The sequence below is a fragment of the Streptomyces sp. NPDC091682 genome, assembly GCF_044756625.1.
Classification (GTDB): Bacteria; Actinomycetota; Actinomycetes; order Streptomycetales; family Streptomycetaceae; genus Streptomyces.
The window spans coordinates 364,087-473,859 of the sequence record NZ_JBIVTH010000001.1 but is presented as its reverse complement, the minus strand read 5'-3'; the positions used below and the strand labels follow the sequence as shown (position 1 = coordinate 473,859).

The following is a 109,773-nucleotide window of genomic DNA, read 5'->3' as shown; positions in this document are numbered from 1 at the left end:
GAGGGCGGCGCCGTCCTCGTACTCGAAGAGCTGGAACACGCCCGCGCCCGCGGTGCGACCGTCTACTGCGAGATCGGCGGCTACGCCACCTTCGGCAACGCCCACCACATGACCGGGTTGACCACGGAGGGCCTGGAGATGGCCCGGGCCATCGAAACCGCCCTCGCAGAGGCCGGGGTCGCCGCCGACGAGATCGACTACGTCAACGCGCACGGCTCCGGCACCAAGCAGAACGACCGTCACGAGACCGCGGCGGTCAAGCGGGTCCTGGGCGACCACGCCTACAAGACGCCGATGACCTCCATCAAATCCATGGTGGGGCACTCCCTCGGCGCGATCGGCGCCATCGAACTGGCGGCCTGCGTACTCGCCATGACCCACCAGGTGGTACCGCCGACGGCGAACTACGAGACGCCCGACCCCGAGTGCGACCTGGACTACGTACCCCGCGTCGCCCGCGGCCGGAAGCTGCGCAGCGTGCTCTCGGTGGGCAGCGGCTTCGGCGGATTCCAGTCCGCCGTGGTCATGACCCGGCCGAAGGAGGAGGTCTCGTGACCAGCCGTACGGTCATCACGGGCATCGGAGTCGTCGCGCCCAACGGCGTGGGCGCCGATGCCTTCTGGAAGGCGACCCAGTCCGGACTCAACGTTCTGGACCGGGTCACCAGGGCGGGCTGCGAGCACCTGCCGTTGCGCGTCGCGGGCGAGGTCCGGGGCTTCGACCCCGGCGCCATGGTCGAGGACCGCTTCCTCGTCCAGACCGACCGCTTCACCCACCACGCACTCGCCGCCGCCGACCTCGCCCTGGAGGACGCCCGGCTCGGCCGGGCCGACTACGAGGGCGACCCCTTCTCCGTGGGCGTCGTCACCGCCGCCGGATCCGGCGGCGGCGAGTTCGGCCAGCGCGAGCTCCAGCACCTCTGGGAGCAGGGGCCGCGCTTCGTGGGCCCGTACCAGTCGATCGCCTGGTTCTACGCGGCGAGCACCGGCCAGATCTCCATCCGGCGCGGGCTGAAGGGCCCCTGCGGGGTCGTGGCCAGTGACGAGGCGGGCGGACTGGACGCCTTCGCGCACGCCGTCCGCGGGATCCGCCAGGGCAGCCGGGCCATGCTGGTCGGGGCGACGGAGGCACCGCTGGCGCCGTACTCCATCGTCTGCCAGCTGGAGTACGAGGGGCTGAGCACGGGGGAGGACCCCGAGCGCGCCTACCGCCCGTTCACCGACAAGGCCTGCGGATTCGTCCCCGCCGAGGGCGGCGCGATGTTCGTCGTCGAGGACGAGGCCGAAGCCGGGCGCCGCGGCGCCACCGTGCGGGCCGTCCTGGCCGGTCACGGCGCGACCTTCAGCGGCACCCGGCGACGGGACACGTCCGGCGAAGGACTCGCCCACGCCATCCGCGGCGCCCTCCGGGAAGCCGACTGCGCGCCCGAGGAGATCGACGTGGTCTTCGCCGACGCCATCGGGACCCCGGAGGCCGATGCGGCCGAGGCGGCCGCCCTCGCCGACGCACTCGGCGCGTACGGACGGAAGGTGCCGGTCACGGCGCCCAAGTCCGGTACCGGCAGGGCGTACTGCGCGGCCCCCGCCCTCGACACCGCGGCCGCGGTCCTGGCCCTGGAACACGGCATCGTCCCGCCGACCCCGAACGTCTACGACGTGTGCCACGACCTCGACGTCGTGACCGGCAGCGCCCGCGCCGCGGAGCTGCGCACCGCACTGGTGCTCAGCCGCGGCCGGATGGGGTCCAATTCCGCGCTCGTCGTCCGCAAGGGCCCGTAGGAAGTGGGGAGCACCGAGATGTCCGACCGGCTGACCCCGGAGGAACTGGCGGCCCTCATGAAGAAGGCCGGCATCACCGTCGATGCCACGGAGCTGGCGAGCCGTCCGCACTCCGCCTTCGACGAGTACGGCCTCGATTCGCTGGGCCTGCTCGGGATCGTCGGCGAACTGGAGAACCGGCGTGGGCGGGCCCTGCCCGCCCACGCCGACCGCTGCAAGACCCCCGGGGAATTCCTCGACCTCGTCAACCACAGCCTGATGACAGGAGCCTGACATGCCGGGACACACCGAGAACGAGATCACCGTCAACGCGCCCGTGGACCTCGTCTGGGAGATGACCAACGACCTCCCGAGCTGGCCGCAGCTGTTCAGCGAGTACGCCTCCCTTGAGGTCATCGAGGAGAAGGGCGACACCACCCGCTTCCGCCTGACCATGCACCCCGACGAGAACGGCAAGGTGTGGAGTTGGGTCTCCGAGCGGACCGTCGACCGCAAGGGCCTCACCGTCCGTGCCCGACGGGTGGAGACCGGCCCGTTCGCCCACATGGACATCCACTGGCAGTACTTCAAGGTGCCCGGCGGTACCCGGATGAAGTGGACCCAGGACTTCGCGATGAAGCCGGACGCCCCCGTCGACGACGCGTGGATGACCGACAACATCAACCGCAACTCCCCGATCCAGCTGGCGCTCATCCGGGACAAGATCGAGAAGCGGCAGCGCGAGGGCCGCGCCCCCGCCGTCAGCCGAGTCTGAGACGAAAGGCGAGCAACCGGATGAACCAGACGCACCGCGCCCTCATCGTCGCCCGGATGGCGCCGGGATCGGCACCGGACATCGCCGAACTCTTCACCGGCTCGGACGCGGGTGAACTCCCGCACCTGGTGGGGGTCACGCGCCGCAGCCTGTTCCAGTTCGGCGACGTCTACCTGCACCTGATCGAGGCGGACCGGCCGCCCGGCCCGGCGATCGCGAAGGTCACCGAGCACCCGGAGTTCCGGCACCTCAGCGAGCGGCTGACCGCCTACATCAGCCCGCACGACCCGGATACCTGGCGCAGTCCGAAGGACGCCATGGCCCACGAGTTCTACCGCTGGGAGAACCCCGGCGCGAAGTGACCCGCGGCCCGGACGGGACCCGCACACCGAAGTGTGCGGGTCCCGCCGCGTGTGGCCGAACCCGGCAGAGAGCAGGAAGAGAGCAGGAGAAGACGGCATGAACCCGACCGACAGCGACCACTTCCCGGCGGATCCGGCCCGACCGCACGACGGCGAGCCCGCCCGTTCCTCCCTGCACGTCCTCGTCCTGTCCGGTTCCTCCCGCACCGGATCGGTCAATGCCCGCCTCGGCTCCCTGGTCGCCGCCCTGGTGTCCCGGGCGGGCGCCACCGCAGGGGCCGCCACCCTCGGCGACTTCCCGATGCCGCCCTACGACGGCGATGTGGAGGTCGACGAGGGGCTGCCCGAAGGGGCCCTGGCCCTGTGCGCGCGGATCGAGGCCGCGCAGGCTTTGATCATCGCCTCCCCCGAGTACAACGCCTCCGTCCCGGGCGTGCTCAAGAACGCCATCGACTGGGTCTCCCGCTACCGCCCGCAGCCCTTCAAGGACAAGCAGACCCTGCTGGTGTCGGCCTCGCCCTCGATGGTCGGCGGCAACCGGGGGCTGTGGGCCCTGCGGGTACCGCTGGAGCACCTCGGCGCGCGCGTCTACCCGGACATGTTCAGCCTGGCGGGCGCCCACCAGGCGTTCACCGAGGACGGCGCCCTCACCGACCCGGGCCTGGGCGAGCGCCTCACCACCACGATCGGCTCCTTCCTCGACCTCGTCGAGGCCGACACCCGCTACCTGTGCCTCCAGCGCCGCTGGTACGAGTTCCTGGGCGACCGCACCGACGCCCCCGTGACCTCGCGCGCCCAGGACTGATCATCACCGGCCACAGGGGGTGAGCTATGTTGGAGCGCGAGTGACATGAGATAGGGAGGCCCTCGAGTGTCATCGGGGCAGCAGGCACGCGCACAAGCGGCTGCGATCACACCAGGGGGTCAGTCGTCCGAAGAGGTCCGTCCTCCGGCCGACCGGCTCCTCGCGCTCTTCGACGGACGCCGCCTGTCACCGGGCCAGCGCCGCATCGCCCAATACTTGATCGACCACCTCACCGAGGCCGCGTTCCTCTCGATCACCGAACTGGCCGAGCGGGTGGGCGTGAGCCAGCCCTCCGTGACCCGGTTCGCCGCCTCCCTCGGCTTCAGCGGCTACCCCGCCCTGCGCGACGTGCTGCAGCCGATCGCGCTCAGCGCCGTTGCCGGTGCCCCCGACACCCGCGCGCAGATCCGCCGCAACGAGCTGCAGGAAGCCGTCGACGCCGAGATCGAGAACCTGGAGAACGTGCGCAGGCTGCTCGCCGACACCGACCAGGTGCTGGACATCGGCCGCGAGCTTGCCGCCTCCGTGCCGCTGACCGTCCTCGGCCTGCGCATTTCGGTCTCGCTCGCGGAGTACTTCGCGTACGCGGCCCGGCGGATCCACCCCGACGTGCGCCTGGTGACCCGCGGGGGCAGCGTCGCCTTCGACGCGCTGCTGCAGTCCAGGGCGGCCGGCGGGACCTGGGTGCTGGCCTTCGCCATGCCCCGGCACGCCAAGGAGACCTTGGCCGCCATCCGAGCCGCCCGCAGCACGGGTCTGCGTGTGGTCCTGATCACGGACCCCACCCTGGGGCCGCTGGTGGACGAGGCGGACGTGTCCCTGACCGCGGGCACCGGGTCCCGGCTGGTCTTCGACTCGTACGCGGCGCCAGGAATGCTGTCCGCGGCCCTGTTGCAGGCGATGGCCGATGCGGATCCGGAGCGGACGCAGGCCAGACTGGAGGGCTACGAGCACGTGGCCGACCAGCACGGCTTCTTCCTGTAGCCCCCACCGGTCTGCATCACCAGGCGGTATTCAGCCCTCGAGGTGCATGAAATTTTTCATACGCTTGCTTACTCGACGGTATATATGTTTACTGACGACGGCGCTCCGGATCCACCAGATGCCAAGGAGGACCCCCATGTCCTCCCGAACGTACTCGCGGTACGACGAACCTCCTCAGGTCGCGACCGCGGGTCGGGTCCAGGCTTTGGATCCCCGCAGAGCGCCCATGGCGGCCTCGGTCAACCCCTGGGCCGAGGCCGCCCCCCAAGAACGTCTCGATCAGAGTTCGACTCCACTCGGAAGTGACGAGAATGCCTCAGACGGCCACGTATACCCTCAGCCCTGACTGGCCCATGCAGGTCAAGGCACCCGGGACGCACGACTGGGAGCGCACGGCCACGCGTTGGCTGCGGGATCTGCTCCCGGCCCGCTACGGCGGCTACCTGACCCTCACCCGCCACCACGCCCTCCTGGCCCGGCACGTCCAGCTCCAGCTGCAGCACGAGATGCGCGCGGTGCGGACGGCCCTGCAGACCAGCCGGGCCGAGCTGCCCACCATGGGCATCGCCGAGTCGGTCATCGAGAACTCGATCAGGATGTACGCCGTCGAGCTGGAGCAGCTGGGTCGGCTCGCCCGTGGCGCACGCCTCGTGTCCGACGCGCTCCTCGTCGGCACCCCCGCCCAGCGCCGGCGCTGACCCCGCCGGCGCTGACCTTCCTCAGGGCGTCTGTGTCGGCTGCCAGGAGCGGAGCCGGGCGGCCACGTCGAAGACGGTGGCGCGCAGCATGCGGATGTCGGTGATGAGGTCGCGCCACTGCTCGTAGGTGGCGTCCACCGCCTCGCCACAGGCCTCGATGTACGCGACGGCGACCCCGTAGGCGAAGTATTCGTTGGAGTCGGGGAGCGGTCGGAGCAGCACGATCGCGTCGAGCAGCGCGGCCGCGCGCCAGTAGGCGTCGGGGTCGTCCACTTCCAGGCTCGGCGTGTTCACCCGGTGCCGGGCCACGGCGGCGACCAGGGCGGAGTGGTCGGCCACTGCCACGTCCTTGAACAGCGCCTCCTGCCGCTCCAACAGCCAGCGGTGATCGATGTGCAGTTCCACGCCTCCGAGTATCCCCGCCCGGGGCCCGGTCGTGGGGCTTTTCCAGTCGGGCGGGGATGCGCGCGGGATTACGGCTTGGGCAGCACGCAGCCGGGGCGGTTCAGGTCGATCTTGTTGCCGGGCGCTATGCAGGGGACGACGATGTACGTCTGCTGCGCGTAGTTAATGCCCTGGCGGACCGTCACGTTGCCGTTCTGGTCGACCTCGCACGGGTTGTTCACCGTGCAGCGGGCGCCGTCCTCGTTGCCCGTGTTGTTGACGGCGACGACCTTGCCGGTCGCCGTGTCGACCACCGGTGACCCGGAGGTGCCGCCGATCGTGTTGCAGGCGGAGGTGTAACGGACCGAGTCCTTCCAGGTCCAGTCGCCCTCCTTGAGGCGGTAGGCGAAGCCGTCCACGGCGCAGCTGTAGATCCGCTTCCAGTAGCCGGAGACCACCTTGATCGCCGAGCCCTGGGCCGGGCGCGCGCCATCGAGGGTGAGCGCGGTGATGCCGTACTGGCTCTGGATCTGGGCGTAGGTCCGGGTCAGCTGGTAGATCGAGATGTCGGTGTCGGTCATCGTCGCGTACGCGATCTTGCTCGCGCGCAGCGTTCCGACCTTCGAACCCGCCGAGTTGAGCAGCGAGAACGAGCGGCTGGACGGGCGGTCCTTGACGACCTCGCCGGCCGCCGGGAAACCGGACTCCAGGCAGTGCCCGTTGGACAGGACCAGCGCGAGGTCGTTCGGCTGGGAGCCGGGTGCGCGGACGACGGACCCGGAACAGTTGCTGAGGGCCACGGTGCCCGCGAAGTCGACCGCGACGGCGGTGGCGGTGGGGGCGGTGGCGGGTGTGGCGGGCGCGGCCACGGCGGGGGTGACCGCTGCTCCGAGCAGGAGCAGGGAGAGCAGGGCGCCGGTGAGAGGCTTGTTCATGTGGGGGTTCCCCTCTGCTGACAATGCGACCGAAGATCCTCCGGTTGTCATGCGCATTGTTGGTATCCCGGCTTCAAGTGGCAACACCGCGTGGCGAGTTGACGCCGGTGCCGGGAGAGGGGGCCCGGGCGGCACCGAGTGCACATATAACGGACTGCGCACAGGTGTTCCGCACCGGTGGCTTTGCCTCCTACGGTCGGGGCAGCACAGTTCCGGACCAGGAGGCAATGTGAAGCGCGAGATCGACATCGACCAGCTGGTGACGGCGATGAAGGCGGTCGACGAGGCGGGGCGGCTCTTCGAGGAGGCGCGCGCCGTGCACGAGGCGCGCGGCCTCAAGCGGATCAGCGACGACTTCAAAGTGGCGGGCGGCTCCGTCCAGACCCTGCAGGGTGCCGAGGAGATGGCCCTCGGGGCCCGCAAGTACCTCGCCGAACTCGCGCTGATCGCCGGCTACGCGGCCGCCGGCCTCGACGAGCGCGCGGGAGAGAGACCGGAGACCGCCCGGGCCGGCTTCCCCGGCATCGCGGGCGGCGGTGCCCGCATGGCCCGCCCGCTGCTCGATCCGACCCTGGAGGGGCTGCGGCTGCTCCTGGCCGTCGACTTCTTCGAGCCCGCCTTCAAGGCCGCGATCGAGGAGGTCGTGCAGGCCGAGAAGGCCACCTACCCCGACCCCGCCACGTTCCGCATCCCCACGCGCGCCGACCGCTCCGCCACGGTCGGCCGTACCCCCTGAGGTGCCGGTCCGGCCCGACGGGGCGAGGCTGGGGGTATGCATCATGCACCCGTCGTCGTGCACCGGATCTTCCCGTCGGGGGGCCGGCAGGTGACCCTGCGGACCTCGCACGGCGAGGAGGCCCTGGGCCTGGCCCGCTCCGACGAGGACGTCATCGAGTTCTTGCGCCGCGCCGGCATGCCGGACCCCGATGACGTGGTCCTCGGCGGTACCGAACTACTGGACTGGGAGTGGGACACGCCCCACGTGTACGAGGCCGACCCGCCGACCGACGACCTCTGAGCGGGGCCCGCCGGCCGGTCCGGTCAGCCGTGGTGCACGGCCTCCAGGAGGGCCAGATCCTCCTCGGACAGGCGCAGGGCTCCCGCGGCCACGTTCGCGTCGAGGTGATCCGGGTCGCCCGTGCCGGGAATGGCCAGAACGTGCTGCCCCCGCCCGAGCGTCCACGCCAGTCGCACCTGCACCGGGCTCGCGCCGTGCGCCCGGGCGACGGCACGCACCTCCTCGTGCTCGACGCCGCTCGCGCCGGCCTGTCCTGCGGTCCCGGCGATGGAGTAGAAGGGGACGAACGCGATGCCCTGCTCGCCGCAGGTGCGCACGAACCCGTCGTGCTCGGGCCGCACCCCGATCCCGTACATGTTCTGTACGCAGACCACCGGCGCGATGGCCCGGGCCTCGGCGAGGTGCTCGGGGGTGACGTTGGAGATGCCGAGGTGGCGAACGAGGCCGGCCTCGCGGAGCTCGGCCAGCGCGCCGAAGCGTTCGGCGATGGAACCGGTCCCGACGATGCGCAGGTTCACCACGTCGAGGTGGTCACGGCCGAGCTGGCGAAGGTTCTCCTCGACCTGGCCGCGCAGCAGCTCCGGGGTGGCGTGGCTCCACGCCCCGGAGGGGTCCCGGCCCGGTCCGACCTTGGTGGTGATCACGAGGTCCTCCGGGTAGGGGGCCAGCGCGGCGTTGATCAGTTCGTTGGCGGAGCGCAGGGGAGAGAAGTAGAACGCGGCGGTGTCGATGTGGTTCACCCCGAGCTCGACCGCCCGGCGCAGCACGGCGATCGCCTGGCCGCGGTCGCGGGGTACGGCGTCGTCCGCGAACGCCTCGCCGGTCTGCGGCAGGCGCATCGCACCGAAGCCGATCCGGTTGATCTTCAGGTCGCCGAGGTTCCAGGTGCCCGCCGCGTCCGCGGTCATCGTCTGTGAGGTCATGCCCGGATGATCGCCGCCCGGTAGGCTGCCAGGCCATTGATTAAGGCATGACCGAATCCTTGGAGTGGCGGTGCGGGCGGAGCTGGTGTTCTCCGTGAGCGATCTCGCGCAGATGCGGTTCGCCGTCTCGCCGATGTGGGAGGTCGGGCCCAGCTACCGGCTGCTGGCTTCCGGGGTCACGGCCCCGGTGCACCGGCCCTGGACCGAGCAGGTGCGGCCACGGTTGGCGGCCGCCGGCCTCGACCGGGGCTGGCTGGCCGAACTGATCCCGCCCGCGGGGTACGTACCCGACTTCCTCAACCCGGCGCCCACCGGGCCGGCGCCCTCCCTGGCGGAGGAACTGGTCAGGATCCGGGCCACGCCCACCTCCCGGGTCCGCCAGGACCTCGACCGCCTGCGCCGGGAACGAGGGGGACTCGGCCCGCGCACGCGGACCTTGTACGCCGACCCGCGGGCCCGCCTGGTCCGGGTCGCGGAAGAGATCGGGACCTACTGGGAGCTGGCCCTGGCGCCCTACTGGGCGCGGATCCGTGCGGTGCTCGACGCCGATGTCTTCCACCGGGCCCGGCAGGCCGCCGAGCACGGAGCGGGTCGCCTCTTCAACGACCTCCACCCCTCGGTGAGCTGGGGGGACGACGCGCTCCGGCTGTCGCGCCGGCATCGGCCCCTGTCCCGCGGGACGGCGGGCGCAGGGCTGCTGCTGATCCCCTCGGTCTTCACCGGCCCCGTCCCCTTCACCCGGGTGACGCCCCCGGAACCGCCGCAACTCGCCTATCCGGCGCGCGGCACCGGCTCCCTGTGGGAACCCCGGCCCGCCGGCCGGACCGAGGCCCTGGCCGCCGTGCTCGGTCGCTCCCGCACCCGGCTGCTGATCGAGCTGGAAGCCCCGGCCTCCACCACCGAACTGGCCCGCCGTACCGGGCTCTCGGCCGCCGGAGTGTCCCAGTACCTGACCGCGCTGCGCGCCGCGGGCCTGGTCAGCGCCCACCGGGCCGGCCGCTCCGTGCTCTATGCCCGCACCGCCGTCGCCGAGGCCCTCCTCGTTGCCTACACTCCAGGCGTGGAGCGGGGACGATCGCGGGGAGGGGCATCGTGAGCGAGCGCCGGTGGAGCCTGGAAGAGCACATCGTGGTGGACGCCGCGCCCGCGGACGTCCATCGGGTGGTGTCCGACCTGCGGAACATGGGGCGTTGGAGCCCCGAATGTCGCCGCGTCTGGGTGCCCCGGCCGCCGGCCCGCTCCGGCAGCCGCTTCGTCGGGCTCAACAGGAGAGGGCCGTTCGTCTGGTTCACGGTGGGCCGGATCAAGGCCCTGCGCGCACCGGCGCAGACGCCTGACGGATCCGGTGAGTTCACCTTCGACGTCGGCATCTTCGGTTTGCCGATAGCACGTTGGGGATACCGGTTCGAACCGGAGGGCGAGCGCACGCGCGTCACGGAGACCTGGCAGGACCTGCGCACCGGCCGGGGCTCCCGGCTGACCGTGCTGCTCGGCACGGTGTTCGCCGGCACCAGTCCGGACCGGCGCATCGCGGTCAACCGTGCCGGGATGCGCACGACCCTGGCCCGACTCGCGGCCGGCTTCGGCCCGGTCACGCAGCCCCGTCCTTGAGAGGCCGATGCCCCTCCTCGCAAGCACGGACGTCTCGTCTCGTTCCGAGGTCCCTCGGAGATCCCTCGGAGATCCCTCGGAGATCCCTCGGAGATCCCTCCGGTCGTCGTGCGGCCGACTGCCCCCCCGAGTACTTCCACGGGAGTACCCGGGGTACGGCCGTGCGAGCCGGGACGTGCGGGACAGTAGGGGTCGATGTGCACATTTCACGCAATCCCCCGTTCCCCGTACGCGGCCGCGCACGCTAGGTAACGTCTGGATCACAAGCAGTCCGGTGCCGCCAGAACCGAGCACCGGGCGGAGTTCGTAGAAGGCAAGGGAGCGAATACCGATGGCGAACGTTGAGGTCTCTTTGAAGGAGACGATGACCTCGATCGAGGGTGCGATGGGAGCCGCGTTGGTGGACTACACCAGCGGGATGGCGCTGGGGACCCTCGGCGGTGGCAAGGATCTCGACCTCACGGTCGCCGCCGCGGGCAACACGGACGTGATCCGGGCCAAGGTCCGCACGATGGAGATGCTGGGCCTGAAGGACGAGATCGAGGACGTCCTGATCACCCTGGGCGGCCAGTACCACCTGATCCGGCTGCTCAAGGGGCGGGGGCACAGCGGCCTGTTCCTGTATGTCGTGCTGGACAAGTCCCAGTCCAACCTGGCCATGGCCCGTCACCAACTCAAGCGGGTCGAGGCCGCCCTGGAGCTCTGAGTCCGGCTTTTTTGCGCCCACGCATGCCCATGAGTTGAAGAATTTTTCAACTCGGCACATCTGAAACAGGTAATCCCCGGGCGTGCGTGGGCCCGTCCGTACGAATGTATGGGTGGTCGGTCGACTGGAATCCCCGAGCCCCCAAGCAAGGTCTGAAGCAACAGCAGGAGCACTCATGGGAATGCAGGTACCCCTCTACCAGGCGAAGGCCGAGTTCTTCCGCATGCTCGGACACCCCGTCCGCATCCGCGTCCTGGAGCTCCTGCAGAACGGCCCCGTACCCGTACGCGACCTCCTTGCCGCGATCGACGTCGAGGCATCGAACCTCTCCCAGCAGTTGGCGGTCCTGCGCCGGTCCGGCATCGTCGTTTCCATTCGCGACGGAGCGACCGTCAGTTACGCCCTGGCCGGCGGTGACGTGGCCGACCTGCTGCGCGCGGCGCGCCGCATCCTGACCGAGCTCTTGACGGGTCAGAGCGAACTCCTGGCAGAACTGCAGCAGTTGGGACCGCAGTCGGACCGTGCGGACAAGGTCATCGGCCGCTGACCACCCGTACCCACCGGTCCTTGCCCCGGGGAACTCGCGGTGCCGCCGTGACGGACGGAGGGACGGGCCCCGGAGCATGACCCGCTACCTGGTCGCCGCACGGCTTGATACCCTCCGCGCGCACCGGGGGAGGCCGAACCAGGGGGAAACGTGGCCGAGTTACTCACCAGTGAAGATCCGGAACGGATAGCGGGGTACTGGCTCGCCGCCCGGCTCGGCGCCGGTGGCCAAGGGGCGGTGTACGAGGCTTACGGCGAGGCCGGGCAGCGCGTCGCCGTCAAGGTGTTGCGCCCGGAACCCGTCGTCGCCCGCCCCGACTTCGCGGGCCGGTTCGCCGAGCAGGTGCTGGCCGCGCAGCGCGTGGAGCCCTTCTGTACGGCGCGGGTCCTGGAGAGCGGAACCGACGGCGAACGACCCTACATCGTCAGCGAGTTCGTCCCCGGCCGGGATCTGCGCAAGGCCGTCCGCGACTCGGGCCCGCTCACCGGCGACGCGCTGGTGCGACTGGCCACCGGGGCCGCCACCGCCCTGGCCGCCATCCACCGCGCGGGTGTCGTCCACCGCGATCTCAAACCGGACAACGTCCTCCTCGGCCCCGACGGCCCCCGCGTCATCGACTTCGGCACCGCCCGCACCGCGGACACGTCGCTCACCGACACCGGACGCCTGATGGGCACGCCGGGCTACATGGCACCCGAGGTGCTCACCGGGCGCCGCGCCGACGGCGCCGCCGACGTCTTCGCCTGGGGAGCGGTGATGCTGTTCGCGGCCACCGGACGCGATCCCTTCCGCGGCGAGGACATCGGCGAAGTCGTCGTACGGGTCACCGAACACCACCCGGACCTCGCCCCCTTGCCGCCCGCGCTGCGCGAGCTGGTGGGCAAGGCACTGGCCAAGGCCCCGGCGGACCGCCCCACCGCCACCGCGCTCCTGTCGAGGATGCTGGGCGGACCAGCCGACGCGTCCGATGCGGCCCTGCTCGCCGCCGGTCGGGAGAACGCCGGGCGCCTGCGCGACGCCACCGCCGACACGGCGGAGCCGGCCCTCGGCGCCGCCGCGGAGACCACGTACCGGCGCCTGCCGGACCCGGTCCAGCAGGCCGTACGGGAGATCACGCTCCGCCTGATCGTCCCCGGCGCCGCCGTCGACGGCTCCCGGGACACCCTCCGTACCGCCGCCACGGCGGAATGGCTGGACGGCCGCCCGTACGAGGAACGCAGCGCGCTGCGCCACGCGTTCGGCTCCCTCGCCGGGGCCCGGCTCCTCGTCCTCGAGGACGACACCGCACGCCTCGCCTCCCTCGGCCTGCTGCGCGCCTGGCCGCGGTTGCGCGACTGGGTGGACGACGACCGCGAAGCCCTGCTCCTGCTGCGCTGGCTCACCGCGGCCGCCGGGCACCGGGACGGGCGGGGCCGGCTGGCCGAGGACCTCCCGACCGGCAACGCCCCGGAGGCGGCACGCGCCTGAGTGGCCGGGGCGCCGGGCCGGCACCGGGCGAGCCGGCTGGAGGGCGCGTCCCTGGAGACGGGCCGCCGGGCGGCCGCAGCGCGCCGGAGGCGTACCCGGCGGCTGCGCGCGGGCGCGGCGGCCCTGCGGGCGGGTCGGCCGGGACCTCACCCGCGCACAGGGGGAGCAGAACGTGCCCGATCTGCCCTACCGCTCGGTCTGCTGATGCCCGACACCGAGGAGCTGCGTTCGCTGCGTTCGCTACGGCCGCGTCGGCCGCCGTGTGCCGCACCGGGCGAGTACAAGGGAGGGCGAACCGCACACCGTCAGCGTTCCGAGACGAGGAGCACGATGACGCACGCCCGGCCCGCTCTGCGCCGCCCGGAAGGCAGGACCGCTCTCGCACTGGCGTTCGCGGCTGCCGTGGCGGTCTTCCTCGCCGTCTTCCTGTTCGGCCGGGCGAACACGCCGGACTACACCGCGACGCTGTTCGGCCAGGCGGACACCGATGCCGTGCGCTTCAAGGCACAGCTCGCCACCGGCGTCCTGGGGCTGGCCGCTGTCCAGCTGCTGCTGGCGCTGTGGATGTACGGCCGGCTGCCCGGGGTGCGCCGGGTGCCGGGCCCGGTGCCGCTCAGCCACCGGATCGTCGGGGCGCTCCTGTTCGTTCTCACCGTCCCGATCACGGTGCACTGCATCCAGGCGTACGGCGTCCAGCTGAACGGCTCGCGCGCGGCCGTGCACTCGATCGCGGGCTGCTTCTTCTACGGAGCCTTCGCCGCGAAGGTCCTGCTGGTACGGAGCCGGCGCCTGCCGGGCTGGGCCCTGCCACTGGCGGGGGGCGCGCTGGTGGTCGTGGTGGTGGTCCTCTGGTACACGAGTGCGCTGTGGTACTTCAACGGAAACGACGTGCCACTGCTGTCGCTCGGATAAGGGCGGGGTGGGGTGGGCACGGGCCGGAGTACGGCGATCTACGAGTTCGTCGGTGGGAACGGCGTCCTCGAGTCAGGCCCGGCCGCCGGCGCCGTGTTCGGCACCGTCGCGGAACTGGCCTCCCGGCTCGGCGCGGTCATCTTCAACCCGAGCCGCGGCGCAGTCGTGTGCGGGGCGGAAGAACACGCACGCCTTCCGTCAGGGATGTACGACGGTGCCGTCGTCGTCGACACGACGGGTGAGGCCGTCGAAACCGCTCTCACCGGGCCGCGTCGTTCCTCACACGCCCTCCGAACACGGAAGATCATTACTCTGTACGGGTGCTCTCATACGACGAGTTGACCTCACCGGAACGTGAACTCTGGGACGCCTTCCCCGAGGGGCGCCGCGTTGACCTGGGTGCTGGCGCGCCGGAGGACGTCCCCGTCGCCGAGGGCGGGCGGTGGGGCCCCGAGCGGACGGTTCGGGCCGCCGTGATCGTGGCCCTGCTCCAGGGTGCGCAGACCGTGCAGCCCGGTGGCGTCGCGTGCCTGAGGCTTGCCGGGGCGCGGATATCCGGGCACGTCAACCTGGCGGGCGCCCAGATCGCCCACACGTTCCGGCTCACGGACTGCTGGTTCGAGGAGGGTGTGGACCTCTCCGGGGCGTCGACCCGGTCGATCGGGCTCGTGGGCTGCCGGGTGCCGGGCGTGGAGGCCGGCCTCATCCGGGTCGAGGGACGGTTCGACCTGCGGCGTTCGCGCCTGGTGAGTGGCCCTGCCTCGCCCTTCCACCGCAGGTTCACCGCCTTGTCGCTCATCAACGCCCATGTGAGCGGCGCCGTGAACCTGAGCGAAGCCGAGATCACCGCACCCGGGGAATGGGCCGTTTCCGCCGGGGGACTGGTTGCGGAGGGCGGCGTCTACTGCTTGGACGGATTCGTCGCCCACGGCGAGGTCCGTCTCATGGGGGCGCAACTGCCGGGCGGGCTGCACATGCGGGGCGCAGTGCTGGAACGCCCGGGTGGGCGCGGGGTGCTGCTCGCTCTGGACAATGCGGTGGCCTCGACGCTCGATTTCTCCGACGGGTTCACCGCGAACGGGACCGTGCGGCTGCGAGGGGCCCGGATCTCGGGCGACCTGACCTTCGAGGGGGCCGTGTTGAACGGGCCGCCAGGCGGCCGGGGCCCGGCCCTGGCCGCCCCGCTGATGCAGGCCGTCGACTTCGACTTCACCCCCGCCCGGCCGCCGTCCGCCATGGTGGACCTGCGGGGCGCGCAGGTGTCCCACCTCCACGACGGCGACCGGAGCTGGCCGGAGGTGGTGGAGCTGGACGGCTTCGTCTACGGCTCCGTCAAGGCGGGCGGGGTGGACGAAGCGGGCGAACGGCGGGACTCCGTGGCCCGTCGCGTGACGTGGCTGCGGCGCAGTCCGGGCTACAACCCCCAGCCCTATGAGCAGTTGGCGAGCTGGTACCGGAAGTCCGGCCACGACGACGACGCCCGCCGCGTGCTCCTGGCCAAGCACCGTCATCGGCGTCGGACCCTGCCCCTGGCCGCGCGCGCGTGGGGGCACCTGCTGGACGTGACCGTCGGCTACGGGTACCGCCCCTGGTTGGCCGGTGTCTGGCTCCTCGCACTGACCCTGGTGGGCGTCCTGGCCTTCGGTACCCACTCTCCCCAACCGGCCAAACGGGACGAAGGCGCCCCGTTCCAGCCCCTCGTCTACACGCTGGACCTCCTGATTCCCATCGGCGGCTTGGGCCAGCGCACGGCCTGGTACTGGACACAAGGCGGCCTCCAGTGGCTGGCCCACCTGCTGATCGCCCTCGGCTGGGTGCTGACGACGGCCGTCATCGCCGGTGTCACCCGCACCCTGCAGAAGAACTAGGCCCGTACTCCGCAGGTGACCGAACCGGCTGGTTCGGTGCCTGTTGGTGCCTGTTGGGGCCGTGGTTGGTGGGGCGTCGCGAAGTCTTCCCGGCCCCCGCGGCCACGGACGGTGCGCCCGCGCACGGAAGGAGTGGTCAGCGGCGTGGTGGAAAGGCGTCTGGGCACTGGCCGGAGGCCTGAACGGGCTGTCCCTGGCGCGCCACGGGCCTCCTGCCCCTCCCTCGGCGTCGGTGGGCGTACGGGGGATGACCAAGTGGCCGCCGGAGGCGCGTACCCTGTGGCAAGCTCATCTCCCCGGGGGAGAGGAACAACTGATGACCCAATACCAATGCGGATCGTGCTCGTATCAGAGCGACCATCTCGGCGAGGCCCAACAGCACTCGGACCAGACGGGCCACGTTTGCGTCGGCAAGGACGGCGCCGCGCCAGCCGCCGGAGGTAGGTTCGGCAAAGCCGGGGTCGTGGTTAAGGCCGGCGCCAGCGTTCTGGCCGCCACCACCTTCGGGGTCCTCGCCTGGAAGTACAAGAGGCTTCATGAAGAGCACGAGGAGCTCCAGGTGGAGCACCAGGGGCTCCTGTCCATGGCTGCGGGACTGGTCGTGCAGTTGGCGGAGTCGACGGCGGAGAACGACTACCTGAAGTCGGCCACCGGTGCCTCGAAGACGCTCAAGAGCTACGACCGCTGAACAGCGCACCGGGGTGCCGTGGCGGGATCTGCCTGCGCGTTTCGGCAAGTGGAAGACTGTGTGCGAGCACGCAAGAAGCCACCCCGGGTTCCGGGAAGACGGACGCCCCGGCAGCACCGCCCCGATGAGGGGCACGGACGCTCCCGGGGCGGGCTGACCTGCAAGATTCATCTGCTAGGTGAGGGGGTTGCCGGCCTCTCGCCTTCCTCATCACGCCGGGTCAGTGGGGCGACGCGCCGCAGCTCGGTCCCGTGATGGAGCGTGTCCGTGTCGCCCGCCCGGACGGTGGGCGCCCCCGGACCCGGCCCGATCATCTCGGCGGAACCGCCGCCACCTGCGCCGACGCCAGGTCAAGCACACCATCCTCGAACCGAAAGAACCAGCGGGCAAACCGGCAGCGCCGCGGCAACAGGGGCGGCCGGCCCACCGGCTTCGACACGACGATCTACATGCGCAGGAACGAAGTGGAACGCACCATCAACGCGCTCAAGAACTCCCGGGCTGTCGCGACGAGATACGACAAGAGGGCCTACATCTTTCACGGCACCGTCACCGTCGCAGCCGTTCGGCTCTGGCTCCGGTCCCTATCGGAGTGAAGGAGCTGGCACCCGTCACGAGAAGATCGCGTGCACCTGATCGACCGCTTCGGGTCCGTAGCCAACCGCGCCCACGGGGACTGCGCCATTGATCGCCTCGATCACACGCCCGGCCCATACCGGCCCGAATCCCCCGCACAGTTCAATCAGTTGCACGCCCTCGCTTACCAGGCGGCGCGCGGCCTCGATGCCCTCCTCGGGCTTCTCCACCCCGACGAACACACTGCGGCACGTACCCGTGTCCACGATGCTGACATCGCCACCTGCCGCGCTGCCGTCCGCCGTGTAGATGAACCCCCAGTGTGTGAGCGCCATACGTATCGACCTCCTGTGATCGTCAGAGCCACCAGCCAAGCAGAGTCAGGGCGGGAATGGCCTGGAACGAGACAAGCCGTGAGTGATCTACGCCGCACTCCGGATGCCCGCACCGTTCGAGCACAGCAACACGGCCCGCTAGCGCATGATCCGCCGGACGGCTCCTGGATCCGTTCTCCGCAGGTCATCCGTGCGGGAAGGACAACTGATCGCAGCGGGCCGAAGAACGGGTCGGCCTTCGCCAGGAGCGCGGCGATCACCCGGAAGCCGCCGTCCGGTTGCGGGCAGCCCTCGACGGTGCCGGCCAGGGGCGAGGCCCGCCCGCATCCTTACGAGGCCGTTGCCGCCGCCCGGCGTGCCGCCCGTGGCCGGGCCGACGTCGTCCACCCGTGGTTCCACGCCCGGAGGCAGCGCCCTGGCCTCCCCCTCGACCGAGACCTCCACGGTCAGCCCGGCCGCCGCGGCCTGCCCCACGAGCGCGGGGCGGCGGCCCACCCCGTGCCGATCTGCGTGAAGACGGCCACGAGCAGCGCCGAGCGCCAGGCCGGGCCCCGCCCGGTCCGCTCCACCCACCGCCGCCACGGGGGGACCCGGGCGCTCGCGCAGCTCTTCCATGCAGCCACGCTAGACGGCCCGCGCCGTCACCCGCGTCACCCCGGCGTAGCGTTTCAGGCGTACTCCCCACGTAGTGCCCGTACCCGGCTTTTCGGACTCGAGGACGACGCCATGACCTGCGGTGAGGGGTGATCGACACTTGCTGGTGAAGGCGGGCGGATCAGGCTAGGTTGCACGGAAGCGGAGGCTGTCGTGGACATCCGCCCCCGGCACCCGCCGGTTGCCCCTCTGCCGTAAATTGCCCAACGGTCCGCCGGGAAGGCGGGGCAAAAGGTACGAGTTGGGGCAGGTGTAGGCAGGACATGGCACGACGCGGACGTATGGAAGCGGACCGAAGTGCCACCTCCGCCGCGCCCGCGGTGCCGGGCTCCGAGATAGCCGCGGCAGCCGACGGCGGGAGCGCGGCCCGGGGCTGGCTCCGACTGGGGCGGGACGGGCGGCTCACCGCCTATGCGAGTTGCGCCGAAGGCCTGGTGCGCTGTACCGAGTCCGCGCCCGGCTCCGACATCTGGCAGGGCCCCGAACTGTTCCCCGTCGAGGGCTGGGCGGGCCGGTTCACGCTGGCCCAGGACTCCAACGGGTTCGTCTGGTTCGCAGGCACCCGCTACCGGGAGGGCGCGCCGGGCGGCCGCGAGCTCATCATCGCCACGCAGTACCAGACCGGCCGCCCGCTCGGCGACTGGCGTGCGGTGGGCAACCCGTTCCCGGAACGCAAGCGGGACCAGGCGCGCGGGCCGGAGCAGCTCCCGGGTCAGGAACAGCCCGAGTCGGGGGCGGAGTCGGGGGCGCCGCTGCCCCCACCCGGAGACCCGATCGTGCTCCCCGACGGCACCGGCGCGCTCCACATCCTCTCCACCCGCTTCGGCGTGGGAGCGCGCGGCCGGACCCGGCGCGCCGATGGCGCATGGGGCAATTGGGTCGACTACCAGGGCAAATGGGTGCGCGGGTCGGTCGTCCCGCTGGTGACCGCCCAGGGGCGGGCGGAGTTCCTGGTCACCTCCCGGGGCGGGGCCTCGTACTGGGGCCAGGACGCGCCGGGAAGTGACTTCAGATGGCTCGGGCGGATGAAGGCCGATGCCGTGGAGGGGACGTACAGCTCCTACGAGACGGGTCCCGGCACCGGCACCTACTTCTGGCGCCACCCGGCGGACGGCGGCGTCATCGCCTACCGCCCCCAGGCTCCCGCCGGACCGGCGCCCGCGCTGATGCCGTTGGGGGCGCGGGCGGCGTCGGCCCGGTGGGTGTCGCCCGGACGCGCATCGGCGGGTACGACTGCACCGTCCTGCTGCAGCGGGGAGCCGAGGGTTACCCGGAGATCGCCGCCTACCCGACGGAGGGCGAGCAGTACGGCACGTGGTGGGCCCCCGTGGGGGACCGGTGCGCGGGGCTGCCGGCCATCTCGGCCGATGCCCGCGGCTCGGTCACGATCGCGATGATCGGCATGGACGGTGGGCTGCTGGTCGCCCGGCAGGATCCGACGGACCCCGGCCTCGCCTTCGGCCCGTGGGCCCGCGTGGGGTGATCCACCTCACCCGAATCCCCGTCCAGCGGCGAGTGGAGCAATGCTTCCGCGTCCCGCCCCCCGGGCCTACCAGGAGTTGGCCCGTTTCGCGGGTGCGGGAAGCGGCCGCTCCTTCGCAAACGTGAAGCTTCGGGCGCGTGACGCGCTCATGAATACTTGCTCGCCATTAAGTGATTGGCCTACGCTGCGCAGACGCTGTCAAGGTCGTATAAGTGTGCGGTCGGCTGCGGTGGGGCTGGTCGAGTGTTCGGGGAGCGGCGGGTGACCGGATTCAGGGGCGGGTCTGGCGGTGCGCCCCGGCAACTTCCGGTGCGCCGTGAGAAGTGTGTCTATCGAGGAGCTTTCTGAGTGGCAGGTATGCCCCGCCTGAGTGTTGTCGTGCCGTTCATGGACGTTGAGATATACCTCCAGGAATGTCTGGAATCGATAGCCAGGCAGACGTTCTCGGCACTCGAAGTGATCATGGTCGATGACGGCTCGACCGACTCCTCGACGGCCATAGCCGCCGACTTCGCCCGCCGCGACCCCAGGTTCAAGCTCCTGCGCCAGGAGTCGATGGGGCCGGGGCATGCCCGTAATGTCGGCATTCGGGCCGCTCATCCGCAGGCCGAATTCCTCGCGTTCGTCGACGGCGACGACGTCATACCCGAGTACGCCTACGAGCTGCTCGTGCAGACCCTCTAAGGCTCCGGTTCCGATTTCGTATCGGGCAACGTGCAGATGATGAACTCCACCAAGAGGTGGCAGTCCCCCCTGCGCAAGGCGCCCATGCAGAAGAGCAGGCGCGGCACGCACATCACCAAGCTGCCGGACCTCATCTACGACCGCACCGTGTGGAACAAGGTGTTCCGCCGGTCCTTCTGGGACTACCACTACATCGCCTTCCCCGAAGGCGTCATGTACGAGGGCTCCTGGGTCAACATGTTCGCCCACTTCCGCGCCGCCAAGGTCGACATCCTCACGGACATCGTCTACTTCTGGCGCCGGCGCGAGGGCGGCGCGGCCCCCTCCATCACCCAGCGGCACACCGAGTTCAGCAACCTCCAGGACCGTGTCTCCGCGGTCCAGTCGGTCAGCCGCTTCCTCGCAGGCCACCGCGCGCGGTCCTACTCGGACCACAAGCGCAAGTACGACCTGGCCTGCCTGAAGTCGGACCTCATGCTGCACCTGAAGGTGCTGCCGGACGCCGACGAGGAGTACCAGGACGCCTTCATGCAGTGGGCCAACGAGTTCCTGGACGAGGCCGACGCGGACATCATCCAGGAGCTTCCCGCCGACGCCCGGGTCAAGTGGCTCCTGGTGCGCGAGGGGCGCCTGAAGGAACTGCTCGACGTCGTCGAGTTCGAGCGCAAGGGCGGACCCATGCCCGTTCAGCGCCGCTTCCACCGCTACCTCAACTATCCCTACCTCGGCGACCGTTCGATCGGCCTCGACAAGAGCGCCTACCGGCTCGACAAGGAACTCTCGCTCCACGGCTCGCTGATCCGGGCGGCCTGGGACGACAACGACCACCTGACCCTGGAAGGGTCCGCGTACGTCCGCTTCATCAACGTGCACAAGCGGCACATGTCGATGAAGGCGATCGCGCTGCGCAACAAGAAGCAGGGCCGCGTGGTCGTCGCCAAGGCGAAGACCACCTACTACCCGCAGGCCACCGAGTACTCCAACCAGAACCGCTACTGCTACGACTGGTCGGGCTTCCAGGTCAGCTTCGACACCAGCCGCCTCAAGCGCAAGGGCGAGTGGGTCGGGGGGACCTGGGACGTCGCCGCGGGCGTTCTCAGCCGCGGCCTGTTCCGGTACAAGGGCATAGCCCGGGGCGGCGCCGGCAGCGCCGCCAACCCGCCCTATCGCTACGTGGACAAGAACGTCCGCGTGGTGCCCCTCTTCCTCCAGGGCAAGCTCAAGCTCCGCGTCGAGACGGTCCGTTGCCGCATCACCCGGCACCGCCTGGTCGGTGACCACATCGAGCTCGGCGGCGTCTACCTCGGCCCCAAGCTCCCCGAGTGGGCCAAGTTCCGGGTGACCAGCATGAGCGGCGCCGGCCGCCACGACTCGTGGGTCAACTTCACGCCCGGCGGCGAGGGTTGGTACCTCTTCGTCACCCGCATCCCCGTCAAGGCGCTCGTCCCCGGACACCGCACCAATTCCTCGGACGGGGTCCCGGAGACCTGGAACACCGGCGCCAACGGTTGGAAGACCACCTTCCACGTCGAGGGACGCAAGGCGGCCATCTACCCCGTCATGGCGGAGGACGCCACCGACGGCCACTACCGCATGCCGGCCGGGCTGCAGACCGACGGCGGGGACCGCGAGGTCTTCGTGCACCGCAACGGCTCCGGCTACGTGGTGCTGTTCGAACGGGACACCCTGCCGCTGGCCAAGTCCGCCACCTGGCGCGAGGACGGCTCACTCGAGGTCGTCGTCGGCTACGCCGCGCAGGACATGCTCAACGCCTCCGAGTACGCCATGGCCCACGTGGTCGTACGCTCCCGCGCCCACGGCGCCGAACGCGTCGCCCCGATCACCTGGTACGGCGACGAGTTCCGCTTCGCCGTCACCCCCGCCGCGATGCGCACGCTGGCCGGCGACATCCCGCTGGCCTCCGGCCGCTGGGACTTCTTCCTGCGCCGCCAGGACCACTCCGCGGTCGCTCCGGAGGACCGCTCCGGCGACCTCATGATCAAGATGACGCAGGACCTGATCCCCACCCTGCCGCGGGACATGGCCAGCAACGAGCGCCGCTACGAGCTGCAGTCGGAGGCCTACGACCGGCTCTCGCTGCTGGTCCACTCGGCGATGCCGGACGAGGCCCGCGGCCCCTACCGGCAGAAGCTGATGCGCACCAAGACGTATCCGGCGGCCCGCCGCAAGCCCGTGATGCAGGCCGTGCTCTTCGACGCCTTCAAGGGGACCCAGTACTCCGACAGCCCGCGCGCGCTGCACGAGGAGATGGTCCGCCGGGGCCTGGACCTCGAGCACCTGTGGGTGGTGCGCGACGACCAGGTGGAGGTTCCCCCACCGCACGACCGGTGCGCATGTGGTCCCCCGACTGGTACGAGGCCATGGCCCGGGCGAAGTACGTCGTGGCCAACAACCACATGCCGGACTGGTTCGAGAAGCGCGAGGGACAGGTCGTCGTGCAGACCTGGCACGGCACCCCGCTCAAGCGCATCGGACACGACATCGAAGCCGTCCACTTCGCGGACAAGCGGTACCTGGAGCGCGTGGAGAAGGAGGTGCAGAACTGGGACATGCTGGTGTCCCCGAACAGCTTCAGCACCCCGATCCTCAAGCGGGCCTTCCAGTTCCCCGGCGAGATGGTCGCCCCCGGCCCGCTCGTGTACTCCTCCCCGGAACTGATCGGGGCGATCCGCAACATCGACTGCATCCAGCACGGTTACGCCGCCCGCTACCGCTGGTTCCAGCAGGAATTCTGCGACCTCGACGACGGCTACGCCTCGGCCAGGCTCGCCGACCGCATCCTGATCGCCGGCGGGGACCTCGACCCCGGCCAGGCGCAGGCCCCCGCGGTCGGAGCCGTCCGCGGCCGTGCGGCGGGTCCGGCGGGTCCGCGAGCTGCGGCGGGGTAGACGGGTCAGGCAGGTCAGGCAGGTCAGGCAGGTCACTGGAACGGAGGCACCCTCGGTCAGGTGCCGCGCCAGCCGGCGAGAAGAATGGATTCCGAGCATGTCTAAGACAGCCCAGAGCACGCGCCGCGTCTTCACCGGCGTGGACGCCTCCGGGGCGGTGCCCATCGAGTATCGGTTCTCCCACGCACGCAACGGCAACCGCCATCTGGTCGTCGTCTTCGCGAACCGTTACGCGACCAACGAGTACGGCTGGGCCAACGGCAAGCTCGACCTGCTCCGCTCCAACATCCTGTGGGTCCGCGACCTGTTGGACGGCGCGAACACCTACTACCTGTGCAAGGGGATGGACTTCTCCCTGGAGCAGTCCGTCGCCGGGCTCATCTCGCGCGTCATGGGCGCCCTGTCGCTCTCGCCGGACCAGGTGACCATGTTCGGCAGCTCCAAGGGCGGCAGCGCGGCCCTGTTCTTCGGCCTCAAGTACGGTTTCAGGAACATCGTGGCCAGCGTGCCCCAGTTCCAGATCGGCACCCGCGTCAAGGAGGGCAACCCCGAGGCGGTCCGGGTGATGATGGGCGAGGCGACGGAGCACAACGTACGCGTCCTCGACTCGGTCCTCCCCGACCTGGTGCACAGCGGAGCGAACCGCTCCGCCAACATCTACCTGGTCACCTCGCCCCAGGACGAGCAGTACGCGAGCCAGGTGGAGCCGTTCGTCAGGCTGTTCCAGGCACACGAGAACTTCAACTTCGTCTACAACGACTCTCCCCTCATCACCGACCACGGGAAAGTCACGCTGCGCAACCTCCCCACCCTGATAGGGCTGTTGAACCTCCTCGTCGAGGGCATCACCCCCCGGTTCGGCATGATCCGCAACGGTCACGAGGAGCCCAAGCGCGACACGTCGGCCATCGACGCGTTCCTGACCCAGACCTCCCTGGTGCAGAAGGACGACTCCTTCCCCCGGCCGGTGGTGCTGACGCCGACGACGGAGGAGCGGGTCCCCGCGAACATGGTCCGTTTCACCGGCACCGCCGTGGGCGCCGTCCGCATCAGCTTCTGGCAGGACGGCAAGCACAAGGGCTCTGCGCCCGTTGCCCCCGACGGCACGTGGGTCTGGGAACGCAGCAGCCCCTGGCCCAAGGGGAGGCACGTCATCAGGCTGTTCGCCGCCGACGCGAACAACTACCAGACCGAGCGCACCGAAGCGGTCTTCACGGCCGTGGAGAACGCCTCCGCGGCCCTGCCCGAGTACGATGCCGCGCCCCCGCCGATGCCCCAGCCGGCGCAGCGCCTCGTGCTGTCGGTGACCGCCCCGGCCGCCCACCAGCAGCTGCCGGGCCCCGCCGTCGGCTTCGCGGGGTACGCCCCGGGCGCCGTTCGCGTGGACTTCCAGGAGGGCGGAGCCGCCCTGGGCACGTGCGAGGTGCGGGCCGACGGCAGTTGGCAGTGGGAGCCCGGCTGGGCCTGGAACCAGGGCGACCACTTCGTCGAGGCCATCGCGGTGGACGCCGTCGGCAACGCCTCCCCGTGGACGGCCGTCCCCTTCACCCTGATCATGAACTCCTACCCCGTACCCGCGCAGGGGGCGTTCTTCAACCCACGGTACTGATCGTGGCCGGGTCCTCGGGACGGGGCACCCGCATCACCAGCGGCCGGTGGTCGGACGCCTTGGTGTCCACCACCTCGCAGGCGGTGCGGGGCAGCTGGGTGAACAGGTAGTCGATCTTCGTGCCGTCCTTGAGGGTGGCGCGCCCCTTCTTCGAGCTGCCCTTCTGGTCGCACTCGCGGTACGTGGTGTACGGCTCCGACGGCCAGATCCAGGCGGAGGCGTTCCGGTCGCCCACCGGCGGCGGGGTGTTGAAGTCCCCGCCGAAGATCGTGGCGGCGTCCGTCGACGCGGCGGCCACCAGGGAGCTCAGCTGGTCGTCGCGGAAGTCCCAGTCCGGGTGGTCGGCGTCGCTCTCCCGCAGCGACAGGTGCGCGTTGCACACCCGCAGCCGCTGGGCCGGGACCCGCGCGCACAGGATCCCGCGGTGCAGTCCCACCGTCGGCTGCTCGCTCGGTATCGCCTCCACGTCGGCCAGCGGGGACCCGGCCAGCAGACCGTAGCCCGCCTGGCCCCGGCCCTGCCCGGTGCAGCCGACGGGCGTACGGCCGCCCGCCGAGTCGACCTCGGCGTACGGTTCGAAGGCCGTGTGCCACTGCGGGCCGAGGGCGCGGGCGAAGGACTGCAGGTCCTCGGAGCACACCTCCTGCAGGAGCAGGACCTGGACGTCGGAACCGTCGATCAGTTCGCCCAGTTGCCGGAGCTTCTCCTTCGGGCCCCCGGTCTTCTCGCAGCCCCACTGCCGCACCCCGCACATGTTCCAGGTGGCCACGGTGACCTCGTCGGCCTTCCCGGGGCCCGCACCGGCGCCCGTGACCGGATCCTGGCTCTGCGCCGAGGTGCACGCCACCGCGGTCAACAGGCTCAGGGTCGCCGCCGTGCGGCCGAACCGGCGGCGGAGCACCGCCGCCGCGACCACCGCCCGGTCTCCATGTGTCTCTGCATTCGGACATCATTGGGTATGAGCCGGTCAGACCGTGCACCGGGCCCGGCACGCCCGCTTCCGCATCCCGCCGCGTGCCGTGCGGTACACATCGGAAGACCAGGCCAAACGCGTGTGACGAAGAGCGATCGGCTGGCGTAGGTTCCTTCCTGGCCCGCCGGTCCGGCGCGTCATCTCGTTTTCGTTCCCTGGGGGTTCTTCAGCATGTCCGCAATTCCGGTCGGCCCGCCGCCGTCCCCGTACGCCGCACCCGATGTGAAGGGCATGCGGTTGCGCGCGCCCGTGGGCCTGGCCATCGCACTGACCGTGCTGTTCGCCTTGGTCATCGGATTCGACGTCTTCGGCGTGTACGTCGACTGGAACTCCCGCTCGATCCTGGAAAGGCTGTTGGCGGATTCCGCCGCGGTCAGCGATGCCGAGCTGGACCAGGCCGACCGTCTGGCGGTTAGGGCCGGCATGTTCCAGGGCCAGGCCGCCATCGTGACCGGCATCGTCTTCATCATCTGGTTCCTCCGGGTCCGCACGAACGCCGAGGTCTTCGCCCCGGGTGCGGAAAAGCTCCCGCGGGGCTGGGCCATCGGCGCCTGGTTCATACCGTTCGCCAACCTCGTGCTGCCGTACCGGATCGCCGTCACCACCTGGATTTCGAGCACGCCCTTCGGCGCTGACGGACAGCAGCGGTGGTTCCGCTTGACCCTGGTCAACCTCTGGTGGGGCACCTTCGTGCTCGCCAAGGCCCTGGGATGGTACGGAGGTCGCTCCTACGCCAGCGCCGAGACCACCGAGGGCGTGCGCGACGCCGTCACGACGATGCTGGCCGCTGACCTCATCGACATCGTGGCCGCCGTCCTCGCCGTGCTCTTCGTCCGCAGGTTGACGGCCATGCAGCACGCGAGGGCCGCACGGGGACCGGTCGTCGCAGCGGTGTAGCGGTGCTCGTGCGGACACCCCCTAGGGTGGGGTGGTGACGAACGCGAGTACGAGACCGAGCGGTGACCGGGTGCTGTACGGGTGCATGGGCCTGGGCGGGGGCTGGGACCCCGACCCGTACGGGCCGGCGGACATCGACGCCGCCGAGGCGGCCGTCGCCGCCGCCCTCGACATCGGCATCACCACCTTCGACCACGCCGACATCTACCGGCACGGGAAGGCCGAGGCCGTCTTCGGCGAGGTGCTCGCTCGCGCACCGGGGCTGCGAGAGCGCATCACCCTCCAGACCAAGTGCGGGATCCGGCTGGGCAACAAAGACCGCCCGGGGATGTACGACCTGCGCGGGGAGAGCATCACGCGGCGCGTCGAGGAGAGCCTGACCCGGCTGCGGACCGATGCGATCGACGTCCTCCTGCTGCACCGCCCCGATCCGCTGGCGGACGTGGACTCGATCGCCTCCGCGCTGACCTCACTGCACCGCCAGGGCCTCGTACGGGGCTTCGGCGTGTCGAACATGGGAGCCGCCCAGATCGCCCACCTCCAGGCCCGGCTCGACGTCGCGTTGGTGGCGAACCAGCTGGAGATGAGCCTGCACAGCCGTGCCTGGGTCGAGGCCGGGGTCCTGCTCAACACCCCGGAATCCGCGCAGAACGGGTTCCCGTTCGGCACGCTGGAGCACTGCCGCGACAACGGCATCGGCCTCCAGGCCTGGGGCGCTCTGGCGCAGGGCCGCTTCACCGGACGCGAGGAGACGCCCGCCGAGCGGGCCACCGCGCAGCTGCTGGCCGAGTTGGCCCGGCAGAAGGACACCACGCCCGAGTCGGTCCTGCTGTGGTGGCTGATGCGGCACCCCGCCGCCATCGCGCCGGTCATCGGCAGCGCGCGCCCCGAGCGGATCCTCGCTTGCCGCGACGCGGCGCTACGGGAGCCCGAGCTCACGCACGAGGAGTGGTACGAGCTCTGGATCACGGCCCGGGGCGTGCGGCTGCCCTGATCCGACGGGGCGCGGGAGCGGGGGTTAGCCCCAGCGGCTGCCGACCGGGAAGCCGGATGGGACCCCGAGGCGAGATCAACAAGGCTTGTGCCATGACGACTTACCCGCACAAGGCCCTGCTCCTCGCCCTCGCCACGGCCACCGTGGCGGCCTCGCTGACCGCGACCGCCGCCCCGGCCGTGGCCCGGCCCGCCCCAGCCGCCCCGCGGCTCGACTGGCACCGCTGTGCCCATCCGGACGCGCCCGCCGCCCAGGAGTGCGCCGAGCTGCCCGTCCCGCTCGACTACGACGACCCCGACGGCAGACAGCTCACCCTCGCCGTCTCGAGGATCCGCAGCGACCGCCCCGGGGCCCGGCGCGGCACGCTGGTGGTGATACCCGGCGGACCGGGCGGGTCCGGCGTGCAGCGCCTGACGCAGAAGGGCGACGCCCTGCGTCGGGAGCTCGCCGGGGCCTACGACCTCGTCGCCTTCGATCCGCGCGGAGTGGGCGCCAGCACCACCGCGAGCTGCGACCTCGCCCCCGAGGACCGGTACTTGACCAGCCTGCGCTCCTGGCCGGGCCCGAACGGCGAGATCACCGAGAACATCGCCCGGTCCCGGCGCATCGCCGAGGCCTGCGCCCGCAACGGCGGCCCCGAGCTGCGCAGTTTCACCACGGCCAACCAGGTCCGCGACATGGACCGCTTCCGCGAGGCGCTCGGCGAGCGGAAGCTCTCCGCCTGGGGCACCTCGTACGGGACCTACGCGGGCGCCGTGTACGCGCAGAAGTATCCCCGGCACACCGACCGTTGGGTCCTCGACAGCAGCGGCGACCCCGACCCGAAGCGGGTCGCCCGTGGCTGGCTGGCGAACATGTCGCAGGGTGCGGCGGACCGCTTCCCCGACTTCGCGGCCTGGGCGACCCACCCCGACCGGGACCGGGACGGCCTGCGCCTGGCCGCGGCGGCGCAGGAAGTGGAGCCGCTCGTCGTCTCGCTCGCGGCCCGGCTGGACCGCGAACCGAGGACGACGACCCCCGGAGTGCCGCTGACCGGCAGCGGCCTGCGCCAGGCCCTGCAGAACGCGCTCTACGCCGACGCCGCCTTCGCCTCCTTCGCCCGGCTCGTACAGGCGGCGCAGGACCCGGCGGGGACCCCGGTGCTCCCCAAGGAGCTCGCCGCACCCATCCGGAACGAGGACGCCGCGCTCATGGTCAGCGTCATCTGCAACGACGTGGCGTGGCCGGACGCGTCCGTGGCCTCGTACCGGCGGGCGGTCGACGCGGACCGCGCCCGGTACCCGCTCACGGCCGGCATGCCGGTGAACGTACTGCCCTGTTCCTTCTGGCAGACCCCCGTGCAGAAGCCGACCCGGATCACCGACGACGGCCCGTCCAACATCCTCATGATCCAGAGCCGCCGGGACCCGGCCACCCCGCTCTCCGGGGGCCTGAAGATGCGCGAGGCGCTGGGCGACCGGGCCCGGCTGGTGACTGTCGAGCAGGGCGGCCACGGGCTGTACCTCGGCAACGGCAACGCGTGCGGCGACCGGGCCGTCACCGAGTTCCTCACGAGCGGCCGCCGTCCGGCCCGGGACACGGACTGCGCGAACTGAGCCGGCCCCCCGCACCGCTACCGCTTCCCGCGCACGGGCGCAAGCGGGGAGAGAAGCCTCCCGGCAAGGTGCCGGGCCGCGCCCCGTCACCGCCCCGGTCCCGCGCAACCCGTACGACGTCACCCGCCATGCCGGGGTGACGGCGGGACCGGCCGCCCCGCCCCCGCCCGAGGGTGAACTCCGGGCCGCCGCAAGGGTCCTCGCCGACCGGGGCGGCCGCCCGCGGATGCCTCCCGCTCCCGTCCCAGGGCACTTTCCGTGCGGTCTTGGCCCCTGATATCCATCCGTACTTGTGGGTACTGCGGCCGAATGGCGCCGGATTTGATAGTTCTGGACTGGTCCGGTGTGAGAAAGCTGCGGGAAGGACACGGCATGTTCGATCTACTACGCCCGGAGACCGTCATGTGCCCCTTCTGCAAGGCCACCGCCGCCGACGGAGTGGTGCGGACCCTGCGGACCGGAGCGGGGTCACTGTCGGTGACCTGGCACGCCCTCAACTGCCCGCACTACGCGGCCGACCGGATCCTCGCCGAGAAGGAGGGTTGACCGGCGCCGCCCCCGGACTGCTCCGGGGGCGGCGACGTGCGGGACCGGTCCCCTGCGGCAAAAATGAGGAGGGACCGGCGAGGAGGAGCGGCGCATGACCAGTCCAGCTGAGCGGCTCCGGCGCGGACGGGCCGTCCGCAAGATCACCGGCCGTGCCGCGCACGGTCGGTGGACCGCTTCGCCGGACCGGCCCGACCCCGTCGGGGTGCTACAGCGGCAGGCCACCGACCGGGTGCCTGAACTGCTGCCGATCCGCTACGGCCGGATGGCGGCCTCGCCGCTCGCCTTCCTGCGCGGCGCGGCCTCCGTCATGGCCGCCGATCTGGCCACCGCACCGCAGACCGGCCTGACCGTCCAGCTGTGCGGGGACGCACACCTGCTCAACTTCGGCATGTTCGCCTCTCCGGAACGCGCCCTGCTCTTCGACCTCAACGACTTCGACGAGACCTTCCCCGGACCCTTCGAATGGGACGTCAAACGGCTCGCCGCGAGCGTCGCGGTGGCCGCCCGCGACAACGGACACGGCGACGACCGCGCCGCGCGGGCGGCCCTCGGCGCGGCCCGGGCCTACCGGCAGACCATCCGGGAGCTCGCCGGACACCGCGAGCTGGACGTCTGGTACCACCGGACCGACACCGCCGATCTGCTGCCCCTCATCCGCAAGGGCGAACAGCGCGACCGGGTGGAGGCCAACCTGGCGCGCGCCCGCCGCCGCACCAGCCTGCGCGCGCTCGGCAAGCTCACCGAGGTCCAGGGCGGACGCCGGCGGATCATCCACGACCCGCCGCTGCTGGAGCCCCTCGCCCGGGCGGACTCACGGGAGGTCGACCAGATCTTCGACAAGTACCGCAGCACCCTGCCCGAGGAGCGCCGCCTCCTGCTGGACCGGTTCCGGTTCGCCGACGCGGCGCGCAAGGTGGTCGGCGTCGGGAGCGTGGGCACCCGCTGCTTCATCGTCCTGCTCCTCGGGCGCGATGCCGACGACCCGCTCTTCCTACAGATCAAGGAAGCCGTACCGTCCGTCCTGCAGGGCCACCTCCCGGACGACGAGCACGAGCACCAAGGGCACCGGGTGGTCGCGGGCCAGCGCCGCATGCAGGCCGCGGGCGACATCTTCCTCGGCTGGACGACCGGACCCGCCGGGCGCCACTTCTACGGCCGGCAGCTGCGCGACATGAAGGGGTCGGCCGATCTCGCAGGCATGCCCCCGGGCCTGCTGGCCCGGTACGCCGAGCTGTGCGGCAGGTCCCTGGCCCGCGCCCACGCCCGCACCGGCGACCGCATCGCCATCGCGGGCTACCTCGGCGGCGCCGACACCTTCGACCGCGCCGTGGCCGGCTTCGCGCTCCGCTACGCGGACCGCACCCGTGCCGATCACGCGCTGCTGACCGCCGCCGTCGCCGACGGGAGGATCACCGCGACCAGCGGTGTCTGAGCCGGCCCCGGCACCGGCCTCAGGCCGGTGCGGCGGCCCGTTCCGCCTCCCGGGCCGCCCGGCGGCGCAGCGCGTCCTCGTCGGTGTCGGCGTCGTAGGAGATCAGTTTCGGCAGCAGGGCGGCCAACACCGCCACCGACGCCACACAGGCCAGCCCACCGCCCCAGAAGGCCGAACGGGTACCGGTCCAGCCGGCCATCGTGCCCGCCCGGACCTGCCCGAGCTGAGGTCCCACGCTGTACGAGAGCACCTCGATGCCCGCGAGCCGGCCCCGCAGCTCCTCCGGGATCGTCTGGTTCCAGATCGTCGCCCGGCCCAGCCCGCTCGCCATGTCGCCCGCGCCCGCCACCGCCAGGCACAGCAGCACGAGCCAGATGCCGGAGGACGCGCCGGCCCCCGCGATCGCCAGGCCCCACACCGCCGCACCGAACACCACCAGCAGGCCGTGCCGGCGCATTCGGGACATCCAGCCGCTGGTCATGCCGAGCACCAGCGAGCCCACCGCCCCGGCCGCGTACATCAGCCCCAGCGCCCAGACCGCGTCGAGCTCGTCCGCGAGGAAGGGATAGATCGCGTTCGGGAAGGCGAAGAACATCGCCGCCAGGTCCACGGCGTACGTCCCCAGCAGTACGGGCCGGCTCCACGCGTAGCGCGCGCCCTCGGCTATCCCGCGCAGCGACGGACGCTCGGCCCCCTCCACCGGGGGCGCCGGAGCGAGCCGCAGGCACAGCAGCACGGAGGCGAGGAACCCGAGCACGGTGACGGAGTAGGCCGCCGCGTGACCGGCGAACGCGACGACCACACCGGCCAGCGCCGGACCGGCGATCGCCCCGAACTGGTAGCGCAGCCCGTTGAGCGCGGCCGCGGCCGTCAGCTGCTCGTGCGGCACGATCCGCGCCATCAGCGAGTCCAGGGCCGGCCGCTGGAGCCCGCTCAACGCCGACACCCCCGCCGCGACCACGTACAGCGGCCACAGCAGCGGATCCGGCAGCAGCGCGTTCACCAGGAGCACCAGGGCGAGCACCCCGAGCCCGGCCTCGGTCAGCAGGATCATCCGCCGCCGGTCGACCGCGTCGGCGAGGGCGCCCCCGTACAGGCCGAAGACCACCAGCGGAACGAGCTCCACCGCGCCCATCGCACCGACCGCCAGCGGCGAGTCCGTCAGGTGCTTGATCTGCAGCGGCAGCGCGATCATCGCCATGAACGAACCGAAGTACGTCACCGTGCCCTGGTAGAACAGCAGCCTGAAGTCACGGCCGGAACGGAACGGGGCGAAATCGGGCAGTACGGTGGTCCATCGGGAAGTGCTCACGAGATGCCATCGTCCGTGGGAGGCCCGGCCGGGGCAACGGATTTTCCGCGCATCCGCCCCGTACCGATCACGGACGGGCGAATCCGGCGCCCGGCGCGTGGTTTCCCGGGCCCGGTGTGGCACCCATGGGTCATGCCGCCGGTGTCAGCGTTCCTGCGCACGGCAGCGTCGTACGCCTGGCGCCTGCTAGTGGTCGGCGCCGCCGTCTACGCGGTCTTCGCCGTGCTCGGCCGGTTCCACGAGATCACCGTGGCGCTCTTCCTCGCGCTCGTCGTCGCCGCCCTGCTGTGGTGGCCCACCCGGCGCCTCGCGCGCGTCCTGCCCCGGTCGGTCGCCGTCGCCGTCACCCTCCTCGGCAGCGCGCTGCTCCTGCTGGGGGTGCTCGCCCTGGTCGGCACGGCGGTGGCCGGGGAGAGCACCACCTTGGCCCGGGAGTTCCGCGAGGGACTCGACAGCATCGAGGAGTACCTGGAGCGACCACCCTTCCGGCTGAACCCGAACGCGCTCACCGACCTCCAGTCCCGCCTCGGCGAGTACCTCTCGAGCCACCGCTCCACGCTGCTCAGCCAGGCGCTCAGCGGAGCCGGGCGGCTGGTGCAGGTCCTGACCGTGCTCGCCCTCGCGGCCTTCTCCTCCTTCTTCTTCCTGCACGGCGGTGACCGGCAGTGGTCCTGGTTCTGCGCCCAGCTGCCCCCGTCGGTGCGCGTCCGCGCGGGCATCGCCGGCGGCGCCGCCTGGCGCACGTTCACGGGCTACACCCGCGGGATCGTCCTCGTCGCGGCGACGAACGCGATCCTGGTCGGGCTGGCGCTCTACTTCCTCGGGGTCCCGCTGGCCGTGCCGCTGGCCCTGCTGGAGTTCTTCGCCGCGTTCATCCCGCTCGTCGGATCGCCGGTCGCGCTGGCGGTCGCCGCGGTGGTCGCGCTGGCCGCGAAGGGGCCGTTCGTCGCGGGCCTGGTGGTCGCGCTGATCGTGGTCATCGGCCAGATCGAGGGGCATCTGCTGCATCCGCTGGTGATGAGCCGGGCGGTGAGCCTGCACCCGCTGGTGGTGGCGATCTCGGTGGTCGCGGGGGCCATCGCCGCCGGGGTGGTCGGCGCGGTGGTCGCGGTCCCACTGGTATCGGTGACCTGGTCGGTGCACACGGCGCTGCGCGACGCCCGCCGCGCGGCCGACGACCCGACGGCCGAAGACCCGACGGCCGGCGACGGCGCCGGGGCCGACGAGGACTGAGGGCCCGACGACGGCCGGGAGCCCGACGGAGGACGGCGGACACCGACCGGACGGCGGACACCTGCCGGTCGCTTCCTGCACAATCGCCTGATGAGCGATGAAGACCCCTACCTGTGGCTGGAAGACGTATCCGGCGACGCCGCCCTCGCCTGGGTGCGGGAGCGCAATGCCGAGACCGTGGACGCGCTGACCGTTTCACCCGGGTTCAAGGTCCTCGAGCAGGAGGTGCGCGAGGTGCTGGACGACGACGGCCGGATCCCCTACACCGTCCGCCGGGGCGACCACCTCTACAACTTCTGGCAGGACGCCGACCACGTGCGCGGCCTGTGGCGGCGGACCACGCTGGAGGAGTACCGGACGGACCGGCCGGCCTGGGAGGTGCTCCTGGACCTCGATGCGCTCGCCGGGGCCGAGGGCGAGAAGTGGGCCTGGGCGGGCAGCAGGGTCCTGGACCCCGAGTACCGGCACGCCCTCGTCATGCTGTCCCGGGACGGTGCGGACGCCTGCGTGGTGCGCGAGTTCGACCTGGAGACCCGGGAATTCGTCGAGGACGGGTTCACCGTCGCCGAGGCCAAGACCCGGATCGGGTGGATCGACCACGACCGGGTCTGGATCGGCACGGACTTCGGCGCCGGCTCGATGTCCCCGTCCGGCTACCCGCTCCAGGTACGCCGCTGGCGGCGCGGCACGCCCCTCGCGGAGGCCGAGCTGGTCTACGAGGGCCGACCGACGGACCTGTCCGCCTCCGGATGGCACGACGACACCCCCGGCTTCGAACGGGACTTCGTCTACCGGCAGATCGACTTCTGGAACCAGGAACTCTTCCTGCTCCAGGAGGACGCCGCCGGCCCGCTGCTGAAGATCGACGTCCCGGACGACGCGGGCGCCTCCGTCCACCGCCGGTGGCTGACCGTCACCACCAAGTCGCCGTGGCTCGGCCACGGCGCGGGCAGTCTGCTCGCCTTCGACCTCGACGCCTTCCTAGCGGGGGAGCGCGAGGCAGAGGTGCTGTTCGCGCCGGACGAGCGCACCGCGCTCGCCGGGTACAGCTGGACCCGCAACCACCTCATCCTCAGCACCCGCGCCGACGTCTCCTCCCGGATGGAGCTCCTCACCCCGCCCACCGGGGCCGACGGGGGCGGCTGGCGCCGCGCACCGCTGCCGGGGCTGCCGCCGCTGTCCACCGCCTCGGTCACGGACACGGACCCGGACGTCGGCGACGAGTACTTCCACCACGTCACGGGCTTCCTCCAGCCCGCCACCCTCTACCGGGGCACGGCCGGCGACGACAGCGAGAGCGAGGTCCTCAAGCAGAGCCCGGCCCTCTTCGACACCGCCGGTCTCGCCGTGCGCCAGTACTTCGCGATCTCCGCCGACGGCACGAGGGTGCCGTACTTCGTCGTCGGACCCGAGGACCGCCCGGGCCCCGGTCCCACCCTGCTCTACGGGTACGGCGGCTTCGAGATCTCCATGGTCCCGCAGTACAGCGCGGTCACCGGACGGGCCTGGCTCGCCCGCGGCGGCACGTACGTCGTCGCCGGCATCCGGGGCGGGCACGAGTACGGGCCCGGCTGGCACAAGGCGGCCCTCGGCGCCAACCGGGTCCGGTCCTACGAGGACTTCGCCGCGGTCGCCCGGGACCTCACCGCCCGGGACATCACCACCCCCGCGCAGCTGGGCATCGAGGGCGGCAGCAACGGCGGGCTGCTCATGGGTGCCGTGCTCACCCGCGACCCGGAACTGTTCGGTGCGGTCGTCGCGCACGTGCCGCTGCTGGACATGCTGCGCTTCCACAAGCTGCTGGCCGGGGCCAGTTGGATCGCCGAGTACGGGGACCCCGACAGCCCGGCCGACCGGCCGCACCTGGAGCGGATCTCCCCGTACCACCAGATCCGGGCGGACGGGCCCGCGTACCCGCCGCTGCTCCTGCTCACCTCGACCCGCGACGACCGGGTGCACCCCGGCCATGCCCGAAAGATGGCCGCGCGGCTGCGCGAGCACGGGCATCCCGTCCTCTTCCACGAGCACCTCGGGGGCGGCCACGCGGGCGCCACCGACCACCGGCAGACGGCCTTCAACGAGGCCCTCGTTCACACCTTCCTGTGGGAGCGGCTGACCCCGCAGAAGTGATCGGACACCGGGGATAGGTGAACGACAGGCATCCGTACGGGGGATTTGCGGGGCCAGAGGCTGCCGGGGGCAGGGTTGTGCTCCACCATCGGCGGATGCAACCCCGGCCCGGGAGGACCCCATGAGCACCCCGTACGCGTCCGCCGCCCCGTACTACGCCCGCTACCGGCCCCCGTACCCGGCGGAGCTCTACGCGCTCCTCGTGGACAGGTTCGCGCTCGACGGCTCCCAGACCGTACTGGACCTCGGCGCCGGACCGGGCACGATGAGCCTGCCGCTGGCGCCGCTGGTCGAGCACGTCTACGCCGTCGACCCGGAGCCGGCCATGCTCGCCGAAGGGTCCAGGCTCGCGGAGGAGCACGGTCGCAGGAACATCTCCTGGCTGTGCGGCGACGCCGCCGGCATCGGCCGGCTGTGCCTGCCCCGGATCGACCTGTGCGTCATCGGCGGGGCGTTCCACCGGATGGACCGGGCGCGGGTGCCGGCCGACCTGGACGCCCTGCTCGCGCCACGCGGTGGGATCGCCGTCGTCACCTCCGTGGCGGCCCCCTGGCCGGTCGTCGTCGACGAGGTGCGCGCGCGCTTCCTCGGTCCTGACCACGGGGCGGCGCCGCGGGCCGTGGACCGACCGGCGGCCGAACCGGGCGGCGAACCGGGCGGTGAACCGGCGGACATGGAGGAGGTGCGGGACGCGGAGGACCACCTCGCGAAGTCTGCGTTCTCCCGCGTCGAGACCACCACGTGGGAGCGGTCCACGCGCTCCACGGTGGACCAGGTGATCGGCCTGCAGTTCTCCCGCGCCCGCTCCGGCCCTGCCCTGTTCGGCGAACGGAAGGGCGCCTTCGAGTCCGAGCTGCGCCATGCCCTGCTGGACCACTACCCCAGCGGCACCTGCACCCGGACCGTCACCGTCGCCGTCACCCTCGCGAGCAGGCCGCGGCGGTGACCGCGAGCTGCGTCCACCGCTCCGGACCGGCCCCGCTCTCGCTGCGCGCCGGGCAGGCAACCGCCTGCCGCGTGATCTCACGGCCCAGCCGCGTCGTCCCGCCCGGTTCGCGCTCGGCGAAGGCGCGCGGGCGCGTACGCGTACGCGTACCGATCCGGCCATGCCCGTCCGGGCGCCGTTGACCGCGTGCGGGGGCCGTGGAAATCTCGACGCCCGGTCCTGGGACGGGACTTCCGGCAACGCGGGAAGGGCGGACACATGGCGGTACGTTCACTCAGGCTTTCGGCGGTCGCGCTGCTCGCGGCGGGGGCCCTGCTGGGGGTGGGCGCGGCGGGGCCCGCGCAGGCGGCCGGTTCCTCCGGCGGCCACCCCCTCGGCGCGGTCGCCCCGGTCGCGCCGAGCGACCCGACCCCGGAGGAACAGGAGCGGCTGCGGGAGGTCGCCGGCTCCATCTGGACCCCGCAACTGGCCGCGGGCTGGAACATGAACGCCGAGGTGGCGGACGTCCTGTCGGAGGCGACCGGTTCCATCCTGAAGTGCTCCGAAGCCTTCGCCCTGGTCCCCAGGCCCCCGGGCTTCGTGCCGGGCCTCGGCTACCTGCGCCAGTACTGGAAGCAGATCAGGGACTACTTCCTGGTGGTCAGGGAGAACCGCACCTACCGCGCGTGCGTGGTGTCGGCGGCCGCCCACTACCGCTCGATCATCGAAATGGCCTCGGCCGGCGTCTAGGGCCAGTACCAGCCCGCAGGGATGGAGGTGCGCTCACTCCGCGGCAGCATCGAGGAGAATCTGCGCCAGCTCGCGCGGCTGGGAGAACATCGGCCAATGGCCAGTGTCCATCTTGACCAGCCGCCAGCGCTTGCTGTTCAGCAGCTCAGCCACATCTTCGTCCGGCTCGGCGTCGTCAGGTTCGGTCCCTGGCATCACGCACAGGATGTATGTCGCCGGAAGTTCACCGAGCGGCCCCGACAGCACGGCGGGCTCGGTCAGCGTGGCACCTGGGTGAGGCGTCGAGCCACGCACGAGGCGTGCGATCTGCTCATCGGTGAGACCCTCGCCGTCGTAATGAGCAGCTGGCGCGAGCGGCCAAAACCCTCCGGTCTCGGCGATCGATGCCTCCACCGCCGCCCCGCCGTCCGGCCAGGCGGAGACAAACGACTCGCCGTCAGTTGGAACACTTGAGTCGACGAAAACTACGCGGGCCAGTCGGTCACCGATCCGCTCCGCGGCCTGACCTACCGGGATGCCCGAGTAGCTGTGACCCACCAGGACCACGTCACGCAGACCCTGGCGTTCTACCTCGACAACGATGTCCTGAACGTGAGTCGCTTGCCCCGCCGGTACACCCTGTTTGTCAGCAAGACCGGACAGCGTCAACGGATAGACGCCGTGGCCAGCCGCGCGCAGATACGGCACCACCTCGCCCCACGCCCACGCCCCGAGCCGTGCACCTGCGACCAGCACGAAATTCACCATGCCCGCACCGTAGCCGGGCGGCCTGACGATCTCCTAGGAGATACTTTCGATACCTGCCCTAGGGCGGTGACGTGGGCCGTCTCCCGAGACCGGCCGGCGAAGCGCTACCCCCGTCCGGCGCTGCGAGGAACGCCCAGATCGACCCGGGTCTGTTCGTGATAGCGGTTCATCAGGGCTATCAGGTCCCCTTCCACGGGGGTGGCGCCGTCGTTCCTGGTCGCGATTTCCTCCTGCCACAGGGCGAGGTTGACCGCGTGGGCGGCCTCGATCGCTGCCGGTGACGCCAGGAGGACGAGGGTCTCGAACAGCACGGACCTTCTCAGCTCGGCCGTTTCCATCGCGGCGAGATGCTCCAGCCGGACATCCGTTCCCGCTGCCGCCTGGCGGGCTCGTTTGGCCGTGCTGGAGATTTCCTTCACGCACGTGGCGTACTCGATGTACGTGTCGAGTTTGCGTTCGTCCCAGCGTGTCGCCATGGACCGTTGGTGTCGGGTGCGCTCGGCCATGGTCGTCGCCAGGAACGAGGTCAGGGCACCGACGAGGACGCCGATGAGCGTCACTATCTGTGTGATCATGACAGCGAACCCTGGCCTCGCGGGCCTCGTGCTGGCAAGGGCGGGTGACCGGAGCACGTTCAGTGCCCGGCCGGACCGGTGTCGAACGGTCACGCACTCATGCGGAGTCCGCCCACTCTTCCCGGAGCATCCCGAAGAGCACGCGGTCGTAGCGCTTGCCTTCCACCAATGCGGCCGACCGGCGGCGGCCCTCCTCACGGAAGCCCAACCCGGCAAAGGCGCGCAGGGCGCGCTCGTTGCCGCTCCAGGTGTCCAGCTCCAGGCGGCTCAGGCCGTACGCGCCGAACAGGTGGCCCACGAGCAGTCGCAGGGCGTCCCTACCGTGGCCGCGACCCCAGAACTCCCGTTCGCCGATGGTGACTCCCAGCGTGGCCACCCCGGCGTACGGGTCCAGGTCCCGGTAGTCAGCCATGCCTATCACCCGTCCGGTCGCGAGGTCCTCGACCGTGAACACGGCCGACTCCCTCGGGATCAGGCGCAGCATCGCGTCGAACCCGATCCCGACGGCCTCCGCCGTGACCGGGCCGAAACACGGATCACCGGCCGCGGCCCAGCGCACCACCTCCGGGTCGTTGCGCCACCGCAGATGGTGCTCCGCGTCATCCGAACGCAGCGCACGCAGCCTAACCAACTTTCCTTCGAACAACACGTATCCCTCGTCGAATTGCCAACTGTGCCGAGCCCGCCGGTACCTGCGCGGATGTATTTGATCTTATGTGTCGATCGGCCCGGGCGGTCGCGCACCACGTCCAGCGGAACCGATCGTCCGGCCGGTTCGAGGGAGTGTCACAGGTCCCGCCGCATGCAGACGCGGGGCCACCGGTCAAGGCCGTGCGCCGCCTCGCGCTCGCGGATCTCCCGCAGGCCGGGAGTGAGCTCCGCGTCCGCCAGCGGCCGGAAGCCGCAGCGCGCGTAGTACGGGGCGTTCCACGGGACCTCGGTGAAGGTGGTGAGCGTCAGGGCGGGCGCGCCCTCGCGCCCGGCGAACTCCGCCAGGTGCTCCAGCAGGCCCCGGCCGAGCCCGCGGCGCGCGCGGTCCGGACGGACGGACACCTGCTCGACGTGCAGATTGCCCTCGAGGCGCTCGGCGATCAGGTAGGCATCCGGGGCATCGGCCCCGTCGACCGACACCCAGGCCAACCCGGCGCGTTGGTAAGGGGCGAGCTCGTCGAGCGTCAGCGGCTCGTCGTCGGCGATCTCCGCCATGCCGATGTCGCGGAAGCAGTGCCCGGCGGCCCTCTCGATGTCCTGGAGGAGGGTCAGTTCGTCCAGCCGTGCTGTGCGGATAGCCATGGCCGCATTGTCGCGGGAGTACGGGGCGGGGGCACGCGAGTATCGGGCACGCGTCCGGTCCCCGCGCGTCCGGGGCCGGTTCCGTGCTCCGTACGAGTTCACTTCGGTGCCCGTTCGGCCGCAGCGCCGCAGGCATGATCATCATTTTGGCGCCACATCGGTTTGATACCGCTATGCCACGAATGCGACGGAGACAACCGACCAAGGCGTGGGGCGCCGTGGCTGTGACGGGGGCCATGCTGGTCGTCGCCGCAGCGCCGGGCCGGGCGCCCGATGCGGACACCTCGGTGCCCGCCCTCGCGGGGGTGCCCCGCGAGGCCGCGGTCACCCTGCTGGTCGGGAGGGTGTTGGACGAGGGCCGGGAATCCGGCGACGGACCCTGCACGGTGCGCATGTTCCGGCCCGGCCTGTGCAGCGGCTGGCAGGAGCAGCGGGTACGGGCCACCGCGCGCGGCATGGGATCCGTACTGAAGGAACCCTCTCTCGGCGACACGGCACGGGACGCACGGGTGGAGGTCCTCCCGACGGACTCCGGCGGTCCGCTCCAGATCGCCCTCGCGGACGCGGGCCGCCTCACGGACGTGACCGTACGCGACGGGCACGGCCGGCACCTGGCCGGCGGCCTCGCCCCGGACAACGAGCGTTGGCTCAACAGTGAGCCGCTGCGGGCAGGGGAGAGCTACACCGTGCAGGTCGGAGCCCTGGACGCGGACGGCACCCCGGTCGGCGTGACCATGGCGTTCCGGACCGCGCCCCCCTCGGACGGGGGCAGGCTGACGGTCGAGTTCGGGCCGGAAGCCGGCACGTACGGAGCCGGGGAGATCGTGACGGCGAGCCTCAGCCGCCCGGTGCCCGCCGACGACCTCCCGGCGCGCGCCCGGCTGGAACGGGCCCTACAGGTGACCTCGGAGCCCCAGGTCGAGGGCGCGTGGCACTGGGTCGACGAATCGACCCTGCACTTCCGGCCGCGCACGTACTGGCCCGCCCACACCGTCGTCCGCGTCCGCAGCGGTCTCGACGGGGTCGAGGTCGGGGACCACGACTACGGCGGCCCCTCCGACGCGGTCCAGTTCACCATTGCCGACCGGATCGAGGCCGTCACCGACTCCGCCACCCACCGGATGACCGTACGCCGCAACGGACGGGTCATCCGGACGATCCCGGTCACCACCGGCAAGGAGGGCTTCAGGACCCGCAGCGGCATCAAGGTCGTGCTGCGCAAGGAGCCCAAGGTGCGGATGCGCGGCGACACGGTCGGCATCAAGCCCGGTACCAGCGAGTTCTACGACCTGCCCGTCTCCTACGCGACCCGGGTGACCTGGAGCGGCGAGTACATCCACGCCGCGCCCTGGTCGGTCGAGGCGCAGGGCGAGGAGAACGTGAGCCACGGTTGTACGGGCATGAGCACCGAGGACGCCGCCTGGTTCTTCGAGACCGTCCGTGAAGGGGACATCGTGGAGGTGGTCAACAGCGGCGGTGCGAAGATGGCCCCCTTCGACAACGGCTTCGGCGACTGGAACGTGGACTGGCGGACCTGGCTGGCGGGCAGTGCCCTGGCCGCCATCGACGGGAGTCCGCAGGACCCGCCGACCGCCCCCGTCGCGTCCAGGCTGCACCCGACCACCTGAGCCCGCGCCCGCCCGGTACCGCACTACGATCACCGCATGATCAAAGGAGTGATGTTCGACTTCTCCGGCACGTTGCTGCGCGTCGAGTCGACCGAGGAGTGGCTCGCCGCAGCCCTCGCCGAGACCGGTATCCCGCTGGCCGAGGAGGAGTTCGGCGAGGCGGCGCGACGGCTGACCGAGTACGGCGCACTGCCCGGCGGGCTGTCGCCCCGGCACGTGCCGGCACACCTCGAACCCCTCTGGGAACAGCGGGACATCAGCCCCGAGCAGCACCGGGCCGCCTACGGGGGCCTGACCCGTGCTGCCGGGATCACGGACCCGCAGCTGGCCCAGGCGCTCTACGACCGCCACATGACCCCCGTCGCCTGGCGCCCCTACCCGGACACGGGGCCCACCCTGCGCGCACTGCGCCGCCGGGGGCTCCCGGTGGCCGTGGTCAGCAACATCGGATGGGACCTGCGGCCGGTCTTCCGCGCGCACGGGCTCGACGCGCTGGTCGACGCCTACGTGCTCTCCTTCGAGCTGGGCGTCCAGAAGCCCGATCCGGTGATCTTCCGAACCGCATGCGACCGGCTTGGCCTGGCCCCCGCCGATGTGCTGATGGTCGGCGACAGCATCGAGGCGGACGGCGGCGCGCGGGCGCTCGGCTGCCCGGTGCACTTCGTCGAGCACCTCCCGGTCGACCAGCGGCCCGGCGGACTGGCCCCGATCTTGGACCTGCTCGGGCCCGCATGACGGTCGTCGCCCCGAGGGCGGGCCGGGCCCGCCGCCACGGTGGCCGGATCCGGCAGCGGTACCGGGGTGTGCGAAGCCCGCCGCGGCGGTCAGAAGCCGGGCCGGGCGCCCGTGCCGCGGTCCCACGCGGAGCGGGTGGCTCCGAAGCCGCTCTCGTGCACCCAGACGTGGGTGCACCCGGGGCACTGGAGGTGGAGCATGCTGCCGGTGTTGGTGAGCAGGTAGCGCCAGTGGGTGGAGCAGGTGCGCCGCTGTTCACAGGGTTCGCAGCCGCGCGCGTCCGCACACCTCGGGCAGGCCACCCAGGCGCGGCGCCCGGGGTCGGCCTGCGGGTCAAGCGGCAGCACGGCCGTCTCCGCGCGAGGGCAGCACACCGGCCGCCACCAGGTCGTCGTAGAGGCGCTGCTGCTGGGCGTCGAGCCCGGAGTAGAGCAGGTCGTACGCGGCCTCCTCGCCGAGGAGCACCTCCATCGGATCCCAGTCCGGGCCGAGGGCCGCCATCACCTGGGCGCGCCGGAGCACCTCCTGCGAGGTGAGGTCGACGGCGAAATCGACCAGCTCGGACGCGTCGGGGGCACCGGAGGCGTCGAACTGCGGGGTGGGGTCGTGGGGGGCCATGACATCGAAGTTAGGTAGCCCTTCCTTCTTCGGTCAAGAGGGGGTGGGCGGAGTCACATTCCGCTGGTCAGACGGTGTGCGGGCGGAGACACAACGCGCCCGACGGGACGGCGGGTCCGGGAGCAGGGCGTGACAAATGTAATGGCGTGTCAAGGTGCTTCTCCTTCTGGAGGTTGATGCCCGCTTCGTCCTGGCGGAGGAGGTCGCGGCGCGGGTCGGTGGCGAAGAATTGAAGGGACCAAGATCGCCGGGCCCCACCGGGCCACCGACGAGGAGCCGCCGTGCCCCACACCCGTCCTGCCGACCGACCCGCACCGCGACTGCGCCGCGCCGCCTCGGCCACCGCCGTCGCCTTAGCCCTGCTGGCGGGCCTCGCGCCGGCCGCGAGCGCCGCCGTCCAGGAAACGCCGAGCGCCTATGGCCAGGACGCCGGCCGGCGCCTCGACCGGCCCCAGCTGCAGGCGGGGCTGAACGCGATCCACGAGGCGGGCATATACGGCGTCTACTCCGGGGTCCGCGACGGCCGCGAGCGCTTCGACGGCGCGGCCGGCCTCGCCGACATCGCCACCGGGCGCAAGGTCCGCCCCGACCTCCGGCACCGCGTCGGCAGCGTCACCAAGACGTTCACCGCCGTGGCCGTCCTCCAGCAGTCCGCGAAGGGCCGGGTGGACCTCGACCGGCCGGTCGGCGACTACGTGCCCGAGCTGCTGCCCGGCGAGCGCGGCCGCAAGGTGACCGTACGCATGTTGCTCAACCACACCAGCGGCATCTACGACTACGTCGGCGACGCCTTCCCCTCCCTCCTGAAGGGGACCACGGAGAGCCTGGACGAGCACCGGTACCGCACGATCAAGCCCGCCGAGCTGATCGGCTACGGGGTGGCCCGGCCGCAGCTGTTCGAGCCCGGCACCGATTGGTCCTACTCCAACACCAACTACGTGCTGCTCGGCGAGGTGCTCCGCAAGGTGACCGGCCAGGACCCGGAGCAGGTGATCACGCGGGACGTGATCCGGCGCGCGGGGTTGCGCGACACCTACTTCCCCGGCACCGACCCGCGCATCCGCGGCGCTCACGCCCGCATGTACGAGAGCTTCTACGGGATCATCGACCCGCCGCGCGACTACAGCGACTACAACATGACCTGGGCCGGCACCGCCGGCGCCCTCGTCTCCACCCCGCAGGACCTCAACACCTTCTACCGCGCCCTGCTGGGCGGCGATCTCCTGCAGCGCCGCCAGCTGGACCAGATGCGGACCACCGTCGACGTCAAGGACGAGACGGGCACCGTGTACATGCACTACGGCCTCGGCATCTACTCCATGGACACGCCGTGCGGCCCGGCCTGGGGTCACGACGGGGGAGTCTTCGGCGCCGGCACCTGGGCCCTGTCCAGCCCGGACGGCCGCCGTCAGTTCGCCATCGGGTACAACCTGATGAAGTACCAGCGCCTCAACGCGGCCGGCAAGGCCCTCGAGCCGCACCCGGCCGACGCCGCGCTGGTGGACTACCGCGACCGGTCCCTGTGCGGCACCACCACCGCGCCGCACACCCCGGACCCGGCCGCGAAGAACCGCTCCGCCGAGACCTCGTCGGCCCAGGCCCCGTCGGCCGAGGCCCCGGCCGCTCCGCGCGTACTGCCCCAGAACGTGCCGGTGCTCCCCGGACCGCTGTCGGCTCCCGTCCGCTGATCGGACACGGGTGGGGCGTCGTCCGGGTTCTTACAGATCTTACGGATCTTACGGATCCGTGACGTGCGGCCCGGTACGCGTCGCGCCGGACCGTGCGCGGCTTAGCGTCGGGGCATGCGCGTACTTGTGACTGGAGGCGCGGGCTTCATCGGCTCGCACATCGTCGCCGAGCTGATCGGTCGTGGCCATGAGCCGGTGGTCTTCGACCTGGTGGACAACGGGCGGGCCGGGCGGGACGTTCGGGACCCGGATGCCGTGGCGCAGGCGCTGGCAGGCGTGGACGCGGTCTGTCACCAGGCGGCCAAGGTGGGGCTCGGGAAGGAGTTCGGGGACGCGCCCGGCTACGTGTCGGCCAACGACCTGGGGACCGCGGTGCTGCTGGCCGAGATGGCACGGGCGCGGGTGCCGCGGCTGCTGCTCGCCGGGTCGATGGTCGTCTACGGCGAGGGACGCTACGAGTGCCCCGCCCACGGCACGGTCCGGCCCGGCCCGCGCGCCGAGAGCGATCTGCGGGCCGGGCGGTTCGAGCCGCGCTGCCCGGTCTGCGGCGCCGACCTGGCGCCGGGGCTGGTCACGGAGGACGCCCCGACGGACCCCCGGAACGTCTACGCCACGACCAAGCTCGCCCAGGAACACCTCTCCTCCTCCTGGGCCCGGGCCACCGGTGGACGCGTCATCTCGCTGCGCTACCACAACGTCTACGGGCCGGGGATGCCCCGCGACACCCCGTACGCGGGGGTGGCCGCGCTGTTCAGGTCCTCGCTGGCGCGGGGCGAAGCGCCGCGCGTCTTCGAGGACGGCGGACAGCGCCGGGACTTCGTCCACGTGCGGGACGTGGCCGCGGCCAACGCGGTGGCGCTGGACCACCTGGCCCGGGGGGACGCGGGCGCCGGCCCCGCGGGCTTCACGGCGTACAACGTCGGCAGCGGTGACCCGCGGACCGTCGGCGACATGGCCGGGGCACTGGCCGCCGCCTGCGGCGGCCCGGCCCCGGTCGTCACCGGGGAGTACCGGCTCGGCGACGTCCGGCACATCACCGCCGACTCGGTGCGCCTGCGCCACGAACTGGGCTGGCGCCCGGCCGTCCCCTTCGCCGAGGGGATGGCCGAACTGGCCACGGGCCGGGCCGTTCCCTCCCGGACGGGGAGGGAACGGCCCGGCCCCAGCGGCTTCTAGCGCGACCGCGACAGCCGTACCCCGCGTCACGGGACCGGCCCCGCGGCCGAGGCCGTTCGGCAGGCGGGCTGACGGTCCGGGCCCGCCGTACGGGCGCAGGTCCCGGACCGCCCGCCGGGGTCAGCGGAACGAGTCGATGTTCTCGCTCACCCATGCGTCGTACGTGCGCGGTGGGCGGCCGATGACGTCCTGTACGGACGGCCGCTGGTCGAGCGTCCACCGGAGGAGCTCGGCGTACCGGGCGCCGTACACCTCGAGCGCGTGCAGCGTCACGTCGATCGCGCCTTCGGGCCAGCCGAGGTCGCGCCAGACCGCCCGGCCGTCGTCGGGCGTCAGATCGACCGTGCCGATGTCCCGGCCGAGGGCCGCGGCGATGCTCCGTATCCGTGCACGGGTGCCCAGTGGTGGGCCCACCGCCTCCACGACCGTCCCGACGTGGTCGTCACCGGTCAAGGCGGCGGCCGCCACTGCGGCGAGGTCCTCCTCGTGGATGAAGGGGTAGTGCCCCTCGTCGAGGAAGGCCTCACGGACCACCCCGTCGGCCCGGACGGTGTCGGGCCAGTCCGATCCCGTGGCCGGGTAGGTGCCCTCGATGACGGCGCCCATCACGGCCGACGGCCGGATGTGCGTCCAGGCGAGGCCCGAACCCTCCACGGCCTTCTCGATCGCCAGCCAGTACCAGGTCTCCGGCGGGTTCGCCTCCTCGTACTCCGGCCCGTGGGACGACAGCAGGACGACCTTCGCGGCGCCGGCGTCCCGAGCGAGGACGAGCGCTTCCCGGACCGTCGACGGACGGGCGCCGGCGAGGAACACGGACCCGACGCCGTCGAAGGCCCGGGCGTACTCCAGGGGGCGGGTGATGGACCCTTCCACGACTTCGACCGCCTCGGGCCAGCCGTCGCACTGGTCGGGTTCGGCCAGCACCCGCACGTGCCGGCCCGTGGCGAGCAGCTGTCGCGCCAGGCACCGGCCGACGATCCCGGTCGGACTGTTGCCCTCGTCCTTGCGGGGGCTGACGACGGTCAGCAGACAACTGCGTTCGCCGGGCGACGCCGTCTCGTCGTGCTCGAACCTGTCCATGGCAAGAACCTTCCACGCGTAGGCGAAGATCTTGCACCTGGCCCGGACACCGGACGGCCGTAGCCGTGTCCCGTGCCGGGGGGACCACGGCTGCGGATCGAGGTCGAGCAGCGTAACAGGCAGCAGTGGCCCGGGAACAGGGGCCTGGGTCGGGGTCCTGGGAGCGGGTCCGGCGGCCGGTGCCGCTCGGCCGATGCAGTGGACCTCACGGGCTTCCGGTCGACACGCCGACCTCGGGGCTAGCACATCGGTGCGGTTGAACACATTCTGTAATCGTCCGCTACACTCAGCAACCATAGTAGGAGGAACGGCATGGCCGAGCAGAACGAGGAAATCGCCGCCGATCGAGTCCTTTCCGTGGAGGAAGGGGTCGCGATCAAGCAGCGCGTCACGGCGAAGAAGGCACTCAAGACCTGGCGCTGGATGGGCAACTTCGGCGATCCCGCCGAAGCCGCCGCCGTCGCGAATTCAAACCCACCGTGTCTGGCCGGGGAAGTCATCTTCACCATCAACGGCAGCCTGACCCCGGCCTGGATGTTCTTCTGACCTCGACCTGAAGAAGGGCGGACCTCAGCCGGTCGCGGCCGGCAGGGTCAGTTCGAAGCGGCAGCCGCCGGACACGTTGTGGACGTCCGCGCGGCCGGCGTGGGCCTCGACGATCCCCCGGACGATCGCGAGGCCCAAGCCCGCGCCCGAGGGAGGGGTACGGGCCGGGGTGCCGCGCCAGCCCGTGTCGAAGACGCGCGGCAGGTCCTCCTCGGGGATGCCCCCACAGGCGTCGGTGACCGAGAGCACCACGGAGTCCGCGCGGCGTTCGGCGGCGATCGCGACCGTCCCGTCGGACGGAGTGTGGCGGATGGCGTTGACCAAGAGGTTGGACAGCACCCGGGTCATCTCCTTGCCGTCCACCTCCACCGGAAGCGAGGCGACCCCCTCGCCGACCAGCCGCACGCCGTGCTCGCGGGCGAGCGCGTCGGTGCCGGCCAGGGCATCGCCCACCAGGTCGTGGAGGGACATCCGGGTCAGGGTGAGGGACAGCGCTCCCGCGTGGATGCGGGAGAGCTCGAACAGGTCGCCCACCATGGAATTGAGCCGGTCGACCTCGGTCCGGATCTGCCGGTGGTACCGGGCGGGATCGGCCGCCATGCCGTCCTCCAGCGCCTCCGACATGGCGCGCAGCCCGGCCAGCGGAGTGCGCAGATCGTGCGAGATCCAGGCCACGAGCTCGCGCCGGGAGGCCTCCAGGGCCCGCTCGCGCTCGCGGGACGCGGCCAACCGTTCGCTGGTGCGGGCCAGCTCGCGGCTCAGCGCCGTGAACTCGGCGGGAGCGGGCACGGCCGGTGCCGCGAACGTACCCTCCTCCCCGAAGACCCGCGCCGCGCCGACGAGTTCCCGGCAGCGCCGGACGACCTGACGGCCCAGCAGCAGCGCGGTGGCCATCGACACGACCGCGGCCGTCGCGACGACCGTGGTCACGACGGCCAGGTCGTGGGAGGACAGGAACATCGCCCAGGCCACGGTCAGCGTCCCGGCGAGCATCGCGGACACCGCCACCGCGGCGACGATCGTGAGGGAGACGGCGACGCTGCGCCGGCGCAGCATCCGCAGCGCCACGGCCCCGAGCAGTCCGGCGGCGCCCGCGCCGAGGAGCGCGTACAGGGCGATCAGCAGGAGGTCACGCATGGCCGTCCTCCGTCCGGAAGGCGTGCTCGGCCCCGGTGTCCGGGGCGGGCTCGAAGCGGTATCCGGCACCCCAGACGGTTCGGATCAGCTGCGGGTTCCCCGGGTCGTCCTCGATCTTGCCGCGGAGCCGCCGGACGTGCACGGTGACCGTCGACAGGTCGCCGAAGTCCCAGCCCCAGACCTCCCGCATCAGTCGCTCCCGGTCGCAGACCTGGCCGGGGTGGCGCAGGAAGTACGCGAGGAGATCGAACTCCCGCAGGGTGAGCGCGAGCTCCCGGCCCTCCTTGTGGACCCGGCGGGCCGCCGGGTCCAGTACCAGACCGGCCACCGCGAGACGCGGACCGCCCTCCGGACCGCCCTGCGGAGTACCGGCCGGGGCAGCGGCCTGCGCCCGGCGCAGTACGGAGCGCACCCGCAGCACGAGCTCCCGCGGGCTGAAGGGCTTGGTCACGTAGTCGTCCGCGCCCACCTCCAGGCCCAGGATCCGGTCGTCCTCGTCACCGCGCGCGGTGAGCATGATGACGGGAACGGGCCGGCCGCCGTCCTCCCCGGCGCGCAGCCGGCGGCAGACCTCCAGACCGTCCATCCCGGGGAGCATCAGGTCGAGGACCATCAGGTCGGGGCGGAGCTCCTCGGCGGCGCGCAAGCCGGTCGGGCCGTCCGCCGCCAGGCGCACTGCGAATCCGGCCCGCTCCAGGTATCCGGCCACGACCTCCGAGACGGTCGGGTCGTCGTCGACGACCAGAACGCTGCCCTGGGCGCCGGCCCGGGCGGTCCCTGCGGTGCCGGGACCCTCGTTCGTACTCTCCACATCGCTCACTGCCATGCCCCCAGGCTGTCACCCGCCCGGCCCCCCGTGTGCCGCCGACCCCCTCTCGGGGGACGGCGTCCGTGTTTCGTAAGGTCTGCGGGCCCCTTTTCCGCGGTCCCGGTTCCTACGGTGTGGAGGGTGACTTCATCAGCTTGTGCTCCGCCCCGCGCGGACCTCGTACTGCCGTGCCTCGACGAGGCACAGGCGCTGCCCTGGGTGCTGGCACGCGTGCCGGACGGGTGGCGCGCCATCGTCGTCGACAACGGTTCGACCGACGGCTCGGCGGAGATCGCCCGGAGCCTGGGCGCCACCGTCGTGCACGAAGACCGGCGCGGGTTCGGCGCCGCCTGCCACGCAGGGCTCCTCGCGGCCCGTGCCGACCTGGTCTGCTTCTGCGACTGCGACGCCTCCATGGACCCCGGCCTGCTCGCCGCCATGGCGGCGAGCGTCGCCGCGGGCCAGGTCGACCTGCTGCTCGGGCGGCGCCGCCCGCAGGGGCGCGGCGCCTGGCCCGTACACGCCCGGGCCGGGAACCTCGCGCTCGCGCGGATGCTGCACCGCCGTACCGGACTGCGGCTGCACGACCTCGGACCGATGCGGGTCGCGCGCCGCGAGGCGCTCCTCGGCCTGGAACTGACCGACCGGCGCAGCGGCTACCCGCTCCAGATGGTCGTACGGGCCGCCGACGCCGGCTGGCGCGTCGCCGAGACCGACGTCCCGTACCTGCCCCGCTCCGGGAAGTCCAAGGTCACCGGCACCTGGCGGGGCACCTGGCAGGCGGTGCGGGACATGCGCAAGGTGCTCGCAGAGCCCCCGGGCATCCGGTCCGCGCCCACCGAGGGGGTTCGCGCATGAGCACCCTCCTCGTCATCGCCAAGGCCCCCGTAGCCGGCCGGGTCAAGACCCGCCTCACCCCGCACTTCACCCCCGAGCAGGCCGCCCGGCTGGCGCGCGCCGCGCTCCAGGACACGCTGGCCGCCGTACTCGACGCCCCGGCCCGACGGCGCGTCCTCGTACTGGAGGGAGAGCCCGGCTCCTGGCTGCCGGACGGCATCGAGGTCGTGCCGCAGTGCGCCGGCGGGCTCGACGCCAGGCTGGCCGCGGCCTTCGCCCGGGCCGCCGGACCGGTCCTGCTCATCGGCATGGACACGCCGCAGGTCACCCCGGACCTGCTCGCCCGCGGCCTCGACTTCAGCGAGGCGGACGCCTGGTTCGGCCCCGCCGACGACGGCGGGTTCTGGGCGCTCGGCCTGGCCGAGCCCGATCCGGCCCTGCTCCTTGGCGTACCGATGTCCCTGCCGACCACGGGCGAGCTGCAGCGCGCCCGACTGACCGCCTCCGGGCGGGCGGTACGGGACCTGCCCGAGCTGTGCGACGTGGACACCCCGGCCGACGCGGCGCGGGTCGCCGCCGACGTGCCCGGTACCCGCTTCGCCGCCCTGCACTCGGGCCTGCGCCCGGTGACACGATGACCGCCCAGCTCACCGAACCCGCCCTCGCCTGGCGGGCCGACCCCTATGCCGACGCGCTGCGCGCCGGCCAGGGCCCCCTCTACCTGCGGCGCTCGGACGGCTGGCTGCTGCCGCTGGAGGTGGAGCGGTGGTGCGCCGAACCGGACGAGGCGGACGAGGGCGTCCTCGCCCGCTGCACGGGACCCGTGCTGGACATCGGCTGCGGCCCCGGGCGCCTCGTCGCCACCCTGGCCGCACGCGGGCACCGGGCGCTGGGCGTGGACGTCACACCCGAGGCCGTGGCCCGTACGACGCGGGCCGGCGGCAGCGCCCTGTGCAGGTCGGTCTTCGATCCGCTGCCCGGCGAGGGACGCTGGGGCACGGTCCTGCTCATCGACGGCAACATCGGCATCGGCGGCGACCCGGCCGCACTGCTCCACCGCGCCGCCCAACTCGCCGCCCCGGACGGTTCCTTGCTGGTCGAGGTCACCACCGCCGACGTGGACGAACGCGTAGAGGTCCACGTCGATGACGGCCGCGGCGGCCACGGGGCGCCCTTCTGGTGGGCCCGGCTCGGCGCCCGCGCCCTGTGCGGCGAAGCCGCGGAAGCCGGCTGGACCCGGTCCGCCACCTGGCAGGCCGCGGGCCGCAGCTTCGTGGACCTGCGGCGCTGACAGGACCTGAGAAAGGGGGAGTTGCTGCCCACACGGGCAGCAACTCCCCCTTCGCCGTGCCCCTCGTCAGCGCCGCAGGGCCGCGCGCCGCCGTCGTGCCCGAGCCCACGCGCACGCCCCCGCGTACCCGGCCGCGAGCACGCCGACCGCGGCCATCGCCAGCAGCCAGTTCCGTGGATAGTCCAGCGGCAGCACCGACGCGTTGGCCACACCACCGGGGCGCAGGAGCGGCGGCAGGGCGATCACCGTCAGGGACCCCGCGACGACCAGTGCGGCGCGCGGGACCCCGCGCAGGCGCAGGCCCGCCGCCGCGCAGAGCGCCCCGACCGCGATGACCAACGGGGCGACCAGCCCGTCGTGCACGAGGACCCCGCCCGCCAGCCACAGGGCGATCCGCCACGGCTCGGGCTCCCGCACCAGCAGGAAGCCGCCGAACGCCATGACGGCCAGGCCGAAGCCGCCGACCGCGTACCGGAAGGACATCACACCACCTCCAGTCGTCCGACCCACTTGGTCTGGAGCACGCCCGGCCGGTTCGGGGCGATGATCCGTGCCGGGTAGCCGTGGTCCAGGGACAGCACCTCGCCGTTCAGGCGCAGCGCCAGCAGGGTGAGCGGGTCCTGCGCGTACAGGCGGCCCATCTCCATCACCCGGTACGCGCCCGCCACTTCCAACGACACCACCCGGCAGCGTGCGTCCGGCCCCCCTCCGGCCCGCTCGAGCAGGTCCCGCACCCGCACCCCCGTCCACCGGGCGGACTTGCTCCAGCCCTCCACACAGGCGATGGGCAGGGTCACCTCGTGCTGCGGGAGCGCGCGCAGCTCCGCCAGGGTGAGGACGGCCGGCCGCGGTCCGGCCAGGGTCAACCGCCAGTCGGCCAGCGAAGCCTCCGTGACGCGCGCCGCGGCGGCCGTACGGTTCACCGGCAGCCCCTGCGGACCGTGGGCCGGGCTGCGCGGAGCGAACAGGTCCAGCGGACCGAGCGCGGTGACGGACTGCCCGACCGTGGTCAGCGTGACCGCGCCAACCCCCGCCGCGACGGCCGCCAGGAGCTGCCGCCGGTCCGGTCCGTCGGCCTCGGGAAGCGCCAGGGTGCCGGGGGAGCGGCGGGTGAAGTGGTCACGGATCCGCGGCCATTGAACCGCGAGGTGCAGCAGCAGCGCTCCCAGCAGCAGCCAGGCGACGGCGTAGTGCACGGGCACGAACGAGAACGGCCAGGGGTACCACTGGAAGGTGTTCAACAGCCCGGTGAACAGCTGGAAGACCGCGGCGGCGACGAGCACGGCCACCGAGAGGCGTTCCAGCGCGTGCCGCACGGACCGCAGCGGCGGCCACGCGAAGAGCCGCGGGTAGACCGTCCACAACTTGGCCAGCAGCAGCGGGACCGCGGCGATGCCCGACGCCACGTGCAGGCCCTGGCTGAGCCGGTAACCCCAGTACGGGCGGCTCGGCAGCCGGTCGACGAGCCACGCCGGCGGGTGCTGGAGGACATGGCTGAGCACACCGGTGGCGAAACAGACGACGACGGCGAGCCCGAGCAGGCGGCCGATCACCGTCGCGGTACGGGCGTCGTGCAGCCGTGCCGTGAAGGTGATCGGCGGGTTCGGGGGCGGAGTGAAGCGCATGCTCCCATGACACCCCGCCGACGGTCCGGCGGGCGGGCGGAACACCTTACGGAATGCGGACGTGCGGGACGGCGGACGCACCGTGCGGCCCCGTTGCTGGAACGCTGCGGGGGTGAAACCGCCCACCGCCCCGACCCTTCCGCCCCTCCCGGCCGTCCCGCCACTCCCGGCCGTCCCGACCGCAGTCGCGGCCCTCGCCGCCCTGACCGCCGCCCTCGTCCTCACCGTCCACCACGACGGCTACTTCACCGACGCCGCGGGGCTGTTCCTCCGGTACGCGGCCTGCTGGGTGCTGTTCGCCCTCGCCCTGCTCGCCCTGCGCAGGGTCCCTACCGACCGCGTCGTGCCGCTGCTCCTCGCCGGGACCCTCGCCGTCACCGCCACTGGGCTGGTGGCCCCGCCCCGTACCAGCACCGACTCCTACCGCTACGCCTGGGACGGGCGGGTCCAGTCGGCCGGCATCTCCCCGTACGACCACGCCCCGCAGGATCCGGCACCGGCCCGGCTGCGCGACCCCTGGCTCTTCCCCACGGGCGCCGCCTGCGCGGGCCCGGACCGCGCCCCGATTCCCGGCGGCGGCCCCGTCCCGCACTGCACCCGCATCAACCGGCCCGCCGTGCACACCATCTACCCGCCCGTCGCCGAGGCGTACTTCCTGGCGGTCGACCAGCTCTCCCCGCACGGAGCCCGGCACAAGCCGCTCCAGATCGGCGCCGGCCTCCTCTCCCTCGGCGTGAGCGGCGCGCTGCTCCTGATCCTGCGCCGCCGGGGCCAGGACCTGCGCCGGGCCGCGTACTGGGCCTGGTGCCCCGCCGTACCGATCGAAGCCGTGAACAACGCGCACGTGGACGTCCTCGGCGTGCTGCTCGCCGTGACCGGCCTCGGTCTCGTCGCGGAGCGCGGCCTGCGCCGCCGGGCCGCGGGAGGCCTGGTCCTCGGCGCCGCCGTCGCCACCAAACTCATGCCCGCCGTCGTCCTGCCGGGCGCGCTCTCCGGGGTGCGCCGGATCCGCGACGCGGCCGCCGTCCTGGTCCCCGCCGCCGCCTTCACCCTGCTCTCCTACCTGCCCTACGTGCTGCTCTCGCACGACTCCGTCCTCGGCTACCTCGGCGGCTACGTGGACGAGGAGGGCTACGACGACCCCTCCGCCGGCTCCCGCTACGCCCTGCTCCGCCTCGCCCTGCCCGACAGCTGGACGCTCCCGGTGCTCCTGGCCGCCATGACGGGCGTGTCCCTGTACGTGATGCTGCGCGGCGACCCCGGGCGGCCGTGGAGCGGCGCCCTCCTGGTCACCGGGTGGGCCTTTGCGCTCCTCACCCCCGGCTACTCCTGGTACGCCCTGCTCCTGATCGCCCTCGTGGCCCTGGACGGACGCTGGGAATGGCTCGGCCTCGCCCTCGCGGGCGCGGCCGTCTACCTCCTCGCACCGGCCTTCGGCCACCGGCCGGCGCTGAGCGCGACCGCCTACGGCGCCGCGGCCCTCGTGATCGTGGTGGCCGCGGTGCTCCGGCGGCGGTGGGAAACCGGCCGGCCCGGCGCCGGGCCGCGCCCCGAGACCGCCGGGGGCGGGCAGCGACCGTTCGACGACCGGATCAGGAACTCGTGAGGATGACGAGCTGCTGCGTCGCCCGGGTCATGGCGACGTAGCGGTCGACCGCTCCTTCGATCCCCGTGCCGAAGGTCTGCGGGTCGAGGAGGACGACGAGGTCGAACTCCAACCCCTTTGACAGCCCCGGGGTCAGCGACCGGACCCGGGAGGTCTCCCGGAAGGCGCCGGCCCCGCCGTCCTCGGCGCCGATGACGCAGGCGACCCCGTCGGCGTGCACGTCCAGCCAACCGTCGAGGACCGCGTCCAGATCCGCGACGGAGCCGTGCACGACGGGAATGCCGCTCCTGCGGACCGAGGCCGGCACGTTCGCGTCCGGGAGCGCTTCCCGGACGGCCGGCTCCGCCACCGCCATGACCTCCTCGGGCGTCCGGTAGTTGATGCTCAGCGAGGCCACGTCGACCCGGTCGAACCCGATCCGCTCCAGCCGCTCCCGCCACGACTCCGTGAACCCCTGCCGGGCCTGGGCGCGGTCCCCGACGATGGTGAAGCTCCGGGACGGGCAGCGCAGCAACAGCATCTGCCACTCCGCGTCGGTCAGTTCCTGCGCCTCGTCCACGACGACGTGCGCGAACGGCCCGGCGAGCAGGTCCGGGTCGGCCCCGGGCAGCGCGCCCTCGTCGACCAGGCTGTCCTGCAGGTCCTTGCCGCGGAGCATCGTCACCGCGCCCTCACCGTCGTCATCGGCCGCGAGCAGGTCGTCGATGACCCCGGCCATGCGCTCCCGTTCGGCCGCCACCGCGGCGCTCCGCCGCCGCAGCCGTCGAGCCGACTCCGGGTCGCCGAGCCGCTGCCGCGCCGCGTCCAGGAGCGGCAGGTCGGACACCGTCCAGGCCCGGGCGTCGGCGCGCTGCAACACCGCCGCGTCCTCGCGACTGAGCCACGGAGCACACATCCGCAGGTACGACGGCACCGACCACAGGTCCCCGACGAGGTCGGCCGCGTCGATCGTCGGCCAGGCGCGGTCGAGCGCGGCGACCAGCTCCTCGTCGTACCGCAGCGATCTGCCGAACAGGTCGGGCGAGAGGTCCTCGTCGTCGAGCTTGTCGAGCAGGATCGTCACCAGCTCCTCCCAGATCTGCTCCCGCGCTTCGTTGTGCGCAGTGCCGGCGACGGCCTCGAACGCCTCGGCCCAGTCGTCCGGGCTCAGCCGGACGTCGGCCCACGGGGTCGTGACCGTCATCCCCTCGGTCGGCGGCTCCTCGTAGATCCGGACGGCCTTCTCGATCGCCTTCACCATGTCCGCGGACGACTTCAGGAAGGCCACCCGCGGATCGGCCTCGGCCCCGGCTGCGGCCCCCTCGGCGACGAGGTCCCGCACGGTGCAGGTCTGCACGCCCTCCTCGCCGAGGCTGGGCAGCACATCGGCGACGTAGGCCAGGTAGGGCTGGTGCGGACCGACGAACAGCACGCCGCCCCGACGGTGACCGAGGCGGGGGTCGGAGTAGAGGAGGTGGGCGGAGCGGTGCAGCGCCACGACGGTCTTGCCCGTGCCCGGACCGCCGTCGACGACGAGGGCGCCGCGCGAACCGGCGCGGATGATGGCGTCCTGGTCGGACTGGATGGTGGCGAGCACGTCACGCATCCGCGGCGACCGGCTGCCGCCCAGTCCGGCGATGAAGGCGGACTGGTCGTCGAGCGCGGCGTGCCCCTCGAACCCGTCGGCGGTGAACACCTCGTCCCAGTAGTCACCGATCCGGCCGCGGGTCCAGCGGTACCTGCGGCGGCTCGCCAGGCCCATCGGGTTCGCGTGGGTCGCGGCGAAGAACGGCTCGGCCGCGGGAGAGCGCCAGTCGATCAGCAGTCGGCCCCCCGCCCCGTCGGTCAGACCGAGCCGCCCGACGTACACGGGCTCGGGGTCGTCCTCGCTGACCATCCGCCCGAGGCACAAGTCCAACCCGAAGCGCCGCAGCGCCCGCAGACGACCCGTCAGCCGATGGATCTCCACGTCCCGGTCCATCGCCTCCCGGCCCAGGCCGCCCGGCGACCGGCGCAGGCCTTCCAAACGGTCGGACAGCTCGGCGATCGTCTGTTCCAGGCTCCGGGCGACGGCCGCGAAGTGCTTCTCGTCGCCGCCGATCAGCGCCGGGTCGGCCTTGGGGGAGAGACGGGCGGGAAGGTCGAACGCACTGGCGGTCAGGGCAGTGATATCAGCAGCTCCGATCTGCGGGGGTACACCCGCGAACTCATCGAACGACCCGTCAACCGACAACAGTGCACGCACTATGGGGATCTCCCGTTTTCGCAGGTCCTGGCTTCGAGGAGCGATTCTGCGGTACGAGCGGGGCCTTGCCGCAAGCCCCCCTGTGCGTTATAACTTGAGAGTGGAAAGGAGTGGTCCCCTTTCCCCGACTGTCCGTTCCCTGCGGGCGTCTCCCCCCGTCAATTGGGGGTCGAGGAAAATCCTTCGGTATTGCCGTGGCTCAGCCAGTGGGCGATGTCGGCGATGACCGCAGGGTCGACATGCTGCGGAGTCGCGTATTCCACCGGGGTGGACGGTCCCGAGCCGGGGAAGAACAGGTGGTCGTCGGCTTCGTGGACACGGATGTCGACCTCCGGGCGGCCGGCCAGGCCCGTCCGCCATCGCACCAGGTCGTCGGCGACGGTGACCTGGTAGTCGCGTCCTCCCTGGAGGATGAGCATCGGCTTGCCGAGTCCGGCCGCGATCGCGACCGGGTCGTAGTCGCGCAGTTCGAGCCAGTACGCCGCGGACAGGCCGAACGGCAGATCCGCCGAGGGGGTCGAGGGCGTGAGCTCCGCGCTGTCGACCAGGGCGGCCTGCCGCCGGAAGGTCTCGACGACCGCGGGTGGGACCTGGTCGGGGAGCAGGGTGGCGAGGTGGCCGGCGACGCGGACAGCGGCGTGGTGCATCGGCTGCGTGTCACCAGCCATGATCACCAGGCCCGCCACCGAGGGTGCGGCGGCGGCGACGGCGGGGGCGGCCTTGCCGCCCATGCTGTGGCCGAGGACGAAGATCCGCTCGGGGTCCACCGAGCGGTGGCTGCGGAGCAGGTCGACCGCGTCCACGGCGTGCGGCACGTATTCCTGCGTCATCGTCAGGTTCGCTGCCGCGGCCGCATCGCGGTGGGCGAAGGTCGCCTTGTCGAAGCGCAGCACCGTCGCCCCGCGGCTGGCGAGCCCCCAGGCCAGGTCCTTGAACGGCTTGTTCGGCCCGATGCTCTCGTCGCGGTCGAACGGCCCGCCGCCGGCGAGCAGCACCACACCGGGGCCGGGAGCCCGATCGCGGGGGACACTCATCGTGCCCGACACCGCGAGCGGGCCGGTGCCGAGGGTGACGTCGTGTTCGTCGAAGCGGCCGGGCTCGGCATAGGGCGGTGGCGTCCAAGTGAGTTCCGGGCCGGTCGTGGACTGTGTCGCAGCGCCGTCTGGCATCCCATCACAATCTTTCGCAATTGATGCGAACGGTAGCATGTTATGAGATCATTACGGCATGGATGCTTTCGGACTCTTGGCTCATCCGGTGCGGTTGCGCGTGGTTCATGCGATGTGCGGAGGCAGGGAGCTGACCACCGGCGAGCTGTGCGACCGCATTCGGGACGTCTCGAAGGCCACGGTCTACCGGCACGTCGACCTCCTCGCAGCCGGCGGGATCCTCGAAGTCGCCGGGGAGCGACGCGTGCGCGGCGCGGTCGAGCGCCGCTACCGGCTGCGCCGCGACCGCGCCGGGATCAATGAGGAGGTCGTGGCTTCGCTCTCGCCGGACGACCACCGCAGCGCGTTCGCCGCCGCTCTGGCGGTCCTGGCGGCCGAATTCACCGGGTATCTCGACCGCGACACCGCCGACCCGGTGGCCGACTCGGTCGGCTACCGGCAGCACGCGGTCTGGCTCAGCCCCGGGGAACTGCGCGGGATGATCGACGGGATGCGGAAGGCGATCGCCCCCCACCTGGCCAACGAGCCGTCACCCGTCCGCACGCAGTACCTGATCAGCCCGATCCTCTTCCCCGTGGAAGCGCCGCCGGCCGGGACCGGCGCCGACGGCACTGCCGCGGAAGGACCGGAGCCCGGAACCCTGTAGCCGAGTCGCCGTGCCGCGTCGCCCACCGCGTTCATGTCGCCCGCCGCGTTCATTCGTACGGCCGAACTGCGGATGCCGCTCCTGGCGCGCAGGGGCAGGCTGTGGGGCAACGGGGAGCCGCCACCGTCTGCTCCGACGCAGGTACGGCGTCATCCACCGATCCTCCGGGATCCACGGCTCCCGACCCCGTAGGAGGTCAGCCATGCAGGGTGACGAGAGCGCGGGCGAACTCGCGGCACTGCGGGCCAGGGTCGCCGCCCTGGAATCGGAGGCCGCACAGCGGACTCCACCGAAGCACCGGATGAAGTCGCTGCTGTCCGCCCTCCTGATCATCATCGGCTGCGTGCTGGCCCCCCTCGGCATCGTCGCGTCCTGGACGTCCAGCATCGTGGGGAACACCGACCGCTACGTCGCCACGGTCGCCCCCCTCGCTTCCGACCCGGACGTCCAGGCGGCCGCTGCGAACCGGGTCACCGCCGCCCTGATGGAGCACCTCGACCTCGAAACCCTGCTGGAGGACGTGGCTCCCGACCAACGGCCGCTGCTCCAGAAGGCGCTGGGCAAGCTAGGCAGCTCGCTGGAGGGTGCGGTCAGCAGCTTCGTGAAGGAGAAGGCCCAGGACGTCATCGCCTCCGATCAGTTCGAGACGATCTGGACCAACGCCAACCGCACGATCCACACCTCCCTCGTCAAAGCCCTGACCGGCAGCGGCGACGGCGCCGTGGAGATCAAGAACGACGCGGTGACCATCGACCTCGCCCCGGTGATCGAACAGGTGAAGACACGGCTCGTGGACGCCGGCATGGGCGTCGCGGCCAAGATCCCCGAGATCCACACCGACTTCACCGTCGTACAGTCCAATGACATCGGCCGGGTCAAGACAGGCTTCCGGCTCCTCCAGATCCTCGGTGTGTGGCTGCCGATCATCGCCGTCCTGCTCGTCGCGGCCGGCGTCCTGCTCTCCGCCCACCGGCGCCGCATCCTGGTCACCGCGGCCCTCGCGGTCGCGTTCTCCGTCGCCGTCCTCGGCCTCGGGCTGACCGTTTTCCGCACCGTCTACCTCAACGCGCTCCCGGACACCGTCTCCCAGGCCGCGGCCGGCTCCGTCTACGACGCGATGATCCGGCTCCTGCGCACGACGATCCGGATGGTCGTGGTCCTCGGCATCGTGATCGCCCTCGCCGCCTGGCTTTCCGGCCCCGGCAAGTACGCCACGGCGGCCCGCCAGATCTGGCACTCCGGAATCGTCGCCACACGTGCCACCGCCGACCGGCTGGGTCTGCGTACTGGCCCGGTCGGCCCGTTCATCCGGCGCCACCGCTCCTGGTTCACCTGGGGCCTGGTCGCCATCGCCGTCATCGTCTACGTCCTGTGGTCCTATCCCACCGGCTGGGTGGTCGTGGGACTCGCCCTCGCCCTGCTCTTCGCGCTCGCGGTCACGGACTTCCTCGCCGAGGACACGTCCGCCCCCGCCGAGGAGGCGACCCCGAGTCCGCACCCGTCATGACGGGGCGTCGGCCGGGCCGCGCGCGGCGGCGGGCTGGGCCGCCGGGATGCGCTGGGTGAAGAAGAGGGCGAGCAGGGCCGCCAGGGCGAGGAGGGCGAGCGCGGCCCGCAGTCCCTCGATCCGCGCCTCCTCGTTCGCGTCGAGCGCCGCCTGGGCCACCACCGGGTCGGTGCCCGCCGCTTCGAGGGCTTCACCGAGCTGCTCGTCCGACAGGAACGGGGCACTGCCGGCGAGGGCGGTGTGCGCCTGGGCCTTCACGTCGGCCGGGACCGCCGGATTCTGCTCGATGCTGGTGAGGAACGAACTCGTCAGCACGGCGATCATGATCGACCCGGCGAGGGCGGTGCCGATCGAGGCGCCGAGGTTGGTGACGGTGTTCTGGATGCCGCCGACCTCGGCGCTCTTCTCGTCCGGTACGGCCGACACGGTGACGGCTCCGAGCTGTGAGGCGAGCAGCCCGATCCCGAGCCCGATGAGCAGCATCGGCACGGTGACGACCCCCGCGCCGGAATCCGGGGTGAGGGCGGCCATGAGGATGACGGCGCCGGCGAACATCGCCAGGATCCCCCACCGCACGACGCGCCGGGGCGAGGCCTTCGGGCTGAACTTGGGGACCCCGATCGCGGCGGCCAGCAGCGTGATGGAGAGCGGAAGGATCAGCGCGCCCGTGTGGAGGGCGGACAGGCCGAGCGCCACCGACAGGTAGAGCGGGACGACGAAGAACACGCCCATCTGCACGAGGTACTGGAAGAGGAACATCGTCAGCCCGCCGGAGAGCTGGCGGTTCTTCAGCAGCTCCGGGTCGACGAGCGGCTCGCCGCCCCGCGACACCAGGCGCGCTTCCCAACGGAAGAACAGCCAGACCAGCATCAGCCCGGCCAGCACCAGCCAGACGACGGGGGAGACGCCGAACCACGAGGGGCCCTGGGCCTTGGGCCGGAACCAGCCCCATTCGCTGGTCCGCAGGATGCCGAAGACGAACAGCCCGATGCCCGCCGCGGACAGCACCGCACCGAACACGTCGATCCGCGGCCGGTGCTCGGGGGGCGCGTCGGCGATCCGACGGGCCAGCAGCAGGATGACGAGGACCATCACGACCTCCCCGGCGAACACCCAGCGCCAGGAGAAGAAGGTGGTCGCGAATCCACCGATGAGCGGTCCCACGGCGATCGCCACCGCTGCCGCCGCCGCGACCAGGCCGTAGGCGGCGGGCCGTTGGGCCTTGTCGAAGTTCGAGGCGACGAGCGCCACGATCGCCGGCAGGATCAGCGCCGCTCCCACACCCTCCAGGAACGACCAGCCCAACAGCAGGACCGTGAGGTTCGGGGCGAGCGAGGTCGTCAGGGACCCGAGTCCGTAGATCACGCAGCCGATCATGAACGCCCGCTTGCGGCCGATGAGCGCGCCGACCTTGCCACCGCTGATCATGAGCATCGCCATCACCAGCGTGTAGGCCGTGATCGCGCCCTGCATACCGCTCACCGTGGTGCCGACGTCCTCCGCCACCGTGGCGATCGAGACGTTCATCACCGAGCTGTCCAGGGCCATCAGGAACTGCCCGGCCGCGAGGGTCAGCAGGATGAGCTTCGTGTTACCCGCGTTCCCCGCCGTCCCGGCCGGGTCCGCCTGCGCCGCTGTCATGCGCGCAGAGTGCCACGGCCGCGGGAGGCGGCCGGGCACCCCGCCCGCCGTGTCAGCCGACTGGCCGAAGCGCCGGCCCGGTCCGGCTCAGGCCGCGACGGCGGTCACCCGCCCGGACGCGATGGCGTCCACCAGACGCTGGTGATCGCGCTCGTTGAGGTCGGCGTAGCTCTCCGCGAACCGCACGAGCGCCTGGTCGAACGCACCGCTACGGCCCAGGTACGCCGCGATGGCGATCCGGTCGCCGGACCGGGCGTGCGCCCGCGCGAGCGTCACGCCGCACAAACCGGCGAAGACCCGCATGCCGCGCGGCACCATCCGGGCGGGTTCGGCGATTCCCTTCCAGTCGCGCAGCTGACGTACGTAGAAACTCCGTTCGAGGCCGTCGAGCCCGTGCGTCTGCTGCCAGCCGAGGAAGATGTCGCTCGCGGCCTGCATCAGCCGCTGGCCGGCCACGACCCGCTCGCCCCCGGTGGCGTACTCGCTGGGACCCGCGTACGCGGCGAGCACCGAGTCACCGGCCTCCTTGGCCTGCAGGATCAGCGGGTCGTCGCCGTCGCGGCCCAGCAGCAGGACGACCCAGCAGCGCGTGCCGACGCTGCCGACGCCCACCACCTTGCGGGCCATGTCGACGATCGAGTACTGCTGCAGCAAGTGCTTGCGGTCCGACTGGAGACTGAGCTTGTACCGTCCGACGACCTCCCGGATCTGCTCCTCGACCGAATCCTGCTCCTGACCCGGCAGCAGTTCGGACGCCGGTGTAATCAGCTGCGGTACGGCGGCGAAACGGCGCCGGCCGTCGACCACCTCGGTCAGCTTCTCGAACGCCTGCAGGCTGTCGCGCCCGCGCGCCTTGCTCAGTGCCTCGGACACGTTCTTGCGGCCGCGGGTGTGGAGCGAGCCCTCCGCCATCGCCTGGAGGTGAGTCTCGTCCACCCGCGCGTACCAGACGTCGAGGGTGCGCATCCCGGCGAAGGCGCGCATCTGCTCGCGGTAGCTGCGCACCGCCGACGTCACGATCGACGCGCGCTCGCTGTCGGAGAAGCCGTTCTCGCGCCCCGCGATGACCAGGCTGGTCGCCAGCCGCTTGACGTCCCACTCCCAGGGCCCGGGCAGCGTCTCGTCGAAGTCGTTGATGTCGAACAGCAGGTTCCGTTCCGGGGAGCCGAGCAGCCGGAAGTTCAGCATGTGCGCGTCGCCGCACAACTGGGCCCGGATACCCGAGTCGGGTGTGCCGGCCAGGTCACCGGCCATGATCGCGGCGGCACCACGGTAGAAACGGAACGGCGATTCCGCCATCCGGCCGTAGCGGATCGGCACCAGCTCCTGCAGCCGGGTGGCGGACTGGCGCTCGATGACGTCCATCGGGTCCGCCCGGTCGGGAGCCGGCTCGAAGTCCCCGTGGGCGGATCGCGGGGTCGCCGCCCGGGCGGCCCGGCCGTTCACGGCACGGTCCTTGGCCGAGAGCCCGGGACCGCCGTCCGTCGCGGTCGGGGCCGCGGTCGCCGTCGTGTCGCGCATCGTCATCGTCGGACCTCCCGGCCACCAGGACCCCTGCCCCCAGCATGGCACCCACCCGACACCGCTGCCCCGCGGGCGCCCGTACGGTCCCTCAGGAACTCTCCTGCCGCAGGCCGCTCGGCGCCGGGCTGCCCAGCCGCCGGGCCATGTAAGGCTCCTGCGCGAGCGCGGCGCCCAGGGTGATGCCGATGGCGACCGCCACGCAGAGCACGATCAGCCACGACAGGATGACGAACACCGAGCCGGTCGACCCGTAGGTGGCGAGCGCCCGGTTGAGGGCGTTCGGCATGTAGAAGCGCGCGCCCAGCGACAGCGCGGTCACGGCGGCGGCCGTGATGAGCGCGCCGGGCAGCAGCGGGGGCCAGCGGATCACCCCGCCCAGCAGCAGGTGCTGGCTCCACCACCACGCCACCGTCTGGAGGAGGAGCGTGAGGGGGATCCCGAGCCACAGGCCGAGTCCGAAGCCGTCACGGACCGGCCCCTGGAAGATCAGCAGGACCATCCAGGCGAGGATCCAGGCGAACCAGCGCCAGATCGCGACCCGTGTCCCGCCCCGCGGGATCTGCCAGGCACGCTTGCACAGCCGTTGCATGGCACGGCTCACCGCGGTCGCCGACAGCAGCACGATCACGGCGCCGACCGCGCCCACGGCGTTGCGGATGTCCTCCTCGCCGGAGCCGTCGAACACGGCGCTCAGCTGATCGCTCGCCTGCCCGGTGAGCCCGAACATCGTGCGGACGGAGGAGACCAACTGGTCGCGCACCCCCTCCGGGGCGAACGAGGCGACGACGAAGAGCAGGGGCACGGCCGTCAGGAAGCACTGGGCGGCCAGCCGGGTGGCGGAGTCGAAGATGTTCACGCCGACCATGCGCTCCGTGACATGGGTGATCACGGGAAACCGGGTCTCGGCCCGCGCCTGCGTCCGTTTGGCGGCCGCGGCGAGCTCCCGGGAGCGCTCGCGCCACCGTGCCTTGCGCTCCGACCACATCAGCGGCCCGCAGCGGCGTGCGGCACGGACGGCGGCTGCCGGGTCGTCGTCATGGCGGGCCTCCTTCTTCTTGGTCCAGGTTGGTGGAGGCGGACCGGGGCGGCATCTCGATGGGCAAAAGGTGTCGGAGCGCGCTGCGGTGCGTAGTGTCGTATGTCGTCGCACGATTGGGGCGCCATGGTCCTCGACCTCATGCTCATCGCGTTGGCCATCGCCCTCTACCCGCTGCCCATGATGGCGTTCATCCTCGTGGTGTCCTCGCCCAGAGGCGTGTGGAAGGGGCTGGCCTTCATCCTGGCGTGGCTGGCCAACCTCATCGCGGTGATCGCGATCGTGCTGGCGCTGACCGGCGGCCAGCCTCCGTCGCCCCGCTCCCCGCCCGGAGTCGCGGCGCTCGCGCTCAAGCTGGCCATCGGGGTGGGACTGGTGTTCTACGGGGTGCGCCGCTACCGCCGCAGGAAGGGGAAGGCCGCCCGGGACGCCGCCCCGAAGCCCTCCCATGTGGACGTCGGCTCGGTGTGGGCCGCGGCGGGCCTGGCCGTACTCATCCAGCCGTGGGGCATGGTCGCGGCGGGTGCGACGACGGTGATCGAAGCCGACACCTCGCACGCGACGACCTTCATCGCACTGTTCGGCTTCTGCCTGCTCGCCAGCTCCAGCCTGCTGGCCGCGGAGCTCTACATGGTGTTCGCCCCGGAGGCCGCCCAGGCCCGGCTGCTGCGGATGCGCGCGTGGATGGAGGGCCACAAGGACGAGGCCATCGTGTTCGTGTGCCTGCTGCTCGGCCTGTGGCTGACGGCTCAGAGCATCTACGAGCTGACCGGCTGACCGGCTGACCGGCTGACCGGCTGACCGGCTGACCGGCTGACCGGTCGGCGGGACCGGACGGTGGTGCGCGGGAGCGGCCAGACGTGCGGGGGAGCGGGCAGCGTGCTGGAATGAAAAGACCTTTCCCCCCTCTCCGACAGGAGCTGCCATGAGCAGCGAGACCGAGCCGCGAGCCGATTTCGGCGACATCGACGAACTCGGCCCGGTCGACTACATCGTGGTCGAGTTCCCGGGCAACCGTATGACGGGCGAGGGGCTCCCGATCCTCGTCGACCTCGTCGACCGGGGCATCATCCGCATCTTCGACTTCGCCTTCATCCGCAAGGAAGAGGACGGCACGGTGACCGCGCTGGAGCTCCAGGACCTCGGTGGCGAGGTCGACCTCACCGTGTTCGAAGGAGCGTCGTCCGGCCTGCTCGACGGCGAAGACATCCAGGAGGCCGCCGCCGCCCTGGAACCCGGGAGCTCGGCCGGGGTCATCGTGTACGAGAACACCTGGGCGGCGCCCTTCGCCCGTGCCCTGCGGCGCGGCGGAGCACAGCTCGTGGCCGCCGGACGGATTCCCGTGCAGGCCCTGCTGGCGTCGCTGGACGCCCTGGAGGAACCGCCCGCCGGAGAGTGAAGCCCCCCACAGCCTGGAGATGAGTACCATGCCCGGACTCCTTCGCGGGGTCGCCCGCACCGCCGTCATCGCGGGCACCGCCACCGCCGTGTCCAACCGCGTGTCCCGCCGCCAGGGCGGCCGCTGGGCGCAACAGGACGCCCAGCAGCAGGCCCAGATGGAGGCCCAGCAGCAGGCGGCCGCACCGCCGCCCCCGCCGCCCGCCGCGGCACCGCCCGCCGACGACATGACCGCCAAGATCGAGCAACTGAAGCAGCTCAGCACCCTCAAGGAACAGGGCGTGCTGACCGAAACGGAGTTCGCCGAGCAGAAGCGCCGACTGCTCGGCTAGACGGCCCGGGCGCCGGAGCGTGAGGGGGCGCCGCGTGCAACACCTGGCGCGCCCGGCGTCTCAGGCGACGAAGCGCAGGCGCGTCACGCCCGCGTCGAGCGCGCCGCGGACGTGGCCGTTCGGCGCGGCCGCGGTCCGTTGGAGGAACCGGACGGCCTCGGCGGTGATGACTTCGCCCGGCAGGACGTTGGGGATGCCCGGCGGGTACGCCGCCAGGGTGTCCGCCGAGATCCGTCCGACGGCCTCTTCCGCAGGCACGACCACGGCCGGGCTCAGGAAGGCCCCGCGGGCGGTGAGCTTCGTGCCACCGGGAGCCGGCAGCTGCAGCACGCCGCCGCCGCCGCCGCCGCCGCCGCCGCCGCCGCCGCCGCCGCCGCCGCCGCCGCCGCCGGCGGCGGCGGCGCCGGCCGAGTCGTTGGTGAGCGGCGAGGGCAGGGTGTGCAGCGCTTCCACGAAACGGTCCGTGTCGGGGACGCAACCCGCGCCGATCACGGCGACGATCGCCGCGTCGGTCGCCACTTCGACCATGACCTGATGGTCCCGGAAGAGCCGGCGCCTGGCCTCGTGGCCCGTGATCCCGCCGGCGCGGGTGTCGATCGCGACGCGCAGCGGGTCGGCCCGGACGATGTCGGGGAAGGCGTGGAACCCGTCGCTCACCACCGTGAAGCGGCCCAGCGCGCGCACGGCGCCGCGCACCCGGTCCGCGGCCGCGACCGAGCTGCCCGTCGCGTCGGCGGCGGTGACCAGGTTCCTCCGGGCGAGATCGAGCGACGCGGTCAGCAGCGCGCTCGCGCTGGTGGACTGCACGAGCCGGAACGCCCGGTCCACGAGCGGTTCGAGCAGGTCCGCGAAGGGGCCCTCCGCCAGGTGCAGCATCGCCGACTGCGTCAGGCTGCCCGCCAGTTTGTGCGTGCTCGAGGTCACCAGGTCGGCGCCCAGGGAGAGGGCGCCGGCGGGGAGGCTCGGGTGGAAGCCGAAGTGCGATCCCCACGCCTCGTCGACGATCAGGGGTACCCCTGCGGCGTGGGCGGCGTCCGCTACGGCGCGCACGTCGGCCACCGCGCCGAAGTAGCTCGGGGACACGATGTACACGGCGGCCGCGTCCGGTGTCCGTTCGAGCGCCGCCGCCACGTCCGCGGCCGTCACACCGTGGGCGATGCCCTGCTCCGGGTCGACGGACGGCTGGACGAAGACGGCGTCCAGACCCGACAGCACCAACCCGTCGATCACGCTGGAGTGCACGCTGCGCTGCACGACGAGCGTGCGCCCCAGAGCGGGGGCGACCATCGAGGCGATCTGATTGCCCTGCGAGGCGCCGTTCGTCAGGAACCAGGTGCGCCGCGCGCCCCAGGCATCGGCAGCCAGCGCCAGAGCCGTGTCCAGCGGGGAGTCCGGGCCGAGGTCGATGCCGTCGAGCAGCGGCGGGAAGTCCAGCGCCGTGATCCGGGGGCCGAAGAAGGCGGCGAGGTCCGAACCGGGGGCCGCGGCATGGCCGGGGACGTTCAACCTCAGCCAGTCCCGCCCCGCATGGCCCAGCACCGCCTCGGCGTACGGGGTACGCAGCTGGCCGACGCCAGGACGGAAGGGCGAGGGCACCGGAGCGGTGGGGACGGACGTGGGGGAGGGCGAGGGGGTGCGGTGATCGGTCGTTCTGATGTTCACCCCCGGAGCGTGACAGCCGTCCAGTCATTGAGGAACAGTGCACTTTTCGTTACCCCTCCATACGATGTCTATATGCTCGACGTCAGGCAGCTCCAGGTGCTGCGCTCCATCGCGCAGGAGGGCTCGCTCGCCGCAGCCGGCCGCGCACTGCACTACAGCCAGCCCACGATCACCCACCACCTCGCCGCCCTGGAAGCCCACTTCAACGCCCGGCTGGTCCAGCGCGGACCGCGCGGCGCCGTTCTGACCGAGCTCGGCGAAGCCCTGCTGCCGCACGCCGAAGCCGTGCTCGACCGGCTGCGCCACGCCGAGCTGGAGGTGCGCAACCTCGCCGAGCGCGGCATGCGCACCCTCCACATCGGCACGTTCCCCACGGCGGGCGCCCTGCTGCTGGCCCCCGCGGTCAAGCGCCTCCACCAGCAAGGGGTCCACATCTCGCTCACCGAAGGCGAGCTCCCCCTCCTGCTGCGCGGGTTGCGGGCCAGAGAGCTCGACGCCGCCCTCGTCTTCTCACAACCGGGCGACAGCCTCGACCTCGACGAGGACTTCGAAGTGCACCCGCTGTTGTCCGACCCGCTGCTCCTGGTCATGCCGGAGGACCACCCCTGCGCATCGCAGGACCAGGTGTCCCTCGGGGAACTGCGGGACACCGCGTGGGTGGGCGCCGCCGACCCGCACGACCCCTGCGACCGCGTCCTGGCGTGGGCGTGCGGCCAAGAGGGGTACGAGCCCCTGCACGTGATGCGCACCGACGACTACGCGGTGGTCCAGGGCCTCGTCGCCGCGGGAACGGGCGTGGCCCTCGTCCCGCGGCTCGCCCTGGGACAGTCCAGGCCCGACCTGGTGGTCCGCCCCCTGGCCCGACCCGATCTCGCCCGGGAAATCAGCGTCGCCGTACTGCGGACCACCTCGACCGGCGCCGCCCAGGAACTGATCGGGGCGCTACGGGAGCAGGCCGCGCTGATCGCGGACCGCTGGGCCGCGGCCTGACCGCGCACCCCCCGCTTCAGGCCGTCCTGGTGCTGAAGGAGGGGGTCGGGGACGGCAGCCGCAGTGGCTTCGCAACCGCCGCGCAGAAGTCGGCGAGCCCCGTCGCCAGGGCGGCCCGGGAGGCTTCCGGCATCGCGGACATCGCCTCGGCCAGCGCCTCCTGCCTGCGGGCGCGCAGCCGTTCCAGATACGCCCGGCCCGCGGGAGTCAGGCCGAGCAGCACTTCGCGGCGGTCGTCGGATCCGGGGTGCCGTTCGAGGAAGCCCACGGCCTGCAGCCGGTCGCACAGCCGGGTAACGGACGGCGGGGCCGCCTCCAGTAGCATGCCGAGATCGCGGAGGTTCAGCTGGTCGTTCGCCTCGACGAGGAACAGCACCCGGGCCTGCGCGGAGGAGACGGGCGCCGCGCTGGCCGTGTCCCGGCCCCGCTCCCATACCACCTCCAGCAGCTCGATCAGCTCGCTCATTTCCACCACCGCCGACACGGCGGGCCGCGGAGAGCCGATCGACCGCTGACTCATGTGACACTCCCTACCGGACGTACGCGCAGCCCTTCCCCGGCGGACCGGCGGCTTCGTCGTCCCCCATCTTGGCAGTTGTGAGAGAGACAGGTACGGGGCCGGTGACTGAAGGCGTACGCGGCGAGGGGGTCGGGGGTGGCGGGGACGTCGAGCGCGCGCTGCGCGGCGCCGCCCCCCACGCGCTGTTCGAGGAGGTCCGGGGCATCCTGACCCGCGACCACGGGGCGGCCGGCGCCGAACTGCTGATGGCGGACTACGCCTCGGCACGGCTCCAGCCCGTCACGGCGCAGCCGTTCACCGCCGAATCCGTGTCGGCGTACAACGGTCCCGAGGGCCGGGCGTTCGGCGCCCAGGAAGCGCACGTGGTACCCGGGGAGGACGGGATCACCGTGCACCTGCCGGTGACCGTGCGCGGCGACCGGCTCGGGGTCCTGAGCGTCCGTTACCCGGCGGGCCGCCCGGTCGGTGGGCTGGTCGGCCCGCTGCAGGACGTGGCGGACGCGCTGGCCCACGAGATCCTCGTCGCCGACCGCGACACCGATTTCTTCCTGCAGGCGCGCCGGGCCAAGCGGCTCACCCTGGCCGCCGAGATGCAGTGGCAGCTGCTGCCGGGGCGCTCGTGCTCCCGGCCCGAGTACGACCTCGGGGCCCAACTGGATCCCGCGTACGCCATCTTCGGCGACAGCTTCGACTGGTCGGCCTCCGCCGACCACCTGACGCTGACCGTCAACAACGGCATGGGCGAGGGCATCGACGCGGCGCTGCTGACCAGCCTCGCCGTCAGCGCCCTGCGCAACGCCCGGCGCGCCGGCCTCGACCTCGCCGATCAGGCGGCCCTGGCGGACCAGGCCCTGTACGGCCAGTACCAGGGGCGGTTGCACCTGGCGATGCTGCTGCTCCGCTTCGGCCTGGACACCGGTGAGGTCGAGGTCATCGACGCCGGGTCGCCCCGGGTCTGGCGGCTGCGCGGGGGCACCGCGGAGCGGGTCGGGCTGGAGGCGCAGCTGCCGCTCGGCATGTTCGAGGACACCGTCTACACCGCCCAGCGCTTCCAAGTGCTGCCCGGGGACCGGCTGTTCTTCCTGAGCGACGGCGTCTACGACGTCCTTTCCCCCGGGGGCGAGCCGTACGGCCTGCACGCCCTGACCCGGGCCATCATGAACACGCGGCTGCTGCCGCCCTCGCAGGTGCCGCGGGCGCTCCTGAAGGAGCTGCCGGGGTACCGGGGCGACGTGGACGCCACCGACGACGCGATGGTCGTCTGCCTCGACTGGCGCGGCCGGTCCGGTACGGAGGCCGGCGGCGGCGCGCGGTAGGCGGCCTGGGCCGAAGCGCGCCGGACGGTGGCACAGTGGAGGCATGCCCCGTCCCGGCCGCTCCGGCGCGTACGAGGACCCGGCCGCGGCCCTCGCCGCCGCGGCGGACCTCCTCGCGGTGCTGCACGCCAGGGGCCAGGACGGTGTGGATCCGGCCGTATCGCCGTCGCAGCTGCGGGCGCTGCTCGCCGTGGAGGGTGCCGAGGGGGGCAACCTGCGGACTCTGGGCGACGTGCTCGGCTCGCGTCCGCCGTCGGTCACCCGGCTCTGCGACCGACTGGAGGCCATGGGGCTGCTGACCCGCTCACCCCATCCGTCCCGGCGCCGCGAGGTGGAGGTACGGCTCACACCGCAAGGGCGGGCGCTGCTGGACGAGCGGCGGGCGATCCGGGTGCGCGAGCTGTCGGCGGTGCTGGGGCGGATGGCGCCCGAGGCGGTGGACGCGCTGGTGGCGGGCCTGGAGGCGTTCCGGGAGGCCGCCGCGGGCTCGTACCCGGTCGCCGGCACGCCCGCAAGTGCCGGCACGCCCGCGGGCGCCGGCTCCTCCGCCGCGTCGACGCCGGCCTCCGTCCCCGACAGCGCCTGACGTCCGGGCCCCGGCGGCCGCTCCCGGTCCGGGGCTGGTTGCGAGCCCCGTCGGCGGCTCCCGGTCCACGGGTGGTTCCCGGTCCCTCCGCGGGATGACAGAATCATTGAGTTCGTAAAATATTGCCGAACGGCAAATGATCACTCTAGGCTTACCCGACGCAACCACGCGTCCGTCGGGCGTCCGCCGTGCGAGATGAGAAGGGACAGACGAGACGCCATGGTGAGCCTCTCCGGGCTCGGGGCCCAACCCCCGTCCGCCCGCACGCCGCAGCCGCGGGTGGTCCAGCCCCGGCAGGAGTCCGCCGGGAGACCGGACGATTCGCTGGCACTGTGGAACGGCCTACCCCCGTACGTCCTGCTCATCGAGGACGACGAGGGCGACGCCGTGCTCGTCGAGGAACTCGTGGAGGACAGCGGGATCGAGGTCCGCCTCGGCCGGGCCCGCTCCCTCGCCGACGCCCTGCACCTGCTGGAGGCCGAGGCCCCCGAGTGCGTCCTGCTGGACCTGCACCTGCCCGACGCCCAGGGCCTGGACGGGCTGGAGAAGGTCCTCGCCGTGTCCGCCGAGGCCGCGGTCGTTGTCCTGACGGGCCTGTCCGAGGAGGGGGCGGGACTGACCGCCGTCGCGGCCGGCGCCCAGGACTACCTGGTCAAGGGACGCCTCGAGGCCGACGTCTTCATGCGGGCCATCCGCTACGCGATCCAGCGCAAGCGCACCGAGCTGGCGGCCGTCGCCCTCCAGGCGGGCAAACTGCGCGCCGAGGAGAACGCCCGCCTCGAACGCGGCCTGCTCCCCACGCCGCTGCTGCTCGAGGACGCGGCCGACGCCGTCACCGTCTGCGCCCGCTACCAGCCCGGGCGCGCCCAGACGCTGCTCGGCGGGGATTTCTACGACGTCGTCCAGACCCCGGACGGGGCCACGCACGCCGTCGTCGGCGACGTGTCCGGCCACGGTCCCAGCGAGGCGGCGCTCGGCGTGTGCCTGCGCGTCGCGTGGCGGTCGTTCGTCATGGCCGGCGCCCGCGGCGCCGAACTGCTCGGGCTCCTGGAGCGGATCCTGCTGGCGGAACGCTCGGGCCCCGAGATCTTCGCCACCCTCGTCTCCCTGACCCGTCCGGCAGGCACCCGCGCCGTCTCCGTACAGCGCGCCGGCCACCCCGGTTTCCTGGTCCGTTCGGCGGCCGGCGTGGAGCTGCGCACCGTTCCGGGCGGGCCCGCGCTGGGCATCCTGCCCGGCTGGGGCGCCGGCTGGCCCGTCACCGAGGTGGCCGTGGAGGCGGGCGGCGCCGTGGTGCTCTTCACGGACGGTCTGATCGAAGGGCGCATCGGACCCGGCTCCGACCGTCTCGACGAGACGGGCCTGCTGGAAATCGCCCGCAAGCACGCCGGCCTGCCCGCGGAACCGTTCGTCGACACCCTCATCCAGGCGGCGCAGGGCCTCGCCGCGGACTGGGGCGGCCTGGCCGACGACGTCGCCGTCCTCCACCTCGAATGGAACTCCTCCACGTGACCTCCCCCGCACAGCCTCGCGAAACGCCCCGGGGGCGGGCTCCGGACCGCCACGGGCCGAGCCTCCAGGCCTGGCTGACCAGCGTGCTCGTCGTGCTCGCCCTCATGGTCGTCGGCACGGGCGCGCTCGGCGCGGCCCTCCTGTCCCACACCACCACGGCCGGAAACCGGCTCGTCGACGGGATCCTGCCCGCCCAGCGCGACGCCCTGCGGCTGGAGACGGCGCTGCTGGACCAGGAGACCGGGGTCCGCGGCTACCTGCTGGCCGACGAGCCCGCGCTGCTGGAGCCGTACGAGCGCGGTCTGGCCAACGAGACCGCGGCGGCCCAGCACCTGGCGACGGTCCTCGAGGGCGACAACGGCACGGGCGAGGACCTCGCGGCCGTGCAGGAGGCCGCCCGGACCTGGCGCGAGCAGTTCGCGGCCCCTGCCATCGCCTCCGTGGAGAACGGCTCCGCCCCGCCGTTCCTCCAGGCAGGCAAGGACCGCTTCGACGAGGTCCGTCGCCGGATCGCCGCCCAGCAGGCACACCTGGACCGCATCCAGGCCGATGCCCGCACCACCTTCGGTGAAGCCCGTTCGCAGCGCGACCACATCCTGCTGGCCATCGTCGTGGCCTTCCTGCTGGCCGGCTGCGCCCTCGCCGTGCTGCTCCACGTGGGCGTGCTGCGGCCGCTCGGCCTGGTGCGAACCGCCTCCCGGCGCGTCGCCGACGGGGCCTTCGAGGAGGAGATCCCCCTGCGCGGCCCCTCCGATCTACGTGCCCTGGCCCGGGCGGTGGAGGCCATGCGGCACCGGACCGTGGCCGAACTGACGGCGTCGCGGCGCAATGCCGAGCGGCTCGACCGCATAGCCGCCGAACTGGACGCACAGGCGGTGGAGCTGCGGCGTTCCAATACGGAGCTGGAGCAGTTCGCGTACGTGGCCTCGCACGACCTGCAGGAGCCGCTGCGCAAGGTGGCCTCCTTCTGCCAGCTGCTGGAGAAGCGGTACGGGGACCAGCTCGACGAGCGCGGCACCCAGTACATCGGCTTCGCCGTCGACGGCGCCAAACGGATGCAGGTGCTCATCAACGACCTGCTGACCTTCTCCCGGGTCGGCCGGGTCCAGGACGCGCGCGAGACGGTCGCGATGGACGGCCCCCTGGACCGGGCGCTGCGCAACCTGTCCGCCGCCGTGGAGGAGAGCGGCGCGGAGATCACCCGGCCCGAGCGGCTCCCGGACGTGGTGGGAGACCCGACGCTCCTGACGATGCTCTGGCAGAACCTGGTGGGCAACGCCGTCAAGTTCCGCTCGCCCGACCGCGCTCCGCGCGTCGAGGTGGCCGTGGCCGACGACCCCGACGGCCCCGACGCGGAGCCGGGATTCCACACCTTCACCCTCACCGACAACGGCATCGGAGTACCGGCCGAGTTCGCCGAGAAGGTCTTCGTCATCTTCCAGCGGCTGCACGGCCGCGAGACCTACGGCGGCACCGGTATCGGCCTCTCGCTCTGCAAGAAGATCGTCGAGCACGCGGGCGGGCGCATCCGGATCGACACCGAGCACCGGGAAGGCACCCGGATCGTCTTCACCCTGCCCGTCGTCGCCGTCCTACCCACCGCCGCCTCCGATACCGCCACCCCCGACGCGGCCGGGGCCGCGGTGTCCGGCGCCGGCGCCGACACCGAGCCGCCCGCTCCCGTACCCACCGAAGGAACCCTCCGATGAGCACTCCCGCAGACCGGCCCCGGGCCACCCCCGCCGAAGTCCTGCTGGTCGAGGACGACGCGGGCGACGAGCTGATGACCCGAGAGGCCTTCGAGGACAACAAGATCGGGAACGTGCTGCACGTCGTGCGGGACGGCTTGGAGGCCCTCGACTTCCTGTACCGCCGAGGCGAGCACGCCAACGCGCCGCGCCCGGACCTGATCCTGCTCGACCTGAACCTGCCGAAGTACGACGGACGGCAGGTCCTGGAGCGGATCAAGACGGATCCGGAGCTGAACCACATCCCCGTGGTCGTGCTCACCACCTCGGCGGCCGAGGAGGACATCCTGCGCAGCTACAAGCTGCACGCCAATGCCTACGTGACGAAGCCGGTGGACCTCGACCAGTTCATCCGGGCGATCCAGCAGATCGACGACTTCTTCGTCACCGTGGTCAAGCTCCCCCGCGCACGGTGAGGCCGGTGGCCGGGCGGGTGGCCGTGGCGGCGACAGGACGCAATGGTTCAGGAATGCGAACGGAAAGAGTGGGGAAGACGGACATGAGCAGCATGGACACACACGACGCCGAGGCACGCAGTCGCGTCGAAACCCGCTCCGACGGGGACGTACGCATCATCGTGATGGCGGGTGAGTTCGACATGGACAACGTGGCCGATCTGCGGACCGCCATGGATCCGGCGGCGCCCGGTGTGGCCCGGTTCGTTCTGGACGTCGCCGGGGTGACGTTCGCGGACTCGACCGCGCTCAGCGTCATGCTGCAGCCCACGCTGCACCGGCCGGTGGTCCTGGCGGGGACCGTGCCGAGCCGTCTGGCCCGGCTGCTGGAGCTCACCGGTGCAGATCTGGCCTTCGCCACCGCGCCCAGCGTGGCCGAGGGCACGGTCATGACCGTCCCGCCCCGACAGGGGTGAACGGCGTTCCCGTGAGGAGGTGAACGGTGCTGGACCACGCCGATACGAGCGGCATCAGAACGAGCCCGGGCGCGCCGCGCACCGCCATGCAGGCGCGCGACCGCGTACGGGCCCTGCTGAGGTCCTCCACCGTCGCGCGGGTCGGCACCGCCGACGTGGACGTGGAGGTACTCCTCACCGACGCCCTGCTGGTGACCTCGGAGCTGGTCACGAACGCCATCCGGCACGGCGGCGGGCTGCTGGGCTTCGACGCCTCCCTGTGCGCCGGCGGGGCGGGCCTGCGGATCACCGTCACGGACGCCGTCAGCACCGCTCCCCCGCCCTCCCGTCCTGCCGGTCCCTCCCGTCCGGCAGGCGCGGCGACGGGCCAGGGCGGCTACGGGTGGCCGCTGATACACCGCCTCGCACGCAGCGTGCGGATCACCCCTGCGGCGCACGGCGGCAAACGCATCGAGGTCGTCGTCCCGCTCGACGGCGCGCCCCGCTCCCCGTGAGTCTCCCGGCCGGTGTGAGGGCCCCACCGGTTTGGGGTCCGGGATTTCGGCCATACGGACGTCGAACACCCCGACACCGGTCGCCGGGGTGGGAGGGGGGAACTCGTATGACCGCGTCGTGCTCAGGTGTCAGTACTACGCCGAGGACAACCGGGTCGGCGCGCAGCACCTCCAGCGCGCCGGCGGCGGGCCCCGGCCGCCCGGACCGCACAGCAGGCGCCCGCCCCGTGCGGGTCCGGCGCCGACACGTCCCGGCCCCCCTACCCGAGGAGCCACGTCATGACCACCACCGACGACACCGTCACCACCGCGGCCGATGCCGCCGACCGGGCCGAGGAGCGGATCCACCGCATCCGCCGCCGTCTGGAACGCCTCATCGGCATTGCGGCGACCGAGGGGAACTCCGTACGTCCGTTGCGCAACGGCGACGAGATCTTCGCCTCGATGCTCGACGCCATCTCCTCCGCCCGGCACACCATCGACATGATGACCTTCGTCTACTGGAAGGGCGACATCGCCCGCCGGTTCGCCGAGGCCCTGGCCGAGCGGGCCCGCGACGGGGTGCGCGTACGGCTGTTGCTGGACGGCTTCGGCAGCCGCCTGATCGAGCGGGACCTGCTGGACCGGATGAGCACGGCCGGGGTGGACGTCGCATGGTTCCGCAGACCCGCCTTCCTCTCTCCGCTCAAGCAGAACCACCGCTGCCACCGCAAGGTCCTCGTCGTCGACGAGCGGACCGCCTTCACGGGCGGCGTCGGCATAGCCGAGGAGTGGTGCGGCGACGCCCGCAACCCGCACGAGTGGCGTGACACGCATGCCGAGGTGCGCGGGCCGGCCGTCGACGGGATCGCGGCGGCGTTCGCCCAGAACTGGGCCGAATGCCATCCCGAACTCTTCGACGACCGTGACCGTTTCGTGAATCACGAGCCGGCCGGCTCCGCCGTCGTCCAGGTGGTGCGCGGCTCGGCCGCCTTCGGGTGGCAAGACATGCAGACGCTGATGCGGGTCGTCCTGGAATCGGCGGAGGAGCGCGTGCGCCTGGCGACCGCGTACTTCGCCCCCGACGACTACTTCGTCGAGCTGCTGTCCGCCACCGCCCGGCGGGGCGTGACGGTGGAGATCCTGCTGCCCGGCCCGCACACCGACAAGCGGGTGTGCCAACTGGCGGGGCAGCACCACTACGAGGCGCTCACCGCCGCCGGAGTGCGTATCCACCAGTACCAGCCGACGATGATGCACGCCAAGATCATGACGATGGACGGGGTGGTCTCCCTCATCGGCTCGTCGAACTTCAACCGCCGCTCCCTCGACCACGACGAGGAGGTCATGTTGGCCGTCATGGACCCGGCCGTCACCCGCACCCTGGACGAGCATTACGAGGATGACCTCCGGGCCAGCACGCGCATCGCTCCGGGACGCTGGCGCCGCCGCTCCGTGCTCCAGCGCGCCCGGGAACTCTCGGTCCGGCCGCTGCGCCGCTTCCTGTGAGGCGGCGATGTCGCACGGGGCCGACGGGCCCGAGGAACAGCTCGAGCAGCGGCTGACGGCCGCGGAGCTCGCGGCCGCCCGGGCACTCGCCGGGCGGCTGCCCGCGCTGATCGAGGAGCTGGCGGCCTGCGGGCTGCCGGGCACCCTGCTCCACGGTGACTTCCCCCCGGCAACCGGCGCTCCGACGGCAGCCGGGCCGTGGTCGTGGACGATCCGATGATCTGAAAGGAACGGCCTAGCCGCGAGGGTCCGCGGCGGTGTGTTCGAGGATCGCCGTGACGATCGTCGACCAGTCGGCCCGCTCGACCCCGTGTCCGGCATCCTCCAGGGCCAACAGCTTTGCCCCGAGGATCCGTTCCGCGAGCGCCTCGCCGTGTCGGAGCGGGAACAGCGGGTCGGCGGTCCCGTGGATCACCAGCGCGGGTACGGCGATCGAGGACAGGGGGGCCCGCGAGACCGCGCCGTCCGTGAGCGCGTCATGGTGGCGGGCCGCGCCGAAATCGTGCGCGCGCTCGACGTCGCGGCGTACGAGGTCGCGGGCGGCGGCCTCGTCGAACGGGCGCCGCCCGCCCGCCAGCAGACGCGCGTAGGCGACCTGGTGGTCCACGACCGCGCCGGCATCCGACCCGTCGACGTGGGCGGCCGAGACGAACCGCATGAACTCCTCGGTCGGCGGGGGCAGCACGGGGCCGCCGGGCACGGCGCAGGACGTGCTGATCAGGACGAGCGACCGGACGCGGTCGGGGTGATCGAGCGCCAGCAGCTGCGCGAGCGCCCCTCCCGCCGAGACGCCCACGACGTGCGCGGCCGGGACCTCGTGGGCGCGCAGCACGCGGACGGCGTCGGCGACCAGGTCCGCGCTCGTGTACCCGGGGCGGCCGGGCGGGGAGGTGACCGACCGGCCGGTGTCGCGGTGGTCGTAACGGATCACGAAGCGCCCGCCCGCGGCGAGCATCCGGCAGAAGCCCTCCTCCCACCAGAGCATCGAAGCCCCCAGGCCCATGACGAGCAGGACGGGCGGATCCGACGGATCGCCGAAGGACTCGGTGCACAGCTCGATGCCGTCCACCTCGATCACGCGCTGAGCCATCGTCGCTCCTCCTCGCCGGTCCCATGATGCCCACGTGGGGGAGGGCTCGCTCAGGTCGAAGCCCCTGCCGCCGCGGACGGGAAGACGCCCACCGGCCCGCCCGCAGCGTTGCGTACCGAGCGCCCGCGCATGCGTTCGGGAGGCCGGTCGGCGCACCGCCCGGGCGGCCGGTGTGCGCCCGGACGGCCCAACGGGCGCGGGCTCCGGGGGACGCCTACCCTGAAACGGCAACCCGCCGACACGCCCCCGGTCCCGCGGTCGGGGTCGGTGCGTCCGGCTCAGTTCAGCACCGAAAGGCGGTTCCGACATGGCCACCAGGTCTGACGCTCCCGTTCTCGACACGCTCGCCGCGATGACCATCGACTCCATCGAGCACTGCAGCATGGACGAGAAGACGCTCATCACCACCCGCATCGCCGCCCTCGTCGCCATGGACGCCCCGGCCATCTCCTACTTGGCGCACATCAGCCCCGCGGTCAAGGCCGACTTCACCGTCGAGCAGCTGCAGGACGTGCTCGTCGCGATCGCCCCCGTCGTGGGCACCGCGCGCGTCATGTCGGCCGCGGGCCATATAGCCCAGGCGTTCGGCGTCGCCATAGCCATGCTCGAGAGCGAAGCCGAAGCCATGGCCGCCGCCGAGGAAGAGAGCCGCCACAAGTCCTGATCCGTTCCCGACCTGACCTGCGCGCCTGCCGCGCCTGCCCGGCCCGGCGTCGGGAGCCGGCAGGCGCGCCGGTCGGGCGGGAAATCCGCGAGTTGCGCATCGGCCTTCGCCGTCCTACGGGCACACACGGACGCGCCGGCAGCCGGCACGGCGTGCTGCCCCCGGGACCGCCGGATCCTCCGGACGGCCGTACCCGGCTCGCCCGCCGCGCGGGCCCGGGCGAGTCTGAGCGGGATCGACCCCGTCGACCCGGAGGCCCACTTGAGCGCGATGGATGTCCCCCTCCCGGACGAGCGCCCGCGGGGCGGGCCGACTGACGCCGCAGCGGCCAGGACCGGCACGCCCACGCTCACGTGGGTCACCCTCGCGATGATGACGACCGCCTCCGTCGCCAGCCTCCGCGCGGCGCCCACCATGGCCGTGTACGGCCTGGCCTGCGTGTTCCTGTACCTCGTACCCGCGATCGTGTTCCTGCTGCCGACCTCGCTGGTCTCGGCGGAGCTCGCGTCGGGGTGGTCGGGCGGCGTGTACCGGTGGGTGAGCGAGGGACTGTCGAAGCCGCTCGGGTTCCTCGCCGTGTGGTGCCAGTTCGCCATGACGATCTTCTACTACCCCAGCCTGCTGGCGTTCGTCGCGAGTACGTTGGCGTACGTCATCGACCCGGCCCTGGCCTCCAACGGCGTCTACACGGCCATCGTGATCGTCGTCCTCTACTGGACGGGCGTCTGGGTGTCCTCGCAGGGCACGAAGGCGTTGTCGGGGCTCGCCTCCTGGGGCCTGATCATCGGCACGCTCATCCCGGGCTCCCTGCTGGTGATCCTCGGCATCGTCTTCCTCGGCCAGGGCAACCCGTCCGCGGCTCCGATGGGCGCCTCGAACATCTTCCCCGTCTGGACGGGCCTGGCCAGCCTGGTGCTCATCGTCAACAACTTCCTGAGCTACTCGGGCATGGAGATGAACGCCGTCCACGTCTCGTCGTTGAAGGACCCGCCGCGGGAGTTCCCCAAGACGATGTTCCTCGCGATGGGGATGGTGCTGCTGATCTTCATCCTGCCGGCCCTCGCCATCAGCTGGGTGGTCCCGGCCGACCAGCTGTCGCTGACCGCGGGCGTCATGCAGGCCTTCGACGCGTTCTTCTCCTACTTCCACATCGGCTGGCTGACCCCGATCGCAGCGGTGGCCCTGGTGGCCGCCTCCCTGGGCGGGATGCTCACCTGGCTGGCCGGACCGTCCAAGGGCCTGCTCCTGATCTCGCGTCAAGAGGGCTACCTGCCGCCGTTCCTGCAACAGCTCAACAGCCACGGCGTCCAGCAGAACATCCTCGTCACCCAGGGCATCGTCACCACCGTGATCGCGCTGATGTACGCGCTGATCCCCAACGTGTCCAGCGTCTACTGGATCTTCTCGGTGATCACCACCCAGGTGTACCTGATCATGTACCTGCTGATGTTCGTGGCGGCCGTGCGGCTGCGCAAGACCCACCCCGACCACCCGCGCGGATACCGCGCCCCGGCCCTGATCCTGATCTGCGTGGTGGGCTTCCTCGCCTCCGCCGCCGCCATGGTCATCGGGTTCGTGCCCTCCTCGCAGTTCGGCGGCGGCAGCGTCTGGGCCTACATCGGCATCGTCGGCGGCGGCCTGCTCCTCCTCGGCGTGGTCATCCCCTGGCTGTGCCTGCGGCTGCGCAAGCCCAGCTGGCGCACCGCGGCCGCGGAGTCGACGGGAGACGTGGCATGAGCCCCACCCGCTTCGCCTCTCAGCACAGGTGGATCCACATCGGCGCGATCGTGCTGCTCGTCGCCTTCGTCGTGGTCGGGCTGATCCAGTACAAGGCCGTACGGTCCACCAACCAGGCCCTGGACAAGGCCAACCAGCTCACGGACGAACTGGTCGCCGCCGGATTCGCCCGGCCCGATCCCCACACCCTGGCCCGTGCGCTCGGCGAGGACGGGGGCATCGTCTGCGAGGACCCCGCGTCCGCCCTCAAGTCCGCCCTGTGGAAGATCAACCTTTCCAACGGGGCCACCGGACCCGGCCAGCGCCCGGTCATCGTCGACCGCCGGGCCGTCCAGGCGGAGGCGCTCGTGCTGAAGGTCTACTGCCCCGACACCCTGCACCGCATCCAGGACGAGATCGACGACCTGAAGACCGAGCAGACGGTGAGGCGCGACGACGATGGTTGACCCCGCCCGCGACCTGCCCGGCGCCGGCTCCGATGCTGCCGTCGATGCCCTGGCCGAGCGCATCGACGCGCTGATGCCCCGCGCCAAGTCCGACCTGGCCGAGCTGGTCGCCATCCGCTCGGTGGCCGACCCCCGGCAGTTCCCTCCCGAGGAATGCGAGCGGGCCGCCCGGTGGGTGGCCGACGCGTTCACCGAGGCGGGCCTGATCGACGTACGCCTGGAAGAGACCCCCGACGGCAGCCACGCCGTCCTCGGCCACCGGCCGGGCCCGGAGGGCTCCCCGACCGTGCTGCTGTACTGCCACTACGACGTACAGCCCCCGCTCGGCGAAGCCGCCTGGACCTCTCCGCCGTTCACGCTCACCGAGCGCGACGGACGCTGGTACGGGCGCGGCACCGCCGACTGCAAGGGCAACATCGTCATGCACCTCACCGCACTGCGGGCCCTGGGCGACACGCTGCCCGTGGGGCTGAAGTTCGTCGCCGAGGGGTCCGAGGAACAAGGCACCGGCGGGCTGGAAGAGTACGTGACCGCGCACCCGGGCGACATCTGCGCCGATGCGCTGCTCATCTGCGACACCGGCAACGCCGCCGTCGGCCGCCCCACCGCCACCACGGCGCTGCGCGGCCTCGCCAACGTCGTCGTCACCGTCACCACCCTCCGCGGCGACCTGCACTCGGGCATGTTCGGCGGCCCCGCCCCCGACGCCCTGGCGGCCTTGATCCAGATGCTCTCCACGCTGCGCGACGCCGACGGCGGGACCCGCATCGAGGGCCTCGACTGCACCGGTACCTGGGCCGGGGTGCCGTACGAGGAGGAGCAGTTCCGGGCCGACGCCTCCGTCCTGGAAGGGGTCCGCCTCACCGGCTCGGGCTCGGTGGCGGACCGGCTCTGGGCGCGCCCGGCCGTCACGGTCCTCGGGATCGACTGCCCGCCCGTGGTCGGCTCCGCCGCCGCCGTACCGGCGAAGGCACGGGCCCGGGTGAGCCTGCGCGTGCCACCGGGGACGGCATCCGAAGCCGCCCTGGCCGCCCTCACCGCGCACCTGACGGCCGCCGCGCCCTGGGGCGCCCGGGTCTCGATCGAGAAGGAGGGCACGGGATCGCCGTTCCGCCCGGCCACCGACGGGCCGGCCTACTGGGCCATGGGACGGGCCATGGAGCAGGCGTACGGCCGGCCGATGGAGTTCCTCGGCCAGGGGGGCTCCATCCCCCTGTGCAACGTGCTCGCCGGAACCTGCCCGGACGCGGAGATCATCCTCATGGGGGTGGAAGAGCCCCGCTGTCTGATCCACGCGCCCGACGAGAGCGTCGATCCGAGCGAGATCCGCACCATGGCGCTCGTCGAGGCGCTCTTCCTCCTCGGCTATCCGTCGGCGCGCTGACACGCGGAAAGCCGGAGCCGCGACGTCTCGCGGCTCCGGCAACCGGCCCCGGGGGGAGGGCCGTTCTCGGTGGGCGGTGGTGGATGCGCCGGAGCGCGGCCGCATCCCCGCCCAGGGGTCAGCCCGCGGATCCCTCCAGGGCGGTGTCGGGGATCCAGGAGCCGTGGATGCCGGCGGTGACGCGGTGGGGGAGGTGGACGGTGGCGATGCGATCGAGGCCGGACGCGTCCAGGACGAGGAGCTGCGAGGCGTTCTGCTTGAGGTCGGAGACGACGGTGAGGAGGTAGCCGTCGTCCTCGCGGGCGGTGCCGGCGGCGGGAACGAAGACCGCTTCGCTGGGCAGGCGGGCGTCGCCGACCTGGTGGATGCGGCGGGCTCCGGTCGTGCGGTCGTACTTGACGATGCCGTAGCCGCCGAAACCCTTCTCGTCGGGGAAGGAGATGGCGTACTGGTAACGGTTCTCGACGCCGAGGTAGTCCTCGTTGAGGGTGGGGAACTCGACGGGGAGGTCGTCGATGATCTGTTCGTCGACGGTGCCGGCGGTCAGGTCGATGACCCAGCGGCGGGTGTAGGAGCGGGCGTTGGGCTCGCTCCCGCGTCCGGGTGCGCCGACCCACCAGTTCCAGGAGAGCCGGAAGCCCTCGCGGTCGACGGTGGGGCCCTCCAGCACGATGCGGCCCTGGCCGTCCTCGTACGCGTTGGAGACGTGCAGCATGTTGCCGGGCTCGATGGAGAACCAGCGGACGTGGCGGGCGCCGTCCTCGCCGCGGGGCATGACGCCGATCCGGGAGGGCTGGTGGTCGTTCCAGCTGTAGGGGATGCCGGAGTTCTCGGTGTGGTCGAAGGTGACGTTGCCCTCGATGAAGACGACGTGGCGGCGGGTGACGGCGAAGTCGTGCTTGAGGGCGGCGGTCGCTCCGGGAACCTCGGCGCTGTGGGTCAGGGCGCCCTTGGCGTCGGAGACGTAGTAGGTCAGGAACGGCGGGAAGGGCGAGGAGGCGAAGAAGTGGAGCTCCCCGGTCGAGGGGTCTTCCTTGGGGTGCGCGGTCATGGCGGTGCGCAGTTTGCCGTCGAAGTCGTAGGCGCCGACGGTGTCGAGGTCCGGGGTGAGCTCGAAGGGCAGGTTGGCCTCGCACAGGGCCAGGAGGCGTCCGGCGTGCTCGATGACGTGGGTGCCGGCGGTGCTCGCGGTCAGGTCGGGGCCGTGTTCGGTCATGTAGGGGGCGCCTTCGAGGGCGGGGGTGTGGACCCAGCGGTTGCGGTACCACTCGGCGCGCCCGTCACGCAGCCGGATGCCGTGGACCATGCCACTGCCCTTGAACCAGTGGGTGGGGGTGACACCGGGCTTCGGGTTGTGCCCGTTGCGCAGCAGCCGGCCCGTCAGCTCGGGCGGCAGCGTGCCCTCGACGGTGAGCTCGGCGGCGGAGACCTCCTCGGCGACGGGGGTGTAGTGGCCGGTCAGGTACGGCGGGGTGGTCGTCATGGCAGCAGTCCTTTTCGCGAATGCGTGGGTGCGTGGGTGGGTGGGTGCGCTGATGTGTGGATCTGTGGATGCGTGGAACCGCGGACGCGGTGGTCGGTCAGGCGGCCCGCTCGGCGCGGTTCTTGAGGTGGGAGAGCCAGCCCTGCAGGGAGTCGTGGAGGGCCTTGCCGAGTTCGTCGGTATTGGCGTCGACCGGGGCCCCGCTCCAGGACTCCTCGGTGTGGACGACGACACCGGCTTCGGACTGTTCGAAGGTCCACACGTGGACGCCGACGATGCCCTCGACAGTCCCGCCCCAGACGATCCGCTTCCCGGGGACCAGCTCCCGCACCGTGGAAGTGATGTCCAGGCCGTGGGTCAGCCAACGGAACGACCTGCCGGGCAGCAGCGGTCCGTCGACCTCCGTCCGGTCGATGTCCGTGTTCCAGGCGGACCAGGCCGCCACGTCGGTGTGCAGCGCCCACACGGTCGTGAGGGGGGCGTCGATCACGGTGCTCAGGCGGACGATCACGGGAGCGGTCTCGTCGATGGTGACCATGGCTGTACTTCCTGTCTGGATGAGATGGGTCGGTGGTGCGGCCGTGGCTGGTCTAGCGGTTCGGCCGGGCGGGGGAGAACGGGGAGGTGCCCGGGTCGGAGGCCGGTCGGGGGGTGCTGGCGGTCGGGGCGGGCGCCCCGGTCCGGCGGGTGAGGAGCGGTGCGAGGAGTGCGGTGGTGGCGAGGACTGCTGCGGAGGCGGTGAAGGCGGCCTGGTATCCCGTGGTGAGGGCTTCCAACGGGGGCTGGTCGGTGGGGGCGTGGGCGGTGACGGAGCCGGCCAGGGTGGCCAGGGCGGCGAGTCCGATCGCGCCGCCGACCTGTCGGGTGGTGTTCACCAGTCCGCTGGCGAGGCCCGCGTCCTGGCGCGGTACGCCGTCCACGGCGAGCGCGGTGAGTTGGACGAAGGCGATGCTCAGGCCCAGTCCGATCAGGACGCTCGGCCCGAAGACATCGACGAGGTAGCTCCCGTCCGCCCGCATCCACGACAGCCACAGCAGACCCGCGGCCTCGGTCAGCAGGGCGGCGGTGACGGTCGCCGTGGCGCCGATGACCCGGGCGATCCGCGGGGCGAGCGCGGAGCCGATCATATGGGCCATGGCGAGGGGGAGCTGTCCCAAGCCGGTGACCAAGGGGCCTGCTCCGAGGACCTGTTGCTGGTAGAGCGGCAGGAAGAAGAACAGGGCTATCCATACGGACCCCAGCAGCGCCATCAGTAGATTGCCCGCGGCGACCCGGCCGGTCGAGAACAGCCTGGGCGGGATCAGGGCGTCCGGCCGGCGACGTTCGATCACGCAGAAGGCCGCGAGCAGTACGGCGGCGAGGCCGAGGGAGCCCAGCACCCGGGCGTCCGTCCAGCCGGCGCCCCGAGCGCCGGTCAGCCCCCACACCAGGCAGGTCAGGGCCAGGGTGACGGTGACGGTGCCCAGCAGGTCGAACCGCCCGCGCTGCCGCGCGCCCCGCCGCCCGTCCTCTCCGCCGGACTCCGCCGCCGCGTCCCGTGGCACGAGCGCCGCCACGGCGACCAGCACCGCCGCCGCTCCGAGCGCGACCGAGTGGAAGATCCAGGGCCAGCCCCAGGCCTGGGTGAGTGCGCCGCCCAGCAGCACGCCGCCGGCCGCTCCTGCGCCGGAGACGGCGCCCCACACGCCCAGGGCCCTGCCGCGCCCGGGGCCGGGCGGGAACCGGTCCATCACCAGGGCGAGCGCGGCCGGGGCGATCGCGGCGGCCCCGACGCCCTGCACCGCGCGGGCCGTGATCAGCACGCCGGCGGAGGTGGCCAGTCCCGCCGCCACCGAGGCCAGCGCGAACAGGGCGAGCCCGGCGACCAGCACCCGGCGGCGGCCGAGCAGGTCGGCGACCCGTCCGCCCGCCAGGAGCAGCGCCCCGAACGCCAGGCCGTAGGCGTTGACCACCCAGGTGGTCCCGCCGTCCGAGAGGCCGGCCCCCGCACGGATCTGCGGCAGCGCCACATTGACGATCGAGGTGGCGAGCATGACGGTGAACTGGGCCGCGGCGAGCGCGGTGAGCACCGCTCCCGGTCCGGGGGCCCGGCCCGCTGCCCGGCCCGTCTGCGTGAGTGCAACGTTCATGCCGCACAGACTCGACGCGGACGGTGTCCACTATCCAGGCCCGACAGGAGCGGCCACTGTCCACTCCTGTCCGCACCTGTCCACCCGTTCGAGCCGACGGTGCGCGTCCGTCGCTGCTGGGTCGACGCTCCCGGCTCTCGCCGGCCCGGCAAGAGCCGAGAGGGACGGCCTAACGCGGGTCGTGCAACTCCTGCTGCCACAACGCCTCACAGAGCAGGTCCAGCCCTTGGCGCAGGTGGCGGCGGTAGGTGCCGTACGGAAGGCCGAGGCGCCGGGCGGCGGCCTCCTGGGTGGGCGCACCGGCGAAGTAGCCCGCCGTCAGGGCCTCGCGGGCGCGCACCCCGCGCGGGTCGAGCCCGAGGTCGTCGACGGCCCGGCGCAACAGGGCCCGCAACTCCCCGACGGGATCACCGAAGTCGGCCGCGAGCCGGGTGCGCATCAGGGCGCAGGCTGCGAACGCGTCCGCATCGCGCCAGTGGGCCAGCGCCTCGCGCACGGCCTGGTCGAACGAGGTGCGCGAAACGGGCGACGGGCCGGCCGGGGCGGCGGGCGCCTCGGTGGCCGATATGAAGTGCATGAGCCAAGACTCCACCGGCAGTTGACGCCAGTCGACGCCGAACACCCCGTACGTGTGCTCACCGACCCGCGGCCGCACCCCCGTGTCCGCCAAGGTGCCCTTGACGCGCTCGGCCCAGGTCTCGGCGTCCTGGAAGACGGCGAAGCCGTACGCGCGCCCGCGGGCGCGGGCGGCCTCCGCCTGGGCCCGGGAACTGCTCAGGTCGATGACGCGCGAGGGCACCTGGTACTGCTCGGGGTAGATCGAGAAGCGGCTGACGCCGATGTGCTCACCGGGGCTCACCGGCGCGGTGGCCTCGGTGTACCGCCACGCGGCGGCCACGACGGGATCGGTGGCCAGGTCCTGGGCATCGGGAGGGGACGACAGGACCAGCCGCGCCGTGAACGCCACGATCCGGCCCGTGCTCACGAGCCGGTACACGCTGAAGGCCTGCGGCTGGCGCTCGGCCCAGTAGCGGACCAGGTCCGCGGAGGCGGCCCCTTCCGTCTCGGTGGCCATGCGCAGGATGACATCGATGTCGTCCGGGTGCAGAGGACGGTCGTGCACCTCGTCCTCGCGGGACCAGGAGCGCAGCCGGGCCAGCGTCGCACCCTCCCGGAACAGGTAGAAGAGATCGTCGGTGACGGTCCACACCCGCTCCTCGGGCGCCTCGCGCAGGATCCGCAGGTACTCGTCCGCCAGGCGCTGGCGCATCGCCTCGAAGGCGTTGGGTGCCCGCCAGCGCAGGTCGGCGGCGAGCGTCTCGCGCGCCGCGTCGTGCGGGTACAGCCCCCGCAGGGTGGACTCCATGAAGGGCAGGTCGCGCAGCCAGGAGAAGAGCGGATGGACGTCCTCTCCGGGGAGGACCGCGGCCAGCAGTTCCTCGGACGTCGAGTGGGCCTGCGCCGCCACCTCCAGGGCGCGGCGGTGGGCCGCCGTGGGCACCTCCCCGATCAGCCCCGCCAGCAGGGTGCGCAGTACGTCCGCCGTCGGGGCCCAGATCTCCTCCCGGCCGCAGCCCGCCGATCCGGCCGCGGCCGCCAGCGACAGCGCCAGTGGGTTGCCCCCGGCGAAGCGCAGCACCCGGTCGCGCAGTTCGGGGCGGATCTGCGCCGCCACCAACAGGCTCCGGGCCTGCTCCGTGGAGAACGGCTCCAGTTCGCTCACGTGCAGCAGCCGGGACCAGGCGGGATCGGCGGCCCACTGCGGCTGCGGAGCGCGCCGGCCGCCCAGGACGACCAGGGTGTCGTCCGCGGCACGGGGCAGGAAGTGGTGCCACAACCAGCTCTCCAGCCACTGGCAGTGCTCGAATGAGTCCACGAACAGGACCGTGCCCGGAACGTCCAGGAACGGTCCGGCGGCGTGCTCGAAATCGACCGGGTCCCGGCTGACGAACCGGCCGTCGAGCTCGACGAGCAGCCGCCCGGCCGCCCGGGCGTGGTCCGCCAGTCGCCGCAGCAGCGTCGACTTCCCGATGCCGCCCGGCCCGTACACGTAGAACGCGAACGGCGCCTGCGGATCACCGGCCAACGCCTCGCCGAAGCGGACGAGTTCCTCGTCCCGGCCGACGAAGGCCCGTACGCGCGCTCTGCTCAATCTTTCCCCCACGGACACCATGGCGGGCTCCCTCCCTTTGTTCCAGCAGCGGACTGCGATCGCGGTGGTCCGGAACCCTTCGCGGACCACCTGGCTCCGATGTGGCGGAGCCTTTCATGTCACTTGACGAGGCCGAGGTTCTCGTCGTCGGCGTGGCCGGTGACCAGGAGGGTGGTCTCTTCGACGCGCTGGAAGCGGCCGTCGGGAGCCAGTTCGGCGAAGAGGTAGACCTCGGTGCGGGAGGTGTGGCCGTCGTGGTGGAGGAGGGTGACGGTGTGCCGGTCTGCGTAGCGCGGTCCGTCGCGGAGTTCGTCGTGGACCTCGATGTGCCCGCTGCGGATCAGGGAGCGCAGGCGCGTCATGTGCTGGACGAAGGAGGTCCGGTCACTCCACACGCCGTTCGTGCGCTGGCGGTAGTCGGGGCTGAAGTGCCGGTCGACGGCTTCGGCGAGGTCGAGGCCCGGGGTGAACAGCAGATCGTTGATGGCTCGGGTGATGTAGGTCGATGTCATGGTCGTCTTCACCTGGGGAGAGTGGGGGGTGGAGGGGAAACGTCCGGGCTCTCGGAGCCGCGGAGGCAGGGCCCCGGGAAGCCCGGAGGTCCGGAAGCCCGGGAAGGCGGGGGAGGCCGGGGGGAGGACGGACGTCGGTCATGCACGTCGGTCACGGCCGGTGGTGCGTCAGCGGACGGGCGTGAAGTCCAGTGGCAGCGCGAGCGGGCCCCGCGTGTACAGGCCGGCCTCCCGGTACTGGGAGTCGGGGCTGTGGCGGACCTGGTCGAGCAGGGGCAGGAGGATCGCGGCGACGGTCTCGATCTCGGCGCGCGCGAAGGCCGTGCCGACGCACTGGTGGAGTCCGGTACCGAAGGACAGGTGCTCGGCGGCCGCGGTGAAGGAGCGGGCGGTGCCCAGGTCCGGGCGGTGGATGTCGAAGGTGTCCGGGGCGGTGAAGGCGCCCGGGTCGCGGTTGGCCGCCCCGATCATGCAGAAGACGGTGGCACCTGCCGGGACGGTGGTGCCGGCGAACACGGTGTCCCCCTCCACCCGGCGGGGAATGAGCTGGACCGGCGGGGTGTAGCGCAGGGTCTCGGCGATCGCGGCGGCCAGCAGGTCCGGGTCCCGGCGGACCCGTGCCAGCTGCTCGGGGTGGTCGATCAGATGCTTGAAGAGCAGGGCCAGCGTCTTGTCCGCGGGCTCGGTGGCGGCGGCCAGGACGTTGATGATCAGCGCGGTGACATCGCGATCGCTCATGGCGATGCCGTCGATCTCGGTGGTGCACAGCTTCGACATCAGGTCTTCGCCGGGGGCGCGGCGCCGCTGCTCGATCACGGGGAGGAGGTAGGCCTCCAACTGCTCCGCGCAGTCAATGCAGTGGCGACGGCGTTCGGGGGTGTAGGTCAGGCTGGTGATGAATTCGGCCACCCCGCTGTGCCAGGCGGCCACCTGCTGCCAGTCCCTTCGGTCCAGGCCCAGGACGTCGAGCGTCACGCGGATGGCGAAGGGCTTGCCGAAGTCGTTGACCAGGTCCATCCGGCCCAGGGGGAGGAAGGGGGCCATGAGTTCGGCGGCGGTGGCGCGGATGACGCGCATCTGGTCCTGGAGGGCCCGGCCGGTGAAGGCCCGAACCACGATTCTTCGTTTGGCGGTGTGCTCGGCCCCGGTCATCTGGGCCAGGACCGGCCCGCGCATCACCGGCTCGGCGCGTACCTGCAGCGTTCCGGTGCTGAACGCCTCGTGGTCGGTCAGCACCCGCTTCACGTCCTCGTAGCGGGAGAGGAAGTAGCTGTCGATCGCCGGTTCGTAGTGCACCGGGGCCCGTTCCCGCAGCCGTGCGAAGTAGCGGTAGGGGGCGGCGGCGAAGTCCTCGGACAGGACGCTGAAACCGGTATCGACCACGGGCATGGTGAAGACCTCTCGAACTGCGCAACACGGGGAAGGAACAAGAAACGGGTCGGCGAATCCCGCGCCCTGGTCCTGGCCGGAGGGGATTCCGGCCGGGACGCCGCCCACGCCCCTCGCGTGAGCGAGAGAGCGATCAGGCAGGCCGTCCGGCCTGAAAGACGAGGGAACGGCGGTATGGGTTGCGCCAGTTGGGGCGCCTTCACATCCGGCCATCGGGCGGGAAACGATGCAAGACGCGCAGCTCTCGGCGCCAGGTCGGCCCTGCCGTCGTCATGGCGGGGCTCGCCGGCACCAACCCGATCGGGGCTGATCGACCGACGGTTAAGGTGAACTCTGTTCGAACGGAGGGGCGTGCGGCAGCCGCGGTCGCAGCATCCCCCGTGGCACTGGCTCCAACGAACCCGAGAGGACCCGCCTTGAACGTTTCGTCAGGATTGCCGTCGGCCGTCAAGGAGGAGGAGAAGCCGGGATGGGGCCTGGCCGTGACCTTGTTCGCGGTGTTGTCCCTCGTGCTCCGCCTGACCGACGTCTGGTCCTGGTGGGCCGTCCTCTGGGCGCCGTTGTTCGTGTTCGCCGTCGGCTCCGTGGCGTACGAATGGCGACTGACGGCCCGCGGCCGGTGGCGCATGCGCCCCGTGGAGTGGGTGTTCCTCGGCGTCACCCACCTCAGTCTCGTCGCCGCACTGGCGAGGATCTTCGGCCTCCTGCCCCGGTGAGGGTGACGCCGGGGCGACGCCGGAAGGGGAACCTTCCCCCCGGCCGGCGGCTTCGAAGCCCCGCCGAGTCCGGCCGTCAGGTGTGGCGCCGGACCGGTTCCCCGAGCAGCTCGGTCAGTTCCGTTTCGACGGCGGCCAGGAGGGCTGGCCCCCAGACGGTCAGCGTCTGTTCCCAGGGGTGGCCGAAGGTGCCCAGGCGCAGGTCGTCGGTGAGGTGGAGGTAGTAGTCGCCGTCGGGGTAGGTGCCGAGCCCGGGGCGGGGTGGCCGTCCCGGGGCGTCGGTGCGCCGGGGGTCGTAGCGGTAGCCGTCGTGCTGCCAGTCGAGCCAGTACACGAATTCCCCGGGCTCGGTGGCGGCGAGCAGCCCGCACCGGACGATCGCGTCGACGCGCCCGGGGACGTCCTGGACCGGCCGGTGGTGTGCGTGCAGGTGCCAGACGGCGGAGGGAACGGGTTCGGCGATCGCGGGCCCGTAGGTGGTGCTCGGCTTGAAGTCGAAGTCCGCGTAGAAGCGGTCCCACAGCGGACCGTCGTCGTGGAGCCAGTCGAGGAACTGAGCAGGGCGGGTGTGCTCGGGGGTGCCCGGTGGGCGCCAGTGGTAGGAGCGAACGGTGGTGACTTCCGTGAAGCCGGCCTCCAGCAGGCTTTCGCGCAGGCGGCCCCGGGCCTCGGCGAGGAGGGGTTGCCCGAGCAGGTTCTGCACGCGCCAACGGTCGGTACAGGCCTTGACGAAGTCCGCATCGTCGTCGGTCAGCCCGCCGACGAGGGCGAAGGGACCCTCGTCCTCGTAGGCCCAGGCGACTGCGACGACCACGCCGTCCTCCAGCAGGACCTCGATGACGACGTCGCCCTCGTCCGAGGAGCCGTCGGCGATCATCTCGGCGTAGGGCGTCGCGTGGGGGCCGGGGGAGGCCACGGCGATCGCCCGGGCCCGTTCGGCCTGGTCCCTCACCCGGTACAGGTCGTGCACCCCCACCCGGGGCTCCGCCGTGGCGGCGGGCCGTTCGCCGGGCAGCGGCGCGGCGAGCAGTACGGAGCGCTCCCAGCCCGGGGTGAACCCCGCTGCCGTCAGCGCGGGGCCGAGTTCCGGCGAGTCGTGCGCGTACACCTTCCACTCCACCGGCTCACCGCGCCCCGCGAAGGCCTCTTGCTGACGGCGCACCAGTGCGGCGGTGTCCGTCCCCGCCGCGAGCGGGGTGTGTTCGGCCGTGCCGTGCGTCCCGTAGTGGCGGCGCACGACCGGTCCGTCGGCCTCGACGACCACCCCGACCGGATGCCATCGCGGGACCCGCCCCCGCAGCCCGTCGTACATTGCCCAGCGCTCACCCATGTCCATGATCGGGAGCCTAGGCGCTGACCCGACCGTCCCCAACGTCCCCGCGGTCCCCACGACCCGCACCGAACCGGCGGGGCGTCGTGCGGCGCCCGGCCGCCGCTTGCCCTTGGATGGGGTCGTACGCGAACGGACCGACCATCAGCCCCCGGAGACCGGCATGAGGAAGATCAAGGCGCAGCTGTTCATCTCGCTCGACGGTGTCGTCGAGGCGCCCGATCGGTGGCACTTCCCCTACTTCAACGAGGAGATGGGCGCGGCCGTCGACGCGACCCTCGGCCGGGCCGACACCCTGCTGCTCGGCCGCCGGACCTACGACAGCTTCGCGGGCGCCTGGCCGGACCGGGAAGCAGCCGGCGGGCAGGACGCGCCGTTCGCCAAGGTGCTCGGTGACGCCCGCAAGATCGTGGTGTCCAACGGCCCGTACGATTTCACCTGGCGGAACTCCGAACCGCTCGTCGGCGACCTCGCGACAGCGGTTGCGACGCTGAAGGACGAGCCGGGCGCGGACACACCCGTCTGGATCAGCGGCTCCGTGTCCGTCGTACGTCAGCTGCTGGCCGCCGGGCTCCTGGACGAACTCAACCTCCTGCTGCACCCGATCGCCGTGCGCAACGGCATGCGCCTGTTCGAGGAGGACGCGCCGCCGATCCCGCTGGAGCTGGTGTCCGCCGAGACCTTCCGCACCGGTGTGCTGAACCTCTTCTACGCCGTGGCCACCGCACCCGGCGAGGGGACGTACGAGGATGCCAAGACCCACCTGCCCCAGCACCGGGCCGGTCGGCGCCGACCGTAGGGTGGCCGAACCCGACCCAGGAGGACCGACGTGGCGAGCATCGTGATCGCGCAGACGACCGTGGACGACGAGACGAAGGCGCACGAGATCGCGCGGGGCGCGGTGGAGGCCCGGCTGGCGGCCGGGGTGCACGTCGACGCGCGGATGACCTCCTTCTACTGGTGGAAGGAGGCCGTGCAGCACGAGCGGGAGTACCGGATCTCCTTCAAGACGACCGCGGAAAAGGTGGACGCGTTGCGGGCGTGGGTGCACGAGCAGCACCCGTACGAGGTGCCGCAGTGGATCGTGCTCCCGACCGGCGGACCTTCGGAGGAGTACCTGGCGTGGGTGGTGAAGGAAACCACGACCGAGTAGCTCGCGGCGAAGGAACGGCGGGCGGTAGCCCCCACCCCTGGCGCCGGCGCGGAAATACCCGAGCACCGGCGGCAGGCCCGCACTAGGATGGGTCGCATGAACGTCACCGGCCCCAGCACCACCGCGACCGCGCGAGCGACCAGCTCGCCGGTTGCCGCCGCCTGACCTTCCCCTCCCTCTCCCCGGCGACCGGACAACGGTCCGTCGGTCGTGCCGTGGCGCCCTTGCTCCCGGTCGGAGACTGAACGGTTCCGTTCTCCGGTGCCTCTCCCGCTCGATGCGAAGGAGTCACCCCATGAAGACCGAGCAGCTGACCAGAACGTTCGTCGAGTACTTCGAAGAGCGTGAGCACCGCCGCATCGTCGGCTCGACGCTGCTGCCACCGCCCGGCGACCCCGTGCTCTTCACCACCTCCGGCATGCACCCGCTCACTCCGTACCTGGAGGGACGACCCCACCCGTTGGGCAGGCGGCTGGTCAACGTCCAGCGCTGTCTGCGCACCACGGACCTGGAGGAGGTCGGCGACGCCACCCACCTGACGGTCTTCGAGATGCTCGGCACCTGGTCGTTGGGCGACTACCCCGGCCCGCTCAGTCTCGACTGGGGATACGGGCTCCTCACCGAGGGGCTGGGCGTGGACCGCGGCCGCTTGTACGCCACCGTCCACGCCGGCGACGACCGGACCGGGCCGGACACCGCTTCCCTGGAGCTGTGGCAGGGGCTCGGAGTCCCCGTCGAACCCACCGTGGAGGACAACTGGTGGTCCAACGGGCCCGTCGGACCGTGCGGTCCCGACTCGGAGATCTTCCTGTGGAGCGGCGACGGCCCGCCCGAGTCCACGCCCACCCGCGACGACCGCTGGGTGGAGGTGTGGAACCACGTGACGATGACTCACCGCCGACTCGACGACGGTTCCCTGGTGCCCCTTCCCCAGCGCAACGTGGACACCGGCCTCGGCCTGGAACGGCTCGCCTCCCTGCTCCAAGGCAAGTCGTCCGTGTTCGAGTGCGACGTCTTCGACCCTTGGCGCAGCCTCGTACCGGCCCTGTGGCCCCTGGACGAACGGTCGCTGCGCGTGGTCTGCGACCACCTGCGCTCGGCCGTCGTGGTACTCGGCGACGGCGTGCGCCCGGCCAACACGGGGCAGGGCTACGTGCTGCGACGCCTGGTGCGACGGATGCTCACCCTGCTGTGGCGGGAGGACGCCTCGCGGAGCATCGAGGACCTGCCGGACGAACTGGTCCGGCACACCCTGGACCACTTCCGACAGGACATGGGCCCGGGCGACGTACGGCGGGTCCTGAGCGAGGAGGAGCACCGGTTCCGCCGGCTCCTGGAACGCGGGCGGCAGGTGCTCGCCCGCCCCCGGTTCCGGGGTCCGCTGACCCGGGAGGACTTCCACTACCTCCACGACACCCATGGGTTGCCGCGCGAGCTGGTCACGAGCCTGCTGCACGAGTGACGACGGGTCAGTCCTGCTGCGGGAGCAGGTGTCCCGCCCCGGAACGGCCGCGTGCGACTATCGGCGCGAGCGCTGGGCCTCGACGATCTGTCGCACGGACCCGTCGAGGTCCATCCGGGCCTGGACGCGCTCGGCGAACCCGGGGAACTGTCCGGCGACGGCGCTCAGCAGCCGCAGCTCCAGCGGCGCCACGTTGACCTCGCAGCGGTCGCGGCGGACGGCTCGTACGACGCCGTCGGCGACCTGGCCGGGTGTGACGGTCCTGATGCCGTTCGGCGCGGTGGCACCGGTGGCCGCGAACATTCCGGCGTCGCGGACGAAGCCGGGCTGGACCAGGGACACCCCCACCCCCGTACCCCTGAGCTCCTGGCGCAGAGCGAGTGCGAATCCGCGCAGCCCGAACTTCGTCGCGTTGTACAGGGAGGTCGACTTGGTGGCAGCCTTGCCGGAAATGGAGCCGACCAGCACGATGTGGCCGCGGCCGCGGCCCACCATGTGCTCCGCGAGCAACCGGGAGAGCACCACGGGCGCGCGGAGGTTGACGTCGAGGGCGCGGTCGAGCTGGTCCTCCGTGTAGTCCAGGAGGTCGCCGCTCGCGGGCAGCGCGGCGTTCGCGACGAGGATGTCCGCCTCCGCGCAACTCTCGGCTAGGTGTTCGACATCGGACCGTACGGCCAGATCGGCCACCACGGTACGGGCGCCGCAGGCGCCGGCGGTGGTCTTGAGGGCCTCCTCCCGCCGCCCGGTGATCGTGAGGCGGGCCCCCTGCGCGGTCAGGCGCGCGGCGAGGGCAGCGCCGATGCCCCCGGTGGCGCCGGTGAGTAGAACGTTCGATCCGGATATGTCCACGACCACTCCCGTGCGGCTGGCGAGATCCCTCAACTGTTCGTTCGAACGAACAGTATGGACGGTGTCGCTCCCTGTCCACACCTCGTCGTCCCCAACTCCCCGATCCTGCACGGGCGGTCATGTCGACCGATGGGGCAGAATTACGCCATGCCCCATGCTTCCGACACCCGCCAGAGCATCATCGACGCCGTACTGCGGATCATCGGGCAGGACGGCATCGCCGCCGTCACCAACCGGCGGATCGCGAAGGAGGCCGGAGTCTCCCTCGGCTCCGTCACCTACCACTTCGCAACCCAGCACGAGCTGCTGCGCGAGAGCCTGCTCCACTTCGTGGCCGAGGAGACCCGGCACTTCACGGCGCTCGCGGACGAATGCACCGACGAGCAGTTCGACATCGGGCAGGCGGCCGAGGTGGTGGCGCAGGTGGCGGGCGGAAACGCCTTCGACAGCCGCCACATCGCGCCGTTCGAGCTGTACGTCCAGGCGGGCCGGGACGAACGGCTGCGCGCCGCCGCAGCCGAGTGCTTCGCCGCCTACGACCTGCTGGCCACCCGGATCCTGACCCACCTCGGAGTCCCGGACCCCGAACGCATGGCCGGCGTGGCCGTGGCCCTGGTCTTCGGACAGCAGCTGCGCCGCCTGGCGACCGGCGCCCCCGCCGAGGATCTCGTCGACACCCTGCTGGTCCTCACGAAGTTCACCCCGGCGCAGACCCCGTAGCAGGGTGAGGCCCGCCGGGACCGGACCGGGGGCGTGCGGGACGGGGACCGTTCGTCTCCCCGAGCCCGGTCCGGCCGCTGTCGCTAACGGTTCGGACAGCGGCCGGAGTCGGGGGTGGAACGTCGCGCGGTGTGCGCGGCGACTTCAGTACGTGTACCCCACGTGCGCGAGCGCCTGCTTCAGCAGCGCCGCGTGCCCGCCCGGCATCTCGCCCTGCACGGCTGCCGAAAGGGCTTCCTGCGGACTGAACCAGACCAGGTCCAGGGCGTCCTGGCGGGGACGGCAGTCACCCGTGACCGGTACGACGTAGGCGAGCGACACCGCGTGCTGGCGAGGGTCGTGGTAGGGGGTGACGCCCGCCGTGGGGAAGTACTCGGCGACCGTGAAGGGCTGGAGGGAAGCGGGGATGCGGGGCAGGGCCACGGGGCCCAGGTCCTTCTCCAGGTGGCGCAGGAGCGCGTCACGGATCCGCTCGTGGTGCATGACACGGCCGGACACCAGGGTCCGACTGATCGCCCCGTCCGTGCCGATCCGCAGGAGCAGTCCGATGGTGGTGACTTCGCCGGTGTCGTCCACGCGTACGGGGACGGCCTCGACGTAGAGGATCGGCATCTGGGCCCGGGCCATTTCCAGCTCGTCGCTGCTCAGCCAGCCGGGCGTAGTTTCGGTCGTGTCAGACATTCCTTGATCCTACTTTCCAGGGCGGGTTCCGGCCCAGATCACGGCTCCAACAGGCGCGGAGAGGATGGACCCCGGGGGCCGTCCCCGCGACCACGGACGGCCGGAACTCTACGGTGCGCGGGGCTGACGTAACGTTTGAGCATGAGCACGCCGCCGCCCCAGCAACACCCCGGCCCGTACGGGCCCCCGCAGCACCCGAGTCCCTACGGGGGACAGCCGTACGCCGCCCAGCCCCCCGCGCACCAGCAGCCGTACCCGGGTCAGTCGTACCCGGGGCAGCCCGGTCCGCCGCAGCCGTACCCCGGCCAAGGGGCCTGGGGGCAGCTCCCGACGGGCGGCGCGCCGCGGCGCAGGAACCGGATCGGCATGGTGGTCGGGATGATCGCGGGAGCAGTGCTGTTGCTCGGTGCGCTCGGCGCGATCGGAATCAGGCTGAGCGGATCCGGCTTCCCCGAGGCCCGCTACCGGCTCACCGTTCCCAAGACCCTCGTGGACGGCAAGTACGCGCTGGTCCAGGACCATTCGGCCACCGTGGGCAAGGAAGCCCTCGACGGCGCCCACGACCCGAAGATCCGCGATCCGAAGCCGGCCGCCGGTCAGTACGCCTCCGAGTCCGCGAAGGAGTCGGGCGCCCTGGTCGTCTCGGGGATGTACGGACAGTTCAAGGATCCCGCGGGAGCCCGCAAGAAGATGCTGCGCGGCGCCGCGGAATCCGAGACCGCGTCTCTGGCGGTCCCCGCGCGGGACATCACGCCCACCGGCTCCGACGTCACCCTGTCCTGCCAGGTGCTGACGGTGCGGCAGAACGGGATCGAGAGCTCCCTGCCGATGTGCGCCTGGGGCGACGAGAACACCGGCGCCACGGTCGGCATCCTCAGCGAGGAGACCGCGCTGCAGAAGCCCGGGTCCGTCGACCTCGCCAAGACCGCCGAGACGACCCTCAAGGTGCGTGCCGAGATGCGCCGGCCGATCGGCTGACCGCGGCTTCGGAGCGGGCACCGCGGGGCGCGTGCGCATCGCGTCGTGCGACCGCAGCAGCGGCTCTAAACCATCGCAGAGTTATGCCCAAAAGGTGACTTTCTGGAGCCTGAACCGGTCGGATAGCAATGACGCGGCGCCTGCTAACGCCTGCCGACGGTCGGTAGCGGTCCCAGCGCGCCCAGGAAGGAACGTCCCGTGATCCGCATCCGTCACGCCGCCGCTCTGGCGACCATGGCCGTCACCGCCCTCGCCCTCGCCGCGAGCCCCGCTTCGGCGGCGCCCGGCGACACGCTCACCATGTGCTCCAGCACGCTCACCCCGGACGGCTGGGTGGACGCCCAGTGGTGGAACAGCGGCGGGTGCGGCTCCGGCTTCACGCCCAACACCAAGCAGATCAAGGACCTGAGAGGCTACCCGGTCGGCACCCAGGTCAACGCCTGCGCGTCCACGTGGCCGCCCGCCGGCTGGACCATCACCAACACCTACTACTCGAGCGGCTGTCGCTACTCCGCCGTCCCCAGCTTCAACCCCAACACCTGGACCCTGAAGCGCACCTCCTGACCTCGGGGCGCGGGCGCCGTGGTCGGCCGGTGACGCCGGCTCGCGCCGGTCGCGTCGGGCAGGTGCCCGTACGGCGTGTCCCTCGCCGCCGGGCCGGGCCTGCCCGCCCGGCTGCCTACGGTGGCCCCATGAGCACACGACCAGCAGCGCAGTTGGCCGGGTACGGGATCCGGTTCGCCCGGCCCGCCGAGTCCGGGGCGGTCGCCGCGCTCCTGGCCCGCGCCTTCGCCGACGACCCGGTCATGGCATGGATGATCCCCGCCGCCGACCGGGAACGCAGGCTCGCCCGCTACTTCCGGCTGGCCCAGCGACAGCAACGGCCCCGCGCAGGCGCCGTCCGGGTCGCCGCGACCGGCGAGGGGCGGCTGCTGGCGGCCGCGCTGTGGTCCGGGCCCGGCCGCTGGAAGCCTTCCGAGGGGCAGGAGTTGGCGGCCGTCCCCCGGTACGCGAGCATCTTCGGCCTTCGCGGGATGCCGCGGGCCGGAGAGGTCCAGCACGCCATGCACGAGGCCCATCCGCAGACACCGCACTGGTACCTGCCGTCCGTGGGGACGGAACGGGGACTCCAGGGGATGGGAGTCGGGTCGGCGCTGCTCGGCCAGCAGCTGGCCGACTGCGACCGGCTCGGGCAACCCGCCTACCTGGAATCCAGCAACGTCACCAACCTCCCCTTCTACGAGAAGCTGGGCTTCCGCATCACCGCGGAGATCCGCCTCCCGGAAGGCGGGCCCACCCTCTGGCCGATGTGGCGGGACCCCGATCCCACTGCCGGACGTACGACCCGCAAGGGCGCTTCCCGCGGGTCGTCCGAGCGGCGCGGGCCGACGCGTTGAACTCAGATGCGCTGCGCGGTCAGCCTCTTTCCGTCCGCCCCGAGGACCAGCACGTTCCTGGCGGTACCGGTTCGGCCGTGATCGCCGTCCCACCACTCAAGGAAGCTCCGGGCCAGCGATTCGGCTTCAGGCATTCCGGAACCTGCCGAGTAGTCCGTGCTCAACTCGACGTCATAGTCGTATGTGGTCAGTTGGGCTACGGCCAGTACGCGGGCGTGGTCGACCTGCGGCGCTCCACCCTTGGTGCGGGCCCAGGCGTGGAACCGCTCCAGCATCTCCGTATCAGGGGCCCGCTTGATCACGGGGCCGGTGGGCAACCGCTCGGGGGCGTCGGCAACGCCGGCGAGGCAGCCTTGCACCCAGGAGCCGCGATCCAGTTCGGCTTCGCCGCCCGCCTGCAGGGCCCGGCGCGTACAGCCACCCCATACGGTCTCGCGCACCGCCGCGCCCTTGCCTGAGGTGTCGTAGACGGCCTTGCCCGCGGTGTGTCCGGCACGGTACGCGACCACGTACGCGGGTTCGGCGGACGAACGGGACCCGGGCGCGGGTCCGCCGGAGGGCGCACTGCTGCTGCAACCGACCAGGCCGGCCAACGCGGCGACAGCCATCACTAACACACGACCTGAGCTCTGGTTCAAAACTCCCCCTCGGTGTGGACCGTCACCCCATGAGACGGCGGCCCGGGCCCGTTGGTCACACCGATGGCCACGGTTTCGCTCACCGCGCACACACCGTCTGTCACTCGACCGTGGCCAGTGACGGGCCGTCAGTGGTCCTGGGCCGTTGTTGCGACTTCTTCGGCGCGCACGCTCAGCAGATGGTGGATGTCGGAGAGTTCGCCCCGGCCAGGGCTGTTGAAGTTCTTGATGCCGGAGCGGATCCTGTCGAGGGCCGCCGCGCCACGTTCGTCGTCGCGCAGGGCGAGTCCGGCGGCGGCTTTGAGCCTGGCGTCGAAGTCCGGGTCCGCCAGGTGTGCGGCGAAGACGGCGCGTAGTTCCGGGGTGTCGAGGGCGGATGTGGCGAGTTTGCTGAGCGCGTTCGTTCGGGTCGTCGGCTCGGGGTCGTCGGCCAGGCGAGTCAGGGCTGCGAGGACTTCTTCATGCTGGTCCGTGTTGGTGTGGAGCACCGCGGAGACGGTCCTCCGGACGCGCGGGTCGGCGTGATCGGCGTGGGCCAGGATCGCCGGGATCACGTCGACGGAGGAGTAGGAGCAGAGGGCGACGATGACGATGGCGAGGGTGCGGGGGTCCTGTTCGCTGTCCAGTAGTGGGTCACATCCACGTCCCAGTGGACCAGATGGTCGACGACCCTCTCGCGTCCGGCCCTCACGGCAGCGGCCAGCAGGGCCACGGCATCATCACCGGCCCAGTCGTCCGCGGTGGCGTCCCACAGGAGTTCGAGTACAGCGTCGTCGTCTTCGCGCTCGACGGCAGCCAGCAGCAAGGTCAGATCCACCGGTCGATCGTGCCTCCATGCGGGACAGTGACACGAACGAATTTTCGACCGACCCGAGCGCTGTTCACGGCTTCCGCGGGGGCGGGTCGCCGGTGAACCGCATCGCGCCGCCGCCCGCGCCGTCTCACGTACGGCATCTGGTCAGTCACCCGGCGTCAGATCTATGGTGAGGCAATGACGGCACACAGTTCGGGGGCGCCCGGCGACGTGGAGCGGGGCGAGTCGGGGACGACGGACGTGGTGCTGCGGGCGGGCGGCGCCTCCTGGCTCACCGTGCCGCGCTCGATGGGGAGCGCCGCGCTGACCGCGCTCGGTACGGGCCTTCTCGGGCTCGCCCTCGTCCTGCCGGTGGCGGCGATCATGCTCTTCTCCGGCGCCGGCTGGGCCGCGGTGGGGGTGGTGGCCCTCTGGATGGTGTCCGCAGCCGTCGCGGCGGGCTTCGCAGGGGCACTGGCCGTGGACTGCTTCCAGGTGTACCGGATCAGGTTCTCCGCCGTCGGCGATCCCTCCGCGGTGTGCCTGGTGCGCGGCCTGGGGAGCGGTCCGTGGCGGCCGGTGGAGGAGCCGGACCGGCTGCGCCTGGAGCAGGAGATCGAGGAGCCGTACGCCGGGGACCCCCGCCCCGCCACCCGCGTGCTCACGCTGCGCCTGATCCGGGACGACTCCGACGTCTGCAGGGCCGTCCTCCCGCCGGACACCGACGCCCGACGGCTCCTCGCGGCTTTGGAACAGGCCCTGGGTCCGGCCGTCCTGCTCGAACTCCACGTCAAGCGCACCACCCGACCCGCACCCCGGCGGCACCCCGGTACCCGCAACCGCGGCCGGGGCGGGCCCTCCGGCTTCGGCATCAGTGGTGCCGGGGGCTACAGCTGCGGCGGCGGCAGCGGATGTGGGGGCGGCGGCTAGGCCGTCTCTTCCGGATCAGGCCGGCCCAGGCCTGATCCGGAAGCAGCGCCCTAGCGGATACCGGACCGTACGCGGACCCCGGGGACCTCGCGGACCGCGGGGGCCTTGCGGACCTCACGGCTCCTGGGGACCTCACGGATCTCGGGGGCCTCGGGGGCCTCGGGGGCCTCTGCCACCGTGTTCGGCAGCGCCCCCGGGCGGTCCTGCTCGAAGGTTCGGAGCAGGTCCGCCGCCACGCTCACCGCGATCGTGGCAGGTTCCTTGCCGGTGATCTCGGTGATGCCGATCGGGGTCTTGATCCGGTCGATCGTGGCGGCGTCGTGGCCGCCCTCGGTGGCCAGGCGCTTGCGGAACCGCACCCACTTGGCGGCCGAGCCGATCAACCCGATCGAGCCGAGACCGGTGGTGCGCAGGGCGGCGTCGCACAGCGCGGCGTCCTCGGCGTGATCGTGGGTCATGATCAGGACGTGGGCGCCGGGCGGCAGCTCCGCGAGCACCTCCTCCGGAAGCAGCGGTGCGTGGTGCACGTGGATCTGCGCCACCGCATCCGCGAGCACACCGAGTCGTTCCTCGGTGAGCATGTCGGAGCGGGTGTCGATCAGGTGCAGATCGAGGTTGTGGCGGGCCAGGATGCGGGCCAGCTCCAGTCCGACGTGCCCGACGCCGAAGACGGCCACCGCCTGGACCACCGGCAGCGGTTCGAGGAGCAGACTGACGGCGCCGCCGCAGCACTGCACGCCGTGGGGTCCGATGACCTTGTCGTTGAGGGCGAACTCCATCAGTTCCGGCTCGGGGTCGGGCTCGACGTTCAGCTGGCGGGCCCGGTCGATGGCGACGGCCTCGATGTTGCCGCCGCCGATCGACCCCCAGGTCTCGGTCTGCCCCACGACGAGTTTGGCACCGGCCCCACGGGGCGCGTGGCCGCGCACGGTCGCGACGGTCACGAGCACGCCGGGCTCCCGGCGTGCTCGCAACCGCGTGACCGCGGCGATCCAGGTCATGTCAGGCATTGCTCAAAGCGCTCGTGTCGGTTCGGATCTCGCTGCCGCCCAGAGCGTCGCCGTTGCCGCCCCGCACGTCGACGTTCTGCTCGCGGGCCGCTTCGATCGCCCAGTAGACGGCTTCCGGGGTCGCGGGGGCGGCGAGCTCCACACTGACCCCGGCGGGCCCGAACGCAGCGGCGGCCTGCCGCAGCGCCTCGCGCACGCAGAACGCCAGCATCAGCGGGGGCTCACCGACCGCCTTGGACCCGTACACCGCGCCCTCCTCGGTGGCGTTCTCCATGAGCGTGACGTTGAACTCGGCGGGCATCTCCGAAAAGCTCGGCAGCTTGTAGGTGCTCGCGGCCTGGGTCAGCAGCCGGCCCCGGTTCGGCCCGTCGCTGGTGTCCCAGCGCATGTCCTCCAGCGTCAGCCAGCCCGCCCCCTGCACGAAACCGCCCTCGACCTGACCGATGTCGATCATCGGGGACAGGCTGTCGCCGACGTCGTGCACGATGTCCACCCGGCGGATGCGGTACGCGCCGGTGAAGCCGTCCACCTCCACCTCGGCCGCGGCGGCGCCGTAGGAGAAGTACTTGAACGGCGAGCCCCGGAAGGCCTTCGCGTCCCAGTGCAGCCCCTCGGTCCGGTAGTAACCGGCCGCCGACAGCTGAACGCGCTGGAAGTACGCGGTGTGCACCAGGTCGTCCCAGGCCAGCTCCTTGTCGCTGCCCAGGGTGCGGGCGACACCGTCGACGATGCGCACGTCGGAGGCGTTCGAACCCAGCTGGCTGGCGGCCACCTGCAGCAGCCGCGCGCGCAGCTGCTCGCAGGCGTTCTTCACCGCGCCACCGTTGAGGTCCGCCCCGGAACTGGCGGCAGTCGCGGAGGTGTTGGGCACCTTGTCGGTGCGCGTGGGGGCGAGGCGCACCTTGTGCAGCGGGATGCCCAGCGTGGTCGCGGCCACCTGCAGCATCTTGGTGTGCAGGCCCTGGCCCATCTCGGTGCCGCCGTGGTTGATCAGGACGGAGCCGTCCTTGTAGATCAGCACCAGTGCGCCGGCCTGGTTGAAGGCCGTGAGGTTGAACGAGATGCCGAACTTGATGCCGGTGATCGCCAGCGCCCGCTTGGTGTGCGGGTGCGCGGCGTTGAAGGCGGCGATCTCGCGCTTGCGGTCGGCGACGCCGCCGTTCTCCTCGACCTGCTGCCAGACGCCGGCGATCCGTTCCGCCTGCGGGACCGGCTGGCCGTACGGCGTCGATTGACCGAGACCCGGCTGGTAGAAGTTGCGCTTGCGCAGCTCCATCGGGTCCAGGCCGAGCAGCGGCGCGACCCGGCCCAGGATGTCCTCGATCACCAGCATGCCCTGCGGTCCGCCGAAGCCGCGGAAGGCCGTGTTGGAGACCTTGTTGGTCTTGGCGATGCGACCGGCGACCCGCGCGTTGGGAATCCAGTACGTGTTGTCGATGTGGCACAGCGCGCGGGCGCAGACCGGCTCCGACAGGTCCAGGCTCCAGCCGCCGTCCGCGGTCAGCGTGGCGTCCAGCGCCTGGATGCGGCCGTCGGCGTCGAAGCCGATCTTCCAGTCGGCGTGGAACCCGTGCCGCTTGCCCGACATCGTCAGGTCCTGGGTGCGGTTGAGCCGCACCCGGACCGGCCGGCCGGTCAGCTTGGCGCCCAGCGCGGCGATGGCCGCGAAGCCGTGCGGCTGCATCTCCTTGCCGCCGAAGCCGCCGCCCATCCGCAGGCACTGCACGGTCACCTCGTGGCTGTGCAGACCGAGGACGTGCGCGACGATCTCCTGGGTCTCCGAGGGGTGCTGGGTGCTGCTCTGGATGAACACCTGCTCGGCCTCGTCGATGTAGGCCAGCGCGGCGTGCGTCTCGAGGTAGAAGTGCTCCTGGTCGGAGAACTGGAACTCGCCGGTGAACACGTGCGCCGAGTCGGCGAAGCCGGCGTCGACGTCACCGGTCACCATCACGGGCCGGGCGCCGTGGAAGCTCTCGGCCGCGATCGCTTCCTTCAACGTGATCACGGAGGGCAGTTCGTCGAGTTCCACCTCGACGGCCGCCGCACCGAGCCGGGCCGCCTCCAGGGTCTCGCCGAGCACCCAGGCGACCGCGTGGCCGTGGAACATGACCTCGTCGGGGAAGAGGGGCTCGTCGTGCTTCATGCCGGCGTCGTTGACGCCGGGCACGTCGGCGACGGTCAGTACGCGGACCACGCCGGGCACGGCGAGCGCCGGCCCGGTGCGCAGCGCGGTGATCCTGCCCCGGGTCTTCATGACCTGGACCGGGTAGGCGTGCAGCGTGTCCTTGGTGCGGTACACCAGGTCATCGGTGTAGAGCGCGGTGCCGGTGACGTGCAGCACGGCACTCTCGTGCGGCATGGAGACGCCGACCACAGGCTTCTCGGGACGCTCGGACAAATGGCTCATGAAGACACCGCCTCGGTGGTGTGCGCGTGCAGCTTCAGCAGGCTCTGGCCGAGCATGGCTGAACGGTAGACGGAACTGGCGCGGTGGTCGCTCATCGGCGTGCCCTCGCCCCGCAGCACCCGGGCCGCGGCTTCGACGGTCTCCGCCGTCCATGCCCTGCCTTCCAGGGCGGACTCGGTGCTCAGGGCGCGGATCGGCGTGGCGGCCACGCCGCCCAGCCCGATGCGTGCCTTGCGGACGATCCCGCCCTCGATGTCGAGCGCGAAGGCGATCGCCACGCTGGAGATGTCGTCGAAGCGCCGCTTGGCGATCTTGTGGAAGGCCGTGACCGGCGACAGCGGCAGCGGGATGCGCACCGCCCGGATCAGCTCGCCGGGACGGCGCACGCTCTGCCGGTAGCCGGTGAAGTAGTCGGCCAGCGGGACCTCGCGCTCACCATCGGCATCGGTGAGCAGCAGAGATGCCTCGAGGGCGAGGAGCACCGGCGGGCTGTCACCGATGGGGGAGCCCGTACCCAGATTGCCGCCGAGCGTCGCACTGTTGCGGATGAGCCGGGAAGCGAACTGCGGGAACAGCTCTGCCAGCAGCGGGACGCTACCGTCGAGGCGGCGTTCGATCTCGGTGAGCGTCTGCGCCGCCCCGATGTCGACGTAGTCGGATTCGACGCTCAGCGACCGCAGTTCGGGCAGTCGGTCGACGGCGACCACGCAACGCGCCCGGCGGGAGCGGATGTTGACCTCCACGCCCCAGTCGGTGCTGCCGGCGACCACCACGGCTTCGGGCCGTTCGCGCAGCAGCTCGAGCGCTTCGGTGAGGGTGCTCGGCCGGAGGAACGTGCTGTCGTCCCGGGTGTAGACCGTGGCGGCGGGTTCGGGCGGGGACTGCTCGCGACGCTGCGCCAGGGGGTCGTCCTCGGTGGGCGCACCGACGGCGAAGGCGGCATCGCGAATCGGTCGGTAGCCGGTGCAGCGGCACAGGTTTCCGCTCAGCGAGTGCAGGTCGAAGCCGTTCGGACCGTGCTCGGTGTCGCTGGCGTCGGCCGGCTCCGCGTGCGCGCAGCGGTCGGGCCGGTAGTACTCGGAGGCCATGCTGCAGATGAACCCCGGTGTGCAGTAACCGCATTGGGAACCGCCACGGACCGCCATCTCCTCCTGCACCGGGTGCAGCGTGGGCGGCTTACCGGGTTCGCCGACCGTGGCGAGACCTTCGGAGGTGATGATCTCCTGGCCGTCGAGTGCCGCGGCCGGCACCAGACAGGCGTTGACCGCCACCCAGTCGGTGGGCTTGTTCACGCCGGGCCGGGCCACCAGGACCGAACAGGCGCCGCACTCACCCTCGGCACAGCCCTCCTTGGTACCGGTGAGGCCGCGCTCGCGCAGGAGATCCAGCACCGTGGTGTGCGGTGCAGCCGGTGAAAGCGGTGTTTCTTTCCCGTTGACCGTGATCCGCGCCGCTACCATGGCACATCCTCATTTCGGTGCATGGTCGAGCTGATTATGCTAGTAGCCATTTCAGGGGCTTTCTATTTCGCTGGCGCAACTCGGGAGAACCCCGGGGCGCGACTCGGCACGCGACGACGTGCCGCAGGCGGTGTGAGAAATCGAAAGATGCCGGGGCCACAGAAGGGCGCGCCGGAGAAGAGGGCTGTTCAGCAGCCGTGTGCTACGAGACCCGGAGTCCAGGCGACCTGATGGGCGGGGCGGTGCAGTTCGGAGATGATCGACATCCGACTCCGCCTCCTTCCATCAGCTCACGGTCCGGTCCGCTCGAACTTACGTTGCCGCAGGTCCATCGGTCAAGCCGCCGTGCGGAGACCATTTCGGGCCCGCGGAAAGTCGGGTCGAGAGCGGGTGGCGGCGCGAGGCCGGATCCGGCAGATCGAGCAGCTGATCGGAACCCGGCGCGCCGTCCGGTCGGCGGCGCCGGAGCCCCGTGCCGTTCATCTCGATCTCGAACGAGTGTCCAGGCGCGCGGAGCTCGGCGCGCGGCGATGAGCGGCGAATACCTCCTCGGCCCCCGGTGACCGCCCGGATCCGGGCGGTCACCGCAGTCGCCGCCATCATCGGCGCCCCCGGGGGTACGGCCCGTGACGATCCGGGCCCAGCCGGGCAGGCAGGGCCGGGATCGCAGCGGAGGCCGTGCCCGGGATCGCCGTCTGTTGAGCGAGCCCGTGGCTCCTGCGCGATCGTTTGCTTCAAGGGCAGAAACGATCATGCATGCCACGGGCCCGCCGGTCGCTCCTTCCCGCACGGAACGCCACGGGACGCGGCCCGGCGGAACGTACCGCTCGAGCTTCACGGTTCCTCAGGACCGTGCTCGGCGGATCAGGCCTGCGGCAGTTGGCCGACGGTCGACCGACGGCCCCCGTAGGAGGCGACCAACGCATCCGCCACGACGGCCGCGTCCGCGTCGGCCACGTCCGCCGGGTACTCCGGCAGCAAGTCGTCCCACACGACCATCCACGAACCGTACAGTTGGGCTTGCCCCTCGGGGCGGGCGAAGAACCAGACGTGCAGATGGGCGCCACCGTCTCCGAGGCGATGGACGTGGGCCCGCGCGATGTGCGGCAGGGCCTGCACGTGGCGGGCGATGTGGGTGGTGAGCACCCCGAGTTCGGCCGCCAGTTCGTCGGGCAGGTCCGCGAGGTCGAAGTGATCGCGTGGCAGCAGCATCAGCACCAGAGGGACGCCGACTCCCGTGATCCGGGTGAGCCGCCAGCGGTCGTTGAGCCAGATCCCTTCGTCCCGGCTGCGGCACGCGTTGCAGTCCGACGGGTCCTCGCCGTGCCGCGCCGGTTCCGGCAGGACCGGCGGGTGTAGCGGCGCGACGCGTAGCCCGTCCGGCTCGAACGGGCTGATCTCCCACCCCGTCATACGGGCTAGTGGCAGCCGTCGTTCACCGTCGGCAGCGGTACGTGCGCGCGCGTAGAACTCGTCAGGTCGCAGGGCCATGATCAAAGACTACTGTTGTTCGACGGAAACCAGTACCCGCATATACGCAGCGTCACCATCCGTCGGACCCGCGGGCACCTTCGCACCACTCGCTTCGAAGGCCTTGTTCGGTACGCGCCGTGAACTCGGCCGTGAACTCGGCTGCTTTCTATGAGGGTTAAGGGCAGATCAACTAAACCTTAAAGGTGCCTTGGGTCTCCTCGCCACGCGTCGAGCAAGACCGGCGGTAGGAGTGCCGTACACCTTTCGCCCTCCATTGGCCTCGGGGTCGTGACCTGCTTCTTTGCTCGTATCCCCCCGAGTCACGCGCCCTGTTGTGAGGGGCGGTGCAGCGCCCCAAACCTCCTCGCGGCCCGATTAGTAAAAAGGCAACAGGTCTGAACTCGCCCGGGAATTCGGCCGTATGCAGGACGTCAGGGGGGCAACGTCCATCGGATCGAGGAGTGTCGAGTGTCCAGGAAACGGACCATGAGTCTCAAGAAGAAGTTCGTGCTCTCTACCGTCGCCGGAGCCCTGGTGATCGGCGGGGTCGCCGCCACGGTGGCGATCGGCAATGCCGCCGTCCCCGACGTCGTGTGTCAGGGGTCGACGGTGACGTTGTCGGGTGAGGCGGGTGCGCCGGCGGCGTCTAGTGGGACGTTTCCGGTGGGGACGAAGTTGAAGGTGACGAATCTCGACAACGGTCAGTCGACGACGGTGGCGGTGAACGGTCCGTCGGGTAGTTGTGTGCTGCTGAACAATGCGGCGTTCGAGAAGGTGCGGGAGCCGGGGAAGAACTTGATTCGGCGGGCGCGCATCGAGCGGGTGGGTGGTGGTGATGCGGCGGCTCCGGCTGCGCCGGCCGCGGGTGCGGCGGGTGTGCAGGTGCCGCCGGCGACCGGTGAGGTGGTGTGTCAGGGGTCGACGGTGACGTTGTCGGGTGAGGCGGGTGCGCCGGCGGCGTCCAGTGGGACGTTCCCGGTGGGGACGAAGTTGAAGGTGACGAACCTCGACAACGGTCAGTCGACGACGGTGACGGTGAACGGTCCGTCGGGTAGCTGTGCGCTGCTGAACAATGCGGCGTTCGAGAAGGTGCGGGAGCCGGGCAAGAACCTGATCCGGCGGGCGCGCATCGAACGCGTGGGCTGAGCGACCGGAGCCCGTTCGGATCACCGAACTACGGCGGGGCACGGCGCACGCCGTCCCCGCCGTAGCGTCGAGCCGTCGACGACCGCCCTGGCGCCGCAAGCTCCTGCACG

At 71.9% G+C, this 109,773-nt stretch carries 109 protein-coding genes and 3 pseudogenes (1 of these 112 only partly in view); 71 read left to right on the top strand and 41 right to left on the bottom strand.

From position 1 onward, the window contains the following. The 8 genes from ACIQK6_RS02345 to ACIQK6_RS02310 form a co-directional block, all read left to right on the top strand. On the top strand, nucleotides 1-555 hold the 3' end of the coding sequence (locus tag ACIQK6_RS02345) for a beta-ketoacyl-[acyl-carrier-protein] synthase family protein (protein WP_329105786.1). The gene continues 717 nt to the left of window position 1, outside the view; the window shows 555 of its 1,272 coding nt (coding positions 718-1,272); its start codon lies beyond the left edge, outside the window; it ends in the stop codon at nucleotides 553-555. Then, on the top strand, nucleotides 552-1,778 hold the full coding sequence (locus tag ACIQK6_RS02340) for a beta-ketoacyl synthase N-terminal-like domain-containing protein (protein ID WP_329105788.1): 1,227 nt from the start codon (nucleotides 552-554) through the stop codon (nucleotides 1,776-1,778). Before ACIQK6_RS02345 ends, ACIQK6_RS02340 begins: the two co-directional genes overlap by 4 nt. 18 nt (nucleotides 1,779-1,796) lie before the next feature. Further along, complete coding sequence (locus tag ACIQK6_RS02335; protein ID WP_329105790.1) at nucleotides 1,797-2,051, top strand: acyl carrier protein; 255 nt, start codon at nucleotides 1,797-1,799, stop codon at nucleotides 2,049-2,051. 1 nt (nucleotide 2,052) lies between these two features. Continuing rightward, nucleotides 2,053-2,532: an SRPBCC family protein gene (locus ACIQK6_RS02330; RefSeq protein ID WP_329105792.1), complete on the top strand. Its 480-nt coding sequence runs from the start codon at nucleotides 2,053-2,055 to the stop codon at nucleotides 2,530-2,532. A 20-nt stretch (nucleotides 2,533-2,552) separates the two neighbouring features. After that, on the top strand, nucleotides 2,553-2,894 hold the full coding sequence (locus ACIQK6_RS02325) for a TcmI family type II polyketide cyclase (RefSeq protein WP_329105794.1): 342 nt from the start codon (nucleotides 2,553-2,555) through the stop codon (nucleotides 2,892-2,894). Between the two features lie 97 nt (nucleotides 2,895-2,991). Beyond that, nucleotides 2,992-3,699, top strand: a complete 708-nt coding sequence (locus ACIQK6_RS02320) for an NADPH-dependent FMN reductase (RefSeq protein WP_402694137.1) — start codon at nucleotides 2,992-2,994, stop codon at nucleotides 3,697-3,699. 66 nt (nucleotides 3,700-3,765) lie between these two features. Continuing rightward, complete coding sequence (locus ACIQK6_RS02315; protein ID WP_327387302.1) at nucleotides 3,766-4,683, top strand: MurR/RpiR family transcriptional regulator; 918 nt, start codon at nucleotides 3,766-3,768, stop codon at nucleotides 4,681-4,683. Nucleotides 4,684-4,994: 311 nt separating this feature from the next. Then, nucleotides 4,995-5,381: a hypothetical protein gene (locus ACIQK6_RS02310; RefSeq protein ID WP_329105796.1), complete on the top strand. Its 387-nt coding sequence runs from the start codon at nucleotides 4,995-4,997 to the stop codon at nucleotides 5,379-5,381. 21 nt (nucleotides 5,382-5,402) lie between these two features. Here the strand turns inward: ACIQK6_RS02310 and ACIQK6_RS02305 are convergent, their stop codons facing one another. Continuing rightward, entirely contained in the window at nucleotides 5,403-5,786 is a 384-nt protein-coding gene (locus tag ACIQK6_RS02305; protein WP_329105798.1) for a toxin Doc, read from the bottom strand. A 68-nt stretch (nucleotides 5,787-5,854) separates the two neighbouring features. Then, on the bottom strand, nucleotides 5,855-6,700 hold the full coding sequence (locus tag ACIQK6_RS02300; RefSeq protein ID WP_329105800.1) for a serine protease: 846 nt from the start codon (nucleotides 6,698-6,700) through the stop codon (nucleotides 5,855-5,857). A gap of 229 nt (nucleotides 6,701-6,929) precedes the next feature. Here ACIQK6_RS02300 and ACIQK6_RS02295 point away from each other — a divergent pair, with 229 nt between their 5' ends. Together ACIQK6_RS02295 and ACIQK6_RS02290 are read left to right on the top strand one after the other, a co-directional pair. Then, nucleotides 6,930-7,436 carry a hypothetical protein gene (locus ACIQK6_RS02295; RefSeq protein WP_329105802.1) on the top strand — a complete coding sequence of 169 codons (507 nt, stop codon included), beginning with the start codon at nucleotides 6,930-6,932 and terminating at the stop codon, nucleotides 7,434-7,436. A 36-nt stretch (nucleotides 7,437-7,472) separates the two neighbouring features. Beyond that, nucleotides 7,473-7,718 carry a hypothetical protein gene (locus ACIQK6_RS02290; RefSeq protein ID WP_329105804.1) on the top strand — a complete coding sequence of 82 codons (246 nt, stop codon included), beginning with the start codon at nucleotides 7,473-7,475 and terminating at the stop codon, nucleotides 7,716-7,718. Nucleotides 7,719-7,741: 23 nt separating this feature from the next. On the opposite strand, the gene ACIQK6_RS02285 is transcribed toward ACIQK6_RS02290, so the two are convergent. Next, entirely contained in the window at nucleotides 7,742-8,641 is a 900-nt protein-coding gene (locus tag ACIQK6_RS02285; RefSeq protein WP_329105806.1) for an oxidoreductase, read from the bottom strand. Between the two features lie 112 nt (nucleotides 8,642-8,753). Here ACIQK6_RS02285 and ACIQK6_RS02280 point away from each other — a divergent pair, with 112 nt between their 5' ends. The 9 genes and pseudogenes from ACIQK6_RS02280 to ACIQK6_RS02240 all read left to right on the top strand — a co-directional run. Further along, a complete protein-coding gene (locus ACIQK6_RS02280; protein WP_329108207.1) occupies nucleotides 8,754-9,737 on the top strand; it encodes a winged helix-turn-helix transcriptional regulator in 984 nt (327 codons plus the stop codon). Continuing rightward, nucleotides 9,734-10,252: an SRPBCC family protein gene (locus ACIQK6_RS02275; RefSeq protein WP_329105808.1), complete on the top strand. Its 519-nt coding sequence runs from the start codon at nucleotides 9,734-9,736 to the stop codon at nucleotides 10,250-10,252. Before ACIQK6_RS02280 ends, ACIQK6_RS02275 begins: the two co-directional genes overlap by 4 nt. A gap of 331 nt (nucleotides 10,253-10,583) precedes the next feature. Then, nucleotides 10,584-10,958, top strand: a complete 375-nt coding sequence (locus ACIQK6_RS02270) for a hypothetical protein (RefSeq protein WP_189742363.1) — start codon at nucleotides 10,584-10,586, stop codon at nucleotides 10,956-10,958. 181 nt (nucleotides 10,959-11,139) lie between these two features. Continuing rightward, on the top strand, nucleotides 11,140-11,505 hold the full coding sequence (locus tag ACIQK6_RS02265) for a metalloregulator ArsR/SmtB family transcription factor (RefSeq protein ID WP_329108209.1): 366 nt from the start codon (nucleotides 11,140-11,142) through the stop codon (nucleotides 11,503-11,505). Between the two features lie 150 nt (nucleotides 11,506-11,655). After that, nucleotides 11,656-12,972: a serine/threonine-protein kinase gene (locus ACIQK6_RS02260; RefSeq protein WP_329105810.1), complete on the top strand. Its 1,317-nt coding sequence runs from the start codon at nucleotides 11,656-11,658 to the stop codon at nucleotides 12,970-12,972. A 330-nt stretch (nucleotides 12,973-13,302) separates the two neighbouring features. Beyond that, nucleotides 13,303-13,884 carry a DUF6529 family protein gene (locus ACIQK6_RS02255; RefSeq protein WP_329105812.1) on the top strand — a complete coding sequence of 194 codons (582 nt, stop codon included), beginning with the start codon at nucleotides 13,303-13,305 and terminating at the stop codon, nucleotides 13,882-13,884. A gap of 320 nt (nucleotides 13,885-14,204) precedes the next feature. Continuing rightward, nucleotides 14,205-15,752: an oxidoreductase gene (locus ACIQK6_RS02250; RefSeq protein ID WP_329105814.1), complete on the top strand. Its 1,548-nt coding sequence runs from the start codon at nucleotides 14,205-14,207 to the stop codon at nucleotides 15,750-15,752. A gap of 316 nt (nucleotides 15,753-16,068) precedes the next feature. Then, nucleotides 16,069-16,440 carry a hypothetical protein gene (locus tag ACIQK6_RS02245; RefSeq protein WP_329105816.1) on the top strand — a complete coding sequence of 124 codons (372 nt, stop codon included), beginning with the start codon at nucleotides 16,069-16,071 and terminating at the stop codon, nucleotides 16,438-16,440. Next, nucleotides 16,412-17,036: pseudogene (locus ACIQK6_RS02240) on the top strand (IS5/IS1182 family transposase); the annotation flags it as partial. The gene ACIQK6_RS02245 and the pseudogene ACIQK6_RS02240, both read left to right, overlap by 29 nt. Nucleotides 17,037-17,051: 15 nt before the next feature. On the opposite strand, the gene ACIQK6_RS02235 reads toward ACIQK6_RS02240, so the two are convergent. Next, nucleotides 17,052-17,351: a DUF6506 family protein gene (locus tag ACIQK6_RS02235; RefSeq protein WP_030721350.1), complete on the bottom strand. Its 300-nt coding sequence runs from the start codon at nucleotides 17,349-17,351 to the stop codon at nucleotides 17,052-17,054. A 935-nt stretch (nucleotides 17,352-18,286) separates the two neighbouring features. Here ACIQK6_RS02235 and ACIQK6_RS02230 point away from each other — a divergent pair. From ACIQK6_RS02230 to ACIQK6_RS02210, 5 genes and pseudogenes are all read left to right on the top strand, one after another. Then, the gene (locus ACIQK6_RS02230) at nucleotides 18,287-19,402 is read left to right on the top strand and encodes a hypothetical protein (protein ID WP_402694136.1); all 1,116 of its coding nucleotides are present in this window, start codon (nucleotides 18,287-18,289) and stop codon (nucleotides 19,400-19,402) included. A gap of 473 nt (nucleotides 19,403-19,875) precedes the next feature. Then, nucleotides 19,876-20,172: a glycosyltransferase family A protein gene (locus ACIQK6_RS02225; protein ID WP_329105821.1), complete on the top strand. Its 297-nt coding sequence runs from the start codon at nucleotides 19,876-19,878 to the stop codon at nucleotides 20,170-20,172. A gap of 2,354 nt (nucleotides 20,173-22,526) precedes the next feature. Next, nucleotides 22,527-22,739: pseudogene (locus ACIQK6_RS02220) on the top strand (CDP-glycerol glycerophosphotransferase family protein); the annotation flags it as partial. 69 nt (nucleotides 22,740-22,808) lie between these two features. Beyond that, nucleotides 22,809-23,081, top strand: coding sequence for a CDP-glycerol glycerophosphotransferase family protein (locus tag ACIQK6_RS02215; protein WP_402694280.1), 273 nt, complete (start codon nucleotides 22,809-22,811; stop codon nucleotides 23,079-23,081). 97 nt (nucleotides 23,082-23,178) lie between these two features. Then, on the top strand, nucleotides 23,179-24,690 hold the full coding sequence (locus tag ACIQK6_RS02210; protein ID WP_402694135.1) for a hypothetical protein: 1,512 nt from the start codon (nucleotides 23,179-23,181) through the stop codon (nucleotides 24,688-24,690). On the opposite strand, the gene ACIQK6_RS02205 is transcribed toward ACIQK6_RS02210, so the two are convergent. After that, nucleotides 24,674-25,606 (bottom strand): endonuclease/exonuclease/phosphatase family protein, encoded by a 933-nt coding sequence (locus ACIQK6_RS02205; protein WP_329105823.1) that lies wholly within the window; start codon nucleotides 25,604-25,606, stop codon nucleotides 24,674-24,676. The two genes, ACIQK6_RS02210 and ACIQK6_RS02205, sit on opposite strands and share 17 nt — an antisense overlap. A gap of 228 nt (nucleotides 25,607-25,834) precedes the next feature. On the opposite strand from ACIQK6_RS02205, the gene ACIQK6_RS02200 reads away from it, so the two are divergent. The 5 genes from ACIQK6_RS02200 to ACIQK6_RS02180 all read left to right on the top strand — a co-directional run bounded on the left by ACIQK6_RS02200 (nucleotide 25,835) and on the right by ACIQK6_RS02180 (nucleotide 31,130). Further along, a complete protein-coding gene (locus tag ACIQK6_RS02200) occupies nucleotides 25,835-26,560 on the top strand; it encodes a DUF4328 domain-containing protein (RefSeq protein ID WP_329105825.1) in 726 nt (241 codons plus the stop codon). Between the two features lie 34 nt (nucleotides 26,561-26,594). Beyond that, nucleotides 26,595-27,554, top strand: coding sequence for an aldo/keto reductase (locus tag ACIQK6_RS02195; RefSeq protein WP_329105827.1), 960 nt, complete (start codon nucleotides 26,595-26,597; stop codon nucleotides 27,552-27,554). Between the two features lie 92 nt (nucleotides 27,555-27,646). Next, complete coding sequence (locus tag ACIQK6_RS02190; RefSeq protein WP_329105829.1) at nucleotides 27,647-29,149, top strand: alpha/beta hydrolase; 1,503 nt, start codon at nucleotides 27,647-27,649, stop codon at nucleotides 29,147-29,149. 372 nt (nucleotides 29,150-29,521) lie between these two features. Beyond that, nucleotides 29,522-29,695: a hypothetical protein gene (locus tag ACIQK6_RS02185; protein ID WP_329105831.1), complete on the top strand. Its 174-nt coding sequence runs from the start codon at nucleotides 29,522-29,524 to the stop codon at nucleotides 29,693-29,695. 94 nt (nucleotides 29,696-29,789) lie between these two features. Beyond that, complete coding sequence (locus ACIQK6_RS02180) at nucleotides 29,790-31,130, top strand: DUF2252 domain-containing protein (protein ID WP_329105833.1); 1,341 nt, start codon at nucleotides 29,790-29,792, stop codon at nucleotides 31,128-31,130. Nucleotides 31,131-31,149: 19 nt separating this feature from the next. On the opposite strand, the gene ACIQK6_RS02175 is transcribed toward ACIQK6_RS02180, so the two are convergent. Next, nucleotides 31,150-32,442 (bottom strand): MFS transporter, encoded by a 1,293-nt coding sequence (locus ACIQK6_RS02175; RefSeq protein ID WP_329105834.1) that lies wholly within the window; start codon nucleotides 32,440-32,442, stop codon nucleotides 31,150-31,152. A gap of 132 nt (nucleotides 32,443-32,574) precedes the next feature. On the opposite strand from ACIQK6_RS02175, the gene ACIQK6_RS02170 reads away from it, so the two are divergent. The 4 genes from ACIQK6_RS02170 to ACIQK6_RS02155 all read left to right on the top strand — a co-directional run bounded on the left by ACIQK6_RS02170 (nucleotide 32,575) and on the right by ACIQK6_RS02155 (nucleotide 37,480). Continuing rightward, a complete protein-coding gene (locus tag ACIQK6_RS02170; RefSeq protein ID WP_329105836.1) occupies nucleotides 32,575-33,675 on the top strand; it encodes an AI-2E family transporter in 1,101 nt (366 codons plus the stop codon). Nucleotides 33,676-33,765: 90 nt separating this feature from the next. Further along, nucleotides 33,766-35,805 (top strand): prolyl oligopeptidase family protein, encoded by a 2,040-nt coding sequence (locus tag ACIQK6_RS02165; RefSeq protein ID WP_402694134.1) that lies wholly within the window; start codon nucleotides 33,766-33,768, stop codon nucleotides 35,803-35,805. 121 nt (nucleotides 35,806-35,926) lie between these two features. Next, nucleotides 35,927-36,751, top strand: a complete 825-nt coding sequence (locus ACIQK6_RS02160) for a class I SAM-dependent methyltransferase (RefSeq protein ID WP_402694133.1) — start codon at nucleotides 35,927-35,929, stop codon at nucleotides 36,749-36,751. A 258-nt stretch (nucleotides 36,752-37,009) separates the two neighbouring features. Further along, a complete protein-coding gene (locus ACIQK6_RS02155; protein WP_329105840.1) occupies nucleotides 37,010-37,480 on the top strand; it encodes a hypothetical protein in 471 nt (156 codons plus the stop codon). A 33-nt stretch (nucleotides 37,481-37,513) separates the two neighbouring features. Here the strand turns inward: ACIQK6_RS02155 and ACIQK6_RS02150 are convergent, their stop codons facing one another. The 4 genes from ACIQK6_RS02150 to ACIQK6_RS02135 all read right to left on the bottom strand — a co-directional run bounded on the left by ACIQK6_RS02150 (nucleotide 37,514) and on the right by ACIQK6_RS02135 (nucleotide 40,095). Then, the gene (locus ACIQK6_RS02150) at nucleotides 37,514-38,227 is read right to left on the bottom strand and encodes an alpha/beta hydrolase (RefSeq protein WP_329105842.1); all 714 of its coding nucleotides are present in this window, start codon (nucleotides 38,225-38,227) and stop codon (nucleotides 37,514-37,516) included. 104 nt (nucleotides 38,228-38,331) lie between these two features. After that, complete coding sequence (locus ACIQK6_RS02145) at nucleotides 38,332-38,802, bottom strand: hypothetical protein (RefSeq protein WP_402694132.1); 471 nt, start codon at nucleotides 38,800-38,802, stop codon at nucleotides 38,332-38,334. A 97-nt stretch (nucleotides 38,803-38,899) separates the two neighbouring features. Then, nucleotides 38,900-39,433: a GNAT family N-acetyltransferase gene (locus tag ACIQK6_RS02140; RefSeq protein ID WP_402694131.1), complete on the bottom strand. Its 534-nt coding sequence runs from the start codon at nucleotides 39,431-39,433 to the stop codon at nucleotides 38,900-38,902. Between the two features lie 155 nt (nucleotides 39,434-39,588). Further along, on the bottom strand, nucleotides 39,589-40,095 hold the full coding sequence (locus ACIQK6_RS02135) for a GNAT family N-acetyltransferase (RefSeq protein ID WP_402694130.1): 507 nt from the start codon (nucleotides 40,093-40,095) through the stop codon (nucleotides 39,589-39,591). 218 nt (nucleotides 40,096-40,313) lie between these two features. On the opposite strand from ACIQK6_RS02135, the gene ACIQK6_RS02130 reads away from it, so the two are divergent. Beyond that, on the top strand, nucleotides 40,314-41,723 hold the full coding sequence (locus tag ACIQK6_RS02130) for an Ig-like domain-containing protein (protein WP_329105851.1): 1,410 nt from the start codon (nucleotides 40,314-40,316) through the stop codon (nucleotides 41,721-41,723). A gap of 36 nt (nucleotides 41,724-41,759) precedes the next feature. Further along, nucleotides 41,760-42,458 (top strand): HAD-IA family hydrolase, encoded by a 699-nt coding sequence (locus ACIQK6_RS02125; protein ID WP_329105853.1) that lies wholly within the window; start codon nucleotides 41,760-41,762, stop codon nucleotides 42,456-42,458. 89 nt (nucleotides 42,459-42,547) lie between these two features. On the opposite strand, the gene ACIQK6_RS02120 is transcribed toward ACIQK6_RS02125, so the two are convergent. Together ACIQK6_RS02120 and ACIQK6_RS02115 are read right to left on the bottom strand one after the other, a co-directional pair. Then, the gene (locus ACIQK6_RS02120) at nucleotides 42,548-42,805 is read right to left on the bottom strand and encodes a hypothetical protein (protein ID WP_329105855.1); all 258 of its coding nucleotides are present in this window, start codon (nucleotides 42,803-42,805) and stop codon (nucleotides 42,548-42,550) included. Next, a complete protein-coding gene (locus ACIQK6_RS02115) occupies nucleotides 42,792-43,076 on the bottom strand; it encodes a DUF6400 family protein (RefSeq protein ID WP_329105857.1) in 285 nt (94 codons plus the stop codon). The genes ACIQK6_RS02120 and ACIQK6_RS02115 overlap by 14 nt, the downstream gene beginning before the upstream one ends. 281 nt (nucleotides 43,077-43,357) lie before the next feature. On the opposite strand from ACIQK6_RS02115, the gene ACIQK6_RS02110 reads away from it, so the two are divergent. Further along, the gene (locus ACIQK6_RS02110) at nucleotides 43,358-44,764 is read left to right on the top strand and encodes a serine hydrolase domain-containing protein (protein WP_402694129.1); all 1,407 of its coding nucleotides are present in this window, start codon (nucleotides 43,358-43,360) and stop codon (nucleotides 44,762-44,764) included. A gap of 114 nt (nucleotides 44,765-44,878) precedes the next feature. Continuing rightward, nucleotides 44,879-45,940, top strand: a complete 1,062-nt coding sequence (locus ACIQK6_RS02105; RefSeq protein ID WP_329105862.1) for an NAD-dependent epimerase/dehydratase family protein — start codon at nucleotides 44,879-44,881, stop codon at nucleotides 45,938-45,940. A 120-nt stretch (nucleotides 45,941-46,060) separates the two neighbouring features. Here ACIQK6_RS02105 and ACIQK6_RS02100 read toward each other — a convergent pair whose 3' ends face one another. After that, nucleotides 46,061-47,020 carry an NAD(P)H-binding protein gene (locus ACIQK6_RS02100; RefSeq protein WP_402694128.1) on the bottom strand — a complete coding sequence of 320 codons (960 nt, stop codon included), beginning with the start codon at nucleotides 47,018-47,020 and terminating at the stop codon, nucleotides 46,061-46,063. 312 nt (nucleotides 47,021-47,332) lie between these two features. Between ACIQK6_RS02100 and ACIQK6_RS02095 the strand changes: the two genes are divergently transcribed. Then, nucleotides 47,333-47,566, top strand: coding sequence for a hypothetical protein (locus ACIQK6_RS02095; protein WP_329105866.1), 234 nt, complete (start codon nucleotides 47,333-47,335; stop codon nucleotides 47,564-47,566). A 24-nt stretch (nucleotides 47,567-47,590) separates the two neighbouring features. Here the strand turns inward: ACIQK6_RS02095 and ACIQK6_RS02090 are convergent, their stop codons facing one another. Further along, nucleotides 47,591-48,703: a HAMP domain-containing sensor histidine kinase gene (locus tag ACIQK6_RS02090; RefSeq protein WP_329105869.1), complete on the bottom strand. Its 1,113-nt coding sequence runs from the start codon at nucleotides 48,701-48,703 to the stop codon at nucleotides 47,591-47,593. After that, nucleotides 48,696-49,529, bottom strand: a complete 834-nt coding sequence (locus tag ACIQK6_RS02085; RefSeq protein ID WP_329105871.1) for a response regulator transcription factor — start codon at nucleotides 49,527-49,529, stop codon at nucleotides 48,696-48,698. Before ACIQK6_RS02085 ends, ACIQK6_RS02090 begins: the two co-directional genes overlap by 8 nt. A gap of 123 nt (nucleotides 49,530-49,652) precedes the next feature. Between ACIQK6_RS02085 and ACIQK6_RS02080 the strand changes: the two genes are divergently transcribed. Genes ACIQK6_RS02080 through ACIQK6_RS02070 form a run of 3 tightly spaced genes read left to right on the top strand, consistent with a single transcriptional unit; the run spans nucleotide 49,653 to nucleotide 51,639 of the window. Further along, nucleotides 49,653-50,369 carry a glycosyltransferase family 2 protein gene (locus ACIQK6_RS02080; RefSeq protein WP_329105873.1) on the top strand — a complete coding sequence of 239 codons (717 nt, stop codon included), beginning with the start codon at nucleotides 49,653-49,655 and terminating at the stop codon, nucleotides 50,367-50,369. Then, on the top strand, nucleotides 50,366-50,986 hold the full coding sequence (locus ACIQK6_RS02075; RefSeq protein ID WP_402694127.1) for a DUF2064 domain-containing protein: 621 nt from the start codon (nucleotides 50,366-50,368) through the stop codon (nucleotides 50,984-50,986). Before ACIQK6_RS02080 ends, ACIQK6_RS02075 begins: the two co-directional genes overlap by 4 nt. Next, nucleotides 50,983-51,639, top strand: coding sequence for a methyltransferase domain-containing protein (locus ACIQK6_RS02070; protein ID WP_329105880.1), 657 nt, complete (start codon nucleotides 50,983-50,985; stop codon nucleotides 51,637-51,639). The genes ACIQK6_RS02075 and ACIQK6_RS02070 overlap by 4 nt, the downstream gene beginning before the upstream one ends. A gap of 66 nt (nucleotides 51,640-51,705) precedes the next feature. On the opposite strand, the gene ACIQK6_RS02065 is transcribed toward ACIQK6_RS02070, so the two are convergent. Then, the gene (locus ACIQK6_RS02065; RefSeq protein ID WP_329105883.1) at nucleotides 51,706-52,122 is read right to left on the bottom strand and encodes a hypothetical protein; all 417 of its coding nucleotides are present in this window, start codon (nucleotides 52,120-52,122) and stop codon (nucleotides 51,706-51,708) included. Continuing rightward, entirely contained in the window at nucleotides 52,122-53,264 is a 1,143-nt protein-coding gene (locus ACIQK6_RS02060; RefSeq protein ID WP_329105885.1) for a molybdopterin-dependent oxidoreductase, read from the bottom strand. Before ACIQK6_RS02060 ends, ACIQK6_RS02065 begins: the two co-directional genes overlap by 1 nt. 112 nt (nucleotides 53,265-53,376) lie before the next feature. Between ACIQK6_RS02060 and ACIQK6_RS02055 the strand changes: the two genes are divergently transcribed. Then, entirely contained in the window at nucleotides 53,377-54,870 is a 1,494-nt protein-coding gene (locus ACIQK6_RS02055; protein ID WP_402694126.1) for a glycosyltransferase 87 family protein, read from the top strand. Here the strand turns inward: ACIQK6_RS02055 and helR are convergent. Further along, nucleotides 54,857-57,019: an RNA polymerase recycling motor ATPase HelR gene (gene helR / locus ACIQK6_RS02050; RefSeq protein ID WP_329108213.1), complete on the bottom strand. Its 2,163-nt coding sequence runs from the start codon at nucleotides 57,017-57,019 to the stop codon at nucleotides 54,857-54,859. The genes ACIQK6_RS02055 and helR overlap by 14 nt on opposite strands. A 233-nt stretch (nucleotides 57,020-57,252) precedes the next feature. Next, nucleotides 57,253-58,263, bottom strand: a complete 1,011-nt coding sequence (locus ACIQK6_RS02045) for an alpha/beta hydrolase family protein (RefSeq protein WP_402694125.1) — start codon at nucleotides 58,261-58,263, stop codon at nucleotides 57,253-57,255. Between the two features lie 58 nt (nucleotides 58,264-58,321). Here ACIQK6_RS02045 and ACIQK6_RS02040 point away from each other — a divergent pair, with 58 nt between their 5' ends. Together ACIQK6_RS02040 and ACIQK6_RS02035 are read left to right on the top strand one after the other, a co-directional pair. After that, nucleotides 58,322-58,909: a helix-turn-helix domain-containing protein gene (locus tag ACIQK6_RS02040; RefSeq protein ID WP_402694124.1), complete on the top strand. Its 588-nt coding sequence runs from the start codon at nucleotides 58,322-58,324 to the stop codon at nucleotides 58,907-58,909. Between the two features lie 202 nt (nucleotides 58,910-59,111). Further along, nucleotides 59,112-60,416: a hypothetical protein gene (locus ACIQK6_RS02035; RefSeq protein ID WP_402694123.1), complete on the top strand. Its 1,305-nt coding sequence runs from the start codon at nucleotides 59,112-59,114 to the stop codon at nucleotides 60,414-60,416. On the opposite strand, the gene ACIQK6_RS02030 is transcribed toward ACIQK6_RS02035, so the two are convergent. From ACIQK6_RS02030 to ACIQK6_RS02020, 3 genes are all read right to left on the bottom strand, one after another. Continuing rightward, nucleotides 60,411-62,057, bottom strand: a complete 1,647-nt coding sequence (locus ACIQK6_RS02030; protein WP_329105897.1) for an MFS transporter — start codon at nucleotides 62,055-62,057, stop codon at nucleotides 60,411-60,413. The genes ACIQK6_RS02035 and ACIQK6_RS02030 overlap by 6 nt on opposite strands. A gap of 87 nt (nucleotides 62,058-62,144) precedes the next feature. Next, nucleotides 62,145-63,584, bottom strand: coding sequence for a DUF2252 domain-containing protein (locus tag ACIQK6_RS02025; RefSeq protein WP_402694122.1), 1,440 nt, complete (start codon nucleotides 63,582-63,584; stop codon nucleotides 62,145-62,147). Between the two features lie 85 nt (nucleotides 63,585-63,669). After that, the gene (locus ACIQK6_RS02020; RefSeq protein WP_402694121.1) at nucleotides 63,670-64,566 is read right to left on the bottom strand and encodes a YhjD/YihY/BrkB family envelope integrity protein; all 897 of its coding nucleotides are present in this window, start codon (nucleotides 64,564-64,566) and stop codon (nucleotides 63,670-63,672) included. Between the two features lie 177 nt (nucleotides 64,567-64,743). Here ACIQK6_RS02020 and ACIQK6_RS02015 point away from each other — a divergent pair, with 177 nt between their 5' ends. The 3 genes from ACIQK6_RS02015 to ACIQK6_RS02005 all read left to right on the top strand — a co-directional run bounded on the left by ACIQK6_RS02015 (nucleotide 64,744) and on the right by ACIQK6_RS02005 (nucleotide 66,347). Next, nucleotides 64,744-65,394, top strand: a complete 651-nt coding sequence (locus tag ACIQK6_RS02015; RefSeq protein WP_329108215.1) for a GAP family protein — start codon at nucleotides 64,744-64,746, stop codon at nucleotides 65,392-65,394. 148 nt (nucleotides 65,395-65,542) lie between these two features. After that, nucleotides 65,543-66,016 carry a DUF6325 family protein gene (locus ACIQK6_RS02010; protein ID WP_402694120.1) on the top strand — a complete coding sequence of 158 codons (474 nt, stop codon included), beginning with the start codon at nucleotides 65,543-65,545 and terminating at the stop codon, nucleotides 66,014-66,016. Nucleotides 66,017-66,044: 28 nt separating this feature from the next. Continuing rightward, on the top strand, nucleotides 66,045-66,347 hold the full coding sequence (locus tag ACIQK6_RS02005) for an SHOCT domain-containing protein (RefSeq protein WP_329108217.1): 303 nt from the start codon (nucleotides 66,045-66,047) through the stop codon (nucleotides 66,345-66,347). A 60-nt stretch (nucleotides 66,348-66,407) separates the two neighbouring features. On the opposite strand, the gene ACIQK6_RS02000 is transcribed toward ACIQK6_RS02005, so the two are convergent. Beyond that, the gene (locus ACIQK6_RS02000; RefSeq protein WP_402694119.1) at nucleotides 66,408-68,009 is read right to left on the bottom strand and encodes an aminotransferase class I/II-fold pyridoxal phosphate-dependent enzyme; all 1,602 of its coding nucleotides are present in this window, start codon (nucleotides 68,007-68,009) and stop codon (nucleotides 66,408-66,410) included. A gap of 72 nt (nucleotides 68,010-68,081) precedes the next feature. Between ACIQK6_RS02000 and ACIQK6_RS01995 the strand changes: the two genes are divergently transcribed. Beyond that, nucleotides 68,082-68,999, top strand: a complete 918-nt coding sequence (locus ACIQK6_RS01995) for a LysR family transcriptional regulator (RefSeq protein ID WP_402694118.1) — start codon at nucleotides 68,082-68,084, stop codon at nucleotides 68,997-68,999. 16 nt (nucleotides 69,000-69,015) lie between these two features. Here ACIQK6_RS01995 and ACIQK6_RS01990 read toward each other — a convergent pair whose 3' ends face one another. After that, entirely contained in the window at nucleotides 69,016-69,519 is a 504-nt protein-coding gene (locus ACIQK6_RS01990; protein WP_402694117.1) for a MarR family winged helix-turn-helix transcriptional regulator, read from the bottom strand. 101 nt (nucleotides 69,520-69,620) lie between these two features. On the opposite strand from ACIQK6_RS01990, the gene ACIQK6_RS01985 reads away from it, so the two are divergent. The 9 genes from ACIQK6_RS01985 (at nucleotide 69,621) to ACIQK6_RS01945 (ending at nucleotide 77,754) form a co-directional block, all read left to right on the top strand. After that, a complete protein-coding gene (locus ACIQK6_RS01985; RefSeq protein WP_329105911.1) occupies nucleotides 69,621-70,835 on the top strand; it encodes a PP2C family protein-serine/threonine phosphatase in 1,215 nt (404 codons plus the stop codon). Nucleotides 70,836-70,878: 43 nt separating this feature from the next. Continuing rightward, nucleotides 70,879-71,421: a MarR family winged helix-turn-helix transcriptional regulator gene (locus tag ACIQK6_RS01980; protein WP_402694116.1), complete on the top strand. Its 543-nt coding sequence runs from the start codon at nucleotides 70,879-70,881 to the stop codon at nucleotides 71,419-71,421. Between the two features lie 219 nt (nucleotides 71,422-71,640). Further along, a complete protein-coding gene (locus tag ACIQK6_RS01975) occupies nucleotides 71,641-72,933 on the top strand; it encodes a PP2C family protein-serine/threonine phosphatase (protein WP_402694115.1) in 1,293 nt (430 codons plus the stop codon). Next, nucleotides 72,930-74,642, top strand: a complete 1,713-nt coding sequence (locus tag ACIQK6_RS01970; protein WP_402694114.1) for an ATP-binding protein — start codon at nucleotides 72,930-72,932, stop codon at nucleotides 74,640-74,642. The genes ACIQK6_RS01975 and ACIQK6_RS01970 overlap by 4 nt, the downstream gene beginning before the upstream one ends. After that, entirely contained in the window at nucleotides 74,639-75,097 is a 459-nt protein-coding gene (locus tag ACIQK6_RS01965; protein ID WP_329105921.1) for a response regulator, read from the top strand. Before ACIQK6_RS01970 ends, ACIQK6_RS01965 begins: the two co-directional genes overlap by 4 nt. Before the next feature lie 83 nt (nucleotides 75,098-75,180). Continuing rightward, on the top strand, nucleotides 75,181-75,552 hold the full coding sequence (locus tag ACIQK6_RS01960) for an STAS domain-containing protein (protein ID WP_329105923.1): 372 nt from the start codon (nucleotides 75,181-75,183) through the stop codon (nucleotides 75,550-75,552). 26 nt (nucleotides 75,553-75,578) lie between these two features. Beyond that, entirely contained in the window at nucleotides 75,579-76,046 is a 468-nt protein-coding gene (locus ACIQK6_RS01955) for an ATP-binding protein (RefSeq protein WP_329105925.1), read from the top strand. Nucleotides 76,047-76,325: 279 nt separating this feature from the next. Then, nucleotides 76,326-77,534: a phospholipase D-like domain-containing protein gene (locus ACIQK6_RS01950; RefSeq protein WP_329105927.1), complete on the top strand. Its 1,209-nt coding sequence runs from the start codon at nucleotides 76,326-76,328 to the stop codon at nucleotides 77,532-77,534. Between the two features lie 7 nt (nucleotides 77,535-77,541). After that, on the top strand, nucleotides 77,542-77,754 hold the full coding sequence (locus tag ACIQK6_RS01945; protein WP_329105929.1) for a hypothetical protein: 213 nt from the start codon (nucleotides 77,542-77,544) through the stop codon (nucleotides 77,752-77,754). 15 nt (nucleotides 77,755-77,769) lie between these two features. On the opposite strand, the gene ACIQK6_RS01940 is transcribed toward ACIQK6_RS01945, so the two are convergent. After that, nucleotides 77,770-78,624: an alpha/beta fold hydrolase gene (locus tag ACIQK6_RS01940; protein WP_329105931.1), complete on the bottom strand. Its 855-nt coding sequence runs from the start codon at nucleotides 78,622-78,624 to the stop codon at nucleotides 77,770-77,772. 307 nt (nucleotides 78,625-78,931) lie between these two features. On the opposite strand from ACIQK6_RS01940, the gene ACIQK6_RS01935 reads away from it, so the two are divergent. The 4 genes from ACIQK6_RS01935 (at nucleotide 78,932) to ACIQK6_RS01920 (ending at nucleotide 82,855) form a co-directional block, all read left to right on the top strand. After that, entirely contained in the window at nucleotides 78,932-79,288 is a 357-nt protein-coding gene (locus ACIQK6_RS01935; protein WP_266600693.1) for a carboxymuconolactone decarboxylase, read from the top strand. Between the two features lie 261 nt (nucleotides 79,289-79,549). Continuing rightward, nucleotides 79,550-81,025, top strand: a complete 1,476-nt coding sequence (locus tag ACIQK6_RS01930; protein WP_329105933.1) for an APC family permease — start codon at nucleotides 79,550-79,552, stop codon at nucleotides 81,023-81,025. Continuing rightward, nucleotides 81,022-81,471: a hypothetical protein gene (locus ACIQK6_RS01925; RefSeq protein ID WP_329105935.1), complete on the top strand. Its 450-nt coding sequence runs from the start codon at nucleotides 81,022-81,024 to the stop codon at nucleotides 81,469-81,471. Before ACIQK6_RS01930 ends, ACIQK6_RS01925 begins: the two co-directional genes overlap by 4 nt. Then, the gene (locus ACIQK6_RS01920) at nucleotides 81,464-82,855 is read left to right on the top strand and encodes a dipeptidase (RefSeq protein ID WP_329105937.1); all 1,392 of its coding nucleotides are present in this window, start codon (nucleotides 81,464-81,466) and stop codon (nucleotides 82,853-82,855) included. Before ACIQK6_RS01925 ends, ACIQK6_RS01920 begins: the two co-directional genes overlap by 8 nt. A gap of 118 nt (nucleotides 82,856-82,973) precedes the next feature. Here ACIQK6_RS01920 and ACIQK6_RS01915 read toward each other — a convergent pair whose 3' ends face one another. The 6 genes from ACIQK6_RS01915 to ACIQK6_RS01890 all read right to left on the bottom strand — a co-directional run bounded on the left by ACIQK6_RS01915 (nucleotide 82,974) and on the right by ACIQK6_RS01890 (nucleotide 90,520). Next, a complete protein-coding gene (locus ACIQK6_RS01915) occupies nucleotides 82,974-84,338 on the bottom strand; it encodes a carotenoid oxygenase family protein (protein WP_329105939.1) in 1,365 nt (454 codons plus the stop codon). Between the two features lie 97 nt (nucleotides 84,339-84,435). After that, nucleotides 84,436-84,876 (bottom strand): SRPBCC family protein, encoded by a 441-nt coding sequence (locus ACIQK6_RS01910; RefSeq protein WP_329105941.1) that lies wholly within the window; start codon nucleotides 84,874-84,876, stop codon nucleotides 84,436-84,438. 52 nt (nucleotides 84,877-84,928) lie between these two features. After that, complete coding sequence (locus tag ACIQK6_RS01905; protein ID WP_402694113.1) at nucleotides 84,929-86,467, bottom strand: MFS transporter; 1,539 nt, start codon at nucleotides 86,465-86,467, stop codon at nucleotides 84,929-84,931. A 169-nt stretch (nucleotides 86,468-86,636) separates the two neighbouring features. Then, a complete protein-coding gene (locus tag ACIQK6_RS01900; protein WP_402694112.1) occupies nucleotides 86,637-88,619 on the bottom strand; it encodes an ATP-binding protein in 1,983 nt (660 codons plus the stop codon). Nucleotides 88,620-88,738: 119 nt separating this feature from the next. Next, nucleotides 88,739-89,131, bottom strand: a complete 393-nt coding sequence (locus ACIQK6_RS01895) for a nuclear transport factor 2 family protein (protein WP_329105947.1) — start codon at nucleotides 89,129-89,131, stop codon at nucleotides 88,739-88,741. A gap of 168 nt (nucleotides 89,132-89,299) precedes the next feature. Continuing rightward, entirely contained in the window at nucleotides 89,300-90,520 is a 1,221-nt protein-coding gene (locus ACIQK6_RS01890; RefSeq protein ID WP_329105949.1) for a cytochrome P450, cyclodipeptide synthase-associated, read from the bottom strand. A 416-nt stretch (nucleotides 90,521-90,936) separates the two neighbouring features. Between ACIQK6_RS01890 and ACIQK6_RS01885 the strand changes: the two genes are divergently transcribed. Then, the gene (locus ACIQK6_RS01885) at nucleotides 90,937-91,236 is read left to right on the top strand and encodes a hypothetical protein (RefSeq protein WP_329105952.1); all 300 of its coding nucleotides are present in this window, start codon (nucleotides 90,937-90,939) and stop codon (nucleotides 91,234-91,236) included. Nucleotides 91,237-91,312: 76 nt separating this feature from the next. Here the strand turns inward: ACIQK6_RS01885 and ACIQK6_RS01880 are convergent, their stop codons facing one another. Beyond that, on the bottom strand, nucleotides 91,313-92,572 hold the full coding sequence (locus ACIQK6_RS01880; protein WP_329105954.1) for a DUF2716 domain-containing protein: 1,260 nt from the start codon (nucleotides 92,570-92,572) through the stop codon (nucleotides 91,313-91,315). 157 nt (nucleotides 92,573-92,729) lie between these two features. Between ACIQK6_RS01880 and ACIQK6_RS01875 the strand changes: the two genes are divergently transcribed. The 3 genes from ACIQK6_RS01875 to ACIQK6_RS01865 all read left to right on the top strand — a co-directional run bounded on the left by ACIQK6_RS01875 (nucleotide 92,730) and on the right by ACIQK6_RS01865 (nucleotide 95,181). Then, nucleotides 92,730-93,365, top strand: a complete 636-nt coding sequence (locus ACIQK6_RS01875; protein WP_329105958.1) for a dihydrofolate reductase family protein — start codon at nucleotides 92,730-92,732, stop codon at nucleotides 93,363-93,365. Between the two features lie 30 nt (nucleotides 93,366-93,395). Next, nucleotides 93,396-93,719: a divalent-cation tolerance protein CutA gene (gene cutA / locus ACIQK6_RS01870; RefSeq protein WP_329105961.1), complete on the top strand. Its 324-nt coding sequence runs from the start codon at nucleotides 93,396-93,398 to the stop codon at nucleotides 93,717-93,719. Between the two features lie 295 nt (nucleotides 93,720-94,014). After that, complete coding sequence (locus ACIQK6_RS01865) at nucleotides 94,015-95,181, top strand: alanine--tRNA ligase-related protein (protein WP_329105963.1); 1,167 nt, start codon at nucleotides 94,015-94,017, stop codon at nucleotides 95,179-95,181. Nucleotides 95,182-95,238: 57 nt separating this feature from the next. Here ACIQK6_RS01865 and ACIQK6_RS01860 read toward each other — a convergent pair whose 3' ends face one another. Beyond that, nucleotides 95,239-96,030 carry an SDR family NAD(P)-dependent oxidoreductase gene (locus ACIQK6_RS01860; RefSeq protein WP_329105965.1) on the bottom strand — a complete coding sequence of 264 codons (792 nt, stop codon included), beginning with the start codon at nucleotides 96,028-96,030 and terminating at the stop codon, nucleotides 95,239-95,241. A 147-nt stretch (nucleotides 96,031-96,177) separates the two neighbouring features. Between ACIQK6_RS01860 and ACIQK6_RS01855 the strand changes: the two genes are divergently transcribed. Then, nucleotides 96,178-96,750 (top strand): TetR family transcriptional regulator, encoded by a 573-nt coding sequence (locus ACIQK6_RS01855; protein WP_329105967.1) that lies wholly within the window; start codon nucleotides 96,178-96,180, stop codon nucleotides 96,748-96,750. A 144-nt stretch (nucleotides 96,751-96,894) separates the two neighbouring features. Here the strand turns inward: ACIQK6_RS01855 and ACIQK6_RS01850 are convergent, their stop codons facing one another. Beyond that, the gene (locus ACIQK6_RS01850; RefSeq protein ID WP_329105969.1) at nucleotides 96,895-97,431 is read right to left on the bottom strand and encodes an NUDIX hydrolase family protein; all 537 of its coding nucleotides are present in this window, start codon (nucleotides 97,429-97,431) and stop codon (nucleotides 96,895-96,897) included. 141 nt (nucleotides 97,432-97,572) lie between these two features. Between ACIQK6_RS01850 and ACIQK6_RS01845 the strand changes: the two genes are divergently transcribed. From ACIQK6_RS01845 to ACIQK6_RS01835, 3 genes are all read left to right on the top strand, one after another. Continuing rightward, on the top strand, nucleotides 97,573-98,409 hold the full coding sequence (locus ACIQK6_RS01845) for a DUF3824 domain-containing protein (protein WP_402694111.1): 837 nt from the start codon (nucleotides 97,573-97,575) through the stop codon (nucleotides 98,407-98,409). A 198-nt stretch (nucleotides 98,410-98,607) separates the two neighbouring features. Continuing rightward, entirely contained in the window at nucleotides 98,608-98,973 is a 366-nt protein-coding gene (locus ACIQK6_RS01840; RefSeq protein ID WP_329105975.1) for a hypothetical protein, read from the top strand. Between the two features lie 128 nt (nucleotides 98,974-99,101). Continuing rightward, nucleotides 99,102-99,806, top strand: a complete 705-nt coding sequence (locus ACIQK6_RS01835; protein ID WP_402694110.1) for a GNAT family N-acetyltransferase — start codon at nucleotides 99,102-99,104, stop codon at nucleotides 99,804-99,806. Nucleotides 99,807-99,808: 2 nt separating this feature from the next. On the opposite strand, the gene ACIQK6_RS01830 is transcribed toward ACIQK6_RS01835, so the two are convergent. The 3 genes from ACIQK6_RS01830 to ACIQK6_RS01820 form a co-directional block, all read right to left on the bottom strand. Further along, on the bottom strand, nucleotides 99,809-100,414 hold the full coding sequence (locus tag ACIQK6_RS01830; RefSeq protein WP_329105982.1) for a hypothetical protein: 606 nt from the start codon (nucleotides 100,412-100,414) through the stop codon (nucleotides 99,809-99,811). A gap of 158 nt (nucleotides 100,415-100,572) precedes the next feature. Then, on the bottom strand, nucleotides 100,573-101,031 hold the full coding sequence (locus ACIQK6_RS01825) for a hypothetical protein (protein WP_402694279.1): 459 nt from the start codon (nucleotides 101,029-101,031) through the stop codon (nucleotides 100,573-100,575). Further along, nucleotides 100,995-101,261 carry a hypothetical protein gene (locus tag ACIQK6_RS01820; RefSeq protein WP_402694109.1) on the bottom strand — a complete coding sequence of 89 codons (267 nt, stop codon included), beginning with the start codon at nucleotides 101,259-101,261 and terminating at the stop codon, nucleotides 100,995-100,997. The genes ACIQK6_RS01825 and ACIQK6_RS01820 overlap by 37 nt, the downstream gene beginning before the upstream one ends. Before the next feature lie 174 nt (nucleotides 101,262-101,435). Between ACIQK6_RS01820 and ACIQK6_RS01815 the strand changes: the two genes are divergently transcribed. Next, nucleotides 101,436-102,167 (top strand): hypothetical protein, encoded by a 732-nt coding sequence (locus ACIQK6_RS01815; protein ID WP_402694108.1) that lies wholly within the window; start codon nucleotides 101,436-101,438, stop codon nucleotides 102,165-102,167. Nucleotides 102,168-102,367: 200 nt separating this feature from the next. On the opposite strand, the pseudogene xdhC reads toward ACIQK6_RS01815, so the two are convergent. From xdhC to ACIQK6_RS01795, 4 genes and pseudogenes are all read right to left on the bottom strand, one after another. Further along, nucleotides 102,368-103,168: pseudogene (xdhC, locus tag ACIQK6_RS01810) on the bottom strand (xanthine dehydrogenase accessory protein XdhC); the annotation flags it as partial. Nucleotide 103,169: 1 nt separating this feature from the next. Further along, a complete protein-coding gene (gene xdhB, locus ACIQK6_RS01805; protein WP_329105988.1) occupies nucleotides 103,170-105,584 on the bottom strand; it encodes a xanthine dehydrogenase molybdopterin binding subunit in 2,415 nt (804 codons plus the stop codon). Then, nucleotides 105,581-107,044, bottom strand: a complete 1,464-nt coding sequence (locus ACIQK6_RS01800) for a xanthine dehydrogenase small subunit (protein ID WP_402694107.1) — start codon at nucleotides 107,042-107,044, stop codon at nucleotides 105,581-105,583. Before ACIQK6_RS01800 ends, xdhB begins: the two co-directional genes overlap by 4 nt. A gap of 864 nt (nucleotides 107,045-107,908) precedes the next feature. Then, the gene (locus ACIQK6_RS01795) at nucleotides 107,909-108,535 is read right to left on the bottom strand and encodes a hypothetical protein (protein WP_402694106.1); all 627 of its coding nucleotides are present in this window, start codon (nucleotides 108,533-108,535) and stop codon (nucleotides 107,909-107,911) included. A gap of 468 nt (nucleotides 108,536-109,003) precedes the next feature. On the opposite strand from ACIQK6_RS01795, the gene ACIQK6_RS01790 reads away from it, so the two are divergent. Then, nucleotides 109,004-109,663, top strand: a complete 660-nt coding sequence (locus ACIQK6_RS01790) for a hypothetical protein (protein WP_402694105.1) — start codon at nucleotides 109,004-109,006, stop codon at nucleotides 109,661-109,663. Nucleotides 109,664-109,773 lie beyond the last annotated feature (110 nt).

Bases quoted from the DNA above. Each gene is read 5' to 3' on its own strand.
- ACIQK6_RS02245 (WP_329105816.1), top strand. From the start codon at position 16,069: ATGACCCAATACCAATGCGGATCGTGCTCGTATCAGAGCGACCATCTC.
- ACIQK6_RS01790 (WP_402694105.1), top strand. From the start codon at position 109,004: ATGAGTCTCAAGAAGAAGTTCGTGCTCTCTACCGTCGCCGGAGCCCTG.
- ACIQK6_RS01835 (WP_402694110.1), top strand. From the start codon at position 99,102: ATGAGCACACGACCAGCAGCGCAGTTGGCCGGGTACGGGATCCGGTTC.
- ACIQK6_RS01925 (WP_329105935.1), top strand. From the start codon at position 81,022: ATGAGCCCCACCCGCTTCGCCTCTCAGCACAGGTGGATCCACATCGGC.
- ACIQK6_RS02200 (WP_329105825.1), top strand. From the start codon at position 25,835: ATGTCCGCAATTCCGGTCGGCCCGCCGCCGTCCCCGTACGCCGCACCC.
- ACIQK6_RS01960 (WP_329105923.1), top strand. From the start codon at position 75,181: ATGAGCAGCATGGACACACACGACGCCGAGGCACGCAGTCGCGTCGAA.
- ACIQK6_RS02040 (WP_402694124.1), top strand. From the start codon at position 58,322: ATGGATGCTTTCGGACTCTTGGCTCATCCGGTGCGGTTGCGCGTGGTT.
- ACIQK6_RS01875 (WP_329105958.1), top strand. From the start codon at position 92,730: ATGAGGAAGATCAAGGCGCAGCTGTTCATCTCGCTCGACGGTGTCGTC.
- ACIQK6_RS02325 (WP_329105794.1), top strand. From the start codon at position 2,553: ATGAACCAGACGCACCGCGCCCTCATCGTCGCCCGGATGGCGCCGGGA.
- ACIQK6_RS02095 (WP_329105866.1), top strand. From the start codon at position 47,333: ATGGCCGAGCAGAACGAGGAAATCGCCGCCGATCGAGTCCTTTCCGTG.
- ACIQK6_RS01950 (WP_329105927.1), top strand. From the start codon at position 76,326: ATGACCACCACCGACGACACCGTCACCACCGCGGCCGATGCCGCCGAC.
- ACIQK6_RS02225 (WP_329105821.1), top strand. From the start codon at position 19,876: ATGGACGTTGAGATATACCTCCAGGAATGTCTGGAATCGATAGCCAGG.
- ACIQK6_RS02230 (WP_402694136.1), top strand. From the start codon at position 18,287: ATGGAAGCGGACCGAAGTGCCACCTCCGCCGCGCCCGCGGTGCCGGGC.
- ACIQK6_RS01830 (WP_329105982.1), bottom strand. From the start codon at position 100,414: ATGGCTGTCGCCGCGTTGGCCGGCCTGGTCGGTTGCAGCAGCAGTGCG.
- ACIQK6_RS02280 (WP_329108207.1), top strand. From the start codon at position 8,754: ATGCGGTTCGCCGTCTCGCCGATGTGGGAGGTCGGGCCCAGCTACCGG.
- ACIQK6_RS02125 (WP_329105853.1), top strand. From the start codon at position 41,760: ATGATCAAAGGAGTGATGTTCGACTTCTCCGGCACGTTGCTGCGCGTC.
- ACIQK6_RS02065 (WP_329105883.1), bottom strand. From the start codon at position 52,122: ATGTCCTTCCGGTACGCGGTCGGCGGCTTCGGCCTGGCCGTCATGGCG.
- ACIQK6_RS02270 (WP_189742363.1), top strand. From the start codon at position 10,584: ATGGCGAACGTTGAGGTCTCTTTGAAGGAGACGATGACCTCGATCGAG.
- ACIQK6_RS01910 (WP_329105941.1), bottom strand. From the start codon at position 84,876: ATGGTCACCATCGACGAGACCGCTCCCGTGATCGTCCGCCTGAGCACC.
- ACIQK6_RS02335 (WP_329105790.1), top strand. From the start codon at position 1,797: ATGTCCGACCGGCTGACCCCGGAGGAACTGGCGGCCCTCATGAAGAAG.
- ACIQK6_RS02185 (WP_329105831.1), top strand. From the start codon at position 29,522: ATGTTCGATCTACTACGCCCGGAGACCGTCATGTGCCCCTTCTGCAAG.
- ACIQK6_RS01845 (WP_402694111.1), top strand. From the start codon at position 97,573: ATGAGCACGCCGCCGCCCCAGCAACACCCCGGCCCGTACGGGCCCCCG.
- ACIQK6_RS02145 (WP_402694132.1), bottom strand. From the start codon at position 38,802: ATGATCACACAGATAGTGACGCTCATCGGCGTCCTCGTCGGTGCCCTG.
- ACIQK6_RS02100 (WP_402694128.1), bottom strand. From the start codon at position 47,020: ATGGACAGGTTCGAGCACGACGAGACGGCGTCGCCCGGCGAACGCAGT.
- ACIQK6_RS02020 (WP_402694121.1), bottom strand. From the start codon at position 64,566: ATGTGGTCGGAGCGCAAGGCACGGTGGCGCGAGCGCTCCCGGGAGCTC.
- ACIQK6_RS02060 (WP_329105885.1), bottom strand. From the start codon at position 53,264: ATGCGCTTCACTCCGCCCCCGAACCCGCCGATCACCTTCACGGCACGG.
- ACIQK6_RS01945 (WP_329105929.1), top strand. From the start codon at position 77,542: ATGTCGCACGGGGCCGACGGGCCCGAGGAACAGCTCGAGCAGCGGCTG.
- ACIQK6_RS02190 (WP_329105829.1), top strand. From the start codon at position 27,647: ATGACGACTTACCCGCACAAGGCCCTGCTCCTCGCCCTCGCCACGGCC.
- ACIQK6_RS02070 (WP_329105880.1), top strand. From the start codon at position 50,983: ATGACCGCCCAGCTCACCGAACCCGCCCTCGCCTGGCGGGCCGACCCC.
- ACIQK6_RS02025 (WP_402694122.1), bottom strand. From the start codon at position 63,584: ATGACGATGCGCGACACGACGGCGACCGCGGCCCCGACCGCGACGGAC.
- ACIQK6_RS01975 (WP_402694115.1), top strand. From the start codon at position 71,641: ATGGTGAGCCTCTCCGGGCTCGGGGCCCAACCCCCGTCCGCCCGCACG.
- ACIQK6_RS01895 (WP_329105947.1), bottom strand. From the start codon at position 89,131: ATGACATCGACCTACATCACCCGAGCCATCAACGATCTGCTGTTCACC.
- ACIQK6_RS01795 (WP_402694106.1), bottom strand. From the start codon at position 108,535: ATGGCCCTGCGACCTGACGAGTTCTACGCGCGCGCACGTACCGCTGCC.
- ACIQK6_RS02215 (WP_402694280.1), top strand. From the start codon at position 22,809: ATGGTCGCCCCCGGCCCGCTCGTGTACTCCTCCCCGGAACTGATCGGG.
- xdhB (WP_329105988.1), bottom strand. From the start codon at position 105,584: ATGAGCCATTTGTCCGAGCGTCCCGAGAAGCCTGTGGTCGGCGTCTCC.
- ACIQK6_RS01880 (WP_329105954.1), bottom strand. From the start codon at position 92,572: ATGGACATGGGTGAGCGCTGGGCAATGTACGACGGGCTGCGGGGGCGG.
- ACIQK6_RS02265 (WP_329108209.1), top strand. From the start codon at position 11,140: ATGCAGGTACCCCTCTACCAGGCGAAGGCCGAGTTCTTCCGCATGCTC.
- ACIQK6_RS02075 (WP_402694127.1), top strand. From the start codon at position 50,366: ATGAGCACCCTCCTCGTCATCGCCAAGGCCCCCGTAGCCGGCCGGGTC.
- ACIQK6_RS02085 (WP_329105871.1), bottom strand. From the start codon at position 49,529: ATGGCAGTGAGCGATGTGGAGAGTACGAACGAGGGTCCCGGCACCGCA.
- ACIQK6_RS01915 (WP_329105939.1), bottom strand. From the start codon at position 84,338: ATGACGACCACCCCGCCGTACCTGACCGGCCACTACACCCCCGTCGCC.
- ACIQK6_RS02115 (WP_329105857.1), bottom strand. From the start codon at position 43,076: ATGGCCCCCCACGACCCCACCCCGCAGTTCGACGCCTCCGGTGCCCCC.
- ACIQK6_RS02035 (WP_402694123.1), top strand. From the start codon at position 59,112: ATGCAGGGTGACGAGAGCGCGGGCGAACTCGCGGCACTGCGGGCCAGG.
- ACIQK6_RS02210 (WP_402694135.1), top strand. From the start codon at position 23,179: ATGTCTAAGACAGCCCAGAGCACGCGCCGCGTCTTCACCGGCGTGGAC.
- ACIQK6_RS01935 (WP_266600693.1), top strand. From the start codon at position 78,932: ATGGCCACCAGGTCTGACGCTCCCGTTCTCGACACGCTCGCCGCGATG.
- ACIQK6_RS02235 (WP_030721350.1), bottom strand. From the start codon at position 17,351: ATGGCGCTCACACACTGGGGGTTCATCTACACGGCGGACGGCAGCGCG.
- ACIQK6_RS02150 (WP_329105842.1), bottom strand. From the start codon at position 38,227: ATGGTGAATTTCGTGCTGGTCGCAGGTGCACGGCTCGGGGCGTGGGCG.
- ACIQK6_RS02310 (WP_329105796.1), top strand. From the start codon at position 4,995: ATGCCTCAGACGGCCACGTATACCCTCAGCCCTGACTGGCCCATGCAG.
- ACIQK6_RS02135 (WP_402694130.1), bottom strand. From the start codon at position 40,095: ATGGCTATCCGCACAGCACGGCTGGACGAACTGACCCTCCTCCAGGAC.
- ACIQK6_RS01855 (WP_329105967.1), top strand. From the start codon at position 96,178: ATGCCCCATGCTTCCGACACCCGCCAGAGCATCATCGACGCCGTACTG.
- ACIQK6_RS02180 (WP_329105833.1), top strand. From the start codon at position 29,790: ATGACCAGTCCAGCTGAGCGGCTCCGGCGCGGACGGGCCGTCCGCAAG.
- ACIQK6_RS01940 (WP_329105931.1), bottom strand. From the start codon at position 78,624: ATGGCTCAGCGCGTGATCGAGGTGGACGGCATCGAGCTGTGCACCGAG.
- ACIQK6_RS02285 (WP_329105806.1), bottom strand. From the start codon at position 8,641: ATGACCTCACAGACGATGACCGCGGACGCGGCGGGCACCTGGAACCTC.
- ACIQK6_RS01965 (WP_329105921.1), top strand. From the start codon at position 74,639: ATGAGCACTCCCGCAGACCGGCCCCGGGCCACCCCCGCCGAAGTCCTG.
- ACIQK6_RS02330 (WP_329105792.1), top strand. From the start codon at position 2,053: ATGCCGGGACACACCGAGAACGAGATCACCGTCAACGCGCCCGTGGAC.
- ACIQK6_RS02290 (WP_329105804.1), top strand. From the start codon at position 7,473: ATGCATCATGCACCCGTCGTCGTGCACCGGATCTTCCCGTCGGGGGGC.
- ACIQK6_RS01890 (WP_329105949.1), bottom strand. From the start codon at position 90,520: ATGCCCGTGGTCGATACCGGTTTCAGCGTCCTGTCCGAGGACTTCGCC.
- ACIQK6_RS02010 (WP_402694120.1), top strand. From the start codon at position 65,543: ATGAGCAGCGAGACCGAGCCGCGAGCCGATTTCGGCGACATCGACGAA.
- ACIQK6_RS01905 (WP_402694113.1), bottom strand. From the start codon at position 86,467: ATGAACGTTGCACTCACGCAGACGGGCCGGGCAGCGGGCCGGGCCCCC.
- ACIQK6_RS02105 (WP_329105862.1), top strand. From the start codon at position 44,879: ATGCGCGTACTTGTGACTGGAGGCGCGGGCTTCATCGGCTCGCACATC.
- ACIQK6_RS02160 (WP_402694133.1), top strand. From the start codon at position 35,927: ATGAGCACCCCGTACGCGTCCGCCGCCCCGTACTACGCCCGCTACCGG.
- ACIQK6_RS01865 (WP_329105963.1), top strand. From the start codon at position 94,015: ATGAAGACCGAGCAGCTGACCAGAACGTTCGTCGAGTACTTCGAAGAG.
- ACIQK6_RS02030 (WP_329105897.1), bottom strand. From the start codon at position 62,057: ATGACAGCGGCGCAGGCGGACCCGGCCGGGACGGCGGGGAACGCGGGT.
- ACIQK6_RS02045 (WP_402694125.1), bottom strand. From the start codon at position 58,263: ATGCCAGACGGCGCTGCGACACAGTCCACGACCGGCCCGGAACTCACT.
- ACIQK6_RS01980 (WP_402694116.1), top strand. From the start codon at position 70,879: ATGCCCCGTCCCGGCCGCTCCGGCGCGTACGAGGACCCGGCCGCGGCC.
- ACIQK6_RS02090 (WP_329105869.1), bottom strand. From the start codon at position 48,703: ATGCGTGACCTCCTGCTGATCGCCCTGTACGCGCTCCTCGGCGCGGGC.
- ACIQK6_RS02005 (WP_329108217.1), top strand. From the start codon at position 66,045: ATGCCCGGACTCCTTCGCGGGGTCGCCCGCACCGCCGTCATCGCGGGC.
- ACIQK6_RS02165 (WP_402694134.1), top strand. From the start codon at position 33,766: ATGAGCGATGAAGACCCCTACCTGTGGCTGGAAGACGTATCCGGCGAC.
- ACIQK6_RS01800 (WP_402694107.1), bottom strand. From the start codon at position 107,044: ATGGTAGCGGCGCGGATCACGGTCAACGGGAAAGAAACACCGCTTTCA.
- ACIQK6_RS01850 (WP_329105969.1), bottom strand. From the start codon at position 97,431: ATGTCTGACACGACCGAAACTACGCCCGGCTGGCTGAGCAGCGACGAG.
- ACIQK6_RS01815 (WP_402694108.1), top strand. From the start codon at position 101,436: ATGACGGCACACAGTTCGGGGGCGCCCGGCGACGTGGAGCGGGGCGAG.
- ACIQK6_RS01995 (WP_402694118.1), top strand. From the start codon at position 68,082: ATGCTCGACGTCAGGCAGCTCCAGGTGCTGCGCTCCATCGCGCAGGAG.
- ACIQK6_RS02170 (WP_329105836.1), top strand. From the start codon at position 32,575: ATGCCGCCGGTGTCAGCGTTCCTGCGCACGGCAGCGTCGTACGCCTGG.
- ACIQK6_RS02015 (WP_329108215.1), top strand. From the start codon at position 64,744: ATGGTCCTCGACCTCATGCTCATCGCGTTGGCCATCGCCCTCTACCCG.
- ACIQK6_RS02320 (WP_402694137.1), top strand. From the start codon at position 2,992: ATGAACCCGACCGACAGCGACCACTTCCCGGCGGATCCGGCCCGACCG.
- ACIQK6_RS02300 (WP_329105800.1), bottom strand. From the start codon at position 6,700: ATGAACAAGCCTCTCACCGGCGCCCTGCTCTCCCTGCTCCTGCTCGGA.
- ACIQK6_RS02255 (WP_329105812.1), top strand. From the start codon at position 13,303: ATGACGCACGCCCGGCCCGCTCTGCGCCGCCCGGAAGGCAGGACCGCT.
- ACIQK6_RS01990 (WP_402694117.1), bottom strand. From the start codon at position 69,519: ATGAGTCAGCGGTCGATCGGCTCTCCGCGGCCCGCCGTGTCGGCGGTG.
- ACIQK6_RS02155 (WP_329105840.1), top strand. From the start codon at position 37,010: ATGGCGGTACGTTCACTCAGGCTTTCGGCGGTCGCGCTGCTCGCGGCG.
- ACIQK6_RS01920 (WP_329105937.1), top strand. From the start codon at position 81,464: ATGGTTGACCCCGCCCGCGACCTGCCCGGCGCCGGCTCCGATGCTGCC.